This window comes from Pedococcus aerophilus, assembly GCF_039532215.1.
In the GTDB taxonomy this organism is placed as follows: Bacteria; Actinomycetota; Actinomycetes; order Actinomycetales; family Dermatophilaceae; genus Pedococcus; species Pedococcus aerophilus.
Map to the genome: position 1 here is coordinate 343011 of NZ_BAAARN010000005.1, position 115343 is coordinate 458353.

Sequence of the window (115343 nt, forward strand, 5' to 3'; positions counted from 1 at the left end):
ATGTACACCAGCGCCCTGCTCCCCGGTCCCCAGGAGGCCCCCGCACTTCGGTGGGCCCAGCTCGACACCTCAGGCGTGGACCACTGCCGCGGCACGGGTCTGTGGGAGGGGCCCGCCACGATCACGACGCTCGGCGGGGTCAGCCCGGCGCCGCTCGCGGAGTGGATCATCATGGTCGTGCTGGCCCACGCGCACCGCCTGCGGGAGACCGAGAGGTATGCAGCGCAGCGCACCTGGCCGGACCGCGCCACCCGCTGGTCGCAGCTCATGCCGCGCAACCTGCGGACCAGCACCCTCGGCATCGTCGGCTACGGGCGGATCGGTGCCGAGGTCGCCCGCCTCGCCCGCGCCCTGGGCATGGAGGTCGTCGCCCTACGTCGCTCCCCTGCCCCCGACGCCACGGCGCCGAGGTTCAACAGCGCAGCCTCGGTGCCCGACGTCGAGGTCCTTTCCCCCCACCAGCTGCCAGAGCTGTTGCGCCGCAGCGACTACGTCGCGCTCACCGTGCCACTCACCCCTGAGACCCAAGGCATGATCGGCGCCACCGAGCTCGCCGTCATGAAGCCCGGCTCGGTCCTCGTCAACGGCAGCCGTGGCGGCGTCGTCGACGAGGACGCGCTCCTGGACGCCCTCGACGACGGGCCGCTCGACATGGTGGCCAGCGACGTCTTCGCCCAGGAGCCGCTGCCGACCGACCACCCCCTGTGGAACCACCCGCAGTCGATGGTCACGCCCCACGTGGCAGGGTTCGCCCCTGACTACCTCGAGGCCGTCACGGCCTTGTTCACCGAGAACCTCCGGCGCCACCTCGACGGAGCCCCGCTCCTCAACGTCGCCGACCGCGAAAGAGGTTACTGATGCTCCCCGTCCAGCGCCGCACCGAGACCCTGGCCCTCCTCTCCCAGCAGCACGCCGTCAGCGTGGAGGCCCTCGCCGCCCACCTCGGCGTCAGCGAGTCGACGGTCCGCCGCGACCTCGACGAGCTCGAGCGTCAGGGCATCGCCCGCCGGGTCCACGGGGGCGCCGTGCTCGAGGCGCAGGCCGACGGGGCCGATGCGCCCGAGCTGCCGCCGTTCATGCGTGAGGTCGAGCGCCAGCGGGAGAAGCAGGCGATCGCCCTGGCCGCCCGCGACCTGGTCCGCCCCGGTTCCGCCCTGCTGCTCACCGGTGGCACCACGACCGCGGCCCTCGCGCCGCTGCTCGTCGACGTGCCGGACGTGACCGTCGTGACCAACTCGCTGGACGTCGCCATCCGCCTGGCCAACGCCGACATCGAACTGGTCCTCCTCGGAGGGGCCCTGCGCCGCCCGGAGCTCAGCCTCCTCGGCTCGCTCGCCCAGTCCAGCGTCCGCGATGTCCACGTCGACCACGTCGTCATGGGCGTCTACGGCATCGACGACCGTGGCGGGCTGCTCGGCGCGAGCTCGACCGAGTGCGAGACCGACCGCATCCTGGCCCAGCAGGGCTCACGCCTGACCGTCCTGGCCGACTCCAGCAAGTTCACCCGCCGCAGTCCCCACCGGATCGCCGGGCTCGACGCGGTGTCCGAGCTCGTCACCACCGGGCACGCACCCCCCGACGCCGTCGACGCCCTGCGCACCCAGGGCGTCGACGTGCTCATCGCCCCCTCTCTGTGAGGGCCCGACCCCCCGACCCCGGTCGGGCCGAACGAGACCCCTGACCGCTCGGCCCGACCGGCACCACGAACCCAGTCCCGTTGTCCCGCAAGGCGACTCCGCTCCATACGCTCCGGAAGGACCACCCACCACCATGGCCGCCCGCACCATCGTCCTCATCGGCGCCGGCAGCGCCGTCTTCACCCGGGGCCTGCTCGCCGACCTCATCTCGGCCGACGACCTGGGGTCGTGGAACATCCGGCTCGTGGACGTCGACGAGGTGGCCCTCGGGGTGGCGGTGGGGCTCGCCGAGCTCATGGTGGCGGCGCGCGACGCGGGCGACCGGATCAGCGTCTCCGGCACGACCGACCGGACCGCGGCGCTTCCGGGGGCCGACTTCGTCGTCACGTGCGTCGGGGTCGGCGGGCGCGACGGCTGGCTCCGTGACCACGAGACCTGCCAGGCCCACGGGATCTTCCAGCCCGTCGGCGACTCGGTGATGCCGGGCGGGATCAGCCGGCTGCTGCGCACCGTGCCCGTCATGGTCGAGGTCGCCCAGGACGTGGTCCGCCTCGCGCCCGACGCGCTGTTCTTCAACTACAGCAACCCGATGACGGCCAACGTCATGGCGATGACGCGGTACGCAGGCGCCGACGTCGTGGGCCTGTGCCACGGGATGCACCACGTGCAGCGCGAGCTGGCGCAGTACGTCGACGCACCGTTCGAGCGCACCTCGACCCTCTACGCCGGCATCAACCACCTGACCTTCATCTACGACTTCCGCCTCGACGGGCAGGACGCCTGGCCGCTCGTCGCCGCGCGCCGCGCCGCCGAGGCACTCGAGGAGGCGAACCCCGACGACCTGGGCAACATCTGGGTCGACCACATCCGGGCTTCGAACAACCCCTTCTCGTGGGAGCTCTACGACACCTACGGCGCCTACCCTGCCGCGAACGACCGCCATGTCACCGAGTTCTGCCCGCAGCGCTGGCCCCGAGGCGCCTACTACGGCAAGACCCTCGGTGTGGACGCGTTCTCGGTGCCGGAGATCCTCGCGTGGGGTGAGGACCGCTACCAGTCGATGAAGGCGCAGGCCGAGGGACGGGTGCCGTTGGACGAGAGCGTGTTCGGTCGATCGACGGGTGAGCAGGAGCAGCTCATCGCGATCATCCGCTCGGTCCTGCAGGACCGTCGCGAGATGTTCTCGGTCAACGTGGTGAACAACGGTGCGGTCCCCGGCCTGCCGGACGACGCGGCGCTGGAGGTACCCGGCGTGGCCACCGCGCGGGGGCTGCGCGCCATCTCCGTGCCCGACCTCGGGACGCCGCTCACCGCGGTCCTCGCCGGACGGCTGACGTCCGTGTACCTCGCGATCGAGGCGGCCATGACGGGGAGCCTCGACCTCGTCGTGGAGGCACTCATCGCCGACGGCGCCGTCGGCGACCCGGTCGCCGCACGGACGCTGGCCGAGGCCCTGGTCTCCGCCCAGGCGCAGCACCTGCCGAGGTTCGCATGAGCGACCTGCGCAGCCGGGGCTGGTTCGACGCACCCAGCAAGAACGGCATCCTGCACCGGTCGTGGCTGCGCAGCGAGGGCCTGCCCGACGACAGCTTCACCGGCCGCCCCGTCATCGGCATCGCCCAGAGCTGGTCGGAGCTGACGCCGTGCAACGCCCACCTGCGTGAGGTGGCCGAGCACGTCAAGCGCGGCGTCTGGCAGGCCGGCGGCGTGCCCTTCGAGTTCCCGACGAGCTCCATCGGCGAGACCATGGTCCGCCCCTCGGCGATGCTGCTGCGCAACCTCGTGGCCATGGACCTCGAGGAGACACTGCGGGGCAACCCCGTCGACGGCGTCGTCCTCCTCGCGGGGTGCGACAAGACCACGCCGGCGTACCTGCTCGGTGCCGCCAGCACCGACCTGCCCTCGCTCCTCGTCACCGGCGGACCGATGCTCAACGGGCGCTGGCGCGGGGGAACCGTCGGCTCCGGCACCGCCGTCTGGACCATGACCGAGGACCACCGCGCCGGGCGGATGACCGACGCCGACCTCGCCGAGGCAGAGTCCTGCATGAGCCGCAGCCGGGGGCACTGCATGACGATGGGCACGGCGTCCACGATGGCCCTGCTCACCGAGGTCCTCGGGATGCAGATGCCCGGCACCGCCGAGCTCCCGGCCGACGACGCCCGACGTCGCACGACCTCGCACCTCGCCGGACGACGGATCGTCGAGATGGTCGCCGAGGACCTGCGCCCCAGCGCGATCCTCACCCGCGAGGCCTTCGAGAACGCCGTCCGCGTCAACGCCGCCATCGGCGGGTCCACCAACGCCGTGGTGCACCTGCTGGCGCTCGCCCGGAGGATCGGCGTGCCGCTCGACCTCGACGACTTCGACTCCCTCGCGCGGGCCGTCCCGACGATCGTCGACGTCATGCCGTCCGGCCGCTTCCTCATGGAGGACTTCGCGTACGCCGGAGGGCTGGGGGCCGTGCTCGGCCAGCTCGGCGACCTCGTCCACCGCGAGACGATCGGTGTCTCGGGACGGACGCTGGACGACGCCTACGCGGGAGCACAGCGGTGGAACACCGAGGTCATCCGCGACCTCGACGAACCCTTCCAACCTGCTGGCACCGGCACCGCTGTCCTGCGCGGCAACCTCGCCCCGCGAGGTGCGGTCCTCAAGCAGTCGGCCGCCTCCCCCGACCTCATGGTCCACCGGGGTCGCGCGCTGGTCTGGGACGACTACGAGGACTACCTGCGCGACGCCGACGACCCCGAGCTCGACGTGCAGCCCGGCGACGTCCTGGTGCTGCGCGGGGCCGGCCCCAAGGGCTACCCCGGCATGCCGGAGATCGCGAACCTCCCCCTGCCGGCGAAGATGCTGGCCGCCGGGGTGACCGACATGGTGCGGATCAGCGACGCCCGCATGTCCGGCACGTCCTACGGCACGGTCGTCCTGCACGTCTGCCCCGAGTCGGCGGTCGGCGGACCGCTCGCCGCGGTCCGCTCCGGCGACACCATCGAGCTCGACGTGCCCGGCCGGCGGCTGCAGCTCGACATCACGGACGAGGAGCTTGCCGAGCGCCTCTCGTCCATCACGCCGACGCCGTGGCCCGCCACCCGCGGGTACCAGAAGCTCTACGTCGACCACGTCCTCCAGGCCGACGAGGGAGCCGACTTCGACTTCCTCGTCGGGGTGGAGCCCGCGACCATCCCGAGGAGGTCGCAGTGACCACGCGCCATACCGATCCGGCTCCCGGCACCCTGCTGGCACCGCCGCTCGACCCCCTCACCGCGCTCACCGCCTGCCGGACCCGTGTCCTCGAACGTGAGGGCATTGCGATGTTCGTGGCCGTCGACGACCTGCGACCCAGCGCCCGGACCCGGCCCGGACCGTCCGGGCGGCGGCTCTCGGCGCAGGAGGAGTCCGTGCGCGACGAGGGCCGCCTGCTGGCGTCGTTGCTCGACCTCTACCACTCGGGCCTCGAGGAGGCAGGGTTCCCCACCGACGACCCCGACCCCGACGAGACCGGCGCCCGCGAGCTCATCGACGCCCTGGCCGTCCTCGCCGACGTGCACCTGCGCGCCCAGCCGGAGGTGTCGTGAACACCCTCACCCACGACTACCAGCGCACGGCCTTCGCCGACGGCCGGTTCCTGCGGGTCGTCAACTGGCACAACACCCCCGAGGGTGGCCGGGCGACGCTGCGGGCCGAGCTGGTGTGGTACCTCGAGCGCTACCACCCGGTGCTGCCCGAGGACCTCGACCGCTTCACCGACACCGGACGCTGGCACCTCGACCGGCCCGGCTTCATCCCGGTGTTCTACGACAGCTACCTCAACAACGCCACGGTCGCGGCACCGGTCTGCGACGAGCTGGGCCTCACCGCGTGGTTCTTCCCCACGACCGCGATCCTCAGCATCCCGCCTGCCGAGCAGGCCGCGCTGGCCGAGCAGCACCACTTCTCGATCCTCGAGGAGGAGCGTGGGCAGCCGGCGTTCGCCATGACCTGGGACGACCTCGCGGTCATCGCCAGGCGCCACGTCGTCGCCGCGCACACGGCCACCCACGCGGCCGCCAAGGACATCACCACGCCCGAAGACGTCGAGCGTGAGATCAGCACACCCATCCGGCTGATCACCGAGCTGACCGGCGTCGTGCCGCCCGCGTTCGCGTTCCTGTTCGGCACGCCGCCGGTCGTCGGCACTCTCGCGGGTGACGCGGTGCTGGGCAGCGGGGTCCGCTACGCCACGACCAACACCTCCTACCTGCGGATCGCGGACTGACATGGCCGAGAGCACGTCCCGCCGACCGGTCGCCGTCGTGACCGGCGGCAGCCGTGGCATCGGCGCCGCCACCGCGGTGCGCCTGGCCGAGGAGGGGTATGACGTCGTCGTCACCTTCGCGACGCGCGCGGACGCCGCCTCAGCCGTTGTCGCCCGGTGCGAGGGAGCCGGCGCGCGCGCCTCGGCGGTGCGGCTGGACCTGCGTGACCTCGACGGGGTCGCGGAGGTCTTCGAGCACACGGACCGCGAGCACGGTCGACTCGACCTGCTGGTCAACAACGCCGGGGTGCTCCCTCCCGCCGGGCGCGTCGCCGACCTCGACGCCGCGCGGGTCACGTCGACCCTCCTCGTCGACGCGGCGGGTCCGGCGCTGTGCGCGGCCGGGGCCGTGCGCCGGATGAGCACCACCCACGGCGGCAGCGGCGGGGTGGTCGTCAACGTGTCCTCGCGCGCCGCCCAACGCGGTGGCGCGGGCGAGTTCGTCGACTACGCCATGGCCAAGGCAGCGGTCGACGCGCTCACCACCGGCTTGGCTGCCGAGGTGGCCGACGAGGGCATCCGCGTCGTCGGCGTGCGACCCGGCCTCGTCGACACCGACATGAACGCCGGGCAGCCCGGGCGGCTGGACCGCCTCGTGGCCACCGTGCCGCTGGGCCGCGCCGGCACCGCCGACGAGGTCGCCGCGGCGATCTGTTGGCTGGCCGGTCCGGACGCCGCGTACGTCACCGGCGTCACGCTCGACGTGTCCGGGGGGCGGTGAGGTGCTGGTGAACCCGCTGCACCACCGGCCCGGCCCCCACCTCCTCGTGGTCGGCGACCTGTGTCCCGACATCGTCGTGTCCGGCGTCGCCACGCGCGGACGTGAGCTGGCCTTCGGCCAGGCCGAGGAGCTCGTGGAGGCCACCACGCTGACCATGGGTGGCAGCGCCGCCATCACCGCCTCCGCCGCGGCGGCAGCGGGTGCCGCCGTCGCCCTCGTCGCCGTGGTCGGCAACGACGACCTCGGCCGGCTGTGCATCGGCTGGCTGGCCGACCGCGAGGTGGGGACGGACCAGGTCCGGGTCGCCGACGACGTCCGGACCGGCAGCTCGGTGGTCCTGGTGCGCGCCGACGACAGCAGCGACCGGCACATCCTCACCGAGCTGGGCGGCATCGCGGCCCTCACCGCGGACGAGGTGACCGATGTGCGCCTGGCGTCGGCGGGGCACGTGCACGTCGCCTCGTGGTTCCTCCTCGACGGCGCCCGCGACGGGCTGCCCGAGCGGCTCGCCGCGGCCCGCACCCGCGGGTGCACGACCAGCCTCGACACGAACGACGACCCGGCCGGTGCGTGGACGAGCGCCGTCGCGGCCCTGCCGCACTGCGACGTCCTGTTCTGCAACGACCGGGAGGCCACCGGCCTCGCGGGGACGGCGGACCCCGAGGCTGCGGCCGCGCAGCTCCTCGCGCTGATGCCCCACCGCGACGCGGACGCCCGCTTCCCCGCGGTGGTCCGCAAGCTCGGAGCCGAGGGCGCCCGGGTGGTCACCGCGCGCGGGACGGTGTCCGTCGAGGCCCCCGACGTCGAGGTCGTCGACACCGTCGGCGCCGGGGACACCCTCGCCGGGACGGTGCTCGCCGCCCTCGTCGCAGGCGCCGAGTGGCCGCGAGCGCTGCGCCTCGGTGTCGCCGCCGGGTCGTTGTCCACCACCGGCTCCGGCGGGGTGCAGGCCCAGCCGGATCTCCGGGCCACCCAGAACCTCGCGCGTGACCTCGAGGTCAGCGCCCACCCCCGCTCGGAACAGGAGAACTCACCATGAGCGTCGTACCCTCCCCCGGCTGGCACACCCGCACCGAGATCGCGAGCCAACCCGACCTGTGGACCGTCGCCCTCGAACGCGCCGCAACAGGGGTCCCGGGTCTGCCCGTGCCTGGCGAGTCCGTGCTGGTCCTCGGCTGCGGCACGTCCTTCTACGTCGGCACGGCCTACGCCCGGATCCGCGAGGACGCCGGGCACGGCACGACCGATGCGCTCATCGCGAGCGAGCTGCCCCGGCTCCTGCGCCCGTACGACCGGGTCGTGGCGATCAGTCGCTCGGGCACGTCGTCCGAGCTGCTCGACGCCGTCCGCGCGGCTCGCCGGCAGCAGCCCGGCATCCGCGTGACCGCCCTGCTGGGCGAGCAGGGGACGCCGCTGGCCGACCTGGCCGACGACGTGGTCGACCTGTCCTTCGCCGACGAGCAGAGCGTCGTCCAGACCCGCTTCCCGACGGTGCAGCTCGTCCTGCTCCGTGCCGCCCTCGGCCCGTCGGGCCACGGCGACGACACCGACCCGGCGGTGCTGGCCGGGCTGCCCGAGCGCGGCCGGTCGGCCCTCGCCGGCACCCTTCCCGCGACCGGGATCCGCCAGCTCGTCGTCCTCGGCCACGGCTGGGGCGTGGCGATCGCGGAGGAGGCCGCGCTGAAGGTCCGGGAGGCCGCTGGCCAGTGGACCGAGTCCTACGCCGTCGGCGAGTACCGCCACGGCCCCGTCGCCACCTGCGGTCCCGGCACCCTCGTGTGGGGCCTGGACGCCGTCCCGACCGACATCGTCGCGACGGTCGAGGCCGCCGGGGGTCGGATCGAGCACGGGTGCGGTGAGCCGTTGCTCGAGCTCGTCCGCCTGCACCGGTATGCCGTCGAGCTGGCCACCGAGGCCGGTCGCGACCCCGACGTCCCCAGCCTGCTGTCGCGCTCGGTGGTGCTCCCCGAGGCGGCCTCGTGACCGTCAGCGCCGCCATCGTCGGTCCCGGCCACATCGGCACCGACCTGCTCGCCAAGCTGCGGCGCAGCGAGCAGGTCGAGGTGCGCTGGGTGGTGGGTGTCGACCCCGCCTCGGACGGGCTCGCCGCTGCCGCCCGCCTCGGGGTGCAGACCTCCGCCGAGGGGGTCGAGTGGCTGCTCGCGCAGACCGAGCTCCCCGACCTGGTGTTCGAGGCGACGTCGGCCTCCGCCCATGCGCGGCACGCGCCCCTGTATGCCGCCGCCGGAATCACCGCCGTCGACCTCACGCCCGCAGCGGTGGGCCCCCTCGTGTGCCCGTCGGTCAACGGGTCCGACCTCGCGGACGCGACCAACGTCAACCTCATCACCTGCGGCGGGCAGGCCACGGTCCCGGTCGTGCACGCGGTCTCGCGGGTGGCGCCGGTCGACTACGCCGAGATCGTGGCGTCGATCGCCTCCCGGTCGGCGGGGCCCGGGACCAGGGCCAACATCGACGAGTTCACGCAGACCACGGCCCGCGCGCTGGAGTCGGTCGGCGGGGCCGCCCGCGGCAAGGCGATCATCGTCCTCAACCCCGTCGAGCCACCGATGGTCATGCGCGACACCGTCTACTGCTCCGTGCCCGTCGGCAGCTCGGACGACGACGTGTCCGCCTCGATCCACGCGATGGTGGCCGAGGTGCAGACCTACGTGCCCGGCTACCGGCTGCGGGCCGACCCGCAGTTCGACGACGTCGACACCCCGCAAGGCCCGCGCACCAGGGTGACCACGCTGCTCGAGGTCGCCGGGGCGGGCGACCACCTGCCACCGTGGGCCGGGAACCTCGACATCATGACCGCCGCTGCCGCCCGGGTCGGCGAGCTGCTGGCCGCCCGCACGGTGAGGAGCCACGCATGACCCAGCCGCCCCTTCCCGCTCCTTCGGACCACTCGGAAATCGTTGCCCCGCAAGGTATCCGGCTCACCGACTCGACCCTGCGGGACGGCAGCCACGCCATGCGCCACCAGTGGACCGAGGGCCAGGTGCGCGCCGTCGTGCACGCCCTCGACCGCAGCGGGGTCGAGGTCATCGAGGTCGCCCACGGTGACGGGCTCGGCGGCTCGTCCTTCAACTACGGCTTCTCGGGGACGTCGGAGATCGACCTCATAGCCGCCGCGGTCGAGGAGGCCGAGCAGGCGCGGATCGCCGTGCTCCTGCTGCCCGGCGTCGGCACCGTCGAGGACCTGCGGGCCGCGCACGGCGTCGGCGCCTCGGTCGCCCGCATCGCGACGCACTGCACCGAGGCCGACGTCTCGGCCCAGCACTTCGCGGCGGCCAGGGCGCTGGGCATGGAGACGGTCGGCTTCCTCATGCTGTCGCACCGCGCCTCACCGGAGGTGCTCGCCCAGCAGGCGCGGACCATGGTGGCTGCCGGCGCCGAGTGCGTCTACGTCGTCGACTCCGCCGGTGCCCTCGTCCTCGGTGACGCCCAGGCCCGGGTCGCCGCCCTCGTCGAGGAGATCGGGCCGCAGGCGCAGGTCGGCTTCCACGGCCACCAGAACCTCTCGCTCGGTGTCGCGAACTCCGTGCTCGCCCAGCAGCAGGGGGCCCTCCAGGTCGACGGCGCGCTCTGCGCCCTCGGCGCCGGGGCGGGCAACGCCCCCACCGAGGTGCTCTGCGCGACCTTCGAACGCCTCGGCATCCCCACCGGCGTCGACGTGCCCGGCGTGATGCGGGCGGCCGAGGACGTCGTCCGCCCCCTCGTGCCCCGGCTGCCCTGGATGGACCGCTCGGCGATCGTGCAGGGGACGGCCGGGGTCTACTCGAGCTTTCTGCTGCACGCCGAGCGAGCCGCCGACAGGTACGGCGTGCCGGCCCACCGCATCCTCCAACGCGTCGGCGAGGCCGGGTACGTCGGCGGGCAGGAGGACATGATCATCGACGTGGCGCTGCAGCTGCTGCGCGAGGACGAGGCGGCTGCCCGACCGTCGTGACGCCGGCTCCGGTGTGTGGCGTGTCCTAGGTCAGGTCGGTGCGGCCCTGGGCCTTCAGGGCGTCGACGATGCCCTTGACGTCCTGGGCCCGCTCGCGCGACATGACGAGCACCGCGTCGGGGGTGTCGACGACCACGACGTCGTCGATCCCGACGAGCGCGACGACCCGGTCCGTCCCGGGCACGATGACACCGGTCGAGTCGAGCACGCGCAGCTTGTCGGCGTCCCCCAGGACGCGGACCCCCGGCAGGCCGTGGGCGTCCTCGAGCAGCGTGCCGAGCGAGGCGAAGTCGCCCACGTCGTCCCAGCGGAACCCACCCGGCACCACCGCCACCCGCCCCTCGGCAGCCGCGGGCTCGGCGACGGCGTGGTCGATGGCGATCTTCTCCAGTCCCGGCCAGAGCTCGGCCAGCCTGGACGGGTCGGCTGCCACGGCCCGCAGCCCGGCTGCGAGCTCGGGGTGCCACTGGGCGAGCAGGTCGAGCAGGACCGAGGCCCTGACGACGAACATCCCTGCGTTCCACCGGAACCGGCCGGTCGCGAGGTAGCCCTCGGCGCGCTGGCGGTCCGGCTTCTCCACGAACTGCGCCACCGCACGAGCCGGGCCATCACCCAGGACGTCGCCCATCTCGATGTACCCGAACCCGGTGGCCGGGTGGGTGGGCTCGATGCCGATGGTGACGACGTGCCCGTCGGAGGCTGCCGCGACGGCAGCGGTGACGCAGGCGCGGAACTCCTCCTCGTCCCCGATCACGTGGTCCGCGGCGAACGAACCGAGCACCGCCTCGGGGTCGCGAGCCTCGAGCACCGCTGCGGCCCAACCGATCGCGGCCATCGAGTCCCGGGGCGACGGCTCGGCGAGCAGCTGGTCGGCCGGCAGGTCCGGGAGCTGCTTCGCCACGGCGTCGACGTGCGCCACCCCGGTGACGACGAGGACCTGCGCACCGGTGAGCGGCTCGAGCCGGTCCCACGTCGACTGGAGCAGCGAGCGCCCCGTGCCCGTGAGGTCGTGCAGGAACTTCGGCGACCCGGCACGCGACAGCGGCCACAGGCGCGTGCCCGCGCCACCGGCAGGGATCACGGCCCAGAAGTGCTCGTTCGACATGACGCGAACGCTAGCCCACCCCCGGCGCGGCACCGCCTGATCACCCCGCGCTCACCTGACACACCCCGGGCCGTCGCCGTCCCCTCACCAGCGGCTCCCACGCTGGTGGTGTGCGCATCGCGATCGTCACCGAGTCGTTCCTGCCCAACCTCAACGGTGTCACGACGAGCGTCTGCCGGGTGCTGGAGTGCCTGCGCGACGGCGGGCACGACGTGGTCGTCATCGCCCCTCGCCCGGCGCCGACGAGCTGGGCCGGGTTCCCGGTCCACTCCGTCGCGTCCGTCCCGGTCCGCCAGTTCCCGGTCGGCCTGCCCACAGGGGACGTGGAGACGCTGCTGGCCAGGTTCGATCCCGACGTCGTCCACGTCGCGTCGCCGTTCGTCCTCGGTGCCGGCGCGCTGGGTGCGGCTGCCCGCCTGGGCATCCCCTCCGTCGCGGTCTACCAGACCGACATGCCGAGCTACCTCGGCCAGCACTGCCCCAGGGCCCTCGGTCGGGGAGCGACGACCGCGGCCTGGCGCTGGGTGCGCCGGGTCCACGAGCTGGCCGACCTGACCCTCGCCCCCTCCTCGGCGGCGCTGGCGGAGCTCGAGGCCCACGGCATACCCCGGACGCGGGCCTGGGCACGCGGGGTGGACGCAGTGACGTTCCACCCGGGGTGGCGGACCGACGCGGGCACGCGGGCGCTGCGTCGCACGCTGGCTCCGCAGGACGAGGTCCTCGTCGGGTACGTCGGGCGGCTCGCCCCGGAGAAGGAGCTGCACCGCCTCGCCGGCCTCGCAGGACTCCCCGGGGTGCGCGTCGTCCTCGTCGGCGACGGACCGAGCCGCGCCGACGACGCCGCGCTGCTCGGCGCCGCCGGGCTCGACGTCGTCCTGCTCGGGCGGCGCGAGGGTGACGACCTCGCGAGGGCGTATGCAGCCCTGGACGTGTTCGTGCACACCGGCACCCGGGAGACGTTCGGCCAGACCCTCCAGGAGGCGGCCGCGACCGGGCTGCCGGTGGTCGCACCCGCACGCGGTGGACCGCTGGACCTCGTCGACCACAGCCGCACCGGCCTGCTCTACGAGCCCGACGACCCCGGCGCCCTGCGCGAGGCCGTCGCGCACCTCGCCGGCGACCGCGGCAAGCGCGAGGCCATGGGCGACGCCGGTCGCCGTCGCGTCGAGGGGCGGTCCTGGGCGACGCTCACCGGCGAGCTCCTCGGCCACTACACCGCGGTGCTCGGCGCCCGCACCGCCGTCGCCTGAGCTCGGGCAGCCCCTCCGGCGCAGGCGTCCGACCCGTTGCGAAGGGCTCGGAGTACCCGCCGGTAACCCGACCTGTCTGGTTTCTCACAGCAGGGCCGTGCGCGCTCCACGTGCACAGACAGATAACCTGACGGTCGACGAACGGTCAGCCCTGCCTTGGCGATGCTGCCGTGACAACTCTGCTTCGAAAGGGACGCGCAGTGGCGCAGGCAGCTACCGGGACCCTCTACCGCGGCCGTGAAGGCATGTGGACGTGGGTGGCCCACCGCATCAGCGGCGTACTGATCTTCCTCTTCCTCTTCGCGCACGTGCTCGACACGGCGCTGGTCCGGGTCTCCCCCGAGGCCTACAACGAGGTCATGGAGGCCTACAAGAACCCCATCGTGGGTCTGGCCGAGGCCGGGCTGGTGGCGGCCGTGATCTTCCACGCGCTCAACGGCCTGCGGATCATCGCGGTGGACTTCTGGGCCAAGGGCCCGAGGTACCAGAAGCAGATGTTCTACGCCGTCGCCGCAGGGTTCGTGCTGCTGTTCGCACCCTTCGCGATCCGTCACCTGACCATCGTCTTCACGCACTGAAGGGGCGGACCATGAGCACCACCACCAACTACCACGCCGGTCCTGACGCGGTCGCCGCGAAGACCTCGCGCTACCGCCGCGTCTCCAAGGGCCGTGGCAACTTCGAGCTGTGGTCCTGGGTCTTCATGCGGGCCAGCGGCGTGCTGCTGCTCGTCCTGGTCTTCGGCCACCTGTTCGTCAACCTCATGCTGGGCGAGGGCATCCACGGGATCGACTTCGCGTTCGTCGCCGGCAAGTGGGCCAGCCCGTTCTGGCAGACCTGGGACATGTTGATGCTGTGGCTCGCGGAGCTGCACGGCTTCAACGGTGTCCGCACGATCATCAACGACTACACGGAGAAGGAGCGCACCCGCTGGATCCTCAAGGGTCTGCTGGTCGCGAGCGCCGTCCTCGTCCTCGTCCTCGGCACGCTGGTGATCTTCACCTTCGACCCGTGCATCGACCCCTCGTCCACGCTCTCCGTGTGCAGCGGACGATGACCCCCCTGCAACACCGAAGGAAGTCAGCCTGATGCAGACGCACAAGTACGACGTCGTCATCGTCGGAGCCGGCGGCGCCGGCATGCGCGCGGCCCTCGAGTCCTCGACGCGCACCCGCACCGCGGTGCTCACCAAGCTCTACCCCACCCGCTCCCACACCGGCGCGGCCCAGGGCGGCATGTGCGCGGCCCTCGCCAACGTCGAGGAGGACAACTGGGAGTGGCACACCTTCGACACCGTCAAGGGCGGCGACTACCTCGTCGACCAGGACGCTGCCGAGATCATGTGCCGCGAGGCCATCGACGCGGTCATCGACCTCGAGAAGATGGGCCTGCCGTTCAACCGCACGCCCGAGGGCAAGATCGACCAGCGCCGGTTCGGTGGCCACACCCGCAACCACGGCGAGGCCGCGGTCCGCCGTTCGTGCTTCGCCGCCGACCGCACCGGCCACATGATCCTCCAGACGCTCTACCAGAACTGCGTCAAGCAGGGCGTCGAGTTCTTCAACGAGTTCTACGTCCTCGACCTGCTCATGAACACCGGCGCCGACGGCGTCGAGCGCGCAGCAGGCGTGGTGGCCTACGAGCTGTCCACCGGCGAGATCCACGTCTTCCAGGCCAAGTCCGTCGTCTTCGCGACCGGCGGCACCGGCAAGGTCTTCAAGACCACGTCCAACGCGCACACCCTCACCGGTGACGGCATGGGCGTGGCCTTCCGGCGCGGCATCCCGCTGGAGGACATGGAGTTCTTCCAGTTCCACCCGACAGGCCTGGCCGGCCTGGGCATCCTGCTCTCGGAGGCGGCCCGTGGTGAGGGCGGCATCCTGCGCAACGCCGACGGCGAGCGCTTCATGGAGCGCTACGCCCCCACCATCAAGGACCTCGCGCCCCGCGACATCGTCGCCCGCTCGATGGCCAACGAGGTGCGCGAGGGCCGTGGCGCCGGTCCCAACAAGGACTACGTCCTGCTCGACCTGACCCACCTCGAGCCGGCTCACATCGACGCCAAGCTCCCCGACATCACCGAGTTCGCCCGCACCTACCTCGGTGTCGAGCCCTACACCGAGCCGGTGCCGGTCTACCCGACCGCGCACTACGCCATGGGCGGGGTGCCGACCAACGTCGAGACCGAGGTGCTGCGCAACAACACCGACGTCGTCCCCGGCCTCTACGCCGCCGGTGAGGTCGCGTGCGTGTCCGTGCACGGCTCCAACCGCCTGGGCACGAACAGCCTCCTGGACATCAACGTCTTCGGCCGTCGTGCCGGCATCGCCGCCGCGGAGTATGCCGCGAACGCGCCGTTCGTCGACCTGCCGGACAACCCGTCCTCGCTCGTCGACGGCATGGTCGAGGGCATCCGTGGCCGGGCCACCGGCGAGCGCGTGGCCGACCTGCGCAAGGAGCTGCAGGAGACCATGGACCGCAACGTCCAGGTCTTCCGCACCGAGGCCTCCATGAAGGAGGCGCTCGGCGTCATCGACGAGCTCAAGGAGCGCTACGCGAACGTCGTGGTGCAGGACAAGGGCAAGCGCTACAACACCGACCTGCTCGAGGCCGTCGAGCTCGGCTTCCTCATCGAGCTCGCCGAGGTCATCACCATCGGTGCGCTGGCCCGCAAGGAGTCCCGCGGCGGCCACTTCCGCGAGGACTACGAGGCCCGCGACGACGTGAACTTCATGCGGCACACGATGGCGTACCGCGCACCGCTGGCCGGCGACGGCTTCGGCGCCGACTCCCCGTTGTTCTCCGACGAGGTGCGCCTCGACTACAAGCCCGTGACCGTGACCCGCTACCAGCCGATGGAGCGCAAGTACTGATGACCGCCACCGCAGAGAAGCAGACCACGGACGAGAAGAAGGTCGGGGCCGTCCCGACCTTCACGGTGACCCTTCGCGTCGCCCGGTTCGACCCCGAGTCGGACACCGAGGCCCACTTCGAGGACTACCAGGTCACCGCGCACGCGACCGACCGTGTGCTCGACGCCCTGCACCAGATCAAGTGGGAGCAGGACGGCTCGCTGAGCTTCCGCCGCTCCTGCGCGCACGGCGTCTGCGGCTCCGACGCGATGCGCATCAACGGCAAGAACCGGCTCGCCTGCAAGACGCTCATCAAGGACGTCAGCCCGGACAAGCCGATCACGGTCGAGGCCATCAAGGGGCTCCCCCTCGAGAAGGACCTCATCGTCGACATGGAGCCGTTCTTCGACGCCTACCGCGAGGTCATGCCGTTCCTCGTGACCACGGGCAACGAGCCGACCCGCGAGCGGATCCAGAGCCAGAAGGACCGTGACCGCTTCGACGACACGACGAAGTGCATCCTGTGCGCCGCGTGCACCACGAGCTGCCCCGTGTTCTGGAACGACGGCCAGTACTTCGGCCCCGCCGCCATCGTCAACGCGCACCGCTTCATCTTCGACAGCCGTGACGAGGGTGGCAGCCAGCGCCTCGAGATCCTCAACGACAAGGAAGGCGTGTGGCGCTGCCGAACCACCTTCAACTGCACCGACGCCTGCCCGCGCGGCATCCAGGTGACGCAGGCGATCCAAGAGGTCAAGAGAGCGCTCCTCACGAGCCGTTTCTGAGGCACACTCTTCGCGTGCCCCGACGACGTGCGTCCGCCGCCGCTGCCAGCCTCGTGCTGGCGGTCGGCGGCGTCGTCGTCCTCGGGTCCGGCACGCCGGCCGCGGCAACAGCCGCCGCCGCGATGCCCGACATCGTGGCGGCGTCGGTCGTGGCCAAGCCGAAGCCACCGGCAACCCCTGCTGCCCCGAAGCTGCCCGTCCCGAAGGCGACCGTGCTGCCGGAGCTGTCGATCGGTGGCCCGAAGCTGGCGAGCACCGGCATCGTCACCGACCTGCCCGCGGGGGTTCCCGCTCCCCCTCAGCTGCGCAACGTCTCGTGGCTGCTCGCCGACCTGGACACCGGTGAGGTGGTGGCGGCCAAGGCAGCCCACGCCCGGCTCTTGCCCGCCAGCACCCTGAAGACCCTCACGGCACTGACCCTGATCCCCAAGGTCGGTCCCGACCGGGTCATCACCGCGACCAGCGACGACGCCAACGCCGACGGCACCCGCGTCGGGCTGGTCCCCGGACAGACCTACACCGCCCGCCAGCTGTTCCAGGCGCTGCTGATGTCGTCCGGCAACGACGCGGCATACGCCCTCGCCGAGGCCGGCGGAGGCCGACAGGCCACGCTCGCGGCGATGAACACCCGCGCCCGCCAGCTCGGCGCCCACGACACCGTGGCCAAGGACCCGTCCGGGCTCGACGGCAAGGGGCAGACCTCGAGCGCCTACGACCTCGCCCTGATCGGCCGGGCCGCCATGAAGCTCCCCGACTTCCGCCGCTACGTCACGACCAAGCAAGCCGCCTTCCCGGGCCGGACGGACCCGAAGACGAAGAAGCGCGAGACGTACATGATCAACAACCACAACAAGCTGCTCTACAACTACGAGGGCACCGTGGGGATCAAGAACGGCTACACCGTGGCTGCGCACCGCACCTTCATCTCGGCGGTCACCCGGGGCGGCAAGACCTACCTGCTCACCGAGATGTACGGCCTCGACGGGTCCTGGCGACCGCAGGCCGCGATGTACGACTGGGCCTTCCGCTACGGCGACAAGGCCCGCCCGGTCGGCACGCTCGTCGAGCCCGGCACGGTGACGACGCCGCCCAGGCTCCCGGTCGTCAAGGACAACAGCACGGTGGCGCCGCTCGACGCACCGCAGGACGCGGCGACGCGGGCCACCGCCGCCGCAGCCGCCCTCCCCCGCGGCATCGAGGACGTCTCGTCCCCCTGGGTGGGCATCGGCACGCTCGGCGTCATCGCGGGGCTGCTGCTGTGGCTCGGCGCCCGTGCAGCGCGCGTCCGCCGCCGCCACCACGCCCGCCACTGACGGGCCCGTTGCGCGCCACCGGCAGCCTCGGCGATTAGGGTCGGGACGTGCTCCACCTGCGCCTGGCCGTCCCCCACGACCTCTCCGCCGACGTCCTCGCCGTCCTCGAGCCGGACCACGCGGTGTGCAACCTCGCAGTCACCCGTGGCGGCAGCCTCAAGCCCGCCGGTGACCTCGTCGAGGCCGACATCGCCCGCGAGGCGACCGACACCCTCCTGCGTCGGCTGAGGGCCCTGGGGCTGCACGACCGCGGTGGCATCACCATCGTCAACATCGAGGCCTCCCCCTCGCGCAACGCCGTCGAGGCCGAGCAGCGGGCGCCGGGTGCCCCCGACGACGCCGTCGTGTGGGATGCCGTCCTCGACAGCGCTGAGGGGCAGTCGCACGGCTCGTGGTCCTACTACGCCTTCCTCTGCCTGGCGACGCTGATCGCCGCGGTCGCGGTCGTCACCGACTCGGCGATCCTCGTGGTGGGGGCGATGGTCGTGGGCCCGGAGTTCAGTGCCGTCGCCGCGCTCTCGGTCGGGCTCGCCCTCGGCCGCCCGAAGCTCTCCCTGCGCGCGCTCGGCCTCCTCGTGCGCGGCTTCGCCCTGGCCATCGCGGTGACCACCGTGCTGTCGCTCGTCGCGGTCGCCGTGGGCTGGTTCGACGCCTCGACCGTCGCGGCTCCGCGCCCGCTGACCGGCTTCATCTGGCGCCCGGACCACTGGTCGGTCGTCGTGGCCGTGCTCGCCGGCGCGGCCGGGGTGCTGTCGACGACGGCAGGGCGCAGCAACGCGCTGGTCGGGGTCTTCATCTCGGTGACGACGGTGCCTGCGGCCGGAGACTTCTCGGTCGCGCTCGCGACCGGCGCGTGGAGCCAGCTCGGCGGTGCCTCGGCCCAGCTCGGCATCAACCTGCTCGGCATGAGCGTCGCCGGCGTGGTGACCTTGCTGCTCCAGCGTGCGCTGTGGGACCGCCTGCTGCGCCGCCGCCACCACGCGCACCCCGCCTGAGCCCGCCCGTCAGCGACGCCGAGGCATCACCGTGACGGCACGTCGGTGTCAGCGGCGGCGCAGGCTGCGTATGCCGCGGCCGACCGACCCGAGCGCGACCGCACCGACCGCGCCCAGCACCGCTCCTGCCGCGACCGATGTGCGGTCGGCGGCGCGCTGCCCGAACGTCGGCAGGCCGGCGTCGGTGCGCTCGCGAATGCTGTCGAGCGGCTCGGGTGCCGGGCCCTCGGTGAGCTTCTCGCGCTGCGCCGCGGTGAGCCCGTCGACGGTGTGGTCCATGTCGTTGGCGGCCCAGGCGGCGGCGACGAGCATGACGCGGGAGATGAGGTTGAGCCACAGCAGCAGCCCGACGACGACGGCGATGGAGGCGAACAACGGGTTGTCCGTCGTCCCGGCGATCAGCCGTGAGCCGGCCACCTTGAGGACGGTCAGCGCCACGCCGCCGAAGATCGCTCCGTTGCGCAGGGCCGGCCACGGCATCGCGATGCCGCTGAGGAAGCGCAGCATGAGGGCCACGAGGGCGGTGTCGAGCACGACGCCGATGAGGAACCCGACGACCCCGACGATCCACGTCTGCGACCCCAGGCCGATCGCCTCGGACACCACGCGGGTCACGCCACCCGCGACGATGGTGACGACGGCCGACAGCAGCACGCCGAAGCCGAGGATCGCCATGGTCCCGAGGTCGCGCAGCTTGTTGGTGACGATGTTGCCCGGCTGGCCGGGCATGCCGAAGACCGCCCGGATGCCGTCGCGCAGCGCCCCCAGCCACCCGAGTCCGGACAGCACCAGGCCAGCGACACCGACGATGCCGGTGATGGTCAGGGCGTTCTTCTCTGGCACGGTGATCGGGATGATGCCGGTGTCGTTCTGCTCGTTGCGGACGAACCCCGGCAGCGTCTGGTCGACATACTGGCGGACCTCCTCGAGCAGGTCGGGCCGGTCGCGCAGGACGATGCCGCCGATGGTGAAGGCCAGGGCGACGGCCGGGAAGATCGAGAAGAAGGCGAAGTAGCCGACCCCGCCGGCGAGGACGTTGCCCCGGGCGTCGCCGTAGCGCGTCCACGCCTTCCACGCGTTGGTGGCCTGGAGCCGGGTCCACCACTGCTTGAGGGTCTGCACGCGTCAGCCGCCCAGCGAGAAGGAGCGCACCGGGCGCCATACGCCGTCGGTGCCGTGCTCGTAGAGGTGGAACTCGCCCACCGCGAACTCGCACTCGAAGTCGGCGAGCTCGGTGAAGGCCCGGTCGAGGGCCTCCTCCGGCACGTGGTGGGCCACCGTGACGTGCGGGTGGTAGTAGAACTCCAGCGAGCGCTCGAGCGGACCGCTCCGGACCGCCTTCTCCAGCAGCTCGCAGTCGGCCAGCCCACCGGACACCTGCACGAAGACGACCGGCGAGATCGGCCGGAAGCTGCCGGTCCCGCGCAGCACCATCCGGAACGACGTCTTCTCGGCCGCGACCTCCTCGAGGTGCTCCACCGCGTCGGTGAGCTCGTCGTCATCGACCTCGGTCGGGGGCAGCAGCGTCACGTGCGTCGGGATTGACTCGGCGAGCGGGTCGCCGAACGAGGCCCGCTTCGCCTGGAGCATCTCGGCGTGCGGCGAGGGGATGGCGATCGAGACGCCAATGGTGGGCACCGGACGACCCTATCGAACGCTCGGGAGCAGACCCACGCGGTCGCGGACCCTCGCCATCGTCGTCGAGGCGACCTCACGGGCCCGGTCGGCGCCAGTGGCGAGGATGCGGTCGAGCTCGGCCGGGTCGGCGAGCAGCTCGGTCATCCGCTGCTGGAACGGCGTGAGCGACTCGACCACCACCTCGGCGACCTCCTTCTTGAGGTCGCCGTAGCCGCGACCCGCGAACGAGGCGGCCACCTCCTCGACAGGGGTGCCCGACAGGATCGAGTGGATGACGAGCAGGTTGGAGACACCGGCCTTGGTCTCGGGGTCGTAGCGGACCTCGGCGTCGGTGTCGGTGACGGCGGAGCGGATGTTCTTGGCGATCTTCGCCGGGTCCTCCATGAGGTCGATGAGGCCCTTGGGCGAGGAGCCCGTCTTGCTCATCTTCGACGTGGGGTCCTGCAGGTCCATGATCTTCGCCGCGCCCTTGACGATGTAGGGCTCGGGGACGACCAGGGCCTCGCCGAAGCGGGTGTTGAACCGCTCGGCCAGGTCGCGGGTGATCTCGAGGTGCTGGCGCTGGTCCTCACCGACCGGGACGTAGGCAGCGTCGTACATGAGGATGTCGGCAGCCATGAGCATCGGGTAGGTGAACAGCCCGACGTTGGCGTTCTGTCCCTTGGCGGTCTTGTCCTTGAACTGCGTCATCCGGCTGGCCTCGCCGAACGCGGTGAGGCAGTTCATCACCCAGCCGAGCTCGGCGTGCTCGGTGACGTGGCTCTGGCAGAAGACCGCCGAGCGCTCGGGGTCGACCCCACCCGCGAGGAACTGGGCCGCCGTGACGCGGGTGCGGTGCCGCAGCACGGCTGGGTCGGTCGGCACCGTCAGCGCGTGCAGGTCGGCGACGAAGTAGAAGGCGTCGAAGTCGTCCTGCAGCTTCACCCAGTTGACCAGCGCCCCGAGGTAGTTGCCGAGGTGCAGGGAGTCGCTCGTCGGCTGCATCCCGGACAGGATCCGGGGCAGCCCAGCGGGGGCGGTGGGCGCAGACATGCCCGCCATTGTGTCAGGTGAGATGGAGCAGGAATCCCTGGGCGGGGTTGACCACCGGCAGTGCCAGACCGACGTGGGTGAGCACCGCGCCGCTGACGCTGATCCCGCCCTCGAGGGCCTGGTCCCACCACGGCGGTGCGCTCACCTGGGTGACCGCGGGCAGGCCCGCCTCGCGACGCACCCGCACCGTGTAGGTGCGCTCCGGGTCCAACCCGGGCAGGGTCAGCAGCCCGGGCACGCCCGACGGTCCGGTCCAGGTCCGGACCACGCTGTATGCCGCCTGGGCGCGGTCCGACGCGACCGTCCCCGTCACGAGCAGGCCCTGCTCGTCGGGGAGGTCGGCCCGGACGAGGTCGCCGGTGTGCAGCAGTGGCCGCAGCTCGCGGTAGAGCGAGGACCAGCCGCGCAGGGTCTCGAGCTCGTCCGGCGTGCAGGACGTGATGTCCCACTCGAGGCCGGCGTGGCCCTGCAGGGCGAGCAGCATCCGGAACGACAGGTCGAGGGTGCGGTGCGTCGTGTGGGCCGTCGCCGGGCCCACGTGGGTGCCCATCAGCTCGGCCGGCACGAGCAGCGAGGTCCAGCGCTGGATCGCGGCACGTTCCAGGGCGTCGTTGCAGTCACTGGTCCAGATGCGGTCGGTGCGGGCGAGGACGCCGAGGTCGACGCGGGCGCCACCGCTGGAGCAGGACTCGATCTCGAGGTCGGGGTGGGAGGCCCGCAGCCGGTCGAGCAGTCCGTAGAACGCCTCGGTCTGGTCGTGCACAGCAGGGCGGTCGGTGCCGGAGGCGTCCGAGCGGACCGCCTCGTGCAGGTCGCGGTTGTGGTCCCACTTGATGAAGTCGATGCCGAGCTCGGAGACGAGGGCACTGATCTGGCCCTCGACGTGGGCAGCGGCGTCGGGGTTCGCGAGGTCGAGGACGTGCTGGTGCCGGGAGGGGCGTGGCAGCCCCGCCTTCGGGCCGATCACCCAGTCGGGGTGGGCGCGCACGACGTCGGAGTCGACGTTGACCATCTCCGGCTCGAACCAGAGCCCGAACTCGAGGCCGAGTCCCTTGACGTGCTCGACGATCGGCTGGAGGCCCTGCGGCCACATGTCGGTGGAGACGACCCAGTCGCCGAGGCCGCTGTGGTCGTCGCGGCGGCTGCCGAACCAGCCGTCGTCCAGCACGAAGCGCTCGACTCCGATCGAGGCGGCGGTGTCAGCGAGCGCCTTGAGGCGGTCGAGGTCGTGGTCGAAGTAGACGGCCTCCCAGGTGTTGAGGACCAGGGGCCGCGGGTCGTTGCTGTGGGTGGCGGTCGCGCGCTGGCTGCGGTGCAGGCGGCGCGAGAGTCCGTCGAGGCCGTCGGCGGAGTGCACGAAGACGACGTCGGGTGCCGTGTAGGTCTCCCCCGGCGCGAGGCGCACCTCTCCGGGCTCGAGCAGCTCGCCGCCGCCGAGCACCGAAGCGTGGATGCCGGCGCCCTCGGGGAGCCGCTCGACCAGGTGCTCGTGGTTGCCGCTCCACGCGACGTGGACCGACCACACCTCACCGGTCCGGAAGCCGAAGCCGGGTGTGCCGACGGTCAGCAGCAGCGTCGCGTCGTGGCCGGTGCGGCCGCGGCGTGAGGCTCGCAGGTGCGTGCCGTCCTGGAGCGCCGACCGCTGGGGGGCGCGCTCGCGGCACCAGCGGCCGGTGAGGTCCAGGACCTCGGTCGCGCGGGTGGGCAGCGGGAGCACGGCGCGCAGGGCACCGAGGTCCAGCGCGCTGCTGGTGTCGTCGCCGACGTTGGTGACGGCGTTGGCGACCCGCAGGACGCCGTGGTCGTCGAGCGACCAGGTGCTGACGACCTGCGTCCCGCCGTCGCGGGCCGTGACGACGAGCGAGCGCTCGCCGTCCGGCTCGGTGGTGACCGACCACCGAGGGGCTGCCGCGCCACCGGCTCGGTGCGCTGCATACGACGGGGTGCCCAGCCAGCCGTCCGCGGCGGTGGGGAGCACCGTGAGCGGCCACGGCACGTCGAGCGCGTTGTTGGGCACCGGGCCGGTGGTGGTGCCGGCGAGCTGGTCGGTGACGGCGTCGGGGAGGTCCACCCCCCAGTGCAGGACGCGGGGCAGCTCGCCCTCGGGGAGCTCGACGACCAGGCAGGTGCCTGCGGACCGGAGGGTGGTGGTCGGGACGCTCATCCCTTGGTGGCTCCCAGCGTCAGGCCTGCGACGAACTGCTTCTGGAGGACGAAGAAGATGATCAGTGTCGGCAGGGCGATCACGACCGAGCCGGCCGCGACGAGGTTGTTGTCGGTGAAGAACTGCCCGCGCAGGTTGTTGATCGAGCTCGTCACGGGGAACTTGTCGCCGGACTGGAGCAGGACCGTCGCCCAGAAGAACTCGTTGTAGATCCACGTGACCTCGAGGGTCGCCAGCGCCGCGAGCGGCGGACGGCACAGCGGCAACGTCAGGGTGAAGAACTGGCGCAGCACCCCGGCTCCGTCGATGACGGCGGACTCGTAGAGCTCGCGCGGCAGCGTCTTCATGTAGTTGGACAGGACGAACGCGCAGAAGCCGGTCTGGAAGGCGACGTTGACGAGGATCAGGCCCCAGTAGGAGTTGAGCAGAGTGCCCGACTCGCTGAACCAGAACGGGACCTCGATGGCGCGGAACATGCGGTAGACCGGGATGAGCAGGGCCTGCGGCGGCAGCAGGTTGGCCGCCGTGAACATGCCGAGCAGGGCCAGGTTGAACTTGAACGAGAAGCGCGACACGACGAACGCCACGCAGCACGACAGGAACAGCGTCAGCAGCACCGCGGGGATGGTGATGTACGCCGAGTTGAGCATCGTGTGCGAGAAGTTGGCCTGCTCCCACGCGTTCTTGTAGTTGGCGAGGGTGAAGCCGCCGAAGGACAGGTAGCCGTTCTTCGCGGTGTAGGCGTAGTCACGGAAGCTGTTGAGCAGCGCATAGCCGACGGGGAAGATCCACAGCAGCGCGACGACGGCCAGGAAGACCTGGATGCCGCGGTTGCCCTTCTTCTGCCCGACGCCCTGGGGGCGCTTGGTCGTGAGCGGGTTCCGGCTCCGTGGCGCCGCGGTCTGCGGTGCTTCGCTGGCGGCGGTCATCGCTGCTCCCTCATGACGATGCGTAGATAGATGACGATGAAGATCGAGGAGATGACGAGCATGAAGGTGGCCAGGGCGGAGCCGAAGCCGATGCGGCTGGCCTCACCGACGATGTTGCTCGTCACCAGGGTCGAGATGAGCTCGAGCCCGTTGCGACCCTTGTTGATCACCCAGACCAGGTCGAAGGCACGCAACGACTCGATGACGGTGACGACCAGGACGATGATGTTGATGGGGAACATCACCGGGAAGACGACCCTGAAGAACGTCTGCCGCTCGGTGGCGCCGTCGACCTTGGCCGCCTCGCGCAGCGTCGGGTCGACGCCCTTCAGACCGGCCAGGTACAACAGCATGATGTAGCCGACGTGGCGCCAGCTCGAGGCGATCAGGGCGGCCCAGAGGTTGTACCGCTGGTCGCCGTACCAGTCGATGCTGCCACCGGTGAGGGCGTTGATCAGGCCCTGGTCGCGGCTGTAGATGAGCTGCCAGATGAAGCCGACCAGCGCGAGGGACAGCACGACCGGGAGGTAGATGGCGGTCTGGTAGACCCGTGAACCACGTACCTCCCGGTCGAGCAGGACCGCGAGGAACATCCCGATCGGGGTCGCGATGAGGAACATCACCGCGAGCCAGATCAGGTTGTGCTGCAACGCCGGGACGAACGGCGGGTAGATCGTCAGGACGTCGGTGTAGTTCTTCAGGCCGACGTTCTTGGCCGAGGAGATCGGGCCGATCCCGTCCCAGTTGGTGAAGGACAGCAGGACCGACCCGATCGCCGGCACCCAGACCAGCCACAGCACCAGGAACGTCGGTACTGCGATCATCAGGCCGACCACCACCCGGTCGACGGGTGTGAGGTGGTCGATTCCCTTGTACGTGCGTGCCACGGGTGCTCCTCGGGTTGCGTGCGTCGGCGTCGTCGCGAGCGGTCAGCTCGCGAAGATGCTCTGCTTCTGCTTCTCGATGCCGTTGACGAGCCCGTCGATGTCCTTCGGGTTCTTCAGGAAGGACTGGATGGCGGGGATCATCACCGTGGAGGCGAAGTCCGGACGCGTGTCGCGGTCCATGAACTGCGCGATGGACTTGGCCTGGCTGACGAACTCCACGGACTTCTTCTGGAGCGAGGTGTAGGCAGCCTGGTCGGCCTTGTCGTTCGTCGCGATGACGCTCGGGTCGGCCTTGACGACGATGTCCTGCGCGGCAGCCGAGCCGACGTAGCCGAGCAGCTTCTTCGCGCCGGCCTCGTTCTTCGGACGCTTGGCCATCATGTAGCCGTCGATCGGCGCCTCGATGGCGTCCGCACCGATGTTCGAGTCGATCTCGGGGAAGTTGAAGAACGTGAGGTCCTCCTGCTCCTCCCCCTTCTCGAACTGCTGCGCCACGAAGGAACCGAGCAGGTAGGTGCCGGCCTTCTTCTGCTGGAGCGTCTGGGCGGCCTCCTGCCAGGTGCGGCCGAGCGAGTCGGGCTGGTGGTACTCGAGCAGCCCTGCCCAGGTGTCGAACACGGCCTTGACCTTGTCGCTGTTCCAGGCCTCCTTGCCCGCCATCAGGTTGACGTGGAAGTCGTACCCGTTGACGCGCAGGTTGAGCTGGTCGAAGGTGCCCATGGCGGGCCAACCGTCCTTGTCGCCGAAGGCGATCGGGACGAGGCCGTCCTTCTTCATCTGGGTGCCGAGGGTCTTGAACTCGTCGAGCGTCTTGGGCTCGGTGTAGCCGTACTTCTCGAAGACGCTCTTGCGGTAGAACATCGCCCACGGGTAGTAGGTCGACGGCACGAAGTACTGCTTGCCGTCGTCACCGGTGGAGGACTTCTTCAGCGCATCGGTCATGCCATTGGCCGAGAGGTCCTTCCAGACGTCGGAGACGTCGCCCGCGAGGCCCTTGGAGGCGAAGAACCGCATCCGGTAGCCGGCGAACCACATCCACACGTCGTCCGGGGAGCCCTGGAGGTAGTTGTTGATGTTCTCCTGGAAGGAGTTGTGGTCGATCGTGTTGATCTTGGCCGTCAGGCCGGAGTTGGCCTTCTGGAACGCGTCCATGACGGACTGGATGGCGGCCTTCGGCACGGCGTCGGACTGGTTGGAGCCGACCGTCACGGTGCCGGTCGCGGCACCGCCACCACCGGAGGAGCTGCCGCCGCCACCGCACGCCGCGAGGAGCGACGGGGCTGCGAGCAGGGTGCCGGCGCCCAGGGCGCCGCGCAGCAGGGTCCGACGGCTGACACCGCGGACAGAGGCAGGAACGAGGCTTGCGAGGTACTCGGCCTCAGAGGTCGGGCGGGTCATTCGGGTCTCCTTTGACACGGGTTGCACCGGCGCGATGGCCGAACCCGTCATCCGACAGATTCGATCAAAAACCATCAACAAGTCCCGAGGATGGGCCTAGGAACCAACACCTGTCAAGAGTCTGCCCATCACGAAATGGTCGCGTGTCCACCCATCGTTCACGCTGTCGAACCCGACCAGCTCCGGGGGCACAGGGGGACGAAAACGGCTCAACCACGCCATACAGCGGACACGCAGGCATGGAGACCGGACCTGATGGGAGGGCGCGGGAGCCGCCTCGGCGCCGCAGGTGGGGAGGACGTTCACGGCCTCCGCCAGATCGGTGTTGGTTTTTGTTGACATCTTCATCAGGGCGGCGCAACACTGTCCGCCATGCGTTCATGGCCGAACCGTCGGATCGCCCTGGGTGGCGACTACAACCCCGAGCAGTGGCCGCGCGAGGTCTGGTCCGAGGACATGGAGCTCATGCGCGAGGCCGGGGTCTCCTTCGTCACCCTGGGGGTCTTCTCCTGGTCGTGGCTCGAGCCCGCGAAGGGGGAGTACGACTTCGCCTGGCTCGACGACATCATGGAGATGCTCCACGCGAACGACATCGCGGTCGACCTCGCGACGGCGACGGCGACCCCTCCCCCGTGGCTGTCCGCCGCGCACCCGGAGATCCTCCCCGTCGACCACGAGGGCCACACCCTGTGGCCGGGCAGCCGCCAGGCGTGGTGCCCGAGCTCGCCGGTCTACCGCGACCACGCACTCGCCCTGACCACGCAGCTCGCCCAGCGGTACCACGACCACCCCGCGCTGGCGATGTGGCACGTCTCGAACGAGTACGCCTGCCACAACATCCCCTGCTACTGCGACACCTGCGCGGCCGGCTTCCGGGTCTGGCTGCGTCGCCGGCACGAGACGCTCGAGCGCCTCAACGACGCGTGGGGCACCGCCTTCTGGAGCCAGCGCTACACCGAGTGGGAGCAGGTCCTCCCGCCGCGCCTGACCACGACGTTCGCCAACCCGACGCACGTCCTGGACTACAAGCGGTTCCAGTCCGACACGCTGCTCGACTTCCACCGCAGCGAGAAGGCGATCCTCGAGGACCTCTCCCCCGGTGTCCCCGTGACGACGAACTTCATGACGCTGGCGCACTTCGACCACCTCGACTACCACCAGTGGGCCGAGCACCAGGACGTCATCAGCACCGACCACTACGTCGTGGCCTCCCTCGAGCACCCCCAGGCCGAGCTGGCTTTCAGCGGCGACATCACCCGAGGCCTCGCCGGTGGCCGTCCGTGGCTGCTCATGGAGCACTCCACCAGTGCCGTGAACTGGCAGCCGGTCAACCCCGCCAAGCTCCCCGGTGGCACCCTGCGCGACAGCCTCGCGCACGTCGCCCGCGGCGCCGACACGCTCGGGTTCTTCCAGTGGCGCCAGTCGCTGTCGGGTTCGGAGAAGTTCCACTCCGCACTCGTCCCCCACGCCGGTCGCGACAGCGCCCGCTTCCGCGAGGTCGTCGAGCTGGGCAGGGTCGCCGAGCGCCTCGGTGAGGTCCTCGGCTCGCGGGTCGAGGCCGACGTCGCGATCCTGTGGGACTACCAGGCGCAGTGGGCGGCGCACGGGCCGGCGATGCCGTCCAGCGAGCTCAAGTACCCGACCACCGCGCACGCGGTGCACCGCGTCCTGCGCGAGCGCGGCATCACCGCCGACGTCGTCCACCCCAGTGCCGACCTCACGGCGTACAAGGTCGTCGTCGTCCCGACGCTCTACCTCGTGACCGACGAGCACGCCGCGGCCGTGGCCGCAGCGGCCGAGGCCGGGGCGCAGGTCCTGGTCACCTTCTTCTCGGGGATCAGCGACAGCGACGACCACGTCCGCCTCGGCGGCTACCCGGGTGCCTTCAAGGACCTGCTCGGCGTGCGTGTCGAGGAGTTCTTCCCGCTCCTGCTCGACCAGCGCAGCGAGCTCGAGGGTGGTGGCACCGGCACCCTGTGGAGCGAGGACGTCACCGCCGTCGACGCCGAGGTCCTCGACCGGTATGCCGCCGGTCCGCTCGCGGGGCGGCCCGCTGTCACGCGGCGCAGCACCGGCACAGGCGCGGCGTGGTACCTCAGCACCCTGCTCGACGACGACGCCCTCGGGTCGCTCCTCGAGCAGGTCACCGAGGCCGGTGGCGTCCGCGCCACGGCGCAGGTGCCGCCCGGTGTCGAGGCCGTCCGGCGTCGTGGAGAGGATGGCTCCTGGCTGTTCCTCGTCAACGACACGACGACCGAGCAGCAGGTCCCCGTGACCGGACACGACCTGGTCGCGGACCGCCCGTTCACCCCCGAGACCCCGCTCGCGGCGGGCGCCGTCGCCGTCATCAGGGAGGCCTAGTTGCTCGCCAGCCAGCGTCGCGCCACCATCCTCGGCCTCGTCGAGGACAGCGGTGCGGTGCGCGTGTCCGAGCTCGTCGACCAGCTCGGCGTCTCGGACATGACGGTGCGCCGTGACATCGAGCAGCTGGCGACCGAGGGTCTCGTCGAGCGGGTCCACGGCGGCGCGCTGGCCGTGGGGAGCCGCAGCAGCGAGGAGCCCGGCTTCACCGCGAAGTCGGCGCTCATGCAGTCGCAGAAGAACGCCATCGCGCAGGCTGCTGCCCGGCTGGTCGAGCCCGGGGCTGCCATCGGGATCTCGGCCGGCACCACGACCTACGAGTTCGCCCGGGCCGTGCGCAGCGTCCCGGACCTCACCGTCGTCACGAACTCGGTGCCGGTGGCCCAGCTGCTGCACGAGTCCGGCACCCCGGGTCAGACCGTCGTCCTGACCGGCGGCGTGCGCACCCCGTCGGACGCCCTCGTGGGCCCCGTCGCGGTGGCGGCACTGCGGATGCTGCACGTCGACCGCCTGTTCTTGGGCGTGCACGGCATGGACGCACGGGCCGGCCTGACCACCCCGAACCTCGTCGAGGCCGAGACCAACCAGGCACTGGTCGAGACGGCCCGCCAGGTCTGCGTCCTCGCCGACCACACCAAGTGGGGCACCGTCGGCCTCAGCACCATCATCCCGTTGTCGTCGGTCGACCTCCTGGTCACCGACGCGGGCCTCGGCCCGCGGGCCCGCACCGCCGTGAGCGAGGCCGGGGTCGAGATCGTCCTCGCGACCCAGGGAGCCATCCGCACGGCCAGGACGAGCAGGAGCCACGCATGAGCGTGCGTCGCACGAGCCGGCGGCTGGCCGACGACCGGGAGATCATCTACTTCGACGACACCCCCGGCGCCCCGGAGCGCACCGCGGAGGACACCCGCCCCCTCGGTGAGCGGGCTGCCTCCGGCGAGATCCGCTACGACGCCCTCGTCGGCGACTGGGTGGCAGTGGCCGGGCACCGCAGCAACCGGACGTTCCTGCCGCCCAAGGACGAGTGCCCGTTGTGCCCCACCGGCACCGGCAGCGTCCCCTCGGAGGTGCCGGAGGCGGCATACGACGTCGTGGTCTTCGAGAACCGCTTCCCCAGCTATGCGCCGGTCTCGGCCCACACCCACGGCGAGGAGGAGGACGGCGACCTCATCCAGAGCCGACCGGCGCTCGGGCGCTGCGAGGTCGTCTGCTTCACCAGCGACCACGAGTCGACGTTCGCCGACCTGACGCCGGAGCGGGCCCGCACCGTGGTCGATGCCTGGGCCGACCGGACCGCCGAGCTCGGAGCCGTGCCGGAGGTCGAGCAGGTCTTCTGCTTCGAGAACCGTGGCCAGGAGATCGGTGTCACCCTCCACCACCCCCACGGCCAGATCTACGCCTACCCCTACCTGCCCGAGCGCAGCCGGACGATCCTGGAGCAGGCGACCGCGCACCACGCCCGCACCGGTCGCCTCCTCGGCGCCGACATCCTCGCGGCCGAGCTGCACGCCAAGGAACGCGTCGTCATCGACACCGAGCACTGGGTCGCGTACGTGCCGTATGCCGCCCGCTGGCCGGTGGAGGTCCACCTCGCCCCGCACCGCGACGTCCCCGACCTCGCGTCGCTCACGGACGACGAGCGCGACGACCTCGCCCGCGTCTACCTCGACCTGCTCCGTCGCCTCGACCGCTACTACGAGGCCAAGGACGGATCGCCGATCCGACTGCCCTACATCGCGGGCTGGCACCAGGCGCCGGCCAAGCAGGGCCGCGACGTCTCCCGGCTGCACCTGCAGGTGATGTCGGTCCTCCGCTCGCCCAAGAAGCTCAAGTACCTCGCGGGGTCCGAGTCCGGTGTCGGTGGCTGGGTCAACGACGTGCCGCCGGAGCGCATCGCGGCCCGGCTGCGCGAGGTCGCCCCGTGACGGCCACCGACGCCGCCGTGCGCCTGTTCCGTGAGACCTTCGGCGAGGAGCCGCAGGGGGTCTGGTCGGCGCCCGGTCGGGTCAACCTCATCGGCGAGCACACCGACTACAACGGTGGCCTCTGCCTGCCCATCGCCCTGCCGCACCGCACGTATGCAGCGCTGCGCCGCCGCGACGACCGTCGCCTGCGGATCGTCTCCGCCCAGGGCGACGGCGTCGTCGAGCTCGACCTCGACGACGTCGGCCCCGGCTCGCCGTCCGGGTGGGCGGCCTACGTCGCCGGGGTCCCGTGGGCACTGGCGCAGGCGGGGCACCCCGTCGGCGGCTTCGATGTGGCCGTTGACGGCAGGGTGCCGCTCGGCGCCGGGTTGTCGAGCTCGGCCGCCCTGGAGTGCGCGGTCGCCGCCGCCCTGAGCGACGTGTTCGAGCTCGGGCTGGTCGACACGCACGACGGGCGGGTGGCCCTGGCCGCGGTGTGCGTCGAGGCGGAGAACACCGTGGCCCAGGCCCCGACCGGGGGGATGGACCAGTCCGCGTCGCTGCTCGCCGAGCAGGGTCACGCGCTGCTGCTCGACTGCCGCGACCTCTCGACCGAGCAGGTGCCCTTCGACCTCGACGAGCACGGCCTCGCGCTGCTGGTGGTCGACACCCGCGCCGTGCACGAGCTCGTCGACGGGCAGTACGCCGAGCGTCGTGACTCCTGCGAGCAGGCCGCGCGCGAGCTCGGGGTCGAGACTCTGCGCGAGGTGTCCGCGGACGGCCTGGACGACACCCTCGAGCAGCTGTCCTCGGACCTGTTGCGCCGACGTGCCCGCCACGTCGTCACCGAGATCGCCAGGGTCGAGCAGGCTCGGGAAGCACTTCGGGCCGACGACTTCGACCGCCTCGGGACGCTCTTCCTCGCGTCGCACGACTCGATGCGCGACGACTTCGAGATCTCGGTGGACGAGCTCGACACCGCCGTCGCCTCGGCCACCGCTGCCGGAGCGCTCGGCGCCCGGATGACGGGCGGCGGGTTCGGCGGGTCGGCCATCGCCCTGGTGCGCGCCGCGGAGGCTGCTCAGGTGCAGTCGGCGGTCGAGAAGGCGTTCGCCGACCGAGGGTTCAGCCGGGCGCCGGAGTGCTTCGTCGTGTCTGCCGCCGGACCGGCCGGGCGCGACCTCTAGACAGCGGGTCGCGTCCGACTGCCCCCGGCTCGGACGCGACCCGCTCCCCACCGCCACGCCTTGGGTGCCTGGACGGTCGGGAATCCGACCCTCCAGGCACCCAAGCAGCGTCAGCTACCTCGCCGAGGCGACCCTCTCCCCGACGGCGAAGACGTCGACCACGGCGTTCGTGGATCCGATCGCGCCGTTGCTCCCCGTGCTGAAGACCGAGCCGCGGCCGTCCAGGGCGACGACCGAGGTGCCACCGACGACGGAGGCGCCACTGGGAGCCAGCGCGAGCGCGGTGCCGTCGGCGACGCCGTACGCGATGGTCGCCGGGTCCTGCTGGGCAGCGCCGTAGAGGCGGCCCCAGCGGTACTCGCCGGTGACGCGGGGCACGATGTTCGCGGCGACGAGGCCGAGCCCGGGCTGCCACCGGCCGTCGTCGGTGCGGAACGAGGCGATCCCCTCGTCCTCCAGCGTCGCCGACGTCGGGTCGGCCTTCGGGGACCACCACCGGCCCGTCGCCGCAGCGAAGTGGTCGTCGGCGAGGAAGGCCGGAGCGGTCCGGGCTGCCGCCGTGACCCGGTCGCGGAAGACGGCGTCACCCATCGCTGCGCCGAGGGTGGTGGCGTCGGCCGACGTCACCACGACACCTGCCGCGCCGCTGAGGTCGAGCGCGTCCCACGCCGGGGTCCCGTAGGCGACGGCGTCGACACGCCCGGACCAGCCAGCGGTCTTGAGGGCCGCGGCATACCTCGTGGCGGTGGCGGTGTCGCCAGCGGAGGCCGACACGACGACGAGGCGCCCACCCTTGGCGGGCGCTGCCGCGCGGGCGGTCGCGACGAAGGACGGCAGGGCGCTGCTCGCGACCGAACCGGCCAGGAGGTCGCCGCCGAGGAAGACGGTGCCCGTGCCGGTGCTCGGCGAGCTGGGGGCGGCGTACTGGACCCGCGCCGGCGCCGGGACGGCCGCACCGCCGACGGTGAGGGTGCGCGTGGCCACGTCGTAGCTCGCGTCGCCGGGCACGAGGAGGTGGGTGAGCACGTTGCGGGCCGACAGGACCGGCACCTTGCCGACCCAGCGGTGCGTCGCGTCCAGGGTCTCGAGGTCGAGCAGGGAGACCGAACCACCGCCGAACACCCCGCTCAGGGTCCGGTCGCCGTCGTTGTGGATGCCGGTGGCGTAGTCCACCCCGACCCCGAGCGGGCTGTCACCACGGAAGCGCTCGTCACTGGTGGCGAGCGTCGACAGCAGCCGCCCGAAGCGTCCGCGCTGGTGGAAGTGCTGGTCGTAGATCGCCGCCTGCGAACCGAAGGCGAGACCGCGTCGGAGGTCGGCGTCGTCGCCCCACCACACCAGGGTGCTGTCGCGGCGCAGGCCGTCGGCCGGTCCGAGGGACCCGACGTAGCCGTTGATCATCGACCGCGACTGGACGGCCGCTCCCGCGCTGGTCCCGCCGATGGTCGCTCCTGCGGCAGCGGCACGCCCCATCGCGGCCTCCGCCGGGGTAGCCGCGAGCACCTCCATCACCAGTCCCTGGTCACCGCCGAGGACGTAGATGCCGTCAGCCGTGTCGATGCCGGAGGAGTTCGCCGGGTCGAGGGCGTCCTTGCGGTTGAGCAGCACCGCGAGGCGTGCGGTGCAGCCGGTGTAGGGCGCGGTGACCACGGCGTCGCAGGCGGCGTCGACCTGATCGGTGCGCTGCTGGGCGAGCACGAGGTTCTCCGCGCGGTCCTTGGCCTTGTCGCCGTAGGCGCTCGGCACGACGACGAGGTCGACCGTCGTCCCGCTCGCCCCCTGCGCCGCCAGGCGGGCGAAGCCTTCCAGCGACGGCGTCTCGTACCCCCCGCCGATCGGTGACATCGACGTGCCGACGGGCGGCGTCACCGGGATGGCGCCGAACGCGGTCGTGGCGACCAGCGGCACGGTGACCGCGATGGTGGCCGTGGTGGCGAGCAGGGATCGGCGCAGCGAGGTCCTCATGCCCGGTCAACCTAGCCCGGCGGCGACGCCCGTGGGGGGTTCGGACTCAGCCGAGGTCGTAGTCCACGACGACCGCGGCGTGGTCGGACCAGCGCTGGTCGTAGGCCTCCGCGCGGCCCACGACGGCGCGGACCGCCCGGTCCGCGAGAGGACGGCTGGCCAGCTGGTAGTCGATGCGCCAGCCCGCGTCGTTGTCGAAGGCCTTCCCGCGCCAGGACCACCACGTGTACGGACCGGGCCCCGGACCGTGCAGGGTGCGGTGCACGTCGGCCCACTGGAGCTCGGAGAACCACCGGTCGAGGTGGGCGCGCTCCTCGGGCAGGAAGCCCGACTTCTTCAGGTTGCCCTTCCAGTTCTTGAGGTCGTCCTCGTGGTGGGCGATGTTGAGGTCCCCGGTGACGACGGCGAGGTGACCTGCCTCTGCCCAGCGCGCCATACGGGAGCCGACCTCGTCGAGGAAGCGCAGCTTCTCGGACTGTCGGTCGGTGCCGGCCTCGCCGGTGTGGACGTAGGTCGACACCACCGTCACGGTGCCCGCCGCGGTCGCGAGGTCCACCTCGACCCACCGCCCGGAGCCGTCGAACTCCTCGGCGCCCACCGAGGTCGACGCCCGCAGGTGCGGGTCACGGCTGACCACCGCGACACCGGCCCGGCCCTTGGCGGCGGCCTCGGTGTGGGCCACGTGCCAGTCGCCGAAGCCACCCTCGTCGAGGCACTGCGCGAGCTGTTCGTCGGTCGCCCGGACCTCCTGCAGGCAGAGGACGTCGGCCTCCTGCGCCGCGAGCCAGGCCATGCCACCTCGACGGGCCGCTGCGCGAATGCCGTTGACGTTGGCCGTGATCAGACGCATCGGACCATTCTGCTGGCCGACTCGTCGGCGAACTCCACCGCCCCCGACGAGGAGCGCGCATAGGGTGACGACATGGCCGACGAGTCCACGCCCACCCCCACCGCGACGACCCCCTCACCCGAGCCCGGCGCGACCGTCACGACCTCGACGGACACGACGACCGTCACCACGGCGCCCGCGCCGCCGGAGGACGACCTCGTCGAGACGCGGCACACCCTGGCCGTCGGAAGGCGACGGCTGCGGTACACCGCGACCACCGGCCGGGTGGTGCTGCGCGAGGAGGTCTTCGAGGACCACGTGTTCAAGGGCCACAAGCCCAAGGCCGAGCTGAGCATCACCTCCTACGTCGTGGACACCCCCGGCATGACGCAGCGTCCGGTCACCTTCGCCTTCAACGGCGGGCCCGGGTCGAGCTCGGTCTGGCTGCACCTGGGGCTGCTCGGCCCGCGTCGCGTCGACTCCGGTGACGCAGGCGCCATGACGCCGCCGCCCTACGCGCTGCTCGACAACCCCGAGTCGCTGCTCGCCGTCTCCGACCTCGTCTTCATCGACCCCGTGTCCACCGGCTACTCGCGCGCGGTCGAAGGCGGGAAGGCCGGCGACTACCACGGGTTCACCGCCGACATCGAGAGCGTCGGCGAGCTGATCCGGCTCTGGACGACGCGCCACAACCGTTGGCTCTCACCGAAGTTCATCGCCGGGGAGTCCTACGGCACGGTCCGCGCAGCGGCCCTCGCCGCCCACCTCCAGTCCCAGCACGGGCTGTACCTCAACGGCCTCATGCTCATCAGCTCGGTGCTCGACCTCGCCACCGTGGACTTCGAGTTCAGCAACGACCGCGCCCACGTGGACTATCTCCCGACGTATGCCGCGACCGCCCACTTCCACGGCAAGCACGGGCGCAAGTCGCTCAGGACGGTGCTCGCCGAGGCGGAGGAGTACGCCGCCCGCGACTACCCGTGGGCCCTGTCCCGGGGGTCCCGCCTCACCGCTGCCGAGCGAGCCGAGCACGTGACGAGGCTCGCCGCCCTGACAGGGCTGTCGGAAGCCTACGTCGACCGGGCCGACCTGCGCATCGAGCACCTGCGCTTCTTCACCGAGCTGCTCCGTGAGGACCGCCTCGCCGTCGGGCGCCTCGACAGCCGCTTCACCGGCCCCCTCGCCGCCGGCAACGCCGAGACCTGGGACGCCGACCCGTCGATGGACGCCATCCTCGGGCCTTACGCCTCGGCATGGAACCACTACGTGCGCGCCGAGCTCGGCTACACCAACGACCTGCCCTACACGCTGATCTCGTCGATGGCCTCCAAGGACTGGTCCTACAAGGAGTTCGAGGGCAAGCCGGTGGACGTGACGGCCCAGCTGGCCCGAGCGATGCGGGGCAACCCGCACCTCAAGGTCCACATCGCTTACGGCTACCACGACGGCGCGACCCCCTACTACGGCGCGGAGGACGTGGTCGCCCACCTCGACATCCCGGCGTCCCTGCGCGACAACCTCGAGCACGCCTACTACGAGGCGGGTCACATGATGTACGTCCACGAGCCGACCCGCGTGCAGCAGAGCGCCGACCTCGCGGACTTCGTCACGCGGTCCAGCGGCCGGGCCTGACGACCGGGTGGACGGCGCCGCGGACCGGGTGGGCGACGGAGGACCCGGACGCCGTCGCACCACGGTCCTCGCCCTCGGGGTCGGAATCGCCGTCGACGTCGAAGGGGACCGCGCCGCCGAGCTCCACGACGCCCTGGCGCACCGCTGGTCGTGCTGCCGGTCCGCGCCGACCACACCGGTCGTCGCCACGGTCCGGGCCGTCCTCGACAGCGACCCCCGCGTGACCGAGGCAGCCGACACAGCAGGGCTGGCCAGCCGGCCCCGCCTGGACGACCTGCTCCAGCTCGTCACCCGTGAGGTCACGGTCGCCGCGATCGACGCCGTCTCCGGTGAGCACCTGCTGCTGCACGCCGCCTGCCTCGCCGACCCGGTGACTGGACGGGCCACGGTCCTCGTGGCCGCGGGCGGCACGGGCAAGACCACCGCCGCACAGGTCCTCGGCCCCGGCCGCTGGTACGTCACCGACGAGACCGTCGCCGTGCGCGCCGACCGCTCCGTCGTCCCCTATCCCAAGCCGCTCTCGGTGCGGCGCAACGCCGTGGGCGACCACAAGGACGAGGTCGCGCCCCCCGACCTCGAACTGGCGCCGGCGCCCGCCACTGCGATCCTCCCGGTGGCGCAGATCCTGCTGCTCGACCGCGTCCAGGGCCTGGCCGGTCGCCCCGTCCCGACGATGCTGTCGACCCTGGACGCCATCGAGTCCCTGGTCCCGCACACGTCGCACCTCACCGACCTGCACCGTCCGCTGCACCGGCTCGCCGAGCTCGTCGAGGCGGTGGGTGGCGCCAAGCTCGTCAGGTACACCGAGGCGGCCGACCTCGCCCCGCTGCTGTCGGGGGCGACGTGACCGTGGCCCCGCGCCATACCGGGGCATCGCTCGCCCGGGCCGTGCCGCCACGGGAACGGCTCGACCGCGACGGCGAGGCGGTGGTCCTCGTCGGCACGTCCGTGGTGCGCCTCTCGGCCCTCGCGGTGCTCGTGCTCGACACGTGCTCCTCGGCGGAGACGACGGTCGACGACCTCACGACCGTGCTCGTCGGACGGTTCGGGCTGCCCGGGGACGGGGCCGGCGGTGACGCCGCGGCGGCGACCCTCGAGGTCCTCCGGGCCCTGACAGCCGAGGGCCTGGTCGAGCTGCTCGACGTGGACGCCGGGACGACGTAGCGGGCCGGTGGAGCGTCCCCCAACGCCCCATCCGGCCCGCGGTCGAGTGGCCCCCCGACCGTCCTCAGCCGCCCCCAGCGGCCGAGGACGGTCGACCAGTGCGGAGTCCTCGATGACTTGCGTTTCCGAGCCCCTGCGGCCCGCTCTGCACCCTTGAAAGGTAAAGGAACGACAGGTGTTGCACCAGTGTTTGGTCAAGTGGGGTGGTGCAGAAGTCCGCTCTCATGAGCATTGCCGCTTTCGTGCAGGCGAACGGCGGAGGAGCACCTCATCCGAACGGGTGAGGCGGCGGCCTCGATAAGGGGTTCGGGCGATGGGCCGCCTCTTGCCCTGTGCACCGGGACACCTCCACCATGGAACTACCCGGGACCGTCGACGGACCCACGCAGCGAGGAGCGGTCCATGCGAACTCCCCCACTTCCGTCCCGTCTCGGCGCCGAGGCGCTCGGCACCTTCTGGTTGGTCTTCGGTGGGTGCGGCAGCGCGGTGTTCGCCGCGAAGTTCCTCGCCCCCGACGTCCCGTCCGGGCAGAGCGTGCAGCTCGGCATCGGCTTCCTCGGTGTCGCCCTCGCCTTCGGGCTCACCGTGATGACGATGGCGTATGCCGTCGGGCACGTGTCCGGCGCGCACTTCAACCCCGCGGTGACCATAGGTGTCGCCATCGCCAAGCGCTTCCCGTGGAAGGACGTCCCGGCGTACGTCGCCGCGCAGGTGGTCGGCGGACTGCTCGCCGGGCTGGCCCTGTGGGGCGTGGCCCGCGGCACCTCCGGGTTCGAGGTGACCGGCAACCTCGCGGCCAACGGGTACGGCGACCACTCCCCCGGCGGCTACACGCTGGTCGCGGTGCTCGTCGCCGAGGCGATCCTCACCGCGTTCTTCCTCTACATCATCCTGGGCGCGACGGACGAGCGTGCGCCGGTCGGCTTCGCGCCCATCGCGATCGGCTTGGGCCTCACCCTGATCCACCTGATCTCCATCCCCATCAGCAACACCTCGGTCAACCCCGCCCGCTCCACGGCTGTGGCGTTCTTCAACGGGGACGGGGCTCCGAGCCAGCTGTGGGCGTTCTGGGTGGCGCCCATCGTCGGCGCCGCCATCGCCGGCGCGACCTACCACCTGGTGACCGGCATCGACCGTCGCGACGAGGACATCACCGGCATGGTCGACCCCGAGGACGTCCGCCCCGCCACCTGAGGGCTGTCGCCCCGGACCCGCCCTCCCCGGCGGCCCGGGCGTGGTGGCTTGTGGGATCGCCCGGTGGCGGGTACGAACACCAGATGCCTCCCGTCGAGAACGCAGACCCGATGACCGCCACCGACTACGCCGACTTCGCGGCGGCATACTCCGTGGAGAACGAGCGGAACCTGTTCAACGCCTACTACGCGCGTCCGGCGGTCCTCGACCTCGCCGGTGAGGTCTCGGGCCGTCGCATCCTCGACGCAGGTTGCGGCTCGGGCCCGTTGGCGGCCGAGCTCCGTGACAGGGGCGCGGAGGTCACCGGCTTCGACGTGAGCGCGGCGATGGTCGACCTCGCCCGCCAGCGGCTCGGGGACGACGCCGACCTGCACGTGGCCCGGCTGCCTACGCGATCGTCTATCCCGAGGCCGACTACTTCGCCGTGACCCGGTACTCCGAGGACTACACCTTCGACGGCCGGACCCTGTGGTTGACCTTCTTCCACCGACCGCTGCACGCGATGGCCGACTCCTTCGCCGCCGCCGGTTTCCGCATCACGGCGATCAGCGAACCGCCTCCCGCGGACGACACCCCCGAGGAGCTGCTCCCGCCCGGCATGGAGGGCCGGTCGGCGTTCATGTGCTTCCTCTTCTTCGTCCTCGAGGCGGTCTGAGCCGCCCCCACGGCCACCCACGGGAGCAGGCGTGGTGCGGGGCTCGCCGTGCCGGACCGGTTCGATAGCCTGAGCAGCGCTGCGCACGAACGCTGCGAGCACGACGAGCCCAGGGAGAGAGCCGCCGACATGGCCAAGATCATCTACACCCTCACCGACGAGGCGCCCATGCTGGCGACCTACTCCTTCCTGCCGGTGATCGAAGCCTTCGCGTCCACCGCGGGCGTCGACGTCGAGACCCGCGACATCTCCCTGTCGGGGCGCATCATCGCCGCCTTCGACGACGTGCTCCCCGAGGACCAGCGCATCGGTGACGCCCTCGCCGAGCTCGGCCAGCTGGCGACCACGCCCGAGGCCAACATCATCAAGCTCCCCAACGTCTCGGCGTCGCTCCCCCAGCTCAAGGCCGCCATCGCCGAGCTGCGCTCGCAGGGCTACGACCTGCCGGCCTACCCCGACGAGCCCACCACCGACGAGGAGAAGGACGCCCGCGCCCGCTACGACAGCGTCAAGGGCAGCGCCGTGAACCCCGTCCTGCGTGAGGGCAACTCCGACCGTCGCGCCCCCGCCGCCGTGAAGAACTACGCGCGCAAGCACCCGCACTCGATGGGCGCCTGGAGCAGCGACTCCCGCACCCAGGTCGCCACCATGGGCAAGGACGACTTCCGCTCCAACGAGCAGTCCGTGGTCCTGCCCTCGGCCGACACCCTGACGATCCAGCTCGTCACCGACGCAGGTACCACCGTCCTCAAGGACGGCCTCAAGGTCCTCGAGGGCGAGGTCGTCGACGCGACCGTCCTGCGCGCTGCCGCGCTCGACGCGTTCCTCACCGAGCAGATCGCCAGGGCCAAGGCCGACGGCGTGCTCTTCTCGGTGCACCTCAAGGCCACGATGATGAAGGTCTCCGACCCGATCATCTTCGGGCACGTCGTCCGGGCGTTCCTCCCGGAGGTCTTCTCCCGGTATGGCGCCGAGCTGGCCGCCGCCGGCCTGTCCGCGAACAACGGTCTCGGCTCCATCCTCGACGGGCTCGACACCCTGCCCGAGGGCACCCGTGACGAGGTCCGTGCCGCGATCGAGCAGGGCCTCGCCGACGGGCCGAAGCTCGCGATGGTCAACTCCGACAAGGGGATCACGAACCTCCACGTCCCGAGCGACGTCATCGTCGACGCCTCGATGCCGGCGATGATCCGCACGTCCGGCCACATGTGGGGCCCGGACGGCGAGGAGGCCGACACCCTGGCCGTCATCCCCGACAGCTCCTACGCCGGTGTCTACCAGGCCGTCATCGACGATTGCCGCGAGCACGGCGCCTACGACCCGACCACGATGGGCTCGGTGCCGAACGTCGGCCTCATGGCCCAGAAGGCCGAGGAGTACGGCAGCCACGACAAGACGTTCGAGATCGCCGAGGCCGGCACCGTCCAGGTCGTCAATGCCGCCGGTGACGTGCTGATGTCCCACGACGTCCAGCCCGGCGACATCTGGCGCGCCTGCCAGACCAAGGACGCCCCGATCCGCGACTGGGTCAAGCTCGCCGTCACCCGGGCCCGCGCCTCGAAGACGCCTGCCGTCTTCTGGCTCGACAGCGAGCGCGCCCACGACCGCAACCTCATCGCCAAGGTCGAGGCCTACCTGCCCGAGCACGACACCGACGGCCTCGACATCCAGGTGCTCTCCCCCGTGGAGGCCGCCAAGCTCTCGGTCGAGCGGATCCGCAAGGGCGAGGACACCATCTCGGTCACCGGCAACGTGCTGCGCGACTACAACACCGACCTCTTCCCCATCCTCGAGCTCGGCACGAGCGCCAAGATGCTCTCCGTCGTCCCCCTGATGAACGGCGGTGGCCTCTTCGAGACCGGCGCCGGCGGCTCGGCGCCCAAGCACGTGCAGCAGCTCGTGCAGGAGAACTACCTGCGCTGGGACAGCCTCGGCGAGTTCCTCGCCCTGGCCGAGAGCCTGCGCCACATGGCGACCACGACCGACAACGCGCGCGCCGCCCTGCTGGGTGAGGCGCTCGACAAGGCGACCGAGCGGCTGCTCAACGAGAACAAGGGCCCGGCCCGCAAGGTCGGCCAGATCGACAACCGCGGCAGCCACTTCTACCTCGCGCTCTTCTGGGCCAACGAGCTGGCGCAGCAGACGCAGGACGCCGCGCTCGCCGAGGCGTTCGCGCAGGTGTCGCAGACGCTCACCGAGCAGGAGGACACCATCAACGCCGAGCTGCTCGGCGTGCAGGGCCACCCGGCCGACATCGGTGGCTACTACCGTCCCGACGCCGCCAAGGCCTCGGCGGTCATGCGCCCCTCGGCGACGTTCAACGAGGCGCTGGCCGCGCTGCGCTGAGCCCACAGCGTTCCGGACAGCGTCCGGCACACCGTCACGGACAGGGCCGGGCCGTCACCCCAGGGTGGCGGCCCGGCCCTGTCCTGTCCCGCGTCCGACCCCCTCTCGCCCCCTGCTCGTCCGTGCCCGTCCCTGCTCATCAACGGGTCCGGTACCGGTCCGGTAACGAGGTCGCCGCGAGCCGGTAACGACGGCTCTCGGGGCTCGGTCGGCTCCGTACCGTTCGGTCCATGGCCCGCAAGGGAGTCGCCGTCGTCGTCGCCGCCCTGGTGACGCTGTCGGGCTGCGCCCAGCGCGCCGAGCCCGACGCGCAGCGCTTCCTCGACCACGCCCGGGACGTCGCAGCAGCCTGGTCCACGGCCGACCAGCAGGAGCGCTGGGAGTCCAGCCTCATCCCCCTCGGTCCCCTCACGGTGGAGCCCGACTGGAGCGGCCACGAGTCGCTGATGGCCGGGGTCCACGCCGGTGCCCTCGAATGGGTCTCCGAGAAGGTCGGGGACGACGCCGCCAGCGGCACGGTGCGGTACGCCGACGGCAGCACCGAGTCGGTGACGACGCTCGGTGCCCGGGCGACCTTGTCCGAGCTCTTCCACGGCGGTGAGGCCACGTGCCCGACGACCTGCACGTCCGCCGTGGTGAACGCAGCCGACCTCACGACGGTCCGGCTGCTCACCGCCCGCGGACCCGCGAGCGTTCCGGCGTGGGCGTTCCACCTCGAAGGTCTCGCCGAGCCGGTGCTGCGGGTGGCGGTCGCCGGGCTCGACGCCCGCGGTGACATCGAGCCCCGGGTGCCGGGCACCGACCGGGCCCGTGGCCTGCAGGGCCTGGTCGGTGCCACGGTGCTGCTCGGGGAGCAGGGCAGCACCCTCACCGTGCGCCTGCCCATGACCGCCTGCTCCCCCGCCCCGAGGGCCGAGGTCCTGGAGACGGCGACGGTGGTGGTCGTGGGAGCGACGCAGCCGGAGCCGCGCCGTGGCGATGCCTGTGCGGCCGTGGTGCGCGACCAGGACGTGACCGTGACGCTCGAACGCCCCCTGGGCCAGCGGGTGCTCGTCACCACCGGCGGCCGCCTCGTCCTCCCGGCGGCGCAACCCTCCTGACCGAGCGCGCCCGGCGGAACCGGCGGTCAGGGTGGGGAGGCGCCTCGCACCCTCTCCTGCTCCACGGCTGCCTCGAGGTCCTTGAGCCGGTGCCGCTGCTGGAGCGGACGCGCCATACGCGGGTTGCCCTCGAGCCGGTCCGCGGTCCGGTCGAGGTGTGCCCAGTAGCCGGCGGTGAACGGGCAGGCGTCGTCGCCGACCCGCACCGTCGGGCGGTACCGGCAGCCGCCGCAGTAGTCGGACATCCGGTTGATGTAGGCGCCGCCGGACGTGTACGGCTTGGTCGTCATGGCGCCCCCGTCGGCGTACTGGCTCATGCCGACGACGTTGGCGGGCATGACCCAGTCGTACCCGTCGACGAACCGCGTCTGGAACCACTCCGTCAGCGCGTCGGGGTCGTAGCCGCGCTGGGCAGCCCAGTTGCCGAGGACCATCAGGCGCGGGATGTGGTGAACCCACCCGCGATCACGCACTCCGGCAAGGACGTCGGAGAGGCAGGCTGCCTCCACCGCGTCGGCGTCCAGGTCGTCGAACCACTGCGGCAGCGGCTCCCGCGCACCGAGTCCGTTGCGGCTGCGGTACTGCGGGCCGAAGTGCCAGTAGAGGTGCCAGACGTACTCGCGCCAGCCGACCACCTGCCGCACGAATCCCTCGACCGAGGCCAGCGGGGCGTCGCCGTCGCGGTACGCCTGCACCGCCCGCTCGGCCACCTCGACGGGGTCGAGGAGCCCGAGGTTGAGCGGCACCGACAAGAGGCTGTGCGCCATCTCCCAGTCGCCCTTGAGCATGGCGTCCTCGTGCGGCCCGAACGCGCCGAGCCGCTGCGTGACGAACCGGTCCAGCGCCGCGAGCGCCTCGCGCCGCGTCACGGCGAACAACCGCGGCCCGTCTCGGCCCACGGTCTCCAGCCCCTCGTCCCGCTCCCACCGGTCGAGGTCCTCCCTCACCTGCGCGTCGATCTCGTCCTCGCGGGGACGGTATGGCGCGGGCACGTCCAGGTGCGTCACCCCCTTGGGTGGGGGCTCGCGGTTGTCCTCGTCGAACGACCACCGGCCGCCGACGGGGTCGCCGTCGCCCTCGACGAGCAGGTCTAGACGCTGGCGCTGGAACCGGTAGAAGTCCTCCATGCGCAGCCGTCGGCGGTCACCCGCCCAGCGCTGGAAGTCGTTGCGGGACAACGAGAACCCAGGCGTCGGGTCGACCGCCTCGATCACGCCCGACTCGAGCTGGCGGGAGACGAAGTCGGCGGCCCTGCGTGAGGTCGGCTCGTAGACCCGGACGGGTTCGCCGAGCTCGCGCAGGGCCTCGCCGTAGGTGTCCGTGCGCAGGAGGACGGCCGAGTCGCCGAGCTCGGCCGCCCGGTGCCGCAGGGCCGACAGGATGAGGTGCAGCTTCTGCCGGTGGTAGCGGCGACGGCCCAGAGCCGCCCTGCTCTCGACGAGGAGCACCCCTTCACGGCCGACGTCGAAGTGCGGACCGAGCTGGTCGGCGAACAACCACCGTCGCGTCATGACCTGCCCACCGAGTTCGTCACCGGTCCAGTCTGGTCGACCCAGGCCACTGCTGCAGATCGAGCGGGGAGCCCGTGCGCCGCCTACGGTGGGTGGGTGGACACCATCATCGGCAGCACCCAGGCCGCGCACGTCCACGCCCCACCCGCGACCGTGTGGGAGGTCGTGACCTCGGTCGGTGGCGACACCGGCTGGTTCACGCCCGAGGTCGTCTGGGCCGCCCGGTGCGGTGTCGACCGGCTGATCGGTGGACCGGGGCGTCGCCGCCAGCGCCCGGACCGCCCGCTGCGCCTCGGGGACCGGGTCGACTTCTGGAAGGTGACGGCGCTGGACGCCGGCCGCCGGATCGTCCTGTCACCCGACACCAAGCTGCCGGGCAGCGCCTTCCTCGAGCTCGAGGTGCTCCCCGAGGTGGGCCCGGACGGCGCAGGCTCACGGCTGATCCTGCGGCACGGGTTCGCGCCCGACGGCTCCGTCGGCCGGCTCTACGGGGAGGCGACCCGGTTCGGCGACGTGGCGCTCTACGCCTGGATGCACCGGCGCCTGGTCATGACGGCCGAGCACCGCGCGCGCTGAGGAACCGCGTCGCGGGTGCTGCGCAGGGTTCAGTCGCCGGTCGCGCCGGTCCCCGTCGTGAGGTCGAGCTTGAGCCCCTCGTGGGACATCACGAACCCGAGCTTCTCGACGTAGAACCGTTGCGCGTCGTCCCGGCGCTTGTCGGTCGTGAGCTGCACCACGGAGCAGCCCCGGCGACGGGACTCCTCGATCCCCCACCTCAGCATCGCCTCCCCCAGCCCGTGACCGCGCAAGGACGGGGCGATCCGCACCGCCTCGATCTGGCTGCGTCGGGCGCCTCCGCGCGACAGCCCGGGCAGGAAGGTCAGCTGCATGGTCCCCGCGACGGCACCGTCGGCCTCGAGCACCACGAGCAGGTGGGCAGGGTCGCCGTCGACGTCCTCGAAGGCGTCGAGGTACCCGCGCAGGTCACGCCCGTCCTCCCGGCCCGCGCCGATGACGTCGTCAGCAAGGAGGCTGACGATCGCCGGGACGTCGGTGCGGACGGCCCGACGCAGCAGGACCTCGCGGCCACCGGCCGACAGGGTGGCCAGCGGCGCGAGGTCGCGCTCTCCGGCCCGCTGGCCGTCGCGGGCGGCGACCGGCGCGAGGGCGCCGGGCACGGCGGCATACCCCTCCTCCGTCGGATGAGTGGCCACCTCCGCCGCTCCGGTGTCGAACCACGTGCTGCCGTCGAAGGCCAGCGCTCGCTCGAGGCGCACGCGAGCGCGGTCCATCAGTGGCGACGGCAGCCCGTCGAGGGCGAACCAGCCGACCTCCAGCGACTCGTCGTCGTTGACCCTGGCCTCGCCGGAGACGTGACGGGCGAGGAAGCAGAGGTCGAGGTACTGCGCGCGGTCACCGTTGGGGTACCCCTGCTCCGGCAGCGTCCACACCGAGCTCAGCGCCTCGATGCGGGCGACGACGCCGGTCTCCTCCTCGATCTCCCTGGCGAGTCCCACGGCGGGCTGCTCGCCGGGCTCGAGGATCCCGCTGACCAGAGCCCATTGGCCGTTGTCGGCACGACGGCCGAGCAGCACCTCACCGGCGTCGTTGCGCACCACGGCGGTCACGCCGGTGAGCCAGAGGAGGTCGGTGCCGACCTTGTCGCGCAGGGCCAGGATGAAGTCCGGGGTGGGCATGCCCTCGACCCTAGCCACCGGAAACCGGGTCGGCGCAGCCCTGCTAGCGTCGTGCACAGCTGTCCCACCCCACCGACGTGAAGGGCCCACCGTGAGCACTACCCCCGTCAAGGTCGCCGTCACCGGCGCCGCCGGCCAGATCGGCTACAGCCTCCTCTTCCGCATCGCCAGCGGCTCGCTGTTCGGCCCGGACACCCCGGTCGAGCTGCGCCTGCTCGAGATCACCCCCGCGCTCAAGGCGCTCGAGGGTGTCGTCATGGAGCTCGACGACTGTGCGTTCCCGACGCTGGCCAAGGTCGAGATCGGCGACGACGCCGAGAAGATCTTCGACGGCGTCAACCACGCCCTCCTCGTCGGCGCCCGCCCGCGCGGCCCCGGTATGGAGCGCGGTGACCTCCTCGAGGCCAACGGTGGCATCTTCGCCCCGCAGGGCAAGGCCCTCAACAAGGTCGCTGCCGACGACATCCGCGTCACCGTGACCGGCAACCCGGCCAACACCAACGCCCTCATCGCGATGAGCAACGCGCCCGACATCGGCCGCGAGCGCTTCTCCGCGCTGACCCGACTGGACCACAACCGCGCCATCTCGCAGCTGTCGGCCAAGCTCGGTGTCCCGGTGACCGAGATCAAGAAGATGACGATCTGGGGCAACCACTCCGCGACGCAGTACCCCGACCTGTTCCACGCCGAGGTCTCCGGCAAGAACGCCGCCGAGGCCGTCGGCGACCAGGACTGGCTGGCCGGCACGTTCATCCCGACCGTCGCCAAGCGCGGCGCCGCGATCATCGAGGCCCGGGGCGCGTCCTCGGCCGCCTCCGCCGCGAGCGCCACCGTCGACCACGCCCGCGACTGGACCCTCGGCACCCCCGACGGCGACTGGGTGTCGATGTCGGTCTGCTCCGATGGCTCCTACGGCGTGCCGGAGGGCCTGATCTCCTCGTTCCCCGTGACCGTCAAGGACGGCCAGTGGTCCATCGTGCAGGGCCTGGAGATCGACGAGTTCTCCCGCGGCAAGATCGACGCCTCCGTCAAGGAGCTCGAGGAGGAGCGCGAGGCCGTCAAGGGCCTGGGCCTCATCGGCTGACGCCCTCCCGCAGACGCACCACCAGTACGGCGAACGGGCGGTCCCGGGTCACCCGGGACCGGCCGTTCCGCGTCTGGCGTCAGGGCACGGGTCAGCCGCGCGGACGCAGGTCCAGGCTGGCGGTGACGACCACCAGCGCGATCCCGAACAGCCCCATCGTCACGACGTCGACCACCCGTGAGCGGACGACCAGTCCCCCGCTGAGCGCCGTCGGCAGGACGGCCCGGATGAGCGCGGCCACCAGCAACCCGCCCGCGATGACGAACCCCGCCAGCCGCACGTGCCCGAACGCGAAGGCCACCACGCCCAGCACGAGGACCGGGGTGGCGACCCACCACCAGCCCAGGCGCGGAGCGATCACGAGGTCAGGCCGAGACCGCGAGCTGGCGTTCGGCGGCGGCCACGATGTTCGACAGCAGCAGGGCTCGCGTCATGGGGCCCACGCCGCCGGGGTTGGGGCTGACCCAGCCCGCCACCTCGGCGACGTCGGGGGCGACATCTCCGGCGATCTTGCCGTCGACGCGGCTGACGCCCACGTCCAGCACGGCAGCGCCGGGCTTGACCATGTCCTTGGTGACGATGCCGGGCACGCCGGCTGCGGCGATGACGATGTCCGCGCGGCTGACCTCGGCGGCGAGGTCACGGGTGCCGGTGTGGCAGAGGGTGACCGTGGCGTTCTCGCTCTTGCGGGTCAGGATCAGCCCGAGCGGTCGACCGACGGTGAGACCGCGACCGATCACCACGACGTTGGCACCGGCGATCGGCACGTCGAACCGGCGCAGCAGCTCGATGCAGCCCATCGGCGTGCACGGCAGCGGCGCCTCCTTGCCCAGGGCGAGCCAGCCGAGGTTGGTCGGGTGGAGGCCGTCGACGTCCTTCTCGGGGGCCACCCGCGACAGCAGGGCCATCTCGTCCAGCCCGGTCGGCTGCTGCACGAGGAACCCGGTGCACCCCGCGTCGGCGTTGAGCTCGTCGATGACGGCCTCGACCTCAGCCTGGGTCGCGGTGGCCGGCAGGTCACGACGGATGCTCGTGATGCCGATCTCGGCGCAGTCCTTGTGCTTGGCGTTGACGTACCAGTGGCTGCCGGGGTCGTCGCCGACCAGCACGGTGCCCAGTCCCGGGACCACGCCCTGGTCGCGCAGGACGTCGACCCGACTGCGCAGCTCCTGCTTGATCGTCGTGAGTACTGCCTTGCCGTCCAGGATGCGCGCGGTCACGGTCCCGTATCCTGCCACGCTCGCCCGAGCCGCCTCCCGACCGCCCACACCAGGTCAGCTCGTAGCGGCGGCGGGCGCAGCCTCGGCGAGCGCGTCGAGCGCCTGCGTGAAGCACTCCGCGGGTGGCGTGACGAGCCCAGCGCCGACCTGACCGGTGCCGGCGACCCGACCCGCCATACCGGTGTTGATCTGGGGCAGCGTCCCGGTCCGCACCACCGCGGTGACGTCGATCGCCGTGGGAGTTCCGCGGAACTCCAGGATCGGGACCTGGTACGCCGTGTGCTCACCGACGGTGATGTCGTACATCGTGCGCGTGGTCCGGAGGGCGAAGGGGACGTCTCCGCCGACGAACTTGACGATCGCCGGGGCCGCCGCCATGGCGAAGCCGCCGATGCCGGCCGTCTCGGTGATCGCGGAGTCGCCGATGTCGGGGTTGGCGTCATCCGGTCCGTACGACCCGAGGAACAAGCCCTCCGGGGTGTTGGCCGGAGCCGTGAACCACCGGTCGCCGGTGCCGGCGGTCCGGATGCCGAAGTCGGTCCCGTTGCGGGCCATCGTCGTGACGACCGTCGATCCGGGGATGCCCTCTGCCGCCATGGTCGACAACTTGCAGGCGGGCATCCCGAGGTTGAGGAAGAAGTGCTCGTTGGCACCGGAGAACCGCACCGCCTCGGCGATGTCGGTCGAGCTGCCGTCGGCGGTGATGAGCGTCGGCAGCAGCTCGCGCAGCAGCATGAGCGAGCCCGCACGGTTGCGGTTGTGGCCCTCGTCGCCCATCTGGAGCATCTGCGCGATGACGGCCTTGATGTCGACGGGACCGCGAGCGCGGACGGCCTGCTGCAGCAGTGGCCCGAGGACCGAGTTCATCCAGTGCAGCCGGTCGATCACCTCCGGGCCGTACGCGCCGTACCGCAGCACCTTGCCCAGGCCCTCGTTGAGCGAACACCAGGACGTGTGGTCGTGCACCTCGTCGCGCAGCTCGTAGACCCACATCGACGGGGAGACCACGCCGGCCATCGGTCCCACCGCGTCGCGGTGGTGGCACGGCTCCAGCACGTATGCCGCCGCGGCCAGCTGGCGCTCGGCCTCCTCGGCCGTGTCGGCCAGCCCCTCGAACAGGACCGCCCCGATGAGGGCACCACGCATCGGCCCGGAAGCTCGCTCCCACTCCAGCGGCGGTCCGGCGTGGAGGAACGTGCCGCGTTCGAGACCGAGCGCCTCGTGCGCGGGACGCACGTCGACGAGGTCTGCGCCCGCGGCCGTCATCCGTTGCAGGGCAAGGGAGTTCGCCTCGGACCTGCGGCGGTCGGCCATCACCCGGAGCAGGGCGTCGACCGAGTCCTCCGGCGGGGGCTGCCACTGCGCCTCACCCACGACGACGGCCTGGTCGCGCAGCGCGTCGCTGAGCAGGCCGGCACCCGCCGTCGCGACGACGGGGTCGGTGGTCAGCAGCCCGTGCAGATCGATGGACCCGGCCACGTCAGGCCTCCTCACTGGTCGACACGAGCGAGACCGCCCGCCGGACGGCCGCGGCATTGGACAGGAACACCGAGGCCCCGGCAGAGCGCAGCGACTCGGCGCACCGCGTCAGGCCCTGCGGGTCGGCCTCGGTGCCGGTGAGCGACACGACGACCGGCAGGTCGCGACCGGCTGCTGCCGCGGTGGCGCGTGCCGAGCGGACCGCCTCCGCGAGCTCACCACCGGGGTCGGGGTGGGAGCCGTGGCCGAGGACGAGGTCGAGCAGCAGCACGCCGCACCCGGGGTCGGCGGCCTCGACGGCGATGCGTTCGAGGCGCAGGGTCGGGTCGATCATCGGGTGCGCGCGCCCACGGGTCAGCCCGTCGTCGCCGAAGTCGAGCACGACGTGGCCCTCGGCGCGCAGGTCGGACGAGACGGCCAGGTCGGGACGCAGCGGGATGTTGGAGCGGATGTCCCCCAGCCCTTCCCCCGCCACGAGCATCGCCTCGTCGGCAAGGGTCCCGCCGCAGAAGAGCCCGCGCAGCGAGCCAGCCGACACCGGCTGCTGCGGGACGTCCCACGCCGGCCACGTGGGGCGTGGCTCACCGAGCGCGTCGAGCACGGCCTCGAGCGCCGTGGTCAGGTCCGGGCGACCCGCACCGAGCGTCGCCCAGTGGACCGGCGTCCCCAGCCCCGCGGCATACGCCTCGAGGTCGGCGAGCACCTCGAGGGCCGGCGGCTTCGACACGACGATGATCGCGTCGGTGCCCTCGTCGGCGGCCAGGGCCGCAAGTGCCTGGCGGGTGGACCGGCCCGCGACCCGGCTCGAGAGGTCCCGGCCACCGACGCCCAGGCAGTGGCTGATCCCCACCCCGGCGGCGTCCAGCAGCGACATCACCTGCTGCGCGCCGGTGCCCGACGCGGCGACCAGACCGACCCGACCCGGGGCCACGACGTTGGCGAAGCCGAGGGCCACACCACCAACGACCGCCGTGCCGCAGTCCGGGCCCATGACGAGCACTCCCCGGTCTGCCGCAGCGTCCTTGAGGAGGACCTCGGTGTCGACGTCGACGTTGTCTGAGAACACCATCACGCTCACGCCGCGGTCGATCGCGTCGAACGCCTCCACGGCCGCGTGGCTTCCCGGCACGGAGACGAGCGCCAGGTCGGCGTGCACGGCGTCGATCGCTGCACCCAGGGTGCGCGGTGGCGGCGCCTCACCGAATCCCCCTGCCGAGTCGCTCGTCGTCCGCAGCGCGGCCAGCGCGTGGTCGACGGCAGCCCGACCGGCAGCCACGGCGGACTCGTCGTCCGCACGAACGGCGACCACGAGGTCGTTGGGCGAAGCCTCCGGGACGTCGAACCCCATGCCGCGCAGCACGTCGAGGTTGAGCTCGGTCGCCATCGCCACCTGCGCGGCCTCGACACCGGGGGTGGCCGCGACCCGGCGGGACACCTGCATGAGGCTGACGGAGTCGACGTAGACGCCGCTCCTGAGCTCGACGTGGTCGGTCACGAGGTCACCCCTGGGTCGGCGGTCGAGAACTGGTGCGCCACCACGGTGGACAGCCCCGCGAGAGCACGCTCGTGCTGGTGCTGCTGCGCTGCCGCGAGGCCGCCGACCAGGCCGGCGAGCAGGTCGGCTCCGGAGGTGTGGCCGATCCCGCGGACCTCCCGCGCCGCCGCCCCGACCTCGGGCCCGCGCTCCCGGCCCCCGGCGAGCGCGGAGGCGAGGCGGACGACTGATGGCACGGCATACCCGTCGGCGGCCTCGGCGAGTAGGCAGGCCGAGACCGTCGTCGTGCGGCTGGTGAGCAGGCGGACCGCGCCCCACAGGCGGGCTGCGGCACGGTCGGCGCCGCTGAGCCGCAGGGCCAGCAGGACCCCGCAGATCACGTCGTCGCCGCTGGGGGTCAGGCCCGGTCCGGAGCCCACGGTGACCTCCGCCCGGTCGGCCAGGTCCGCTCCGGCGAGCGCGCCCTCGGCGAGGGCCCGGGCAGGGCCGACCCAGGCTGTCGACGCCAGCGCGACGACGGCCGGTGGGCACGGCACGTCGACCCTGCTCTGCGCGGTGGGCACGGGGACGGGCTGCCAGACCCGGGTCCGACGGATCGTCAACCCCGGCAGGCGCACCGCTCCGTCACCGACCAGGACGCGGTCGCCGGGCTGCACGCCCCACCCCACCTGGGGGGCTGCCGAGCCGAGCACCAGGGCGTTCGGCAGGCGCAGCGCGTCCGTCGACACCACGGGCAGCAGTCCCGGGTGAGGGAAGCCATTGACCCGCAGGTAGACCGCCCCCGGGTAGACCGCCATGACGGTGGCACCCCGTCGGCCACGCGCCAGCATCGGCGCGGAGCGGGCGGACACCGCCGCGCGGTACGTCGTGGTGGCCATCGCGGAAGCCGCCTCGGGCACTGGCCGGCCTCCTCGGCGTCGGGTCGCACGGGAATCGAGCCGCGCGGGACCCCGGGGGCAGGGGGACCACGGAATCCCGCGCGGCTTCGAGCAGTGACGCTACCGAGCGGGGCTACAGTCCCCTCATGGTGAATGTTGCCAATGATCCCGGCCCCGGTGGCGCGGACTTGCCAGCCCCTCAGGCGCTGGGGGCAACCGCGCTGCCCACCCGGGATCTCGTGACCGGTGTGCCCCTGGCCCGCGTCCTCCAGCTGCCCAGCCTCGTCGGTGCGTCCGTGCACGCTGCCCCGGAGCAACTCTCCGCCGTGGTCACCCGGGCCTCCCTGTATGCCGCCGACCCCCAAGAGGGCGCCGCGCACCATGTCGTCTGCCTCGACCCGGCACGGCTGGCCCCTGGCACAGATCCGCAGCTACTCGTGCGCTCGGTCGCGGACCGTGGCGCTGCTGCCCTCGTCGTGACCCGGAACGGCGGCACCGGTGGCGGCGGTGGCCGCCACGACTGGGCAGCCGCCTCGGCCTCGGCCGGACTCCTGGTGGTGCTCGTGCGCGGCGCCAGTGCAGAGCTGGTCGTCACCGAGGTGCTGGGCGCCGTCCTCGACCAGCAGTCCGGCATCCTCGCCCGTGTCGACGAGGCGCACCAGATCCTCGTCGGGATCGTGCTCGCCGGTGGTGGGCTGCAGGACCTGTGCGAGCGGCTCGCCGGCTTCCTCGGCGGCGCGACCATGGTGACCACCACCGACGGTCGGGTGCTGGCCCGCGCCGGCGCGGAGGCCGACCTGGAGTCCGCGCTGGCCCTGGACTGCTTCGACCGCACCGGCCGCCTCGTCACCGAACGCGAATCCGTCGGCATCCGCGACCCACGGCGCGACGACGCCGGACGGGCCCTCGTGCGGATCGTCGCCGGGCAGCTCGACCACGGCCTGCTCGCGGCCTTCGTCATGGACCGCACCCTGACCGCCGACGACGTCCACCTCCTCGAGCGGGCAGCGACCGTCGCCGCGCTCGCCATCACCAAGGAACAGGCGGTGTCCGCCGTCGAGGGCAAGTACCGCGCCGAGTTCCTGCGCGACGCCCTCTCCGGCCGGGCAGGGTCCCCCACCGACGCGGTCGCCCACGCGGCCGCGCTCGGGTGGGACGTCGACCGTCGCCTCGTCGTGGTGGTCGCCGAGACCGACGAGGACGACACCCAGACCACCCGGTCGCCGGAGGAGGTGAGCTCGCTGCAGCAGCGGTTCGCCCGGGCGTGGAGCCAGGCGATGGCGGTCCGCGACCCGAAGGCGCCGGTGGTGGGGTTCAGCCAGGAGGTCGTGGCGCTGCAGGCCGTGCCCGCCGACGCCGACACCGACGCCATCATGCGCACCGTGGGCGAGGTCGTGCGGGTGGTGCGCGGCGACGGCGGCGGCGGACGCCGCACGTTCTCGACGGGGGTGTCGCGGCCGATCGACTCCCTCGCCGGTCTCCCGGCGGCATACGAGGAGGCGCTGAGCGCCGTGAGCGTCGGGCGACAGCTGCACGGGGCCTCGGCGCTGACGCACTTCGACGGGCTCGGGGTGTTCCGGCTCCTGTCGCTCATCCCGGACAGCGCCGACCTGCGACGGTTCGTCGAGGAGTCGCTCGGGCCGCTCGCGCACGACGACGTCGCGGAGCACGCCGACCTGCGCACGACGCTGAGCGTCCTCATCGACACCAACATGAACGTCGCCGAGACCGCCCGGCTGCTGTTCTTCCACTACAACACGCTGCGCTACCGCATCGCCAAGCTCGAGAAGATGCTCGGGCCGTTCACCTCCGACCCCGAGCTGCGCCTCAAGCTGGCGCTGGCCCTCAAGGTCCACCAGATGCGCGGCATCTGACTCGGCAGCGCTCCCCGGCTGGCGGAGGGGCCAGCGCATGACCTGCCGAACGCCTGCCGGCCCCTGATGGCAAGTGTTGCCCAATGCACGGCCCGCGCGTCCCGCTAGTTTTCGAGGGTCCCGGGGTCGCCGGGTCGTAGGGTCGCCGCACCGCGTGACGTTCCACCCCGGGCAGCGCTGCTCACCCCCACCCCCGGCGCGGCAGTCGACAAGGAGTCCTCATGGCATTGGGCTGGAAACTGCACGGTGACGGCCGCACGATGGGACCCGACGACGTCGTCGCCCCCGACGAGCGGCTCTCCTGGGGCAAGACGATCGGTCTGGGCGCCCAGCACGTCGTCGCGATGTTCGGGGCGACCTTCGTCTTCCCGCTGATCATGGGCCTGAACGCCCAGCTCGCGATCATGATGAGCGGTATCGCGACGATCGCGTTCCTGCTCATCGTCCAGGGCAAGGTGCCCTCCTACCTCGGCACCTCGGCCTCGTTCGTCGGCGGTGTCGCGGCCATCCGTGCCCAGGGCGGAGACTCCGCCGAGGTGACCGGCGCGATCCTCGTCGCCGGTGTCGTCCTCGCGCTCGTGGGTGTCCTGATCCACTTCGCCGGCTCGCGCGTCGTGCACAGGGTGCTGCCGCCGGTCGTGACGGGTGCCGTCGTCATGCTCATCGGGTTCAACCTCGCGCCGGTCGTCGCCGGCGTCTACTGGCCGCAGGACCAGTGGGTCGCGCTGCTCGTCATGCTCTTCACCATCGTCTGCGCCGTGGCGGTCAAGGGATTCGTCGGACGGGTGGCGATCTTCCTGGCGCTGATCTTCGGCTACGTCCTGTCGTGGATCTTCGACAAGGTCTTCGGCCAGATCACCTCGTTCGACGCCGGAGCGGGCAAGGTCACGACCCACTTCCGCACCAACTTCGAGGGCGTCGGGGCGGCCGACTGGATCGGCTTCCCCCCGCACACCGAGCTCGTCGCGGGCAAGGAGATCGTGGGCTGGCACGCACCGAGCTTCTCGATCGCCGCGATCCTCCTGGTCCTGCCCGCCGTCATCGCCCTCATCGCGGAGAACACCGGCCACGTCAAGGCTGTCGCCGAGATGACCAAGACCGACCTCGACCCGGTCATGGGTCGGGCCATCGCCGCCGACGGTATCGGCACGGTCCTCGCGACGTCCGTGGGTGGCTCCCCCACGACCACGTACGCCGAGAACATCGGGGTCATGGCCGCCACCCGGGTCTACTCGACGGCCGCCTACTACGTCGCCGCGATCGTGGCGATCCTCTTCGGACTCTCCCCGAAGTTCGGGGCCCTCGTGGCCTCCACGCCGGGCGGCGTCCTCGGCGGCATCACCGTGGTCCTCTACGGGATGATCGGCCTGCTGGGCGCGAAGATCTGGAAGGAGAACAACGTCGACTTCGGCAACCCGATCAACCTCGTCCCGGTCGCCGCCGGCATCATCATCGGCATCGGCAACGTGTCGTTGACGTTCTCGGACGAGTTCTCGCTCAGCGGCATCGCCCTCGGCACCATCGTCGCCGTGGGTGCGTACCACCTGGCCAAGGCGCTCGCCCCGGCGGAGCTGCGTGACCGCGCCGACGGATCGGTGCTCACCGTGGGTCGGGAGACGTATGGCGACGGGGAGGACGACCTGCGCCCGCGCCGCTGACCTCCTTCCCACCCGTCCCCCGAACAGGCAGGATCAGTCCGTGAAGCCCGCTCCGTTCGTGCACCACGCGCCTCGCACCGTCGAGGAAGCCGTCGGGGTGCTCGAGCGGGTGGGTCACGACGGCAAGGTCCTCGCCGGTGGGCAGAGCCTCATCCCGATCCTCAACATGCGGCTCGCCTCCCCCGCCCACCTCGTCGACATCAACGGTGTGGCCGGGCTGGACCGCGTCGAGGTCACCGACGACGCGGTGCGGGTGGGTGCGCTCGTCCGGCACGCGGGCCTGGAGTCCCACGAGGCTGCGTATGCGGCGTCGCCGCTCTTGCGCCGTACCGTTCGGCACGTGGCCCACCCAGCCATCCGCAACCGCGGGACGACGGTGGGCTCGATCGCCCACGCCGACGCTGCCGGCGAGATGCCGGCGATCCTCGCGCTCACCGACGGCTTGGTCGAGGCGGTCGGTCCCTCCGGCACGCGCGAGATCCCCTGGCACGACTTCTTCCTCGGCGCCCTGGAGACCTCACTGGCGCCGGACGAGCTGGCGGTCGCAGTGCGGTTCCCGAGACTGCCTGCTGCCACCGGGACGGCGTTCGCCGAGCGCGCCCGCCGCCACGGCGACTACGCGATGGCCGGGGTCGCCGCCGCCGTGGCTGTGTCGGACGGAGTCCTCACCTCGGCTCGGCTGTCGTTCGTCTCGGTGACCGATGTGCCGGGAGTGGTCGACGTGACTGCCGCGGTCCATGGACAGGCTCCGGAGGAAGTCGACTGGGCGGCGTGCGACGACCTCGTCCGCGCCCACCTGACACCCGAGTCGGACATCCACGCCACGGCCGAGTACCGCGCGATGCTCGCCACCCGCCTCGCCCACCTCACACTCGCCCGAGCCGCGAGCGACTCGATCTCCTCCAGCGCAGGAGGATCCGCCGCATGAGCGAACCCGTCGCCGAGGAGCTGCTCGACGTCACGGTCACCGTCAACGACGTCCCCCGCCACGCACGGGTGCCCGCCCGCCGCCTCTTGTCGGACTTCCTGCGCCACGACCTCGGGCTGACCGGCACCCACGTCGGGTGCGAGCACGGGGTCTGCGGCGCCTGCACCGTGCTCGTCGACGGAGCACCGATGCGGGCCTGCCTGATGTTCGCCGTGAGCGCGCAGGCGCACGCCGTCACGACGATCGAGGGTCTCGGGACGATCGAGGCGATGGGTCCGGTGCAGCAGGCGTTCACCGAGTGCCACGGCCTGCAGTGCGGATTCTGCACTCCCGGGTTCGTCACGACGATCACGGCGTTCCTCGAGGACAACCCCGAACCGACGCAGGACGAGGCCCGCGAGGCCATCTCGGGCAACCTGTGCCGCTGCACCGGTTACCAGAACATCGTGAAGTCCGTCCTGCGCGCGGCCGAGATCAAGGCCGAGCGCTCGTGACGACCCAGATGTTCGGTGCACCCATCCGGCGCAAGGAGGACCCGCGGCTGGTCACCGGCGGCGGGAAGTTCCTCGACGACCTGGGCCGCGGTGCCCTGGCGGCGGCCTTCGTCCGCAGCCCGCACGCCCACGCGAAGATCGTCGACATCGACGTGACCGACGCCCTCGACGTCGACGGACTCGTCGCGATCTACACGCACGAGGACCTGCCCGGCCGGGTCGGCGAACCCCTCCCCCTGCTCATCCCCCACCCCACGCTGACCCATGGCCGCACCCAGCACGCCCTGGCCAAGGACGAGGTCAACCACGTCGGCGAGCCCGTCGTCATGGTCGTCGCCCGCGACCGCTACCTCGCCGAGGACGCCTGCGCACGCATCCGGGTCGACTACGAGGCCCTCCCCCCGGTCGTCGGGATCGAGGCCGCCCGTGCCGCCGACCTGCTCGTCCACGACGACGTCCCCGGCAACATCGCCGCCCACATGCTCCAAGAGGTCGGCGACGTCGAAGCCGCCCTGGCCAACGCCCCGCACGTCCTCGAGCTGGACCTCGCCATCGAGCGCAGCGCCTGCATGCCCATGGAGGGCAAGGGCGTCTACGCCCGCTGGGACGCCGACCGCGAGGAGCTGCGCATCTACTCCTCGACGCAGACCTCCACGGGGGTGCGTGCAGCCGTGGCCGCCAAGCTCGGTATGCCGCTCGCGAAGGTCGAGTGCATCGCCCCCGACGTGGGCGGTGGGTTCGGGGTGAAGATCAACCACCCGTGGCCAGAAGAGGTCCTCGTCCCGTGGGTCGCGAAAACCCTTGGTGTCGAAGTGAAGTGGGTGGAGGACCGTCGCGAGCACTTCATCTCCTCGGCGCACGAACGCGGTCAGCTCCAGCAGGTGCGTGTCGGCTTCGACGACGACGGGCGACTGCTCGGCCTCGACGTGAAGTTCTGGCACGACAACGGGGCGTACACGCCGTACGGGATCATCGTCCCGATCATCACGTCCACGCAGCTGCTCGGCCCGTACAAGCCGGGGACGTACCGCTGCGAGTTCTGGTCGCTCTACACGAACACCGTCCTCGTCACGCCCTACCGCGGCGCCGGCCGTCCGCAGGGCTGCTTCGCCATGGAGCGCACCATGGACGCGATCGCCGACGAGCTCGGGCTCGACCGGGCCGAGGTCCGGTCGCGCAACTTCATCCAGCCGAGCGAGATGCCGTTCGACCACGGGCTGCTGTTCCAGGACGGGCGTCCGCTGAAGTACGACTCCGGCGACTTCCCCGCCTCGCTCGACAAGCTCAAGGCGCTCGTCGGGTGGGACGACTTCGCCGAGTACCGCGACCGGGCCCGGGTCGAGGGCCGCAAGGTCGGGCTCGGTATCGGCTGCTACGTCGAGGGAACGGGCGTCGGCCCCTACGAGGGCGGCCACATCCAGATCGAGACCAGTGGCCGGGTCAACGTGTCGACCGGCCTCACGTCGCAGGGCCAGGGCCACGAGACGGCGTTCGCCCAGGTCGTGGCGCAGGAGCTCGGCGTGCCGATCGAGGACGTGTTCGTCACCACCGGCGACACCCGCCGGATGCCCTACGCCGTGGGGACGTTCGCGTCGAGGGCGGCGGTGATGAGCGGGAACGCGATCGCCCTCGCCGCCCGCAACGTGCGCGCCAAGGCACTGCGCATCGCGGCCGACGCGCTCGAGGTGGCTGCCGACGACCTCGAGATCGTCGACGGGATCATCCGCGTCAAGGGCGCGCCCGACACCCAGATGTCCCTCGGCACGGTGTCGGTGATGAGCAACCCACTGCGCTACGCGTTCGACGAAGCAGCAAAGGCCGCGACGCAGTTCGCCGGCAGCAACGACCCGGACAAGCCGCCGGTCGCCGACGACGACGAACCCGGCCTCGAGGGTCGCGACTTCTACTCGCCGACCCAGGCGACGTTCGCCAACGGCATGCACGCGGCGATCGTCGAGACCGACCCGGTGACTGCCGAGATCAACATCCTGCGCTACTGCGTCATCCACGACTGCGGGACGATGATCAACCCGATGATCGTCGAGGGCCAGGTGCACGGCGGGGTGGCGCAGGGCGTCGGAGGCGCTCTCTACGAGCGGATGGTCTACGACGAGTCGGGGCAGCTCCTCAACGCCTCGTTCATGGACTTCCTCATGCCCTACGCCTCCGAGATCCCCCACATCGAGACCGACCACCTCGAGACGCCCTCGCCGCTGAACCCGTTGGGCATCAAGGGCGCCGGCGAGGCCGGCTGCATCCCCGTGAGCGCCGTCATCGCCTCGGCCATCTCCGACGCCGAGGGCTTCGCCATCACCTCGATGCCCATCTCCCCGGTCGAGCTGTGGGAGCTGCGCCAGCGCCACGCCTCCGGTGAGATCTCGTCGTTGCGCGGCCGCGCGCCATACCCTTCCGAGCCCAGTGACCCGACGACGACGAGGACCTGATGAAGATCTCCGGCACGGCCGCCCTGACCTCGACGCCCGAGCAGGTCTGGAACGCCTTCCACGACCCAGCGGTGCTCGCGCGCTGCCTGCCGGGTTGCGAGTCGCTGACCCAGGTCGGCGAGGACGAGTACGCCATGACCGTGACCGCGGGCGTCGCCGCGATCAGGGGCACCTACGACGGTCGTGTCGCGCTCAAGGACCCGCAGCCGCCGGGCCAGTTCACGATGAAGGCGACCGGCGCCGGTGGGCCCGGCACCGTCGACGCCGACGTCGTCGTGCGGCTCACGCCGGCGACCGGTGGCGGCACCGACCTCACGTACGACGCGGACGCCGCCGTGGGTGGGGTGATCGGCGGGGTCGGGCAGCGGATGCTCGCCGGCGTGACGCGCAAGATGGCCGGGCAGTTCTTCGCTGCCGTCGACGCCGACATCGCCGGGGTCCGGCCCGAGCCCATCGAGTCCCCTGTCCTCACCCGCGCACCCGGGGCGCCGGCCGGATCGCCGGTCTACGCCGGCGTCGCCGCGACCCCTGCCGCGTCCGTGGGGCGCGCCGGAGCAGGTGCCGGGAGCGACCGCGACTGGGCGTATGGCGTGCTCGCCGGTGGGGTGGCGGCCCTCGCCGGGGTTATCGTCGGGTGGAACCTAGGGAGGCGTCACTGATGCGCGCATTCACCGCCGCGGCCGTCCAGATCGCACCGGTCGCCGGTCCGCTGTCACCGGAGGTCGTCCGCAAGAACCTCGACAGGTGCGTCGACTTCACCCGTCGCTGCGTCGACGCCACCGGCGCCGAGCTCGTCGTGCTGCCCGAGACGGTGACGACCGGGTTCACGCCCGACTGCTCGACCGAGGAGCTGTGGGACCTCGTCTCCGAGATCCCCGGACCCGTCACCGAGCCCGTCCAGCAGGTCGCCCGAGACCTGGGCGTGCACGTCTGCGTGGGCACCTACGAGCGCGGTCCCGAGCGCGGCACCGTCTACAACGCCTCGGTGCTCATCGCCCCGGACGGCGAGGTGGTCGGCGTCTACCGCAAGACCCATCCGTTCTGCACCGAGCACGTCGACGGCGGCGGCTGGGTGACTCCCGGCGACACCGTGACCGTCATCGACACCGCACTCGGGAAGATCGGCATGATCGTCTGCTTCGACGGCGACTACCCCGAGCTGTCCCGCATCCAGGCCGTCCAGGGAGCCGAGGTCATCCTGCGTCCGTCGGCCCTGCTGCGGTCGGCCGACATCTGGGAGCTGACGTCGCGCGCCCGGGCGTACGACAACCACGTCTTCGTCGTCGGGGCCAACGCCACCGGTGTCGACGCCGCCGGCGTCCTCTACTTCGGCAACTCCCACATCGTCACGCCCGTCGGCCACATCGTCGCCAAGGCCGCGTCGCACGAGGGCTGGGTGTCTGCGCGCCTGGACCCCGAGTCCGCCCTGGGTTCGCTCACCCCGGGGTCGAACATCGGGCAGGGGTTCGACCACCTGCGCGACCGCAACCTCGACCTCATCCGCAACCACCGCGACGACCTCGAGCGCCCCGCCCAGTCCTCCTTCCCCCACTGACCCCTTCCCGTCTTCCGGAGCAGCTGCTGACCGGAGCAGACTGCCCCTCATGGACTGGACCCTGGAAGTCGTCATCCTGCCCGTCAGCGACCTCGACTCGGCGGTGGAGTTCTACCGCGACAAGGTGGGCTTCGACCTCGACCACCGCACCACCAACGAGCACATGGACGTCGCCCAGCTGACACCCCGCGGCTCCGGCTGCTCGATCGTCGTCGGCACCCTCCCCTCCCAGCAGGAGATGTCGCCGGGGTCGATGCGCGGCCTGCAGCTGGTCGTCGCCGACGCGAACGCCGCGCGCGAGGAGCTCGTCGGCCGGGGCGTGGAGTGCAGCGAGGTGACGGTGTTCGACGAGCGGGACGGCGGGACGTTCTTCGGGTTCGCCGACCCGGACGGGAACACCTGGGCGGTCCAGCAGCTGAGGGTCCGGGGCGAGAAACCCCTGATCCCGCTCGACCACCGCGGCCGCTTCGGCGCCGACGCCTGACGACACCCGCGCCAGCCCAACCCCAGAACTTGGGTGCCCCAGCGGGTCGGAATTCCGTCCGTTCGGGCACCCAGAGCGCGGGGGCCGTCAGCGGGTTAGCCTCGATGGGTGCCTCTCCCGACCAGCTCGCCCTCCGCCCAGCACGTCGACGCCCGCGGCGTCCTCGCCCTCCTCGACGCCCTCGAGGCCGGTGGGCACGACCCGCACAGCCTCCTGGTCGCCAGGCACGGCCACGTCATCGCCCGCGGCTGGTGGGCGCCCTACTCGGCCGACCGCAACCAGCTCGTCTACTCCCTGAGCAAGTCGTTCACCGCGGCGACCGTCGGGCTGCTCGTCGACGCGGGCCGGGTCGCGTTGGAGGACAAGGTCTTCGACCTCATCCCCGCGACCGAAGTCCCTGCCGGTGCCGAGATCCACGAGCGCTTCACCCGCCTCACCCTGGGCCACTGCCTCACCATGGCGACCGGACACGAGGTCGACGCCTGGACCGCGGCGGTCGGCAAGGCCGCCCGCACACCCTCCGACGACGGCACCGACCCGGTCCTCGGCGCCATCCTCGCGAACCCTCCGGAGCAGGAGCCCGGCACCGTCTGGGCCTACAACCAGATCGCCACCTACCTCGCGGGCGCCGTGGTCCGGGCCGTCACGGGTGACGGGCTGCTGGAGTTCGCCCGGCCGCGGCTGCTCGACCCGCTCGGCGCCCACGACGTCCGCTGGCACCGCACGGCCACCGGCCGCGAGCTCGGCTTCTCCGGCATCCATGTCGGCTCCGACGCGATCCTTGCGCTCGCCCAGACCCACCTCGACGCGGGCCGGTGGGACGGCGAGCAGCTCCTCTCCCCCGAGTGGGTCGCCCGTGCCGTCGCCCCGTCCGGGCTGCCGAACACCGAGGCCGACCCCAACCCCGACTGGGCACAGGGCTACGGATGCTCGTTCTGGAACGCGCGGCACGGCTACCGCGGCGACGGCGCGTACGGCCAGTACGCGATCGTCCTCCCCGAGGAGGACATCGCGATCGCCATCACCTCCGAAGCCGTGGACATGCAGGCCGTGCTCGAGCTGGTCTGGGCGCACCTCCTGCCCGCGGTGGACCGCGACGGTGACGCAGCGGCGGACGACGACCTGGCCGATCGGCTCGCCGCCCTCCAGGTGCCCACCCCCGCCTCGACCGGGACCGGCCCCGACGAGGCGTCGTGGACCCGGGCCGGTGACAGCACCCTGCCCGAGGCGTATGGCGCGGCGAGCCTCTCGCGGTCCGGCGCGGCATACGAGCTCGTCCTGGACCACGACGGCACCAAGGCGCCGATCACCGTGGGTGACGGCGCCTGGACCGAGTCGGTGCTGGCGGTCGACGGGGCGGAGCTCCCGGTCGTCGCCGCCGGTGGTTGGCAGGAGGACGGGACGTTCACGGCGGACCTGCGGCTCATCGAGACCCCGCACTCGGTGCAGGTGCGGACCCACACGGACGGCACGGTGACGCTCGGATGGCGCGAGGTCCCGCTGCACGGTCCCGACCCCGTGAACGTCGCCGTGCGCGGCCCGGCCCTGCCTGCACAGACCTGAGGAGAGCGGTTGGCACATTGTGCCAACGCGTCGACTCCCACGGCGCGGTTGGATCGTCCCGTGACGACACAGCCGCAGCGCCGCATCCGCATCGGCATCGACACCGGTGGGACGTTCACCGACGTGGTGGCCTTCGACGAGGGCTCCGGCGAGCTCGTCACCACCAAGACGCCGTCGACGCCGGCCAACCCGGCTGACGGGTTCATCACCGGGATCCACAAAGTGCTCGACCTCATGGGCGCCACGGGTGCGGACATCTCCGCGGTCGCCCACGGCACGACGGTCGCGACCAACCAGCTCCTCGAGGGCAAGGTCGAGTCGCTGGGGTTCATCACGACCGAGGGGTACGAGTTCATCCTCGAGATCGCGCGCCAAGCGGTACCCGACGGGTACGGGAACTCCTACTTCTGGGTCAAGCCCCCACGCATCGTCCCGGCCGACCTGGTTCGTACCGTCGGCGGGCGGATCGACTTCGAGGGCAACGAGATCCGGCCCTTCGACGAGGAGTCGGCGGTGGCTGCCGCCCGGTGGTTCCGCGACCGCGGCATCACGACGATCGGCGTCTGCCTCCTGCACTCCTACGCCGACGACAGCCACGAGCTCGCGGTGCGCGACGTCTTGCGCCGCGAGCACCCGGACGCGGTGGTGTCGATCTCGAGCGAGGTGCTGCGCGAGTACCGCGAGTACGAGCGGTCGATGACCACCCTCGTCGACGCCGCGGTGAAGCCCAAGGTCTCGCGGTACGTCGCCAACATCCACACCCGGCTCGACGAGATCGCCCCCGGAGTCGCGTTCTCCATCATGAAGTCCAACGGGGGCGTGCTCTCCGCCGACGAGGTCGTCAACCAGCCGATCACCACGGTGCTGTCCGGCCCCGCGGCAGGCGCCCTCGGCGCCGGGCTCATCGCCCAGCGGGCCGGCTTCCCCAAGGTCCTGACCTGCGACGGCGGCGGCACCTCGACCGACGTCAGCGTGGTCCTCGACGGCGAGCCCACGCTGACGACCGAGGGCACGATCGGCGCCTACCCCAGCAAGATCCCGATGATCGACGTGGTCACCGTCGGTGCCGGTGGCGGGTCGATCGCGTGGGTCACGCCGGAAGGGACGCTCAAGGTGGGCCCCCAGTCGGCCGGCGCCGACCCGGGACCGCTCTGCTACGCCAAGGGCGGTACCGAGCCGACGATCACCGACGCGCACGTCGTGCTCGGCCGCATACCTCCGCACCTCCTTGGTGGAGAGATCCCGCTCGACGTCGACGCCGCCCGGCGTGGCCTCGAGGAGCTCGCCGCCCGCCTGGACCTCGACCCCGTCCGCTGTGCCACCGGGATCCTCGAGATCTCCGCGTGGAACCAGGCGAACGCCCTTCGCCAGGTGTCGGTCAAACGGGGCCTCGACGTCCGTGACTTCATGCTGACGACCTTCGGCGGCTCCGGGTCGCTGCTCGCGTGTCGCCTCGTCGACATCCTCGACCTCGCGGGGGTCGTCGTCCCGCGCGACCCCGGCAACGTGTCGGCCTTCGGGCTGCTCACCGTCGACGTGAAGAACGACTACGTCCAGACGGCTGTCGCCCGCCACGACGCGCTCGACCGCGCCGCGGTGCAGAAGACCTTCGACTCGCTCACAGAACGGGCCGCGAAAGCCCTTGACGGTGAGGGCTTTCCGCGGTCGGTCCACCGCTACTCGCGCACGGTCGACCTGCGCTACTTCGGCCAGGCCTTCGAGGTCCGTGTCGCCGCCCCCGACGGCACCGTCGACGAGGCGTATGCCGCCGAGGTCGCCGACCGCTTCCACGCCGAGCACCGCGCGCTGTACGGCTACGACTTCCGGCACGACCCGACCCAGCAGGTCGAGTGGGTCAACCTGCGGGTGACCGGTGTCGGCCCGATCACCCGCCCCGAGCTGCGCGACCTGCCCACTCGCCAGTCCCACGGTGACTCCGACTCCCCCACCACCACCGAGTCTTTGAGGGATCCGACGTGTCCTGGCACGTCGGATCCCTCAAAGACTGCCGGTCGCAGGGCGGTCTGCTTCGACGCCGACGAGGGGCCGGTCGACACCCCGGTCTACTGGCGTCCCGACCTGCGCGCCGGCGACACCTTCGACGGCCCGGCGATCGTCGAGGAGTTCGGGTCCACCGTCCCCGTGCACCCCGGGTTCACCGTCCGCGTCGACACCATCGGCAACCTCGTCATCACCCGTGCGGGCGCCGCCCCAGCCGACACCGCCGACCCCACACCCACCGGAGGCGACCGATGAACCCCGCTGGCCTGCCCACGGCATACGAGCACGGCGGACGGCTCACTCCGCTTGGGCGCACCGTCGACCCGATCCTGGTCGAGATCGTCCAAGGCACCCTGGCGAGCGTCGAGTTGGAGGTGGAGACCGCCATCGCGCGCACCAGCCGCTCCCCCATGATCCGCGACGCCCACGACTTCCGCGCCGGCATCCACGACCGGCAGCTGCGCAAGCTCACCGGGCGCTCGTACTCCGCGCTGGTGCACCCGATCGTCCGCGACTTCCCGTTGGCCGAGATGGCCGAGGGGGACGTCTTCTTCCACAACGACGTCTACGAGTCCGAAGGTGGGATCGGGCACCTGCCCGACCTCTGCGTCACGGTGCCGGTCTTCGCCGACGGCGAGGTGGTGGCGTTCGTCCAGGCGTTCGGGCACCACGACGACATCGGCGGCGCCGTGCCGGGATCGATGCCGAGCAATGCCACGAGCGTGCACGAGGAGGGCCTTGCCGTTCCGCCGATCAAGCTGTGGGACAAGGGAATCCCCAACAAGGCAGCCCTGCGCATCATGACCCGCAACTCGCGGATGCCTGACTCGCTGGCCGCCGACCTCGACGCCGAGTGCTCTGCCTGCTTGATGGGGGCGAGGCGTCTCGGTGAGCTGTTCGCGCGCTACGGCCGGGCCGACATCGAGGCCGCATTCGACGCGATCCTCGACGCCACGACCGAGACCTACCGCCGCGAGATCCTCTCCAAGATCCCCGACGGCACGTACGTCTGGGAGGACTACGCCGAGCACGACGGTGTCGACGAGCCGATGCTCCACACGCAGCGGATCACGCTGACCAAGGTGAGCGACGCTCCGGCCGATCCCGAGAACGGTCGTCCCGCCGGCCCCCGCCTCATCATCGACTTCACCGGCACCGCGCCCCAGGCCAAGGGCCCGATCAACCACTGCGGCGACTACGTCGGCGGCAACTTCCTCAAGAAGTGGCTCGCCCCGATCCTGCGCAACCTGGCCGACACCCCGGAGCGGATGGCCGAGCTCGACGTCAACGAGGGGGTCGTGCCGCTCATCGAGATGCGCTTCCCCGACAAGGGAACGCTGCTCACCCCGATCTTCCCCGCGCCCACCAACGCCCGGACCTTCGTCATCCTGCGGCTGCTCGGCGTCCTCGCCGGCGTCGTGGCCAAGGCCGTGGACGGCAAGATGCCCGCCGACCAGGAGACGATCCGCTACACCGGCGTCTACGGCAAGGACCGCGACGGCAACGACTACCTCATGCGCGAGGTCCTCGGTGGCGGCTCGGGCGGCCGTTACTACGCCGACGGCGAGGACACGATCCACGTCGTGCCGGACTCGCGGAACCTGCCGACCGAGTTCACCGAGAGCCGCTTTCCCTTCATCGTCGAACGCCTCGGCCTCGCCGTCGACTCCGGCGGCGCAGGGCGCTACCGCGGCGGGCTGGGATACGAGAAGCAGATCCGGATGCTCAAGGACGCCCACTTCATGTCCATCGCCGACCGCTCGATCCTCGCCTGCTGGGGGGTCAAGGGCGGCAAGGCCGGTATGTCGTTCAACGTCACCATCGATCCGGGCGGACCGGACGAGCGCGAGGTCGACGCCCTTGCCGACGCCGAGCCGATCAGGGCCGGTCAGGTGGTGCGCATCCGCACCACCGGTGGTGGCGGGTGGGGCGACCCGCTGGACCGTCCCTACGACGACGTCGAGCGCGACCTGCGCTGGGGCAAGGTGTCGTTCGAGGGAGCGCGCCGCGACTACGGCGTCGTCGCCACGGGGTCCAAGGACGCGCCGGTCGTCGACGTCGCGGCCTCCGACGCCCTGCGCTCCGAGCACCGGTCGGCGCTTCCGGAGAAGGCGGCCTTCTTCGACCGCGGGCCCGGCTACGCCCGCCTGGCCGAGGGACGGACGACCGCCGAGGTCGACTGGCTCTGACGCGCCATACCGTCGGCGGTGCTGAGGATTCCGGCTCGCCCCGGTGAAGGGCATCCCGATGGTTCTGCTGCCGGGGTCGCCGCCCGCGTCCACCTCAACCTGCTGAGAGCGGACCGATCTGCTCGGTGAGGGAGACGACGATGCCCTCCGGTCCGCGCACGTAGGCCATCAACCACGTGTCCTCGTGGCGTCCCACTCCGCCGACGAGGCCGTACCCCTCACCGGCCAAGCGGTCCACGGTCGACTGCAGGTCGTGGACGACGAAGCAGACGTTGCGCAGGCCGAGTTCGTTGGCCATGGCGTTTGGTGAACCGGGGATGAGCTCCGGACGCACGAAGGTGGCCAGCTCCAGGGCCGTGCCACCACCCGGCGGCCGCAGCATGGCAATCTCCGTCCGAGAGTCGGGGATGCCGCAGACGGTGTCGAGGAACTCGCCCTCGACGAACGTACGTCCCTCGAGCTCGAGTCCGAGCCCGACGAAGAAGTCCACGGCGGCGTCGAGGTCAGCGACGGTGACGCCGACGTGGTCGAAGCTCTTGATCTGGGTCATGACGGTCATCCTCCAACAGATCAGTCCTGCAGCGGCCGGGCAGCCCTGCACCTCTTGGACGGAGCGGACACCCCGTGTTCGACATCTCTGCGGCCGCGCTCTCGCGCCCGGTGTGGCAACCTGCTGAGGTGACCACGCTGCCCCGCCCCGAGATCGACCCCGACGGCCTGCTCGAGTACTCGGTGGTCTTCACCGACCGCTCGCTCAACCACATGTCGAAGCGCTTCGTCGGCGTGATGCAGGACATCATCGACGTCCTGCGCACGACCTACTCGGCCCACACGGTCGCGGTCGTCCCGGGAGGTGGCACGTACGCGATGGAAGCCGTCGCCCGACAGCTCGCCACCGATCAGCAGTGCCTCGTCGTGCGCAACGGCCTGTTCTCCTTCCGCTGGTCCCAGATCCTCGACGCCGGATCGGTCGCCTCCGCGACGACCGTGTGCCGCGCACGTCCGGCGTCGGACGAGCCGCAGGCTCCTTGGTCGCCGGCACCGGTCGCCGAGGTGATCGAGGCCATCGAGCGGGACCGGCCCCAGGTCGTGTTCGCCGCGCACGTCGAGACGGCTGCCGGGATCCTCCTGCCCGACGACTACGTTCGCGCGATCGCCGACGCGACGCACGCGGTCGGTGGGCTCTTCGTCCTCGACTGCATCGCCTCCGGAGCCCTGTGGGCGGACATGACCGACCTGCACGTCGACGTGCTGATCAGCGCACCCCAGAAGGGCTGGAGCGGATCGCCGTGCGCGGGCTTCGTCATGTTGTCGGAGTCCGGGCGCGAGCGCGTGATGGAGACGGCGTCGACGAGCTTCGCGGTCGACCTCCAGAAGTGGCTGACGATCACGGAGGCGTACACGCATGGCCAGACGCCGTACCACGCGACGATGCCCACCGACTCTCTCGCTCGGGACGCGGCGATCATGCTCGAGACCCGTTCGCTCGGGCTCGACGTCCTCAGGCAGGCCCAGGTGGCACTGGGTGGCAAGGTGCGGTCACTGCTGGCCGAGCGCGGTTTCGCCTCGGTCGCTGCCGACGGCTTTGCCGCGTCGAGCGTCGTGGTGTCGTTCACCGACGACCCGGAGATCAAGAGCGGGGCGAAGTTCAAGCCCGGTGGCATGCAGGTCGCCGCCGGGGTCCCCCTGATGTGCGGGGAACGCGACGACTTCTCGACGTTCCGGCTCGGGCTCTTCGGGCTCGACAAGCTCACCGACGTCGACGGGACCGTGCAGCGGCTGGCCGAACACCTGAGCCGTTGACCGAGCCATGACCACCCACTCGGGCCCGGCCACGGTCACGGTCACGCCGATCCTGGTGGCCGAGCTGCTCGTCGAGGGCGGCCGCATGCCGGTCTACGTCCACGTCATCGACCACCCCGAGGGCCGCGTCCTCGTCGACACCGGTCTGACGCAGACGCACCCCGCGGTGGCTGACATGGACCCGCGCGTGTTCCCGCTGGACACGCAGCCCGCCCTGGATCTCTCCGGGATCGACGTCGTCGTCAACACGCACCTTCACTTCGACCACTGCGGCGGCAACCACCTCTTTCCCGGGCTGCCCATCTACGTCCAGCGCCAAGAGCTCGAGGACGCTCGTACCCAAGACGACTACACGATCAGCGAGTGGGTCGACGCGCCTGGCGTCACGTACGTCCCCGTGGACGGGACGCACGAGCTGTACCCCGGGGTCCGGTTGCTTCCCACGCCGGGACACACCCGCGGCTCCCAGGTCGTCGTCGTGGAGGCGGACGGACGTCGGATCGTGGTCGCCGGTGACACCGCGGTCTTCTTCGACGAGCTCGACCACCCGCGCACCGAGGGCCAACGCGCCGTGTGCGCCCTCGACCCCACCGACGTGTGGCTCTCGCACGAGCACCAGGCGTGGCACCCGTCGTCCGAGGCGAGGGGCTGACCGCACCCATCCTGTCGCCGTCGAACGGCCCGGCCAACGAGGGCAGTGGCTACATTGACCGGATGACTGAGGTGGATGAGGGGACCCTCTCCGCGACCGGCCAGTCCTTCACCTGGCTGCCTGCCAACCAGGCGAGCGCGCAGGACGTCGAGGCGGTGTTCGCCACGGGCGGCGCGCACAAGTGTCGCTGCCAGGCGATGAAGGTACCCGGCTGGATCTGGCGCGACACGACGCAGGAGCAGCGGGACGTGGCGCTGGTCGAGCAGACCGCCTGCGGAATCGACGGTCCGACGTCGGGGCTGATCGGCTACGTGGACGGCGAGGCGGCCGGTTGGGTCGCCATCGAACCGCGGGAGAACTACCCCCGTCTGTGGAGCCGCAAGCAGCCGTGGATGCGGATGGACCCCGAGCTCGAAGGTGTCTGGTCGGTCACCTGCTTCGTCGTGCGCAAGGGTTTCCGCCGTTCAGGTCTCACCTACGAGCTCGCCGCAGCCACGATCGAGTACGGCGAACAGGTCGGCGCCCACATCCTGGAGGGCTACCCGATCGAACCACCGCCGGGCAAGACCGTGATCTGGGACGAGGCCTCCGTCGGACTGCTCCAGGTCTTCCTCGAAGCCGGTTACGAGGTCGCGGCCTCCCCCACCCTGCGCCGACGCGTCGTGCGACGGCAGCTGCACACGCGTCAATGACCGTCGCCCCGGGACACCGCCCTGTCAGGATGCAGGGGTGAGCGCACCCCTTCAGGACATCACCGTCATCGACCTGTCCCGAGCCCTGGCCGGCCCGCACGCGGGAATGATGTTGGGAGACATGGGAGCCCGTGTCATCAAGGTGGAGACTCCCGGCACGGGCGATGAGTCGCGCGGCTGGGGACCACCGTTCGTCGGCCCCGAGGACGACCCGATCTCGACGTACTTCCTCTCCTGCAACCGCAACAAGGAGTCGCTCACCCTCGACCTCAAGTCCGACGACGGACGCGACGTCCTCACCCGCCTGGTGCGCCACAGCGACGTCCTCATCGAGAACTTTCGTCCCGGCGTCCTGGACCGCCTCGGCTTCACGGTCGAACGCCTCCACGAGCTCAACCCCCGCCTCGTCGTGCTGTCCATCAGCGGCTTCGGCCACGACGGACCCCAGGGCGGCCGCGCGGGATACGACCAGATCGCCCAGGGCGAGGCGGGCCTGATGTCGCTCACCGGACAGGACCCCCGCTCCCCCATGCGCGTCGGCGTCCCGATCGGTGACCTGCTCGCCGGCATGTATGGCGCGTACGGAGTCGTCGCCGCCCTCCACGAACGTGCGACGACCGGGCGCGGCCGGCTGGTGCGCACCTCCCTGCTCGCGGCGATCGTCGGCGTGCACGCGTTCCAGGGAACGCGGTACACGGTGGCGCACGAGGTCGGTCACGGGCAGGGCAACCACCACCCGTCGATCTGTCCCTACGGCTTGTTCGAGTGCGCCGACGGGATGATCCAGATCGCCTGCGGCAGCCAGGCGCTGTGGGTGAAGCTCGCGACGGCGTTCGGGATCGACCCGGTCGCCCCCGGACTCGCCACCAACCGTGAGCGGGTCGCCCGCCGCGACGAGGTGACGCAGATCCTCAACGACGCCTTCGCCGACATCGGCCTGACCGACCTGCTCGCCCGCCTCGACGAGATCGGCGTCCCGGCCGGAGAGGTCCGGAGCATCGACCGCGTGTACGACTGGGACCAGACCCGGTCGCAGGGCCTGGTCCTCGATGTCGACCACCCGGTGCTGGGGTCGATCGAGATCCCCGGGCCGCCGATCCGCTTCGACGACAACGCCTTTGCCGGCGGTCGTGAGGTGCACGACGCCCCACCTGCCCTCGGGCAGCACAACGAGTCCATCCGAAAGTGGCTCGACGAGCTGGACTGACGCGCCATGCTCCCGCCACAGGGCTGCACGCCTCGTGGCGCCACCTGTCCTGCTTCTCGCTGACGAGCGATCGGAGCCTCAGGACTCGAGGTACCGCTCGTGCCACCCGGCGGTCACGCCCTCCGCGACCTCGTCGAGGGACGGCGCCTGCCGCCAGGGCTGTCCGTGCGCCCGCAGGATCGCGAGACACTCGTCCAGTCGGGACTGGCAGCGCGCCACCGCCTCGACGCGCTCGCTCTCGGGGACGCCGACGGACCCGGTCCAGATGGCCCGCCCGGCCATGAAGCCGCACGCACCTGCCTCGGCGACGATGGCCAGCTGTCGGCGGAACACGTCATACGTCCCCGAGCCGGACAGCATCACCCACGGCGTCCCGGCGCACGCGGCGTCGATGGCCCGTGCGGCATCGACCGCGGCGGCCTCCGAGCCGTCCACCAGGTCACCGGGGAACTCGGACTTCAGGACGTCGATCCCCAGGCCCACGAACTCTCCGGCCGCCCCGACCAACGTCTCCTGGCGCTCGGCGCGCGCAGCCTCGCTCGTCGGGTCCTGGCCCTCGGCGGGGTACCAGAGCGGCTCGACCACCAAGGGGATCTGGTGGCGGTCGCAGTCTGCGACGAGGCCCTCGACGAGCCGACGGTTGTCGTCGGCGTCGGCAGCGTCGGGACGCCACCAGACGACCATCTTCACGGCGTCCGCACCGAGGGTCTTGATCTTCTCGACGGTCCACTGCTCGCGCAGCGCGGTCTGCGTCCCGAAGCCGCCGTCGGGCTGGTAGCTGAGCGCCTCGATGCCGGTGATGATCCCCGTGCTGGCCGGGATCATCCCGGTGACGATGCCCTGCGACAGGGACCAGAGCGGGTCCACGAGGAAGGCGCTCGCGTGGGGGGCGAGCTCGGCGATGAGCTCCAGCTTGCTGCGCGTGGCCTCGGCGGACGTGACCCGGCGCCAGTCCGGGTCGATCATCGCCAGGTAGTTCTCGGGGTGGTCGATGGCAAGCGTCGCGATGTACCCGTCCGCGGTGGAGATCCGCGTCATCGACCGCAGCTTGCCGAGGCTCTGGGGACCGCTCAACCAGTGAGTCATGCACCCCAACCTAGTGACATCGTCGAGAGGTCGGGCCACGATGGGGCCTTCGTGTCAGGTCGAGCTGTGGGGAGGGCGCCGTGGCCCGTGTCGCCGTCGCCGGTCACCTGTGCCTCGACCTCACGCCCGAGCTCCTCGGTGGTGAACGCATCGACCCCGGGCACCTCCTAGAGGTGGGCCCCCTGTCCGTGCGGTTGGGCGGCAGTGTCGCCAACACCGGCGGCGACCTCGCCGACCTGGGCGTCCCGGTCGACGTGTTCGCTGCGGTCGGGGACGACGACCTCGGGGCGCTGCTTCGCCGGATGGTCGGGGAACGACCCGGTATGGCGCCGCACCTGCGGGAGGTGCGGGGCAGCACCACCTCCTACAGCCTGGTGTTCGAGTCCCCCGGCACCGACCGGACCTTCTGGCACCACGTCGGCAGCAACGCCCTCTTCGATGGCAGCGAGGTCGAGCCGGGCGCCGACCTGGACCTCCTCCACCTCGGCTACCCCAACCTCCTGCCCGCCCTCCTCACCGACGACGCCGCTCCGATGCACGACCTGCTCGCGCGCCTGCGCCGTTCAGGCGTGACGACCTCGGTGGACCTGGCGGTCATCGACCCCCGGTCGCCGACCGGCGCGTTGGACTGGGAGCAGATCCTGCGTCGGACCGTGAGCGAGGTCGACGTCATCACCCCGAGCATCGACGACCTCGTGTCTGCGGTGCCCTCCCTGGCCGGCGAGGGGCCCCACGACGACGGCTACGTCGAGCGCCTCGCCGACATTCTGGTCGACTGGGGCGCCGCCGTGGTGGCAGTCTCCGCCGGTGCCCGTGGGGTCTTCCTGCGCACCGGAGACAGCGCTCGCCTCCGGTCGGCCGGCCGGGCCTTCCCCGACCCCGACACCTGGGTCGGGGTGCGTGAGTGGATCGAGCCGTATGCCGTGACCCGCCTGGCCACGACGACCGGCGCCGGCGACGCGGCGACCGCCGGCCTGCTCCACGGCATTCTCGGAGGCCTGACGCCGCGACGCTCGGGAGCCGTGGCGATGGCCTGCGCGGCGGCAGTGGTGTCGGGACGCAGGCCCACCCCCGAGGTCCTCGTCGACATCGACCCCGCGCTCGCGTCGGCGAGGCTCCCACGCGATCACTCATGACGGAGGCGGAATGAAGCTGTTGCTCACCTCGGGAGGGGTCACCAACCCCAGCATCCGTGCGGCCTTGCTCGACCTGCTCGGCAAGCCGATCGAGGAGTGCCACGCCCTCGGCATACCGACGGCCCAGTGGGGGCACCCGATGTGCGGACCGGCCTCGGCCCAGGGGTTCGTCGCCGGCGGCACCAGCTGGCGCCACCACACCGGACTGGGCTGGGCGTCGCTCGGCCTCCTCGAGCTCACGGCCCTGCCCACGATCGACCGCGCCCGGTGGGAACCGTGGGTCCGTGAGGCCGACGTGCTGCTCGTCGACGGCGGCGATGCGACGTACCTCGCGCACTGGATGCGGGAGTCCGGCCTCGCCGACCTGCTCCCGTCGCTGACCGACACCGTCTGGGTGGGCGTCAGCGCCGGGAGCATGGTGCTGACCCCACGGATCGGCGACTGGTTCGTGGAGTGGTCAGGAGCCCCTGACGACCGGGCGCTGGGCGTCGTCGACTTCTCGATCTTCCCCCACCTCAACCTCTTTCCGACGAACACGCCGGAGCATGCCGAACGGTGGGCAGCCGACCTGGCCGCGCCCGCCTACGCCATCGACGAGCAGACGGCCATCTCGGTCGTCGACGATGAGGTCACCGTGGTCTCCGAGGGCGACTGGACCAGGTTCGGCTGACGCAGGCCGCGCGGGACCGACGCGGGACCGGCGCGGGGCCCCGGCCGAGGTCGGTGGTCGGCCACGCCGCATGCCCCCTCACTGCCCGCGGACAGACCGACGGCCCACGTCCTGGCGAGAGGAGGTGGGCCGTCGGCGTTCTGGAGCGTACCGCCGAGGTGGACTCAGGCGGTGCGGCGGGGGGTCGCGTGGCGCAGCTTGCGGCGCAGGCGCTTGCCCACGGCCTCGGCGGCGATGCCGACGCGGGTGCGGCCTTCCTGCTTGTTCGGCAGGGACAGGACGACGACCTGCTTCCACGCGGACGCGACCTGCTTGGGCAGCGGACCCGTGGTGTAGGTGAGGCCGTAGCGCTCGCAGATCTCCTGGATGCGCGGGGCGATCTCGATGTAGCGGTTGCTCGGCAGGTCCGGGAACAGGTGGTGCTCGATCTGGTGCGACAGGTTGCCGGTCATGAGGTGCATGGCCTTGCTGCCGCTGATGTTCGCGGAGCCGAGCATCTGGCGCAGGTACCACTCGCCACGGGTCTCACCGTCGATCGAGGACTTGGCGAAGGTCTCGACGCCCTCGGGGAAGTGGCCGCACATGATGACCGAGTGGGTCCAGACGTTGCGGACCGTGTTGGCGACGAAGTTCGCACCGATGGTGTGGAAGAACGACGGGCCGGACAGCAGCGGGTGGATCAGGTAGTCGCGACGGGCCTGGCGCCCGATCTTCTTGAGCACCTTGGCGCCGTCGTTGCGGAAGTCCTCCTTGGACTTGCCGCGACCCTTGACGTACGCGCCGACCTCGAGGTCGTACGCGGCGATGCCGTACTCGAAGAACAGCATGTTCGTGAAGTTGTAGATCGGCTGGCCGAGGTAGGCGGGGACCCACTTCTGGTCCTCGTCGACGCGCATGATGCCGTAGCCGAGGTCGTTGTCACGGCCGATCACGTTGGTGAAGGTGTGGTGGAGCTGGTTGTGCGAGTGCTTCCAGAACTCCGACGGGGAGGCGTTGTCCCACTCCCACTCCTGGCTGTGGATCCGCGGGTCGCGCATCCAGTCCCACTGCCCGTGCATGATGTTGTGGCCGAGCTCCATGTTCTCGAGGATCTTCGCGACCGACAGGCCGGCGGTGCCGACGAACCAGGCCGGCGGGAAGATCGAGAACAGCAGGACGGCGCGGCTGCTCATCTCCAGCCCGCGCTGCCACTTGAGGACCTTGCGGATGTATGCCGCGTCGCGGGTGCCGCGCGAGTCGAGGATCTCCTGGCGCAGGGCGTCGAGCTCGTTGCCGAGGGCCTCGATGTCCTCCGGCGTCAGGTGCGCGGCCGGGTCCGGCTTGCCGGACGGCTTCGGCGCGTGGGTGCGCTCGGTCGTGACGACGGACAGGCGGCTGTTGACGGGCTTGGTGTTCTTCGGGGCGCTGGGCGTCCCGGCGAGCGACCCGTCGATGGACAGGTCGAAGTTGTCGGTCTCGCGGTTCTGGGCAATGGCAGCCATGGAATTCGCTCCTAGAGGTCGATCTCGCAGGCGCCGGCAGCTGCCGACACGCAGGTCTGGATGCGGACGTCGTCGTCCGGGGTGGCCACGGTGAGCTCGCCGTTGCGCAGGTCGCGCACGGCTCCCTCACGCAGCGGGAGCACGCAGCCGAAGCAGATGCCCATGCGGCACCCGGACGGCATGAGGACGCCGGCTTCCTCGCCGGCGTCGAGGATCGGGGTGGCGCCGTCGGACTCGATGACGGTGCCGTTCTTGCGGAAGGTGACCGTGCCACCCTCGCCCTCGGAGACGATCACGGGGCGGAAGCGCTCGGTGTGGATGCGGTCGGCGAGGCCGGCCTCGGCCCAGTGGGCCTCCATCGCGTCGAGCATGCCGGTCGGGCCGCAGCACCAGGTCTCGCGCTCGCGCCAGTCCGGCACGATGCGGTCGAGGTCGTCGGGGCTCAGCAGGCCGTCGGTGTCGGTGTGCAGCTCGACGAGGGTCAGCGACTCGGCGGACGCCCACGCGCGCAGCTCGTCACCGAAGATGACGTCGTCGCGGGTGGGGGCCGAGTGGACCATGACCGCGTCCGGAAGCTCGGTGAGGTGGTTGCGCAGCATGCCCATCACGGGGGTGATGCCGCTGCCGGCGGTGAGGAACAGCGCGTTGCGGGGAGCCGGGGCGGGGAGGGTGAACTCACCGGTCGCCTGGTCGAGGTGGATCAGCGTCCCCGGCGTCAGCTCGCGCACGACGTGGTTGCTGACCTTGCCGCCGTCGATCGCCTTGACCGTGATCGCCACGGCGCCGTCGGGGTCACCGATGAGCGAGGTGAGCGAGTAGGCGCGCCAGTTGCGGACACCGTTCACGTCGACGCCGATGCGGATGTACTGGCCGGGCACGTGGCCCTTCCAGCCGCGACCGGGCTTGATCCGCACGGTGGCGGCGTCACGCGTCTCGGCCGTGACGGACAGGACGCGCCCGCGCAGGTCGGCGCCGCTGCGCATCGGGGCGATGAGGTCGAGGTACTCGGCGGGCACGACAGGCGTCGTCACTGCCTGGGCCACCCGGGACAGGGTGTCGCGCAGCGAGCGCCGGGGTGGGGCGCCCTGAGCTGTGCGAGGAGGGAGGACTGCGGTCATGGTTCCATCATGGGCGCTCAGGGGTCTAAAATCCTGACCCAGAAGCGTGAGTTCTCCGACGAGAGTTGTTCGCAGATGACAAAGATCGACGAAAATCCCCACGAATCGCCCACGGTCACCGCAGATCGGGCGGCTGCGCTCACCTTGTCCCTCGATGTGCAGACCGCGCTCAGGTCGCACCTGCCGTCCGTGGCCGAGCACGCGGTGGCCGCCATCATCGTCGAGGTCCCTGTGTATGCAGCCGCGCGCAGCTTCATGGTGGACAACATCGAGGCTGCGGTCCAGATGGCCCTGGGCAGCTTCCTCACGCTCGCCGCCCGCTCCGGCGACGCCTCGACCCCGCTGCGCCCGGCGCAGCGCGGGTCGTACGAGCTGGGTCGCGGCGAGGCCCGCAGCGGGCGCAGCGTGGACGCCCTCCTGGCCGCCTACCGCGTCGGGGCACGGGTCTCGTGGCGACAGCTGTCAGCCGTCGCGGTCGAGGCCGGCATGGACGCCAGCCAGCTGGCACAGTTCGCCGAGCTCGTCTTCGCCTACATCGACGAGCTGTCTGCCGCGAGCGTCGCCGGTCACGCCGACGAGCTCGAAACCTCCGAACGGCTCCAGCGCCAGCACCGCGACCGCCTCGCGCTCGAGCTGCTACGCGGCGCGTCCGAGGAGGTGCTCCTGCGCCGACTCGACCGCGCCCGCTGGGAGAAGCCGAGCACGATCACCGCCCTGCTGACGCGCGAGACCGAGCTGCACGGCATACGAGGGCTCGTGGATCCCCGCTCCCTCGTCCTGGCGGAGGACCTGCCCGACGTCACCGCAGAGGAGAACACCGCTGCGCTGCTCGTCCCCGACCTCTCTCCTGGCGCCCGGACCAAGCTGCTGCGCGCCATCGGCACCCGCCCCGTCGTCGTCGGGCCCACGCGGCCCTGGCTGCTCACCGCCGGTTCCTACCGTCGCGCCCTGCGCGCGCACCGGCTGCTCAGGGACGCAGGCAGTGGTGCGCAGGCGGCCTACGACACCGAACGGCACCTCGCCGACCTCGTCCGGGCGGCCGACCCCGAAGCCCTCGCAGACCTGCGCCGCATGGCGCTGGCACCGCTCGACGACCTCACCGAGGTGGCGCGTGAGAAGCTCGAGGAGACGCTGCGGCTGTGGCTGCTGCACCGGGGTCGGCGTGAGGCCGTCGCAGAGGCGTTGTTCGTGCACCAGCAGACCGTGCGCTACCGAGTCGGCCAGCTGCGCGACCTGTTCGGTGACGACCTCGACGACCCCGACGTCGTGCGCGACCTCGTCATCGCCCTGGGCTGAGTGGGCGGAGGCAGATCTGCCAACCGCGGGACCGTGGTTGGGCAGGTCCTGCCAACGTCAGCGCCCGCTCCGTCTCCCTAGGCTCGCCGCACGACGACTGTGGGAGGTGGCATGCGCGTCCTGATCGCGCTCGGCGGCAACGCCATGACCGGCCCCGACGGCAGCGCCACGCCCCAGGCGCAGCGCGACGCGATCGCCACGGCGATGGACCACGTCGCCTCCGTGGTGGCCGCCGGGCACGAGGTCGTCGTCACCCACGGCAACGGCCCCCAGGTCGGCAACCTGCTCGTCAAGAACGAGCTCGCCGCGCACGTCGTCCCACCGGTCCCGTTGGACTGGTGCGGTGCCCAGACGCAGGGAACCATCGGCTTCACCGCCCTCGACACGCTCGAGGCCGCCTTCGCCGTCCGCGGACTCGACCGTCGCGCCGCCGCCGTCGTCACCCGCACGCTCGTGGACCCGCTCGACCCGGGGTTCACCACCCCCACCAAGCCCGTCGGCCGGTTCCTCCCCCACGAGCAGGCTCTGCCGCTCATCGAGCACGGCGAGACGTGGCAGGACCGTGGCGACAAGGGGTGGCGCCGCATGGTCGCCTCCCCCGAGCCGCTCGAGGTCCTCGACACCCACACGGTCCTGACCCTCCTCGCCGCGGGCTACGTCGTCGTCGCAGCCGGTGGCGGCGGCATACCGGTGGTGCGGCAGGCCGATGGGTCGGTCCAGGGCGTCGAGGCCGTCGTCGACAAGGACCTCACCGCGGCCGTCCTCGCCCAGGCTGTCGGTGCCGACGCCCTCGTCATCGCCACCGACGTCGCGCACGCCGTCGTGGGTTTTGGCCGCGAGTCCGCACGCCCGCTGGGCCGGGTGCCGCTCGAGGAGATGGAGGCGTATGCCGCGGACGGCGAGTTCGCCTCCGGCTCCATGGGCCCCAAGGTCGAGGCGGCGCTCCGCTTCGTGCGGTGCGGCGGGCGTCGCAGCGTCATCACTGCTCTCGACCGCATCGCCGACGCCGTCGAGGGCGAGGTCGGCACCGTCATCGAGTCGGCCACTGCCACAACGACATCGACCACAACTCCCACAACCACCGCAACGCCAACCGGAAGGTGAGTCACGTGCCCGAAGCCATCGAGGTCCGCAAGGTGCCGCTCCACAGCGTCTCCGACGCCAGCGAGCTCGCGAAGCTCATCGACGACGGCGTCATCGAGGCCTCTCGTGTCGTCGCCGTCATCGGCAAGACCGAGGGCAACGGCGGCGTCAACGACTACACCCGCATCATCGCCGACCGGGCGTTCCGCGAGGTGCTGGTCGAGAAGGGCGCCGACCCCGCCAAGGTCAAGGAGATCCCGATCGTCTGGTCCGGTGGGACCGACGGCGTCATCAGCCCGCACGCGACGATCTTCGCGACCGTGCCCGCCGACCAGGCCGAGCAGTCCGACGAGCCGCGGCTGACGGTGGGGTTCGCGATGAGCGAGGTGCTGCTCCCCGAGGACATCGGCCGCACCGCCATGGTCACCAAGGTCGCCGATGCCGTGAAGGTGGCGATGGAGCGCGCCGGCATCACCGACACGGCCGATGTCCACTACGTGCAGACCAAGACGCCGCTGCTCACGATCGACACCATCCGGGACGCCAAGAGCCGCGGCCACGACGTCTTCACCGAGGACACCCTCACGTCGATGGACGTCTCCAACGGCGGCACCGCCCTCGGCATCGCCGTCGCCCTCGGCGAGATCGAGATGCCGCGCGACGAGGACGTCCTGCGCGACCGCACGCTCTTCTCCTCGGTCGCCTCCTGCTCGTCCGGCGTCGAGCTCGACCGCGCCCAGGTGGTCGTCGTCGGCAACACCCGCGGCATCGGCGGCCGCTACCGGATCGGCCACTCGGTCATGCGCGACGCCCTCGACGCCGACGGCATCTGGGAGTCGATCCGGGACGCCGGTCTCGAGCTTCCCGACCGCCCGCACTCCACGGACCTGCAGGGACGCCTGGTCAACGTGTTCCTCAAGTGCGAGACCAGCCAGGACGGAGCCGTCCGCGGTCGCCGCAACGCCATGCTCGACGACTCCGACGTGCACTGGCACCGCCAGATCAAGGCGGCCGTCGGTGGCGTCACGGCCTCGGTCACCGGCGACCCGGCGGTGTTCGTCTCGGTGTCAGCCGCCCACCAGGGCCCTGACGGAGGCGGCCCCGTGGCCGCGATCGTCGACCTCGGCTCCGGTGACCCCACCGGATACCGGGGCCCCGACCCCGCCTGACCCGCTCACCCCTTCGGACCTCCCGCGGTTCGATGTAAACGCGCCCGGAAATCCCGGCGCGTTTACATCGAACGAGCCGAGCGTGTGGGGCCGTCAGGCGCCTGACGTGGGGCTGCCGCCTTGGTATCCGGTCCACGCCGCGTCGGAGTCGGCTTGGGCTCGCGCCTGGGTGTGCTGCGGCGTCGGGTCACCGCCCCACTTCCGGTCGTACAGCCACGCCAGCGCACAGACGACCGCGAGCACACTTCCCACGACGATCCAGAACATGTCGACACCCCCTCCGGTGCCGGACCCCGTGTCCGGTGACGCAACGGTCCCACGCAGCCGCCCGCCGCGCCAGAGAACCGCTCAGCCGTCGAGGGGCGTGCGGTGTGCGCCCGTCAGTGAGCGAAGTGGCGGGTGCCGGTGAAGTACATCGTGACGCCGGCCGCCTGGGCCGCCTCGACGACCTCGGGATCGCGCATCGACCCACCGGGCGCGACCACGGCGCGGACCCCGGCGTCGAGCAGCACCTGCAGCCCGTCGGCGAAAGGGAAGAACGCATCCGACGACGCGACGGCCCCCTGCGCCCGGTCCGCACCGGCCCGCGACACCGCGAGGTGGCAGGAGTCGACGCGGTTGACCTGGCCCATGCCGATGCCGACAGCCGCACCGTCCTTGGCCAGCAGGATCGCGTTGGACTTCACCGCGCGCACCGAGCGCCACGCGAACGCGAGGTCGGCCAGGGTTGCCTCGTCGGCTGCCTCGCCCGAGACGAGCGTCCAGCGCGACGGGTCGTCGCCGCCCGGCTTCTCGCCCTCGATGACCGCATCGACCTTGTCGACAGTCTGCAGCAGCAGCCCACCGCTGATCGGACGCATCTCGATGGCATCGGCGTTGGTGGAGGCCGACGCCGGCAGGCGCAGGATGCGGATGTTCTTCTTGCCCTGCAGCACCTCAAGCGCGTCGGCGTCGAAGTCGGGGGCGATGATCACCTCGGTGAAGACGTCCTTGACCTGGTCGGCCATCGCGAGGTTCACCGTGCGGTTGGCAGCGATGATGCCCCCGAAGGCGGACACGGGGTCGGTGGCGTGCGCGGCGGCATACGCCTCGTCGATGGAGGACCCGACCGCGATCCCGCAAGGGTTGGCGTGCTTGACGATCGCGACGGTTGGCTGGTCGCCGTGGTCGTGCGCAGCGCGCACCGCGGCGTCGGTGTCGACGTAGTTGTTGTAGGACATCTCCTTGCCGTGCAGCTGCTCGGCGGAGGCGACGCCGCCGCGCCAGTGGCGGTAGATGGCGGCCTTCTGGTGCGGGTTCTCGCCGTACCGCAGGACAGCCGCCCGGGTGAACGTGGCGCCGGTCCACGCGGGGAAGCCGGTGCCGTCAGAGGTGTCGGTGTAGACGTTGCCCATCCAGTTGGCGACAGCGTTGTCGTAGTCGGCGGTGTGCACGAAAGCCTGTGCTGCCAACAGTTTCCGCTCATCCAGCGAGAAGCCGCCGGCCTCGACGGCAGCCAGCACGGCACCATACGCAGCGGGGTCGGTGACCACGGCGACGCTGGGGTGGTTCTTGGCAGCGGCGCGCACCATCGACGGACCGCCGATGTCGATCTGCTCGATGACCTCGTCGGGTGAGGCGCCCGAGGCGACCGTCTCGCGGAACGGGTAGAGGTTCACGACGACGAGCTCGAACGGCTCGACCCCGAGCTCCTCGAGCTGGCGGACGTGGTCGTCCTTGCGGGTGTCGGCGAGGATGCCGGCGTGCACCCGTGGGTGCAGCGTCTTGACACGGCCCTCGAGGCACTCGGGGAACCCGGTCAGGTCGGCGACCTCGGTGACCGGGATGCCCAGGCCCTCGATGAGCTTGGCCGAGCCACCGGTCGACACGAGCGCGACCCCGGCGGCGTGCAGCCCGCGGGCCAGCTCCTCCAGCCCGGTCTTGTCGTAGACGGAGACGAGCGCCCGGCGGACCGGTCGGCGTCCTGCGTCGTCAGCGGGCTTCGGGCTGGACTGCTGGGTCACGGAATGCTGACCTTCCCATCGGTGACGGTGATTCCCTCGCGGGCCGCGCGGCCCACGATGGTGACGAGCAACGGGTGCTCGACGGCTTTGATGCGTTCGTGGAGGGTGTCCTCCGTGTCGCCGGGGCGGACCTCGACGGTGGACTGGGCGATCACCGGACCGGTGTCGACCCCCGCGTCGACGACGTGGACGGTGCACCCCGTGACGGTCGCCCCGGCGGCGAGCGCGTCGCGGACGGCGTGCGCGCCGGGGAACGCCGGGAGCAGGGCCGGGTGCGTGTTGAGGACGACGTGCTCGGCCAAGACCCTGGGCCCGAGGATCTTCATGAACCCCGCCGACACGACGAACGCTGGCTCGTGGTCGGCGATCCGCTCGGCGAGGGCGACGTCCCAGTCGGCGCGGGTCTCGTGGTCCTCGACGCGGACGACGAACGTCGGGATGCCCGCGGCGGCGGCTTTGTGCAGGCCCGAGATCCCGGCCCGGTCGGCCCCGACCGCGAGTATGCGGACCCCGTATGCAGCGTCGGCCGTGGCGTCGATGAGCGCCTGGAGGTTCGTGCCCGACCCGGAGATGAGGACGACGATGCCCGTGGGCTGCGTCGTCACGTCCGCGGTCACGGCCTCGACGATACCGACCGGGAAGCGGGCGACGGCACCCGCGTCCACGGACGGGTCAGGGGGCGGCGGCGCGGAGCTTGTCCAGCAGTGGGCCGGCGGCCTCGTCGAGGAACTGCTGCTGCCCCTCGTCGCCCACCTGGACCAGCGCGACGTCGGTGAAGCCCGCCTTCCAGTAGGCGGAGACCGCCTCCACGATGGCGTCGAGGTCCGGTCCGCAGGGGATGTTCTCGGCGACCTGGTCCGGGGTGATGAACTGCGAAGCCCCGGCGAACCCCGCCGGGGTCGGCAGGTCGGCGTTGACCGCCCAGCCACCGGCGAACCAGCGGAACTGCTCGTGGGCGCGCTCCTTGGCGCGGTCTGCGTCGGTGTCCCAGCAGATCGGGATCTGCCCGATGGCCCTGGCCGCCCGCGAGCCGATGCCCAGGGCGTCGCCGCCGCTCTCGGCCGACTTGCGGTGGTTGAGGAACCCGGTGACGAGGTCGGCGTCCGGCTCGACGGCGATGACGTGGTCGGCCAGCGGACCGAACCGCGCGAACGACTTCTCCCCCGACACCGCCACCCCGATCGGCACCCCGCCCTCAGGGCAGTCCCAGATGCGGGCCGAGTCGACGCGGAAGTACTCGCCCTGCCAGGTCACGAGCTCGCCGGTGTGCAGCTCGCGGATGATGTGGATGGCCTCCTCGAGCATGTCCTGACGGACTCCCACCATGGGCCAGCCCTCGCCGACGACGTGCTCGTTGAGGTTCTCCCCGCTGCCGAGCCCGAGGGTGAAGCGCCCCTCACTGAGCAGCTGCAGGGTCGCCGCCTTCTGCGCGACGACGGCCGGCTCGTAGCGGATGGTCGGGCAGGTCACGTAGGTCATGAGCTCGAGCTGTGACGTGGCCTGAGCGACGGCGCCGAGCACCGTCCAGGCGTAGGGCGCGTGGCCCTGCTCGGTGAGCCACGGCGAGTAGTGGTCGCTGCTCACAGCGAAGTCGAAGCCCTGCTTCTCGGCATCGACGGCGTAGCCGACGAGCTCGCGGGGTCCGGACTGCTCGGTCATGAGGGTGTAGCCGAATCGCGTCATGCTCCAACGCTCACACGCGGCGCGAGCCTCCACCACTCGGGCACCGACACCCGCTCTGCCGGGGTGGCGCGCTGTGCAGCGCGCCGGTATGGCGCGGGGTGCGTCAGCGGCGCAGCTTCCAGCGGTCCCAGCCGAGGACCAGCCCGGCGCCGGCCAGCAGCTCGACGAGCAGGGCCAGCGTCATGGCCCCGGCCGGGGCACCGATCGAGGACAGGCGGTCCTGGCCGAGCGAGGCACCCCCGACGACGTCGAGCAGGCCCACCAGACCGGCCGCGACGACGACGGCCACGCCAGCGACGGTGAGCTTGGTGCGCTCGGTGGACAACCGGGCCACGGAGCGCAGGGCCCGCCAGCCGACGAACGCACCCACCGCCACGGGCAGGAGGACGACGACCGGCAGCCACCCGGGGAAGGCCCCGGGCTCGGGCAGGGCACCGAACACCGGGACCATCGGCAGCAGCGAGGTGCGCGAACCGGTCCAGGTCGCGGAGGCTCCCTCGACCGCGGAGAACCCGGTGCCGGCGACGAACGAGACGGCCCACAACGCGAGGTTGGGCAGGACGAGCAGCTGGGCCAGGGAGAGCACGACTCCCCCGATGACACCCGGAGCCAGCGCGGCCTGGAGGTTGGTGACGTTGCCCAGGTGCAGGACGACGAACCCGACGCAGATCAGCACCCCGGCACCGAGCAGCGCGGCAGCGCCCTCCACCCCCGGACGCAGGCCACGACGGACCGCCTCGGGCAGCCAGGCGGGCCGCCGCAACCGCTCACCCGCCAGCTCGGGGCGTCGGCGCAGCAGGTGGACGAGGGCCAGCAGGGCCGCCCCGACGGGCACGACCAGCACGGGGAAGACGAGGGTCCACAGGACCGGGCGCGGCTCGGCGAGTGAGGCGACCACCGCCCAGAGGGCAGCGACGACGGCATACCCGAAGGTCCACGCACCCAGCGCGAGCGCCAGGGGCCGGTGCAGCAGGCCGGCGAGCAGGACCACGGTGCGGTCCTCGGCGCTCTCGCGCACCGCCCGGACCGCGGCCCAGGCCGCACCGAGGACGGCGAGCGCGAGGAAGAGGAGGGGGACGACCGTGACGACTGCGCCACCCAGAGCGAGGTGGGCCCCGGTGCCGAGCAGCCAGAGGCTGGCCCCGACGCCGAGCGACGTCGTCCACGGGACGGTGCTCTCGGACGCAGCCACCCACACGAGCAGCGCGGGGAGCACGAAGACGAGGGCGGAGGCCGCCGCGGCACCCGCTCCCTCGAGCAGGGTGCGCTGGTACGCCCTCGGGTCGGGCCCGCCCGAAGTCGGCGTGGCCCGGCGCAGCAACTCCATCACAGTCATGTCTGCCCCATCGTCGCCGACCACCGCACCGCCAGGGCGCAGGCAACGCCGGAGCGCCCCGAGAAATGTGCGAACGCGCCGCAACCGGGCACCGCGCGACCGCGTCTGCTGCGGTGTGATGGCACTGAGGAACGGAAGCGTCGACGCGACGCCGGGCGAGCGGGAGGCGGGGATGGGGCCGAGGTCCGCAGAAGCGGAGTTCGACGCGTTCTACCGCGACACCGCCCGTCGGGTGATCCACCTCGTCTACGGCTTCACCGGTGACCTCACCGTCGCCCAGGACGCGACGCAGGAGGCGTACGCCCGGGCCTGGCAGCAGTGGTCCACCGTCCGCACGCACGACGACCCGCTGGCCTGGGTCCGGACCGTGGCCCGGCGGGTGGCCATCTCCGGGTGGCGCAAGAAGACCACCCAGGACCGCGCCTACGAACGGCACGGTGCCCACGACACCACCGGCCCACCCACCGAGGACCGGGTGGCCGTGGTCGCAGCCCTGCGGACGCTGTCCGAACCGCTGCGCGAGGCCGTGACGCTGCACTACATCGGCGACCTGTCCATCGAGCAGATCGCCCACGAGACCAACACCCCCGCAGGCACCGTCAAGGCGCGCCTGCACCGGGGCCGAGCGCAGCTCGCGCTGGCCCTGCGGCACGAGGAGAGCTCCGGTGATCGACATGGCTGAGCACGAGGACTGGTCGGCGCACGACGACGCCCAGCTGCGTGGCACCCTCGCCACGCTCTGGGCGGACGTCGACGCCCTGCCCCTGCCCGACGTGCGGTTCGTCCGGGCGCGAGGCGTACGGCGCCGCCGCCAGCGGGCGCTGGCCCTCACCGCTGCTGCCGCGGCCGCCGCGGTCGTGGTCGGCTCCGTGGGCTTCAGCCAGCTGGGGCGGGACGCGAGCCTGCCCGTGACACCCTCGACACGGACGACGGGTGCCCCCGTGCCGACAGCGGCACCCACCGCCGCCCCGACGGCCAGCGCGACGGCCGACCCACTGGCCGAGCCGGGTCTGCTCCCGCTTCCAGGGGAGTGGGAAGACACGCTCGACCTGCCGAAGAGCTCCGTCACCATCACCCCCGTGACCAAGGGCGGAGGCGTCGAGTGCGGCGACACCCTCGGCGCGCCCTCCCGGCAGGAGGCCATCACCCAGGACAACTCACCGGTCAGCGGTGGGGCCACCTACTGGCGCACGGACCGGGCCGAGGCTGCGGCCAACACCCTCATCCAGGGCGTCAGCACCTGCCAGGTCGGGCCGTCGTTCAAGGTCAGGTCCGAGTACGTCGGGGCGTACGCCGTCTTCTCCTACTCCACCCCCGAGGCCGGCTCGGGCTGGTTCGCCGTCGTCCCCGGTGGTGAGGGCGTCGTCCTGCTGCAGGTCGTCGACCCCGCCTTCAGCGACGTCTCCCTGGGTGGTTTCACCCGGACCGAGGTGAGCGCACTGGCCGAGGTGGCACGCCAGCGACTCGAGCGGTACGGCTCGGGACCGGGGTCGTCGGCCACCGCGTCGTCGACCGCCGCTCCAGCCATCATCGGCCCGACCGGCAGCACCCGCGCCCTCTCCGAGGACATGCCCGTGTCGGGCGCCCAGCCGGTGCCGACGTCCCCGCTGTTCGTGGCGGCCTCCCAGTGGCGGTCGCAGGCCCTCAGCGGCGGCACCGCCACCTCGGCAGGACGTGGCGCCCTCGAGGGGTCCAGCGCCGTCGCCTCGTGTGAGACCGACGCCCAGCAGGACGGTATCGGCGGTCGCGTCGGGGTGGTCTCGGTGATGGCCGGGACGGGCACCAGCAGCTACGTCGGGCGCCAACGGGTCCAGCTCGACGAGTCCTCGACGCCTTCGGCCCAGCAGTCGTACGTCGCCGCACGCCTGGCCGAGGCGAACGCCCTGTACGCCAAGGGCTGCACCTTCCCCAACGGCACGGTCAAGGCCACGGCGGGTCCGTCGCAGGGCACCTACCGGCTCGACACCGTCTTCACCGACGGCAGTGCCACCCTGTCGGAGTGGGTCGGGGTGACCGCCCAGAAGACCGCTGGAGCCGTCTCGACCGTCGTCATCACGAAGATGAGCGACCCGAAGCAGGGCTTCGCCGAGCTGGACCGGCTCCTCATGCTGGCCCGCCAGAAGTAGGACTCCCCCGACGGCGAGGCACGCGCCATACGCCGCCCACGGGAGGTGGCCACGGACGAACCCGGCACACGAACAGCGGGCGACACCGGCCCCGTGCCGGTATCGCCCGCTGTGGTCCGTGCGTCCCGCAGCTACTTGATGATGACCTCTTTCAGGGTCGAACCCTGCGGGACGAAGAGCTGGTTGCCCTGGACGACGAGCTGGGCCGGGGTGATCCCCGAGGACACCGGGACGCTCACCCGCAGCGTGGCCGGGTCGACGGCGTACGCCCGACCGGCGGCCACGAGGTAGAGCATCCCGTTGACGTTGGCCAGCGCGGTGTTCCGGAAGACCGGGGTGGTCTGCTTGCCCTGGGTCTGGACCATGATCGAGCGCAGCGTGGCGCCGGTCTTGGGGTCCAGCTCGTAGAGCGTGGTGCTCCCGGCGGCCCAGAGGGTGCCGGTCGGGCCCATGACGACCGCACCGAACGCCTCCATGCCGGCCGCGGGGGTGACCTGCCAGGCGACCTTGCCCGTCGCGGCGTTGTAGGCGAACACCTTCGCGGAGGACTGCGTGGGCGTCGCGCCCAGGCCGCCCCAGCGCGACGTCCCGCCGTAGACCATGTACCCGGATGCGGTCAGCGACACGATGCTCTGGTCGGCCACCGGCTCGCTGACGATCTTGGGCGTGCCGGTGTCGCCGTCGAAGACGCCGAGGACGCCACCGAGGACGCCGTACTTCGGGATGGTGCCGAAGAAGGTGCGGCTCCCCGCGGTCGCCCAGGCCAGCGGACGGTCCTGGCGGTAGGTCGGGCCGAGCGTCGTGACGAGGGCCGGGTTGGTCCCGTCCACCCACGGCGCCAGGGTGTCGTAGCGGAAGATCCGTCCGTCGGTGTAGGTGCCGATGTACTGGTACCGACCGTGCTCGACCGAGCCCTCGACCTCGCCGATGACACCGGGGCCGTACGGCACGAGCGGGTACTGCGAGCGCTGGCTGAGGTCGGCGTCCACCATGGCCAGGCTGGAGCCGCCGAACCCGCCGACGAGGAGCTTGCCGCCGCCGAAGCCGACCGACTTGATCTGCATCTTGGTCGGGGCGAACTCGGCGCGGAAGGACTTCTGCTGCAGGGACCGCGTCTCCAGGGCCGAGATGGTGCCGGACGGGTCGTAGGCCAGCAGCCAGTTGCCCGCGTCACCGCCCAGGGTGCCCTTGAGGACCATGCGGTCCCGTCCAGCGGCGGTCGCCGTGTCGCCGCGGATCTCGTAGGACCCCGTGGCGGCGTCGACGGCGCGCAGCTGCTTGTACTGGAGGAAGTAGAACGCGCCGGCGCCGTCCATCGGCGAGGGTCGCTGCACCGGGTAGTTGGCCGCCACGGACCACGAGCCGGAGACCGTGTCGTAGAGGCGACGCTCCCCGGTGATGATCGTGCCGCCGGACGTGGTGCCGCTGGGCGTCTTCACCGACAGGTAGCGGCCCAGCAGGTCGAGCTCGGCCACCTGCCCGCTCGTCACGGGCTGCGGCACGTTGAGCGTGGTCTTGCTGGCCGGGTTCGACAGCGAGACGCGGACGATCTTCGGGTTGGTCGAGCCGAGGCCGACCCACGCGTAGCTGCCGTTGACGGCCAGGCTCCGGGCGTAGTCGTGGGAGGTGCTCACCGTGCCGAGGGACGCGAACCGGCTGGTGCTCGGGCTGAAGTTCCACAGCTCCGACTTGGGGTAGGACGCGCCCCAGATCCGGCCGTCCGGTCCCTCCTCGAGGTCGAAGATGGTGGTGCCCGTCGCCGTGGCCCGTCCGAGGTCGGTGATCGTCGAGGACCCGGTGGCCCAGCGCCACAGGTGTCCGTCGTTGCCGGCGGTGTAGACCCCGGTGTCGGCGACCACGAGGGACCAGGCCGCCTCCATGTCACCGAGGGGGAAGCGGCGCTCCACGCGGTTGGTCTCGATGTCCACGACCTGGAGCTCGGCCGGGCTGCCCGACACGACACCAAGCAGCTTGGCCTTGCCACCGATGATGGCGGTGCGGACGACGTTGGTGTTGGCGAAGGCATCCACCGGCTGGGTGTCCCGGCCGTCGCTGAAGCTCTGGGTGGATGACCCGGCCGACGGGCGGAGGTCGACGACGTCGAAGTCGCCGGTCGCCTTGGATGAGGTGCCCGTGGACAGCTCGACGGTGGCCCAGTGCCCGTTGTTGGGCACCACCAGCTGCTTGGTGACCAGGCTCCAGGTGTTGGCGGGCTTGCTGACCGGGACGGCGACGGACCTGATGACACCCAGCTTGGTGTCGAGGAAGCGCACCGTGGCCGTGAAGCTGCCGCTCGCGGGTCGCACCCAGGCCCGCAGGTCGTAGGAGACGCCCGCGAACACGGCGGTCCTCGTGCTGGTCACCTTGACGAGGCCCGTGGTGCTGGCGTCACTGAGGTAGAGGCTCCTCGACCCGAGCTTGGGGTAACCGGTGCGGATCTTGGCAGAGGTGCCGGAGGCCGCGGACGTCGTCCACGAGGCCACCGGGAGGGTGGACGAGGTCGACTCGAAGCCGCTGTTCGCGACCCCCGGCTGGAGCACCTCGACGGCGTCCCACCAGACCTTGGACTGGGTCGCGGTGGTGGACGAGAGCTCGACCACGACGCGGGTGGCGGTGGCGGGTGCAACTGCCTTGACCGAGATGCGCGACCAGAGCATGGTGGCGCCGGTCGAGGGCGCTGCGACGCGCGAGACGACGGCGCCCGCAGCGTCGTAGAAGCGGAGCGCGAGGGTCTGGGTGCCGTTCAGCGTGTAGGCGTAGCCCTGTCCCTGGTACTCGACGCCGGGGGTGACGGTACGGACGGAGCGCAGCGCGGTGGTCGCGGCGCCGGACGAGGTGTCCTCGAGGCAGAGCGACTTGGCCCCCGACAGGGCGACGGTCGTCGACGTGTAGATGCGGTTGGGCGACGCGGCCGACAGCGACCATCCGGGCGGAGCCAGCGTCGTGCTCTCGAAGTCGCCGTACGAGTAGTTGGTCGAGACAGACGTGAGTGCGGACGCCGTGGGTGCCTGCATGGACAGACCGGTGACGGCCACGGCCGTCGCGGCGATGGCAGCTGCTGCCCGAGCGCGCACAGGGCGTCGAGGAGCGTGCGGGGTCGTTGACATGGCGAGTTCTCTCGTGTGAGGGCCGGGGGTCCCTGCTCCTGCATCGACGAGCTCACCGCCAGGGGTGCGGTTCACTGCTCTGGTCCTGCAGGAGGCTCACAGAAAACCATCCGGATCAGGCTGCGTGAACAGACTTGACCAAGTGCATACCCAAACGTGGACAGACCTCCTCCGGACGGCTGAGTTGCCGACGTCGAAAGGCCAGCCGCCCCCTACGCCGAGCGGGCGACCACCGTTCCCGGTGATCGCCCGCTCGTCATGCTCAGCGCGTGTTGCCTACTGCTGCAAGCGCTCAGCCCGCCAGGCCGCGCATGATCTCGCGCATCAGGTCGGCCGTGGCGGACGGCGTCTTGCCGACCTTCACGCCGGCGGCCTCGAGGGCCTCCTGCTTCGCGGCAGCAGTGCCGGCCGAGCCGGACACGATGGCGCCGGCGTGGCCCATCGTCTTTCCCTCGGGCGCGGTGAAGCCCGCGACGTAGCCGACGACCGGCTTGGTCACGTGCTCCTTGATGTAGGCCGCCGCGCGCTCCTCGGCGTCGCCGCCGATCTCGCCGATCATGACGATCGCGTCGGTCTCGGGGTCGTTCTCGAACGCCTCGAGGCAGTCGATGTGCGTGGTCCCGATGATCGGGTCGCCACCGATGCCGACGGCGGAGGAGAAACCGAACTCCCGCAGCTCGTACATCATCTGGTAGGTCAGGGTTCCCGACTTGGAGACCAGGCCGATGCGACCCGGGCCCGCGATGTTGGCGGGGATGATGCCGGCGTTGGACTTGCCGGGGCTGATGAGGCCGGGGCAGTTCGGGCCGACGATGCGGGTCGTGCCCTTCTCCTTGGAGTACGCGTAGAACTCGGCGGAGTCCTTGACCGCGATGCCCTCGGTGATGACGACCGCGAGCGGGATGGCCGCGTCGATCGCCTCGACCACGGCGGACTTCGCGAACGCCGGCGGGACGAAGATGACGGACACGTTCGCACCGGTGGCCTCGATGGCCTCGGCCACCGTGCCGAACACCGGCACCGAGACGCCGCCGTCGAACTCGACCGTGGTGCCGGCCTTGCGCGGGTTCACGCCGCCGACGATCGAGGTGCCCGAGGCGAGCATGCGCTGCGTGTGCTTCATGCCCTCGGAGCCGGTCATGCCCTGGACGATGACCTTGGAGTTCTCGTCGAGAAAGATTGCCATTGTTGTTGTCTCCCGGCCCTTGTCAGTTCGTCGCGGCCGAAGCCAGCTCGGCGGCCTTGCGGGCCGCGCCGTCCATGGTCTCTTCGATGGTCACCAGCGGGTGGTTGGCGTCGGCGAGGATGCGTCGGCCCTCCTCCACGTTGTTGCCGTCGAGGCGCACGACGAGCGGCTTGGTCGCCTGGTCGCCGAGGGCCTCGAGGGCGCCGACGATGCCGTTGGCCACCGCGTCGCAGGAGGTGATGCCGCCGAACACGTTGACGAACACCGACTTCACCTGCTCGTCGCCGAGGATGATGTGCAGGCCGTTGGCCATGACCTCGGCCGAGGCGCCGCCACCGATGTCGAGGAAGTTGGCGGGCTTGGGCGACCCGGCGAACTCCTCACCGGCGTAGGCGACGACGTCGAGGGTCGACATGACCAGGCCCGCGCCGTTGCCGATGATGCCGACGGAGCCGTCGAGCTTGACGTAGTTGAGGCCCTTCTCCTTGGCCGCGGCCTCGAGCGGGTCGGCTGCGTCCTTGTCCTCGAGCGCCTCGTGGTCCGGGTGCCGGAAGTCCGCGTTGGCGTCGAGGGTGACCTTGCCGTCGAGGGCGACGATGTCGCCGTCCTCGGTCTTCACGAGCGGGTTGACCTCGACCAGCGTGGCGTCCTCGTCGCGGTAGACGGCCCACAGCTTCTCGAGGACGGGCGCGATCTTCGCGCCGGTCTCGGCGTCAAACCCGGCGGCCTCGACGATCTCGGCGGCCTTGGCCGCGTCGATGCCGGTGTTGGGGTCGACCGCGATGCGCGCGAGGGCCTCGGGACGTTCGACCGCGAGCTGCTCGATCTCCATACCGCCCTCCTTGCTGCACATCGCGAGGTAGGTGCGGTTGGCCCGGTCGAGCAGCACGGAGAAGTAGTACTCCTCGGCGATGCGCGCGCCCTGAGCGATCATCACGGTGCCGACGGTGTGGCCCTTGATGTCCATGCCGAGGATCGCCTTCGCGTGCTCCTCGGCCTCGTCGGCGCTCTTGGCGACCTTGACGCCTCCGGCCTTGCCGCGGCCACCGGTCTTCACCTGGGCCTTGACGACGGTGACCCCGCCGCTCTTGGGTCCGATGGCCTCCGCGGCCTCGCGCGCCTGCGCGGGGGTGGTGGCGGTGGCACCGGCGAGCACGGGCACACCGTGCTTCTCGAACATGTCTCGAGCCTGGTATTCGAACAGATCCACGTCTGACGTCCTCGTCTGCTGATGGGTGAGGTTCGGCCCCGAGACTAGTCCTGTCCGAGCACGGCCGGGCCCACGGGTGCGGTGGGTGGGAGCAATCTCACGACGAGCGGCGTCTGTGCTCAGTCCCGTGCGCGTCCGCGCCGCGCACCCTCCCCCGCCCGGCGGGGACCGTGGGAGGGTGTCCGGTATGTCGCGTCCCACCACCGTGCCCGCGTTCAGTCTCGTCGCCCTCACCGCAGTACTCCTCACCGGAGGCTGCGGGTCCTCCAGCGACACCGCGACCACTCGGACGGTGACGAGCTCGTCCAGCAGCGCCTCCTCCTACCCGATCACCATCGAACGCAGCGGGGGCATCGCCGGGTTCGCCGACAAGGTCGTCGTGGAGCAGGACGGCTCGGCCACCGTGACGACGAAGTCCGGCACCAGCACGTGCACCGTGGGCCCCGAGACGCTCACGGCGCTCGCCCGGACGGCCACGGCCGGGGCGACCGGATCGACCACGACGGCCCCGCCCGGCGCGGACGCGATGGTCGTCACCCTCACGACCTCGAGGGGCACCATGGCCCTCGACGAGGGAGATCTCCCCGGCACCGCGCCCGAGGTGGGTGCCCTGCTCGAGGACCTCGCCAGGTCTGCCGCTGAACGGACCACCTGCCGCTGAACGCGATGGTGCGCCGCCGACCTCGTGGTCGGCGGCGCACCATCATCGATGGGCGTTGGTCAGCAGGTCTGCGAACCCGCCGGGACGGCGATGGCGTCGAACGCGGACTTCACGGCGACACAGGTCGGAGAGCCGGCGCCGTACAGCTCCTTGGCCGAGGCGATGGCGCCTTCACGGGCGGCCTTGTAGTCGCTGCGCGAGGTGAGCTTCGTGGACAGCGTGCGGTACCAGACCTTCTCGATGTTGGTCCGCCCTGCGCCGGTGACGGCAGGGGCGCTGCCGCACACGGGGCTGTTGTATGCGACGCCGTTGACGGTCTTCGCGCCAGAGCCCTCGGAGGCCAGGAAGAACCAGTGATTCAGCGGGCCGGAGGAGTAGTGCGGGTCGAGGTTCCGGGTGCCGGTGGTCCAGCAGTCCTGGGACCGGCCGTCCTTGCTCGGCCTGTCCATGTAGCGCAGCGGCGTGCCGTTGCCGTTGATGTCGATCTTCTCGCCGATGAGGTAGTCACCCGGGTCGGCGGCAGAGGCGGCGTAGAACTCCACGGCGGTGCCGAAGATGTCGGACGTCGACTCGTTCAGGCCCCCCGCGTCACCGCGGTAGACGAGGCCGGCCGTGTTCTCGGTGACGCCGTGGCTCATCTCGTGCCCGGCCACGTCGATCGAGGTGAGGGGCTTGGCGTTGCCGGCCCCGTCGCCGTACGTCATCTGGGTGCCGTCCCAGAACGCGTTGACGTAGGCGTTGCCGTAGTGGACCCGGCTGCGCGCGCCGACGCCGGTGTCCCAGATGCCGCTTCGGCCCTGGACGTTCTTGTAGTAGTCGAACGTCTTCTCGGCGCCGTAGTGGGCGTCGACCGCGGCGGTCTGGCGCGAGCTCACCGAGCCGTTGCCCCAGATGTCGTCGGCATCGGTGAACTGCGTGCCGGTCCCCGTCGTCGCGCCGTTGAGGTCGGTTGTGTAGTTCCCGACCGAGTCCTTGAGCTGGTAGCTGCCCCCGGACAGGGTCGTGCCGAGCGTGACGGTGCCGGAGTACTGCGAGTTGCCGGTGCCCTCCACGATGTCGTCGTAGCTGTCCAGCGTGGCCCCGCTCCTCGCGTCGACGATGGTGTGCAGACGACTCGGGGTCTGGTCGGCCCTGACCCCCTCGGTGACGACGTCGTAGGCGAGGCGCGGTCCGGAGGCCGCGGCATACACGACGAGGTCCGAGCCGGCGGCGGTCCCGGCCTTGGCCGCCTTGCGGGCCTGCCCGGCCGACAGGCTGGGCGACGTCGCGACCTCGACCGACTTCGTGGCGTTCCAGCGCACCGACTTCGTGGCACCGCCTGCGGCCCGTTCGACGACGAGGTCGCCGCCGATCACCCTGAGGCCGTTGAAGGTCCGCTCGTACCGCACGTGCTTCGTGCCGTCGGTGTCGGTGACGACGCTCTTGGCCACGAGCTTCTGTCCGGAGCCGAGGCCGAGGGCCTTGGCCGCGTCGGCCACCTTGGACTGCTCGGCGACGACGGCCGGGGCCGCCGCGGCGGACCGGGCGGTCGAACCGCCGGTGGCCGGGGCGGCCTGGGCGGCGGCGAGCGGCGTCGCGACAGCTGCTGCGACGACCACGCCGAACGCGAGGCCTGCTGACATCTTCTTCACGAGATCTCCTTCGGGGGGAAGTGCGCCGGTGTGGCGCTGTGGTGGTGGCGGGAACGAGCTGGAGGTCTCGCTCCCACCACCACCGGCTCTGGGGTGGCCGCTGCGGTCAGCTCACGGTCACGGCGGTGTCGTCGACGACGAACGAGGTCTGGAGCGAGGAGTCCTCTGACATCAGGAGCTTCACCGAGACGGTCCTGCCCTTGTAGGCGGTGAGGTTGAAGGACTTCTGGGCGTACGTGGCGTTGGCACCGACGTTGGAGTAGGTCGCCAGCGTCGTGGTGGTGGCGCCGTCGACCACCTGCGCACGCAGGGTGTCGTAGGCGGTGCTCCCGGTCTCGGCCGTGTCGACCCGGAGCCAGAACGTCAGCGTCGCCGAGGTGGCCGTCGAGGGGATGGTCACGGACTGTGCGATGTTCTCCGACGACGTCGCGCCGTTGCCGCCGAGCCACGCCTTCCACGACCCGGTGCGCGCCGGGCGCCCGGTGTTGTTGGTGATCGGGCCGGACGTCCCGGTCCAGCTCACCGCGCCGGACTCGAAGCCGGGGTTCGCCAGCAGGTTCGAGCCGGCGGGGGGCGTCGTCGTCCCGTAGTCCTTGGCCGCATAGAGCCAGAGCATGTGACCCAGGGCGTCGATGTTGCGGTCGAGGGCGGTGAGGTCGAGGTTCGAGACCGAGTCGCACGAGGAGTGGTAGCAGGGGTCGAAGGCCCGCCCGGAGGTCCCGCCCCACTTCTGCGCCTGGGCCGACGTCTTGAGGGTCTCCGCGCCGCTGAAGATGCCCGCGGTGGGGATGCCATAGGAGCGGAACGCGGCGTGGTCGCTGCGACCCTGCACGTCGATGTACTCCCAAGGGATGCCCTTGGACGTGTAGTAGCTGGTGAACTCGTCGCGTGCGCTGTTGCCGGCGGGGTTGTCGTCGTAGACGAAGTAGCCCGGGTTGGGCGAAGCGATCATGTCGACGTTGAGGTAGACCCGGATCTTGTCCTTCTCCGCGGTGGAGAGGCTGTTCATGTAGTACTTCGAGCCGAGCAGACCGAGCTCCTCGGCGCCCCAGAACCCCACGCGCAGCTTGTTCTTCGCGCTCTGGCCGCTCGCGGCATACGCGAGGGCCGCCTCGAGCACCCCCGCGCTCCCGGAGCCGTTGTCGTTGATGCCGGGGCCGTTCGACACGCTGTCGAGGTGGCCACCGAGCATGACCACGTTGTTGGCGTCGCCGCCGGGGAGCTCGGCGATGAGGTTCTGCGTGGTGCCGGCACTGGTACTGAAGCTCTGCACCGTGGTCGTGAAGCCCGCTGCGTCGAGCTTGCCCTTCACGTAGTTGATGGAGGCCGTGTACCCCGAGCGGCCGGTGTAGCGGTTGCCGCCGTTGGCGGTCGCGATCGCCTGGAGCTGGTCGAGGTGCGCCTTGGTGTTGGTGACCGAGATGTCGGGGCTGGCGGCGGCCTGCGTGGCGGGCGCGAGGGCGACCAGGCCGGCTGCGGCGACGGCCGTGGCGGTCAGCGGCGCGAGGAGGCGGGCGAGTGGGGACCGGTGCTGCGTGGGAGGCATGGGTGGCTTCCTGGTGGGCGTTCCCGGCAGCGGTGGCCGGCGCGGGACACGGACGGGGTGCACGTGCGGAGGGACGCGGTGGGCGCCCTGGGGTGACACGGGGACGCGGGGGTGTGGCACGGACGTGGGCCGGCGCTCGCACGGGCGCCGGCCCACGTCCCCTCGTCAGCTGGTGGCGAGGGCGGTGTCGTCCACGACGAACGACGTCTGCAGCGAGGAGTCCTCGTTCATGAGGAACTTCACCGAGATCGTCTTGCCCTTGTAGGCCGTCACGTTGAACGACTTCTGGGTGTACGTCGCGTTGGTGCCGACGTTGGAGTACGTCGCCAGCGTCGTGGTCGTGGCGCCGTCGACGACCTGGACCTTCATGGTGTCGTAGGCCGTGCTGCCGGACTCAGCGGTGTCGCTGGACAGGTAGAACGACAGCGTGGCCGCGGTCACCGTCGACGGGATGGTGACGCTCTGCTGGATCGTCTCCGTCGTGGTGGCGCCGTTGCCGCCGAGCCAGGCCTTCCACGAGCCCGTGCGGGCTGCGCGGCCGGTGTTGTTCGTGATCGGGCCGGACGTGCCGGTCCAGCTCACGGCACCGGACTCGAAGCCCGGGTTCTGCAGGAGGTTGCCACCGGTGGGCGGCGGCGTGGTGCCACCGCAGGTCTCGGTGCCGGCCGGGACGGCGATTGCCGTGAAGGCCTTCTCCACCGCGGTGCAGGTCGCGCTCGTCGCGCCGAACAGCTCCTTGGCCGAGGCGATCGCACCGTTGCGGGCCGCGGCGTAGTTGCTGCTCGAGGTGAGCTTCGTCGACAGCGTGCGGTACCAGACCTTCTCGACGTTGCTGCGGCCGGCGCCGGTCACGGTCGAGCCGTCACAGGTGGGGCTGTTGTAGGCGACACCGTTGACGGTGCGGGCACCGGAGCCCTCGGAGGCCAGGAAGAACCAGTGGTTGAGCGGACCCGAGGAGTAGTGCGGGTCGAGGTTCTTCGTGTTGGTGGTCCAGCAGTCCTGCGAGGCGCCGTCCTTGCTGGGCTTGTCCATGTAGCGCAGCGGGGTGCCGTTGCCGTTGATGTTGATCTTCTCGCCGATGAGGTAGTCACCCGGGTCGGCGGAGGAGTTCGCGTAGAACTCGACGGCGGTGCCGAAGATGTCGGAGGTCGCCTCGTTCAGGCCACCCGCGTCACCCGAGTAGGCCAGGCCCGCGGTGTTCTCGGTGACGCCGTGGCTCATCTCGTGGGCGGCGACGTCGATGGAGGTGAGCGGCTTGGCGTTGCCGGCGCCGTCGCCATAGGTCATCTGGGTGCCGTCCCAGAACGCGTTGTTGTACGCGTTGCCGTAGTGCACGCGGCTGCGTGCGCCGACACCGGTGTTCCAGATCCCGTTGCGGCCCAACACGTTCTTGTAGTAGGCGAAGGTCTTCTCAGCGCCGTACTGGGCGTCGACGCCAGCGGTCTGGCGCGACGTGGTGGAGCCGTTGCCCCAGACGTCGTCGGCGTCCGTGAACTGGGTGCCCGTGCCGGAGGTCGCACCGTTGAGGTCGGTCGTGTAGTTCCCGACCGAGTCCTTCAGCTGGTAGGTGCTGCCCGACAGGGTCGAGTTGAGGGTCACGGTGCCGGAGTACATCGAGTTGCCGGTGCCGTTGACGACCTCGTCCCACGAGGTCAGGACGGCGCCGCTCCTGGCGTCGACGAGGGTGTGCAGGCGGCTCGGGGTCTGGTCGGCCTTGACCCCCTCGGTGACGACGTCCCAGGCCAGGCGCGGCGATCCGCTGCCGGCCCAGACGACGAGCTCGCCGTCGTTCTTCTTCGGCGCGTAGCCGGCGCGCTTGGCGCCCGAGCTCTCGGCCGAGGTCTCGCTGACGGAGGGGCTGGTCGAGGCGACGGCCACCTTGCCGTTGCCGTTCCAGCGCACGTCGCGCACCGACCCGGACTTCGCCTTCTCGACGACGAGGTCGCCGCCGACGACGCGCAGGCCCTTGTAGGTGCGGTCGTAGCGGACGTGCTTGGTGCCGTCGGGGTCGGTGACGGCGTTGCGGACGACGAGCTTCTCGTCGCTCGAGAGCCCCAGGGCGGTGCGGTCCTGGTCGGCCCCTGCCTGGGCGGTGGCGGCAGGCGCCTGGTTCGGTGCCGCGGTGGGGGCGGCGGAGGCGGCAGACAGTGGGGTGGCCACTGCTGCTGCGACTGCGACGCCGAGTGCGGCGCCGGTGGACAGTCGGATCACGAGTGTTCCTCTTCTCGGACAGGGCGCGGGTGGGACCCCGCACCATGAGGCGACGTCGATCCCCTCCGAACCGGCACGAGATGACCGTGGGCGTCGGCGCCGTGCCGACCTAACCTGTCGGGCGAACACAGGGTCAATGAAACTTGCGAAGACTTTGCCAAATGCGTGGGAACCTGCGGTTCAAGGGGATTCGTGGCGCACCTTCTTCTGCTCTTGGCCAAGTCCGTGCCAGCGACGACCCGTCGACCCCGCTGCACCGTCCACCACTCGACACGACTCATCCACCATGCGGACCTACGTGTCGTTCGGGTGTGAAGGCGAGGGTTCGGTGAACGTAACCCCCGGATCCAGGCCCTCGTTGTCCCGTCACGAGGCGCGGTCACCCGGCCCGCCGACCCACCCGCGGAGGCCCGATGTCGCGCCGATCACCGTTCCGAGCCCGTCGCCTCACAGCACTCGCGCTCTCGCCCCTCGCCGCTGTCGGGGCCCTGGGCGCCCTCGGCACCGGGACCGCCGGGAGCGCGTCGGCCGCCGTCGCTCCGGCCGCCGTCGCTCCGGCCGCTGTCGCTCCGGCCGCCTCCACCGAGTTGGGCGCCGTCGACACCTACACGGGCCTGGAGTTCACCGTGCCGGCCGGTCGTGACGACCTCGGCCGACCCCAGACGTGCACCATCGACGCGGACCTCTACAAGCCGCGGACGGCCAGTTCATCGGCCCGGGTCGCCACGATCCTCACGACCAACGGCTTCGGCGGCAGCAAGGACGACCAGGCCGGGCTCGGCCGCGCGTTCGCGGCACGCGGCTACACCGTGCTGTCCTACACCGGACTCGGCTTCCCTGACAGCGGGTGCAAGATCTCGCTCGACGACCCGGGGGTCGACGGGGTCGCGGCCTCCTCGCTGGTGACGTTCCTCGGTGGCGGCGGCAGCGCGCCATACGCCTCGGCGCAGGTCGGCGGCACGACGCAGGGCGCCGGTTCGCTGCACGTGGACTGGACCGTGCTCGACGACGCTGCCACCCACGACCCCCGCCTCGGCATGCTCGGCGGCTCGTACGGTGGCCAGATCCAGTTCGCCACTGCTGCAACAGATCGCCGCGTCGACACGCTCGTGCCGCTGATCACCTGGAACGACCTGCGCTACTCGCTGGCACCCAACAACACGAGCCTGACGCGAGGCGTGACCTACGCGAACTCCAACCCCGGCACGCAGAAGATCGGCTGGACCGGACTGTTCTTCGGCGTCGGCATCCTCGACGGGATCCAGGGCGCGGCGATCGACCCGAAGCGCAACGTGGGCTGCCCCAACTTCGTGCTCGAGGCGTGCAGGGCCAAGGCGACCCTCGACACCCTCGGCCACCCGACGTCCGACACCTACGAGCTCACCGACCGCGTCTCGGTCGCTCACTACGTCGACGACGTGAAGGTGCCGACGTTCCTCATCCAGGGCGAGAACGACACCTTGTTCAACCTCCAGGAGTCGGTCGCGACCTACAAGTCCCTCAAGTCGCGCGGCGTCCCCGTGACGATGGCCTGGCAGTCGTGGGGACACTCCGGTGGCTCGAACGGCCGCACCGGCGCGGCCCCCGGTGAGCTCGACCTGACCGGGCAGCACATCGAGGACACCTACCTCGGGCTGCGGATCAAGAACTGGTTCGACCACCACCTCAAGGGATCCAGCGTCACCACCGGCCCGGGGTTCGCCTACTTCCGTGACTGGGTCGGCTACACCGGATCGGCGTCCCCGGCCTACGCGAGCGCATCGAGCTACCCCGTCGGCACCCGTCGCTCCTGGTACCTCTCGGCCGCCGACGAGCTCGTGGGCGCGAAGAGCCAGATCCAGCCCGGTTCGAGGTCGTGGTCCAACCCCGGCCTCGGCGCGCCCGCCTCGTACTCCGAGGTGTCGGGGCTCGAGGGACAGATCCCGCTGCCCGACGGGCTCAAGACCCCCTACGACACCCCCGGCACGTTCGGGGCGTGGTCGACCGCTCCCCTGGCCTCGGCCGTCGACGTCGTCGGCTCCCCCACGTTGGACGTCAGGTTCGAGTCGCCCGCCGTGGCAGCGACCCAGGCCATCGGCCCCAGCGGTCAGCTCCAGGTCTTCGCGAAGCTCTACGACATCGCCCCCGACGGCTCGAAGACGTTGGTGCACAAGCTGATCAGCCCGGTGCGGGTCGCCGACGTGACCCAGCCCGTGCACATCGAGCTCCCGGCCATCGTCCACCGCGTCGAGGCCGGGCACCGCCTCCAGCTGGCCCTCGCCAGCACCGACGCGGCATACAAGAACGCGTATGCCTTGCAGCCCGTGACCGTGCGCGCGTCACCGACGGCGCCCGCGACCCTGAGCATCCCGGTGGTCCCGTAGGAGCGACGGTTCTGCTCACAGCAGCGAAGCCTCGGCGCGAGCGGCCCCACCGGTCGACGGTGGTGCCATGCGCGACACCACCACCTCCGCCCAGCCCCATGACGCCCTCCTCGCCAGCCGTCTGCTCGAGCAGCGGATCATCGTCCTCGACGGTGAGCTAGACGACCGTGGCGGCACCCGACTCTGCTCCCAGCTGTTCCTGCTGTCGGCCGAGGACGCGCGAGCCGACATCAGCCTGTGGATCAACTCCCCCGGCGGCTCCGTCCCCGCGATGCTCGCCATCCACGACGCCATGCGCCTCGTGCCCAACGACGTCTCGACCCTCGCGCTGGGCCTGGCCTGCAGCGCCGGTCAGTTCCTGCTGACGGCCGGGACGCACGGCAAGCGGTACGCCCTTCGCCACTCGCGGATCCTCATGCACCAGGGCTCCGCAGGCATCGGCGGCACCGCCGTCGACATCGAGCTCCAGGCCGAGGACCTGCGCTCCACCGTCGAGACCGTCCTGGGGCTGATCGCCGCCCACACGGGCCAACCCCTGGAGAAGGTCAGGGAGGACTCCGCCCGCGACCGCTGGTACTCGGCCGAGCAGGCCCTGGAGTACGGGTTCGTCGACCACGTGCTGGAGTCGCTCGACAGCGTGCGACCACGGCGAGCCACCCGCACCGGGCTGGGAGGTGCGCGATGAGCAGCTACACGATCCCCAACGTCATCCGCACGCACCCGCGCGGCGACCGGGTCATGGACGTCTACAGCCACCTGCTCAGCGAGCGGATCGTCTACCTCGGGACCGAGATCGACGACGGCGTCTCCAACGCCCTGATCGCCCAGATCCTGCACCTCGACGCCGAGGACCCGGAGCGCCCCATCGACCTCTACATCAACTCGCCGGGCGGCTCGCTCACCGCGACGTTCGCCGTCTACGACGCGATGCAGTTCGTCCATGCCCCGGTCGCCACGACGTGCATCGGCCAGGCCTGCTCGACCGCCGCCATCCTGCTGGCAGCCGGGGCTCAGGGGCAGCGCAGCATCCTCCCGCATGCACGCGTCCTGCTGCACCAGCCCTCGGCCCGCAGCCAGGGCGCCATACCGGACCTCATCCTCGAGGCGGACGAGGTGATCCGGCTGCGCTCGGCGGCCGAGGTCGTCCTGTCCCGCCACACGGGTCAACCGCTCGACGCGCTGCGGCGCGACACCGACCGGGACCGCATCTTCACCCCCGAGGCCGCTGTGGCCTACGGACTGGTGGACCACCTCGTCGCCGCACGGACGACGCAGGAGTGACCGAGGGGTATGGCGCCGGGAGGGCTCAGGCGGCCAGCCTGATCTCCCCCGGCGGCGGCGCCGCCAGCGATCCGTGCCGGCGGCGCAGGTCCAGCGAGGCGAGGTGGGTGACCTCGACGAGCTCGCTGCCGAGGGCCCCGGTGATGGCCGCCAGCACCTCGGACGACGGGTCCTTGCGGCCGCGCTCCACCTCGGAGAGGTACTGCGGCGAGATGCCGGCGCGCCGGGCGGCCTCGACCAGCGTCAGCCCTCGTCGGCGTCGCAGGTGGCGCAGCCGGGCGCCCACGACCTCGCGCCACAGGGGTTCTGCCAGGGTCAGGCTGCTCATCACCTCACGGTAGGTGCGGCGACGGGGCGTCGGAAGGCGAGTTCGCCGTCGGCAGAACCGGTGCGACTACTGCTGGGTGACGTTGCCCCGGACCCACTCCACGATCTCGGTCGTGGTCGCGCCGGGGGTGAAGACCTTGGCCACACCGATCTTCGTGAGCTCGGGGATGTCGCCCTCGGGGATGATCCCGCCACCGAAGACGACGATGTCGGCGGCGTCGCGCGCCTTGAGCAGGTCCATGACCTTGGCGAACAGCGTCATGTGGGCGCCGGAGAGGACCGACAGGCCCACCGCGTCGGCGTCCTCCTGGATGGCGGCTTCGACGATCTGCTCCGGGGTCTGGTGCAGGCCGGTGTAGACGACCTCCATGCCGGCGTCGCGCAGGGCGCGGGCGACGACCTTGGCGCCGCGGTCGTGCCCGTCGAGTCCGGGCTTGGCCACGACCACGCGCAACGGTGAGCTAGTCATAGGCGCACACTATCCACTCCGTGGACACTTCCGGGCATCGCCTCCGGGCGACGTCGACCACACCCGCCGCCTCCTCCCCCACCCCTCCACCCCGACTTGGTACCCGCCGTTCCGCTCAACCTCTGCATCACGGGGACCATGAGCGGAACACCGGGCACGAAGTCGGAGGGTATGGGGCGCGCCAGCGGGGGCGTGGTGCACGGGCGGTCGGCGGTCTGCTGGGCTAGGTTCGGCAGGTCATGTCGCAGAGCCTCCCTCGCCCGCGCCGACGCCCCGCAGCGCTGCGGTCGGCCTCGGGCGACGTCCCGCGCCAGGCGAAGGCCCTCGGCCGACTGGCCGGTGGAGCCGTCGGGCGCGTGACCGGCACCGTCGTCACGGCGACGACGACGGCCACCGCTGCTGCCACCGATGTCGTGGGTGGTGCGGCGAAGGCCCTGGCCACCCCGACGGGGCTGCTCGGCGCCGCGGTCGAGGCGGCGTGGCTCACCACGCACCTGGCGCTGTACCCGTGGGGGCTGGTCGGGCGCCACGGACGCGACAGCCAGCTGGAGTACCGCGTCGAGCACCTGCCGCCGACCCAGCGCGGGCTGGTCATCTCCGACGTCGAGGCCGCAGGGACGCCGATCCTGCTGGTCCACGGCATGGTCGACAACCGCTCGATCTTCACCCTGCTGCGGCTGGGGCTGCGCCGTCGTGGCTTCGGCCGTGTCGTGAGCATGAACTACTCGCCGTTCACCGCCGACGTCCGCGTCGCGGCGGCCCAGCTGGCCGAGGAGGTCGAGGCGCTCGTCGCCGAGACAGGGTACGAGCGCATCCACGTCGTCGGGCACTCGATGGGCGGCCTGATCGCCCGGTACTACGTCACCCGCCTCGGGGGCGATGCCCGGGTCCACACGCTCGTCACCCTCGGCACACCCCACCAGGGGACGTACACGGCCTACGGCTGGCACAACCAGCTGACCCGGCAGCTGCGGCCGCACAGCGGGCTGATGCGCGAGCTGGACCAGCCGGTGCCGCAGTGCCGCACGCGGTTCGTCGTCTACTGGTCCGACCTCGACCAGATGGTCTTCCCGCAGCGGAACGCCGCCCTCGAGCACCCTGACCTCAGCGTCCGCAACATCGACCTGCACGGGGTCGGCCACATGTCGCTGCCCATCATCGGCAGCGTCGTCCACGGCATCTCCTCGACGCTCGCGCACCTGGACTCCGAGGGCCACACCGTGACCCCGGGTGTGACGGTCCTCCCACGACGGGCCCGCGCGACCTCCTGACCTGCGACGACGCAGACCCGGAGCAGAACGCCTGGCGGAACCGGCGGATGGTAGCGCCGGATCTGGGGACACGCATTTTGGATAACGAACTGGTCACGCTACGGTGGTGGCTTCCGTGTCCCCGCACGCAAGGCAACTTTTCTACGTGAGCTCTTCCCCCTCCTACCAGGGCCGTCACCGCGCCCCGGGCCGCCACCGTGCGCCCCGGCGTGGACCGCGCATCCCCGCAGGACTGCGCGGCGGCTTCATCCTCCCCACCTGTGCGGCAGCCGCGCTGGTCGTCACCACGACCGGCGCCACCGTCGCCGAGTCCTCCCCGGTGCACCTCGACCTGGCGGGGACGACTGCCAAGACGCGCGCCCAGAGCGCCGCGCTGGCCGAGTTCGACCGCGTCGAGACCACGCAGCAGCGCGAGCTCCAGGTCACCGCGGCCGAGACCCGGGTCATCGAGGCCCAGCGGATCGCCCGCAGCGCGGAGCGCAAGGCCGTCGCGAAGAAGAAGGCCGCCAAGGCCGCCGCTGCCGCTGCGGTCGCCAAGGCCGAGGCCGAGCGCAAGAACCGCGAGAAGTGGCAGCTGCCGATCAAGGGCGCGACCTTCACCTCCGGGTACGGCTGGCGCTGGGGCCGCATGCACCAGGGCAACGACTTCGGCACCCCGGTCGGCACGCCGCTGCACTCGATGTCGACCGGCACGATCGTCTTCGCCGGCGTCGAGGGCGGCTACGGCAACAAGGTCGAGATCGAGTACTGGGACGGCACCGTGTCGGTGTACGGCCACATGGACTCCATCGGCGTCCAGGTCGGCGACAAGGTCGCCCCAGGTGACATCGTCGGCACGTCCGGCAACACCGGCCACTCCACCGGCCCGCACCTGCACCTCGAGATCCACCCGAACGGCGGCGCGGCGATCGACCCCGCTCCGTGGCTCGAGGACCGCAACCTGCAGTAGGACCCAGCACACTCGACAGAGGCGCCCGCGGACATCCGCCGGGCGCCTCTTCGTGTCTCCCGCGCCATACCCCGCCGGTATGGCGCCGCAGCCTTAACGCGCGGACCGCGCCAGCGGAGTGGGCTAGAGCTTCTCGAGCGGGGCGTACCGCAGCAGGAAGCGCTTGACGCCGGTGTCGCCACCGAAGTCGACGTGCGCCTGCGTCTTGTCGCCGTCGCCCTCGGTCTTGACGACGGTGCCCATGCCATAGCTGTCGTGGGTGACCTTGTCGCCCGCGTGCAGCGAGATGAGCGGCCGGTTGCCGGGTGAACGCACACCGGGACGCTGGGCCAGGCGCGCGACCGCGGGGGTGGACGAGCGGCGGTAGCTGGTCGCGGCCTCGGCGCGCTGCCACTCCACGAGGTGGTCGGGGATCTCGTCGAGGAAGCGGCTGGCCGGGTTGTACTGCGGCGCACCCCAGGCCGAACGCACGGCGGCGCGCGACAGGTGCAGCCGCTCACGGGCGCGGGTGATGCCGACGTAGGCGAGACGGCGCTCCTCCTCGAGCTCCTTGGGGTCACCGAGCGACCGCAGGTGCGGGAAGGTGCCGTCCTCGAGACCGGTGACGAACACGACGGGGAACTCCAGGCCCTTCGCCGTGTGCAGCGTCATCAGCGTCACGACGCCGAGGTCCTCGGCCTCCTCGCCGTCCGGGATCTCGTCGGCGTCGGCCACGAGCGACACCTGCTCGAGGAAGTCCTCGAGCGAGGCGACCTCGCCGGTCTCGGCGCGGGTCTCGTCGAACTCCTGCGCCACGGCGACGAGCTCGGCGAGGTTCTCGATGCGGGTCTCGTCCTGCGGGTCGTGGGAGGCGCGCAGCTCGGCGAGGTAGCCGGACTTCTCGATGACGGCCTCGAGCAGAGCTCCGACGCCCTGCTCGTCGTCCTCGTGGACGCGACCGAGCTCCTCGAGCAGACCGGTGAAGCCCTTGATCGCCGCGACCGAGCGGGTCGCGATGCCGGGGGCGTCGTCGGGACGCCCCAGCGCCGCGACGAACGGGATGCGCTCGCGCTCGGCCAGTGCCGAGATGCACGCCTCGGCACGGTCGCCGATGCCGCGCTTGGGGACGTTGAGGATGCGCCGCAGGTTGACCGTGTCGGTGGGGTTGGAGATGACGCGCAGGTAGGCCAGCGCGTCCTTGACCTCGCGGCGCTCGTAGAACCGCGTGCCGCCGACCACCTTGTAGGGCAGGCCGACCCGCACGAAGACCTCTTCCAGCGCACGGGACTGGGCGTTGGTGCGGTAGAACACCGCGACGTCCTTGGGCTTGACCCCGGCCGAGTCGCCGAGCTCGTCGATCTGCTTGGCGACGAAGGCCGCCTCGTCGTGCTCGTTGTCGCCCACGTAGCCGACGATGAGGGCGCCGTCACCGCTGTCGGTCCAGAGGTTCTTCTTGCGGCGCTCGGGGTTCTTGGCGATGACCGAGTTGGCGGCCTGCAGGATCGTCTGGGTCGAGCGGTAGTTCTGCTCGAGCAGGATGGTCCGCGCGTTCGGGTAGTCCTCCTCGAACTCGACGATGTTGCGGATCGTCGCACCACGGAACGCGTAGATGGACTGGTCGGCGTCGCCGACCACCACGAGCTCGGCGGGCGGCACCTCGGGGCCGTCACCGAGCGGCATACCGGCGGTGCCCGCGGCACCACCGACCAGCTCACGGACCAGCTGGTACTGCGCGTGGTTGGTGTCCTGGTACTCGTCGACGAGGACGTGGCGGAACCGGCGGCGGTAGTGCTCGGCGACGTCGGGGAACGCCTGGAGGATGTTGACCGTGGTCATGATGAGGTCGTCGAAGTCGAGGGCGTTGGCCTGGCGCAGGCGGCGCTGGTAGCCGGTGTAGGCCTCGGCGAGCATCCGCTCCTGGTGGGTGCCCTCGGCGACCTGGGAGGAGAACGTCTCCTCGTCGACGAGCTCGTTCTTGAGGTTGGACACCTGGTGGCTGAACGACCGCGGCGGGTAGCGCTTGGGGTCGAGGTCGAGGTCGCGCATGACCATCGCCATGAGGCGCTGGCTGTCGGCGGCGTCGTAGATGGAGAAGGTCGACTTGAGCCCGACCTTGCCGGCCTCGCGACGCAGGATGCGCACGCAGGCCGAGTGGAAGGTCATGACCCACATGGCCTTCGCCCGCGGGCCGACGAGGGCGGCGACGCGCTCGCGCATCTCGGCCGCAGCCTTGTTGGTGAAGGTGATGGCAAGGACCTGGCCGGGCTGCACGCCGCGGGCGCCGAGCAGGTAGGCGATGCGGTTGGTGAGGACGCGGGTCTTGCCCGACCCCGCGCCGGCGACGATGAGCAGCGGGGACCCCTCGTGCAGGACGGCCTCGCGCTGCTGGGTGTTGAGGCCCTCGAGCAGGCTCTCGGGGTCGGCGTGCCGGGCGGTGGCACCGGGACCACCGGGGGCTCCGTCGGGGCCGTGGCCCTCGGCGGCGGCCTGGGCCCACGTGGGGACACCGCGTTCGTCCACAGCGGTCGCCCGGGCAGCGGCTGCCGAGGGTCGGGAGTCGGGAGACGGGTGACCGTCGAAGGGCAGGTCGTCGAACAGCGTGCTCATGTTGGCTCCAGCCTACGTGCCGCGGCGGACACCGCGGGTCACGCGCCCACAGGCGCGGCGCCGGCCGTGGCCTGCGACCACGGCCCTCACCCGGCCCTCACCCGGCCCTCACCCGGCCCTCACCCGGGACCCCCGGCTCCCGCCCGGCAGCGCCGCGCGGCGGCGGGCGGCCGGGGCTACCGTCGGTGCATGACCCGTCTCGTCACGCCGCACGTGCGCCACCAGGACTCCTACCTGGCGGCGAGCGACGAGTTCCTCGCCTCCCGGGAGCAGCGCGACGGCGACGGGGACTGGGTGCAGGAGCCCGAGCCCGGGTACGACGGGTTCACCTTCACGCGGGTGGGACTGCAGGACCCCGACGAGTTCGCCCGGTTCGTCGACCAGCGGCGCCGTGCGGCCGACCCGGACGAGCCCCGCCGACGCGCCTGGCCTCCCGTGACCTTCACGTGGATGGTCGTGGGCGGCGAGTACGTCGGGTCGCTCGCCATCCGTCACCGGCTGACCGATCGGCTGCTCGAGGAGGGAGGCCACATCGGCTACTCCGTGCGACCCACCGCCCGCCGGCGCGGCCACGCGACCCGGGCGCTGGACCGGGCCCTCGTCCTGGCCCACGGCGTCATCGACAGCCCGAGCGTGCTCGTCACCTGCCTCGAGGAGAACACCGGTTCGCGCGCCGTCATCGAGGCCAACGGCGGCGAGTACGAGGACAGCCGCGGCGGAGTGCGCCGTTACTGGATCCCCACCCGTCCGTCCTAGGGCGAGTGGCGCGCGCGGCGCGCGTCCGCGCCATACCGTCCTGCACGCAAAACCCGGTTGCCCCGCTGCGTAGCGTGGAGAGGTGGTTGACCAGACCCCCGATCAGACCCCCGACCAGACCCCCGACCAGACCCCGGTGAGGGACCTCCTGCGCGAGCGCCAGTTCGCGCTGCTCATCAGTGCCCGGACGCTGTCGATGCTCGCGGTGGCGTTCGCGCCGGTGGCGCTGGCGTTCGGCATCCTCGACCTCCCGGGCGCGACCCCGACCACGCTGTCGATCGTGCTCGCGTCCGAGGCGATCGCGGTCGTCCTGTTCATGCTGGTGGGCGGCGTGGTCGCCGACCGCTACCCGCGGCACCGCGTGCTCCAGGTCGCCGAGTGGGTCAACGCCCTCGCCCACGCGGCCCTGGCCCTCATGGTCGGTATGGAGCGTGCGCCCCTCTGGGGCCTCGTCGCCGCCGCGGTGGTGTCAGGCACGGCCACGGCAACGGTCTGGCCGGCGCTGACGGGGATCATCCCCGAGGTCGTGCCGCAGGAGCACCTCCAGCAGGGCAACGCGCTGCTCGCCCTCGGCACGAACATCGCCCGAGTGACGGGGCTGGTCGCCGGTGGCCTGGTGGTCGCGGCCGTCGGCGGTGGCTGGGCGCTCGCCATCGCGAGCGCATCCTTTGCCGCGTCCGGCGTCATGGTCGCGCTGATGCGGTTGCCCCTGCGCGTCCCTGCCGCCGATGCAGGCAGTGAGGGCGAGGTCGGCTCGAGCTCCGTGCTGGCGGACCTGCGCGACGGGTGGGACGAGTTCCGGTCGCGCCAGTGGCTGTGGGTCGTCGTCGTGCAGTTCTCACTGCTGGTCATGGTGTTCCAGGCCGCCCACCTCGTGCTGGGACCGGTCGTCGCCCGGGACGAGCTCGGCGGTCCGAAGGCGTGGACCGCGGTCCTGACCGGGGAGGCCGTCGGGCTCATCGTCGGCGTGCTCGTGGCCCTGCGGCTGCGTCCCCGCCGACCGATCCTGCTCGGTGTCATCCTCACGATCGGCGCGGCGCCTCCGTACCTCCTGCTCGGGTTCAGCGCCCCCTTGTACGTCGTCGTCGCGTCAGCGTTCGTCATGGGCGTGTGCTTCGACCTCTTCGGCATCCTGTGGCAGACCACGATGCAACGAGTCGTCCCGGCGGCGTCGCTGTCGCGGGTGAGCTCCTACGACGCGCTGGGTTCGCTCATGCTCGGGCCGATCGGCCTGGTGCTGGCGGGGCCGGCTGCGGAACGGTTCGGCGCCCACAAGGCGCTGGTGGTCTGCGGCATCGTCATGGTCGTCTCGACCGGCGGGGCGCTGCTGTCTCCCGGCGTCCGCAACCTCGTGGCCCCCGGCCCGGTGTCTGCGGCCGCGCTCGAGCCCGAGCCCGACCCGGTGCGGCCACCGGCCTGACGGCGGTCTGTGCCGGTCCGGCGCGGGTCAGCGGGGGTGGTGCGTGCTGCGGGTCGGGGTGACGGCGTCGGGGGCGTGCTGCCAGCTGGCGGCAGAGCGCGCACGGGCTCTCGGAAGTGCGTCGCGCACCAGGGGTGCCACCGCCGCGATCGGTGCAGGGCGCTGCCACGCGGCACGGAGCCTGGCCCGGCGCTCGAGGTCGAGCTGCACGAGGACCTGCTCGACCGCGGCAAGGACCGACCCGCGCAGCAGCCACAGCTCCACCCGGCCCTCTGTGCGACTGGTCAGCAGCTCGGTCAGGATGGCTCGGGTCTCCCGGAGGATCTCCAGGCTCTCGGCCAGCGCCTCCTCGGCCCGCTCCTGCGCTCCCCCGGCCTCGGCGTGGACCAGGCGTCCGTACGCCCGCAGGCAGTCGCCGACATCGGCCAGCACCACCGAGAACGCCTGCCGCGCGTCCTCGTCGAAGACCTCGTCGCGCTCGTCGTCACCCTCTCGAGGGAGCTCGGCGAGGATCACCGTGAAGAGGGCGCGGATGGCGAGCACGGTCGCCTCGAGGCGGTCGAGGCCCTCGCGCAGCCCTGGTTCGACGTCTGCCGTCGTGAGCGCGCGCGGGTTGAAGCGCCGGCCCTCCTTGACCTGGGTGACGACGGCCGACGCCGCAGCGACCTGCGTGGCGACACCGCGGGTCTCGTCGGCCCAGCGCTCGACCTCGGACCGCTGCAGGCGTTCGGTCGCCATCGACCGGGAGGCGCGGTCCAGGCAGTCGGCCGTGGCATAGGCGACGCGCAGCACCGCGGAACCCGCGCGCCCGCTCGGCACCGCGGACGGCAGCAGGAGGTTGAACACGATCCCCACCAAAGCGCCCACGAGGGTCAGCGCGACGCGCGCCTCGGCGGCCACGTCCGGCGAGACGACGGCCAGGATGAGCATGGCGCTGATCGGCACCTCGAGCGCCTGCTCCCCCAGGCGGAACACCTTGGACAGCGCCAGCGAGGCGGCGATCACGGCGCCGAGGCTCCACCACGACAATCCCGCGAGGGTCGAGAACCCCACTGCGACAAGCACTCCCGTCAGGACGGCCCCCACCCTCAGGACGCTCATCCGCAGCGTCGAGAACGCCGACGCCTGCACGACGAGCAGCGCCGTGAGTGGCGCCGTCAGGTCGGTCGTGATGCCGGTGACCCGCCCGGCGATCAGCCAGGCGATGACCGCCGCCGAGGTCAGGCGCAGCACCCACGCGATCGTGGGGCGCAGGCGCAGGGGCAGGTCCGCCCACCGCGTCGGACGGCCGGGCCACGCCCAGTCGGCGACTGCTGCCAGCCGCCGGCGTCCACCTCCTGTCCCGGCCACGTCCCGAGGGTCGCACGCTCGGCGCGATGACGACAGCGGACCGAGCCGTCCACCACGCGCGCTGCACCCGGCGCGCGTCTACGGTGACCGGGTGGGCGATGCGCACCCGGTGACGGGTCAGGTGTTCGAGTCCCCCGTGCCGCCGGGAGCCGGGTGGCCCGGGGACCCGGCCACGCGGCATACGCCGGTCGCGGGCTCGGGCGAGGAGGTGTTGACGCTCGCGGCGAGCGCCACCGACGTGCCCGAGCTCGACGCGCGTGTGAGCGTCTGCCGCGCCTGCCCGCGCCTGGTGCGCTGGCGCGAGGACGTGGCCACGACGGGGCGACGGGCGTCGTTCGCCGACCAGCCCTACTGGGGACGTCCGGGACCGGGCTTCGGCGACCCGGACGCGGAGGTCCTCGTCGTCGGGCTCGCTCCCGCTGCCAACGGCACCAACCGCACGGGCCGCATGTTCACCGGGGACCGGTCCGGCGACTGGTTGTATGCCGCGCTGCACCGCGGCGGGTACGCCAACCAGCCGCAGTCGTGGGCCGCCGGCGACGGGCTCGTCCTCACCAACCTGCGCATCGTCGCCGCCGTCCGGTGCGCTCCCCCGGACAACAAGCCGACCACGGCCGAGAAGGCGACCTGCGCGCCGTGGCTGGACCGCGACCTCGCCCTCGCGGCACCCCGGTTGCGGTCGGTGCTCGCGCTGGGTGCGATCGGGTGGGATGCGTTCCTCGGCAGCGCCCGACGGTCCGGGTGGGTCGTCCCTAAGCCGAAACCGAAGTTCGGTCATGGCTCCGAAACGGTCCTCACGACTCCCGCCGGACGCGAGGTGCGGCTGGTCGGCAGCTACCACGTGAGCCAGCAGAACACCTTCACGGGCAAGCTCACCGAGCCGATGCTCGATGCGGTTGTCAACCGGTTGGGAGAGTAGGCAGATGGTGCTCCTGTCGACCCCGCACACGCGGTTCCACCGGTCGTTCCTCGCGGCAGCGGACGAGTTCCGGGCGGCCGGCGAGGCGCAGCACGACGGCGTCGTGAACTGGCCCGCGGAGGGCGAATTCCCCGGGGTGGTGTTCACCCGCGAGGCGCTGGACGACCCCGCGGAGTTCGAGCGTTTGGTGGCCAACCGTGTCGGGGACGCCGACGAGGCCAGCCCGCGCCCGCCGGGCTGGTCGAGCGCGACGTACTGGTGGATGGAGGATCCCGAACGGCCGCACGAGTACGTCGGGTCCATCTCCCTGCGGCACCGGATCGACCACCCCCTGCTGGCGAGCATCGGGGGCCACGTCGGCTACGGAGTGCGCCCCGGTGCCCGGCGACGCGGGTACGCCAGCGACGCGCTGCGACAGGTCGTCCCGCTCGCCGCGGCCCGTGGCATCGAGCGGCTGCTCGTCACCTGCGACCTCGACAACATCGCCTCGGCGCGGACCATCGAGGCCAACGGCGGACGCTTCGAGCGGGAGCAGAGCGGCAAGCGGCGCTACTGGATCGAGACCGGCGCCTGAGCGACGGCTCGCTCGTCCCGACGGGCTGTCCTAGGGTCGAAGCATGACCTCCGAAGCAGCGCAGACCCGCACCCGCGCCCTCGTCGTCACCCAGAACGGCGACTCCTCGGTGCTCGAGGTGCAGGACCGTGACGTCCAGGCCCCCGGGCAGGGCGAGGTGCAGGTGGAGGTGGCCGCGGTCGGCGTCAACTTCATCGACGTCTACCAGCGCGAGGGCATCTACCCCCTTTCCACCCCGTTCGTCTCCTGCTCCGAGGGCGCCGGCACCATCAGCGCCGTCGGCCCCGGCACGAGCGAGTTCGCCGTCGGCGACCGCGTGGCATGGGGCCAGGGGCTCGGCGCCGCGACCGGCCTCGTCAACCGCGACGTCGAGTCGCTCGTCCCCGTCCCCGACGGTGTGGACCTCGACGTCGCCGCCGCCGCGATGCTCCAGGGCATGACGGCGCACTACCTCGTCAACTCCACGTATGCCGTGCAGCCGGGGACCGTGGCCCTCGTCCACGCCGCCGCGGGTGGGGTCGGACAGCTGCTCGTGCAGATGGTCAAGGCCAAGGGTGGCCGCGTCATCGCGACGGCAGGCTCGGCCGACAAGCTGGAGATCGCCCGAGGTCGTGGCGCCGATGCGCTGATCGACTACAGCGACGTCGACGACCTCGCTGTGGAGGTGCGAAAGGCCAATGACGGCAAGGGAGTCGACGTCGTCTATGACGGCGTCGGCAAGTCCACGTTCGACGCGTCCCTCGCGTCGTTGCGGCCCCGCGGGATGATGGTCCTGTTCGGTGGAGCCAGCGGCCAGGTGCCGCCGTTCGACCTGCAGCGGCTCAACACCGGCGGTTCGCTGTTCGTGACGCGACCCACCCTCGGCAGCTACCTCGCCGACCGCGAGGAGCTCCTCGAACGTGGCACCTCGGTGCTCGAGGACATCGCCGCCGGGCGGCTCGCCATCGACATCGGTGGTCGATACCCGTTGGCCGAGGCGGCCCGCGCCTACGACGACCTCGAGGGCCGCCGCACCCGCGGCAAGCTGCTGCTCATCCCCTGACACCGTCACACCCGGACGGCAGGATGGGCTCCATGGCACCCGAGCCCTCCGAGCCGCCCGAGGTCGCGCCGGCCGTCCGGCCGTGGGTCCT

The 115343-nt window shown here is 71.5% G+C and carries 101 protein-coding genes (2 of these 101 cut by a window edge); 66 read left to right on the forward strand and 35 right to left on the reverse strand.

What is annotated here, in order from left to right; translation table 11 throughout:
- The 11 genes from ABD286_RS18175 to dmpG all read left to right on the forward strand — a co-directional run.
- A protein-coding gene (locus ABD286_RS18175; RefSeq protein ID WP_344196108.1) for a D-2-hydroxyacid dehydrogenase crosses the window boundary here: on the forward strand, nucleotides 1-858 show its 3' portion. Its footprint begins 174 nt before the window's first position; 858 of the gene's 1032 nt are visible here — the last part of the coding sequence; its start codon lies beyond the left edge, outside the window; it ends in the stop codon at nucleotides 856-858.
- Entirely contained in the window at nucleotides 858-1637 is a 780-nt protein-coding gene (locus tag ABD286_RS18180) for a DeoR/GlpR family DNA-binding transcription regulator (RefSeq protein ID WP_344196110.1), read from the forward strand. Before ABD286_RS18175 ends, ABD286_RS18180 begins: the two co-directional genes overlap by 1 nt.
- A 133-nt stretch (nucleotides 1638-1770) precedes the next feature.
- Complete coding sequence (locus ABD286_RS18185; RefSeq protein WP_344196112.1) at nucleotides 1771-3132, forward strand: family 4 glycosyl hydrolase; 1362 nt, start codon at nucleotides 1771-1773, stop codon at nucleotides 3130-3132.
- Complete coding sequence (locus ABD286_RS18190; protein WP_344196114.1) at nucleotides 3129-4844, forward strand: IlvD/Edd family dehydratase; 1716 nt, start codon at nucleotides 3129-3131, stop codon at nucleotides 4842-4844. The genes ABD286_RS18185 and ABD286_RS18190 overlap by 4 nt, the downstream gene beginning before the upstream one ends.
- A complete protein-coding gene (locus ABD286_RS18195) occupies nucleotides 4841-5218 on the forward strand; it encodes a hypothetical protein (RefSeq protein ID WP_344196116.1) in 378 nt (125 codons plus the stop codon). The genes ABD286_RS18190 and ABD286_RS18195 overlap by 4 nt, the downstream gene beginning before the upstream one ends.
- Nucleotides 5215-5898: a polysaccharide deacetylase family protein gene (locus ABD286_RS18200; RefSeq protein WP_344196118.1), complete on the forward strand. Its 684-nt coding sequence runs from the start codon at nucleotides 5215-5217 to the stop codon at nucleotides 5896-5898. Before ABD286_RS18195 ends, ABD286_RS18200 begins: the two co-directional genes overlap by 4 nt.
- A gap of 1 nt (nucleotide 5899) precedes the next feature.
- Nucleotides 5900-6658: an SDR family oxidoreductase gene (locus tag ABD286_RS18205; protein WP_344196120.1), complete on the forward strand. Its 759-nt coding sequence runs from the start codon at nucleotides 5900-5902 to the stop codon at nucleotides 6656-6658.
- Nucleotides 6659-6665: 7 nt separating this feature from the next.
- Nucleotides 6666-7697 (forward strand): carbohydrate kinase family protein, encoded by a 1032-nt coding sequence (locus ABD286_RS18210; protein ID WP_344196122.1) that lies wholly within the window; start codon nucleotides 6666-6668, stop codon nucleotides 7695-7697.
- Nucleotides 7694-8641: an SIS domain-containing protein gene (locus tag ABD286_RS18215; protein WP_344196124.1), complete on the forward strand. Its 948-nt coding sequence runs from the start codon at nucleotides 7694-7696 to the stop codon at nucleotides 8639-8641. The genes ABD286_RS18210 and ABD286_RS18215 overlap by 4 nt, the downstream gene beginning before the upstream one ends.
- Entirely contained in the window at nucleotides 8638-9537 is a 900-nt protein-coding gene (locus ABD286_RS18220; protein ID WP_344196126.1) for an acetaldehyde dehydrogenase (acetylating), read from the forward strand. The genes ABD286_RS18215 and ABD286_RS18220 overlap by 4 nt, the downstream gene beginning before the upstream one ends.
- Nucleotides 9534-10613, forward strand: a complete 1080-nt coding sequence (gene dmpG, locus ABD286_RS18225; RefSeq protein ID WP_344196128.1) for a 4-hydroxy-2-oxovalerate aldolase — start codon at nucleotides 9534-9536, stop codon at nucleotides 10611-10613. Before ABD286_RS18220 ends, dmpG begins: the two co-directional genes overlap by 4 nt.
- Nucleotides 10614-10638: 25 nt before the next feature.
- Here the strand turns inward: dmpG and ABD286_RS18230 are convergent, their stop codons facing one another.
- Nucleotides 10639-11718, reverse strand: a complete 1080-nt coding sequence (locus ABD286_RS18230) for a mannose-1-phosphate guanylyltransferase (protein ID WP_344196130.1) — start codon at nucleotides 11716-11718, stop codon at nucleotides 10639-10641.
- A gap of 110 nt (nucleotides 11719-11828) precedes the next feature.
- Here ABD286_RS18230 and ABD286_RS18235 point away from each other — a divergent pair, with 110 nt between their 5' ends.
- The 7 genes from ABD286_RS18235 (at nucleotide 11829) to ABD286_RS18265 (ending at nucleotide 18913) form a co-directional block, all read left to right on the forward strand.
- Nucleotides 11829-12968 (forward strand): glycosyltransferase family 4 protein, encoded by a 1140-nt coding sequence (locus ABD286_RS18235; RefSeq protein WP_344196132.1) that lies wholly within the window; start codon nucleotides 11829-11831, stop codon nucleotides 12966-12968.
- 200 nt (nucleotides 12969-13168) lie between these two features.
- Nucleotides 13169-13546 carry a succinate dehydrogenase, cytochrome b556 subunit gene (gene sdhC, locus ABD286_RS18240; protein ID WP_344196134.1) on the forward strand — a complete coding sequence of 126 codons (378 nt, stop codon included), beginning with the start codon at nucleotides 13169-13171 and terminating at the stop codon, nucleotides 13544-13546.
- Nucleotides 13547-13557: 11 nt separating this feature from the next.
- Entirely contained in the window at nucleotides 13558-14025 is a 468-nt protein-coding gene (locus tag ABD286_RS18245) for a succinate dehydrogenase hydrophobic membrane anchor subunit (protein ID WP_344196136.1), read from the forward strand.
- 31 nt (nucleotides 14026-14056) lie between these two features.
- Nucleotides 14057-15841 (forward strand): succinate dehydrogenase flavoprotein subunit, encoded by a 1785-nt coding sequence (sdhA, locus tag ABD286_RS18250; protein ID WP_344196138.1) that lies wholly within the window; start codon nucleotides 14057-14059, stop codon nucleotides 15839-15841.
- Nucleotides 15841-16605 (forward strand): succinate dehydrogenase iron-sulfur subunit, encoded by a 765-nt coding sequence (locus tag ABD286_RS18255; protein ID WP_344196140.1) that lies wholly within the window; start codon nucleotides 15841-15843, stop codon nucleotides 16603-16605. The genes sdhA and ABD286_RS18255 overlap by 1 nt, the downstream gene beginning before the upstream one ends.
- Nucleotides 16606-16619: 14 nt before the next feature.
- The gene (locus tag ABD286_RS18260; protein WP_344196143.1) at nucleotides 16620-17918 is read left to right on the forward strand and encodes a D-alanyl-D-alanine carboxypeptidase family protein; all 1299 of its coding nucleotides are present in this window, start codon (nucleotides 16620-16622) and stop codon (nucleotides 17916-17918) included.
- A gap of 47 nt (nucleotides 17919-17965) precedes the next feature.
- Nucleotides 17966-18913: a DUF389 domain-containing protein gene (locus ABD286_RS18265; protein ID WP_344196145.1), complete on the forward strand. Its 948-nt coding sequence runs from the start codon at nucleotides 17966-17968 to the stop codon at nucleotides 18911-18913.
- Nucleotides 18914-18961: 48 nt separating this feature from the next.
- Here the strand turns inward: ABD286_RS18265 and ABD286_RS18270 are convergent, their stop codons facing one another.
- Genes ABD286_RS18270 through ABD286_RS18300 form a run of 7 tightly spaced genes read right to left on the reverse strand, consistent with a single transcriptional unit; the run spans nucleotide 18962 to nucleotide 26961 of the window.
- Nucleotides 18962-20035: a YihY/virulence factor BrkB family protein gene (locus tag ABD286_RS18270; protein WP_344196147.1), complete on the reverse strand. Its 1074-nt coding sequence runs from the start codon at nucleotides 20033-20035 to the stop codon at nucleotides 18962-18964.
- A 3-nt stretch (nucleotides 20036-20038) separates the two neighbouring features.
- Complete coding sequence (locus tag ABD286_RS18275; RefSeq protein WP_344196149.1) at nucleotides 20039-20551, reverse strand: 2'-5' RNA ligase family protein; 513 nt, start codon at nucleotides 20549-20551, stop codon at nucleotides 20039-20041.
- A 9-nt stretch (nucleotides 20552-20560) separates the two neighbouring features.
- Complete coding sequence (gene trpS, locus ABD286_RS18280; protein ID WP_344196151.1) at nucleotides 20561-21592, reverse strand: tryptophan--tRNA ligase; 1032 nt, start codon at nucleotides 21590-21592, stop codon at nucleotides 20561-20563.
- A gap of 4 nt (nucleotides 21593-21596) precedes the next feature.
- Nucleotides 21597-23747 (reverse strand): alpha-galactosidase, encoded by a 2151-nt coding sequence (locus tag ABD286_RS18285; protein WP_344196153.1) that lies wholly within the window; start codon nucleotides 23745-23747, stop codon nucleotides 21597-21599.
- Nucleotides 23744-24676, reverse strand: coding sequence for a carbohydrate ABC transporter permease (locus ABD286_RS18290; protein ID WP_344196155.1), 933 nt, complete (start codon nucleotides 24674-24676; stop codon nucleotides 23744-23746). Before ABD286_RS18290 ends, ABD286_RS18285 begins: the two co-directional genes overlap by 4 nt.
- Nucleotides 24673-25563 (reverse strand): carbohydrate ABC transporter permease, encoded by an 891-nt coding sequence (locus ABD286_RS18295; protein WP_344196157.1) that lies wholly within the window; start codon nucleotides 25561-25563, stop codon nucleotides 24673-24675. Before ABD286_RS18295 ends, ABD286_RS18290 begins: the two co-directional genes overlap by 4 nt.
- Nucleotides 25564-25605: 42 nt before the next feature.
- The gene (locus ABD286_RS18300; RefSeq protein WP_344196159.1) at nucleotides 25606-26961 is read right to left on the reverse strand and encodes an ABC transporter substrate-binding protein; all 1356 of its coding nucleotides are present in this window, start codon (nucleotides 26959-26961) and stop codon (nucleotides 25606-25608) included.
- A gap of 372 nt (nucleotides 26962-27333) precedes the next feature.
- Here ABD286_RS18300 and ABD286_RS18305 point away from each other — a divergent pair, with 372 nt between their 5' ends.
- The 4 genes from ABD286_RS18305 to galK are packed head-to-tail and all read left to right on the forward strand — an operon-like array spanning nucleotide 27334 to nucleotide 32413.
- Entirely contained in the window at nucleotides 27334-29322 is a 1989-nt protein-coding gene (locus tag ABD286_RS18305) for a beta-galactosidase (RefSeq protein WP_344196161.1), read from the forward strand.
- Complete coding sequence (locus ABD286_RS18310; RefSeq protein WP_344196163.1) at nucleotides 29323-30135, forward strand: DeoR/GlpR family DNA-binding transcription regulator; 813 nt, start codon at nucleotides 29323-29325, stop codon at nucleotides 30133-30135.
- Nucleotides 30132-31247 carry a galactose-1-phosphate uridylyltransferase gene (gene galT / locus ABD286_RS18315; protein ID WP_344196165.1) on the forward strand — a complete coding sequence of 372 codons (1116 nt, stop codon included), beginning with the start codon at nucleotides 30132-30134 and terminating at the stop codon, nucleotides 31245-31247. Before ABD286_RS18310 ends, galT begins: the two co-directional genes overlap by 4 nt.
- The gene (gene galK / locus ABD286_RS18320; protein WP_344196167.1) at nucleotides 31244-32413 is read left to right on the forward strand and encodes a galactokinase; all 1170 of its coding nucleotides are present in this window, start codon (nucleotides 31244-31246) and stop codon (nucleotides 32411-32413) included. Before galT ends, galK begins: the two co-directional genes overlap by 4 nt.
- Before the next feature lie 114 nt (nucleotides 32414-32527).
- Here the strand turns inward: galK and ABD286_RS18325 are convergent, their stop codons facing one another.
- Together ABD286_RS18325 and ABD286_RS18330 are read right to left on the reverse strand one after the other, a co-directional pair.
- Complete coding sequence (locus ABD286_RS18325) at nucleotides 32528-34378, reverse strand: Type 1 glutamine amidotransferase-like domain-containing protein (RefSeq protein ID WP_344196169.1); 1851 nt, start codon at nucleotides 34376-34378, stop codon at nucleotides 32528-32530.
- A 46-nt stretch (nucleotides 34379-34424) separates the two neighbouring features.
- A complete protein-coding gene (locus tag ABD286_RS18330; protein ID WP_344196171.1) occupies nucleotides 34425-35228 on the reverse strand; it encodes an exodeoxyribonuclease III in 804 nt (267 codons plus the stop codon).
- 72 nt (nucleotides 35229-35300) lie between these two features.
- On the opposite strand from ABD286_RS18330, the gene ABD286_RS18335 reads away from it, so the two are divergent.
- From ABD286_RS18335 to ABD286_RS18370, 8 genes are all read left to right on the forward strand, one after another.
- Complete coding sequence (locus ABD286_RS18335; protein WP_344196173.1) at nucleotides 35301-36839, forward strand: S10 family peptidase; 1539 nt, start codon at nucleotides 35301-35303, stop codon at nucleotides 36837-36839.
- A gap of 28 nt (nucleotides 36840-36867) precedes the next feature.
- A complete protein-coding gene (locus tag ABD286_RS18340) occupies nucleotides 36868-37686 on the forward strand; it encodes a hypothetical protein (RefSeq protein ID WP_344196175.1) in 819 nt (272 codons plus the stop codon).
- Nucleotides 37683-38003: a hypothetical protein gene (locus ABD286_RS18345; protein WP_344196177.1), complete on the forward strand. Its 321-nt coding sequence runs from the start codon at nucleotides 37683-37685 to the stop codon at nucleotides 38001-38003. Before ABD286_RS18340 ends, ABD286_RS18345 begins: the two co-directional genes overlap by 4 nt.
- Before the next feature lie 402 nt (nucleotides 38004-38405).
- Entirely contained in the window at nucleotides 38406-39197 is a 792-nt protein-coding gene (gene aqpZ, locus ABD286_RS18350) for an aquaporin Z (protein ID WP_344196179.1), read from the forward strand.
- A gap of 83 nt (nucleotides 39198-39280) precedes the next feature.
- Nucleotides 39281-39625, forward strand: a complete 345-nt coding sequence (locus ABD286_RS18355) for a class I SAM-dependent DNA methyltransferase (RefSeq protein ID WP_344196181.1) — start codon at nucleotides 39281-39283, stop codon at nucleotides 39623-39625.
- Nucleotides 39622-39852 (forward strand): hypothetical protein, encoded by a 231-nt coding sequence (locus ABD286_RS18360; protein WP_344196183.1) that lies wholly within the window; start codon nucleotides 39622-39624, stop codon nucleotides 39850-39852. Before ABD286_RS18355 ends, ABD286_RS18360 begins: the two co-directional genes overlap by 4 nt.
- 129 nt (nucleotides 39853-39981) lie before the next feature.
- Nucleotides 39982-42198: an NADP-dependent isocitrate dehydrogenase gene (locus ABD286_RS18365; protein ID WP_344196185.1), complete on the forward strand. Its 2217-nt coding sequence runs from the start codon at nucleotides 39982-39984 to the stop codon at nucleotides 42196-42198.
- Between the two features lie 230 nt (nucleotides 42199-42428).
- The gene (locus ABD286_RS18370; RefSeq protein WP_344196187.1) at nucleotides 42429-43298 is read left to right on the forward strand and encodes a hypothetical protein; all 870 of its coding nucleotides are present in this window, start codon (nucleotides 42429-42431) and stop codon (nucleotides 43296-43298) included.
- A gap of 26 nt (nucleotides 43299-43324) precedes the next feature.
- Here the strand turns inward: ABD286_RS18370 and ABD286_RS18375 are convergent, their stop codons facing one another.
- Entirely contained in the window at nucleotides 43325-44809 is a 1485-nt protein-coding gene (locus ABD286_RS18375) for a cryptochrome/photolyase family protein (RefSeq protein WP_344196189.1), read from the reverse strand.
- Nucleotides 44810-44905: 96 nt separating this feature from the next.
- On the opposite strand from ABD286_RS18375, the gene ABD286_RS18380 reads away from it, so the two are divergent.
- A complete protein-coding gene (locus ABD286_RS18380) occupies nucleotides 44906-45385 on the forward strand; it encodes a DUF2867 domain-containing protein (RefSeq protein ID WP_344196191.1) in 480 nt (159 codons plus the stop codon).
- Between the two features lie 29 nt (nucleotides 45386-45414).
- Here the strand turns inward: ABD286_RS18380 and ABD286_RS18385 are convergent, their stop codons facing one another.
- Nucleotides 45415-46506 (reverse strand): GNAT family N-acetyltransferase, encoded by a 1092-nt coding sequence (locus tag ABD286_RS18385; protein ID WP_344196193.1) that lies wholly within the window; start codon nucleotides 46504-46506, stop codon nucleotides 45415-45417.
- A gap of 91 nt (nucleotides 46507-46597) precedes the next feature.
- Between ABD286_RS18385 and ABD286_RS18390 the strand changes: the two genes are divergently transcribed.
- The gene (locus ABD286_RS18390; RefSeq protein WP_344196195.1) at nucleotides 46598-47590 is read left to right on the forward strand and encodes a malate dehydrogenase; all 993 of its coding nucleotides are present in this window, start codon (nucleotides 46598-46600) and stop codon (nucleotides 47588-47590) included.
- A gap of 91 nt (nucleotides 47591-47681) precedes the next feature.
- Here the strand turns inward: ABD286_RS18390 and ABD286_RS18395 are convergent, their stop codons facing one another.
- The 5 genes from ABD286_RS18395 to ABD286_RS18415 are packed head-to-tail and all read right to left on the reverse strand — an operon-like array spanning nucleotide 47682 to nucleotide 52662.
- The gene (locus tag ABD286_RS18395; RefSeq protein WP_344196197.1) at nucleotides 47682-47951 is read right to left on the reverse strand and encodes a DUF3017 domain-containing protein; all 270 of its coding nucleotides are present in this window, start codon (nucleotides 47949-47951) and stop codon (nucleotides 47682-47684) included.
- 4 nt (nucleotides 47952-47955) lie between these two features.
- Complete coding sequence (locus ABD286_RS18400) at nucleotides 47956-48810, reverse strand: bifunctional methylenetetrahydrofolate dehydrogenase/methenyltetrahydrofolate cyclohydrolase (protein WP_344196199.1); 855 nt, start codon at nucleotides 48808-48810, stop codon at nucleotides 47956-47958.
- Nucleotides 48811-48864: 54 nt separating this feature from the next.
- Nucleotides 48865-50289, reverse strand: a complete 1425-nt coding sequence (locus ABD286_RS18405; RefSeq protein ID WP_344196201.1) for a YlbE family protein — start codon at nucleotides 50287-50289, stop codon at nucleotides 48865-48867.
- 1 nt (nucleotide 50290) lies between these two features.
- A complete protein-coding gene (locus ABD286_RS18410; protein WP_344196203.1) occupies nucleotides 50291-51784 on the reverse strand; it encodes an AllF/FdrA family protein in 1494 nt (497 codons plus the stop codon).
- The gene (locus ABD286_RS18415) at nucleotides 51781-52662 is read right to left on the reverse strand and encodes an oxamate carbamoyltransferase subunit AllH family protein (RefSeq protein ID WP_344196205.1); all 882 of its coding nucleotides are present in this window, start codon (nucleotides 52660-52662) and stop codon (nucleotides 51781-51783) included. The genes ABD286_RS18410 and ABD286_RS18415 overlap by 4 nt, the downstream gene beginning before the upstream one ends.
- A 239-nt stretch (nucleotides 52663-52901) precedes the next feature.
- Here ABD286_RS18415 and ABD286_RS18420 point away from each other — a divergent pair, with 239 nt between their 5' ends.
- The 11 genes from ABD286_RS18420 (at nucleotide 52902) to ABD286_RS18470 (ending at nucleotide 67852) form a co-directional block, all read left to right on the forward strand.
- Nucleotides 52902-54536 carry a PucR family transcriptional regulator gene (locus ABD286_RS18420; RefSeq protein ID WP_344196207.1) on the forward strand — a complete coding sequence of 545 codons (1635 nt, stop codon included), beginning with the start codon at nucleotides 52902-52904 and terminating at the stop codon, nucleotides 54534-54536.
- A gap of 221 nt (nucleotides 54537-54757) precedes the next feature.
- Nucleotides 54758-56194, forward strand: coding sequence for a uracil-xanthine permease family protein (locus tag ABD286_RS18425; RefSeq protein WP_344196209.1), 1437 nt, complete (start codon nucleotides 54758-54760; stop codon nucleotides 56192-56194).
- Between the two features lie 40 nt (nucleotides 56195-56234).
- Nucleotides 56235-57122, forward strand: coding sequence for an FAD binding domain-containing protein (locus ABD286_RS18430; protein ID WP_344196211.1), 888 nt, complete (start codon nucleotides 56235-56237; stop codon nucleotides 57120-57122).
- The gene (locus ABD286_RS18435; protein ID WP_344196213.1) at nucleotides 57119-57616 is read left to right on the forward strand and encodes a (2Fe-2S)-binding protein; all 498 of its coding nucleotides are present in this window, start codon (nucleotides 57119-57121) and stop codon (nucleotides 57614-57616) included. Before ABD286_RS18430 ends, ABD286_RS18435 begins: the two co-directional genes overlap by 4 nt.
- Nucleotides 57613-60060: an aerobic carbon-monoxide dehydrogenase large subunit gene (gene cutA / locus ABD286_RS18440; protein ID WP_344196215.1), complete on the forward strand. Its 2448-nt coding sequence runs from the start codon at nucleotides 57613-57615 to the stop codon at nucleotides 60058-60060. Before ABD286_RS18435 ends, cutA begins: the two co-directional genes overlap by 4 nt.
- Entirely contained in the window at nucleotides 60060-60719 is a 660-nt protein-coding gene (locus tag ABD286_RS18445; RefSeq protein ID WP_344196217.1) for an SRPBCC family protein, read from the forward strand. Before cutA ends, ABD286_RS18445 begins: the two co-directional genes overlap by 1 nt.
- Nucleotides 60719-61615, forward strand: a complete 897-nt coding sequence (locus ABD286_RS18450) for a carbon-nitrogen hydrolase family protein (protein WP_344196219.1) — start codon at nucleotides 60719-60721, stop codon at nucleotides 61613-61615. The genes ABD286_RS18445 and ABD286_RS18450 overlap by 1 nt, the downstream gene beginning before the upstream one ends.
- 49 nt (nucleotides 61616-61664) lie before the next feature.
- Nucleotides 61665-62099, forward strand: a complete 435-nt coding sequence (locus ABD286_RS18455) for a VOC family protein (RefSeq protein WP_344196221.1) — start codon at nucleotides 61665-61667, stop codon at nucleotides 62097-62099.
- Between the two features lie 108 nt (nucleotides 62100-62207).
- On the forward strand, nucleotides 62208-63662 hold the full coding sequence (locus ABD286_RS18460) for a serine hydrolase domain-containing protein (RefSeq protein WP_344196223.1): 1455 nt from the start codon (nucleotides 62208-62210) through the stop codon (nucleotides 63660-63662).
- Between the two features lie 60 nt (nucleotides 63663-63722).
- A complete protein-coding gene (locus ABD286_RS18465; protein ID WP_344196225.1) occupies nucleotides 63723-65918 on the forward strand; it encodes a hydantoinase/oxoprolinase family protein in 2196 nt (731 codons plus the stop codon).
- Nucleotides 65915-67852, forward strand: coding sequence for a hydantoinase B/oxoprolinase family protein (locus tag ABD286_RS18470; protein ID WP_344196227.1), 1938 nt, complete (start codon nucleotides 65915-65917; stop codon nucleotides 67850-67852). The genes ABD286_RS18465 and ABD286_RS18470 overlap by 4 nt, the downstream gene beginning before the upstream one ends.
- 94 nt (nucleotides 67853-67946) lie before the next feature.
- Here ABD286_RS18470 and ABD286_RS18475 read toward each other — a convergent pair whose 3' ends face one another.
- Nucleotides 67947-68402 (reverse strand): VOC family protein, encoded by a 456-nt coding sequence (locus tag ABD286_RS18475; RefSeq protein WP_344196229.1) that lies wholly within the window; start codon nucleotides 68400-68402, stop codon nucleotides 67947-67949.
- 128 nt (nucleotides 68403-68530) lie between these two features.
- On the opposite strand from ABD286_RS18475, the gene ABD286_RS18480 reads away from it, so the two are divergent.
- The 4 genes from ABD286_RS18480 (at nucleotide 68531) to ABD286_RS18495 (ending at nucleotide 72206) form a co-directional block, all read left to right on the forward strand.
- Nucleotides 68531-69655, forward strand: a complete 1125-nt coding sequence (locus tag ABD286_RS18480; protein WP_344196231.1) for a pyridoxal-phosphate-dependent aminotransferase family protein — start codon at nucleotides 68531-68533, stop codon at nucleotides 69653-69655.
- Between the two features lie 7 nt (nucleotides 69656-69662).
- Nucleotides 69663-70307: an MBL fold metallo-hydrolase gene (locus tag ABD286_RS18485; RefSeq protein WP_344196233.1), complete on the forward strand. Its 645-nt coding sequence runs from the start codon at nucleotides 69663-69665 to the stop codon at nucleotides 70305-70307.
- A 62-nt stretch (nucleotides 70308-70369) separates the two neighbouring features.
- Entirely contained in the window at nucleotides 70370-70999 is a 630-nt protein-coding gene (locus tag ABD286_RS18490; protein WP_344196235.1) for a GNAT family N-acetyltransferase, read from the forward strand.
- Nucleotides 71000-71036: 37 nt separating this feature from the next.
- Entirely contained in the window at nucleotides 71037-72206 is a 1170-nt protein-coding gene (locus ABD286_RS18495) for a CaiB/BaiF CoA transferase family protein (protein ID WP_344196237.1), read from the forward strand.
- Nucleotides 72207-72284: 78 nt separating this feature from the next.
- Here the strand turns inward: ABD286_RS18495 and ABD286_RS18500 are convergent, their stop codons facing one another.
- Nucleotides 72285-73292 (reverse strand): tagatose 1,6-diphosphate aldolase, encoded by a 1008-nt coding sequence (locus ABD286_RS18500; RefSeq protein ID WP_344196239.1) that lies wholly within the window; start codon nucleotides 73290-73292, stop codon nucleotides 72285-72287.
- Between the two features lie 80 nt (nucleotides 73293-73372).
- Here ABD286_RS18500 and ABD286_RS18505 point away from each other — a divergent pair, with 80 nt between their 5' ends.
- Nucleotides 73373-74428, forward strand: coding sequence for a carbohydrate kinase family protein (locus ABD286_RS18505; protein WP_344196241.1), 1056 nt, complete (start codon nucleotides 73373-73375; stop codon nucleotides 74426-74428).
- A gap of 10 nt (nucleotides 74429-74438) precedes the next feature.
- Nucleotides 74439-75098 carry a Type 1 glutamine amidotransferase-like domain-containing protein gene (locus tag ABD286_RS18510; protein ID WP_344196243.1) on the forward strand — a complete coding sequence of 220 codons (660 nt, stop codon included), beginning with the start codon at nucleotides 74439-74441 and terminating at the stop codon, nucleotides 75096-75098.
- A 164-nt stretch (nucleotides 75099-75262) separates the two neighbouring features.
- On the opposite strand, the gene ABD286_RS18515 is transcribed toward ABD286_RS18510, so the two are convergent.
- Together ABD286_RS18515 and ABD286_RS18520 are read right to left on the reverse strand one after the other, a co-directional pair.
- Complete coding sequence (locus tag ABD286_RS18515; protein ID WP_344196245.1) at nucleotides 75263-76579, reverse strand: fatty acid desaturase family protein; 1317 nt, start codon at nucleotides 76577-76579, stop codon at nucleotides 75263-75265.
- 11 nt (nucleotides 76580-76590) lie between these two features.
- A complete protein-coding gene (locus ABD286_RS18520) occupies nucleotides 76591-77697 on the reverse strand; it encodes a ferredoxin reductase (RefSeq protein ID WP_344196247.1) in 1107 nt (368 codons plus the stop codon).
- Nucleotides 77698-77772: 75 nt separating this feature from the next.
- On the opposite strand from ABD286_RS18520, the gene ABD286_RS18525 reads away from it, so the two are divergent.
- The 3 genes from ABD286_RS18525 to bar all read left to right on the forward strand — a co-directional run bounded on the left by ABD286_RS18525 (nucleotide 77773) and on the right by bar (nucleotide 81245).
- Nucleotides 77773-78993, forward strand: coding sequence for a PucR family transcriptional regulator (locus ABD286_RS18525; protein ID WP_344196249.1), 1221 nt, complete (start codon nucleotides 77773-77775; stop codon nucleotides 78991-78993).
- 111 nt (nucleotides 78994-79104) lie between these two features.
- Complete coding sequence (locus ABD286_RS18530) at nucleotides 79105-80097, forward strand: carbamate kinase (protein WP_344196251.1); 993 nt, start codon at nucleotides 79105-79107, stop codon at nucleotides 80095-80097.
- Between the two features lie 5 nt (nucleotides 80098-80102).
- Nucleotides 80103-81245, forward strand: a complete 1143-nt coding sequence (gene bar, locus ABD286_RS18535) for a barbiturase (RefSeq protein WP_344196253.1) — start codon at nucleotides 80103-80105, stop codon at nucleotides 81243-81245.
- Nucleotides 81246-81625: 380 nt separating this feature from the next.
- On the opposite strand, the gene purH is transcribed toward bar, so the two are convergent.
- The 4 genes from purH to ABD286_RS18555 form a co-directional block, all read right to left on the reverse strand.
- Nucleotides 81626-83248 (reverse strand): bifunctional phosphoribosylaminoimidazolecarboxamide formyltransferase/IMP cyclohydrolase, encoded by a 1623-nt coding sequence (gene purH, locus ABD286_RS18540; protein WP_344196255.1) that lies wholly within the window; start codon nucleotides 83246-83248, stop codon nucleotides 81626-81628.
- A complete protein-coding gene (purN, locus tag ABD286_RS18545) occupies nucleotides 83245-83865 on the reverse strand; it encodes a phosphoribosylglycinamide formyltransferase (protein ID WP_344196257.1) in 621 nt (206 codons plus the stop codon). The genes purH and purN overlap by 4 nt, the downstream gene beginning before the upstream one ends.
- 55 nt (nucleotides 83866-83920) lie before the next feature.
- On the reverse strand, nucleotides 83921-84931 hold the full coding sequence (locus ABD286_RS18550) for a TIGR03557 family F420-dependent LLM class oxidoreductase (RefSeq protein WP_344196259.1): 1011 nt from the start codon (nucleotides 84929-84931) through the stop codon (nucleotides 83921-83923).
- A 103-nt stretch (nucleotides 84932-85034) separates the two neighbouring features.
- Complete coding sequence (locus ABD286_RS18555; RefSeq protein WP_344196261.1) at nucleotides 85035-86267, reverse strand: cell division protein PerM; 1233 nt, start codon at nucleotides 86265-86267, stop codon at nucleotides 85035-85037.
- Nucleotides 86268-86385: 118 nt separating this feature from the next.
- Between ABD286_RS18555 and ABD286_RS18560 the strand changes: the two genes are divergently transcribed.
- Both ABD286_RS18560 and ABD286_RS18565 read left to right on the forward strand, forming a co-directional pair.
- On the forward strand, nucleotides 86386-86949 hold the full coding sequence (locus tag ABD286_RS18560; protein WP_344196263.1) for an RNA polymerase sigma factor: 564 nt from the start codon (nucleotides 86386-86388) through the stop codon (nucleotides 86947-86949).
- Complete coding sequence (locus ABD286_RS18565) at nucleotides 86933-88393, forward strand: hypothetical protein (RefSeq protein WP_344196265.1); 1461 nt, start codon at nucleotides 86933-86935, stop codon at nucleotides 88391-88393. Before ABD286_RS18560 ends, ABD286_RS18565 begins: the two co-directional genes overlap by 17 nt.
- A 131-nt stretch (nucleotides 88394-88524) precedes the next feature.
- Here the strand turns inward: ABD286_RS18565 and ABD286_RS18570 are convergent, their stop codons facing one another.
- The 3 genes from ABD286_RS18570 to sucC form a co-directional block, all read right to left on the reverse strand.
- Nucleotides 88525-91500, reverse strand: a complete 2976-nt coding sequence (locus ABD286_RS18570) for a PQQ-binding-like beta-propeller repeat protein (protein ID WP_344196267.1) — start codon at nucleotides 91498-91500, stop codon at nucleotides 88525-88527.
- Between the two features lie 292 nt (nucleotides 91501-91792).
- Nucleotides 91793-92686 carry a succinate--CoA ligase subunit alpha gene (gene sucD / locus ABD286_RS18575; protein WP_344196269.1) on the reverse strand — a complete coding sequence of 298 codons (894 nt, stop codon included), beginning with the start codon at nucleotides 92684-92686 and terminating at the stop codon, nucleotides 91793-91795.
- A gap of 22 nt (nucleotides 92687-92708) precedes the next feature.
- On the reverse strand, nucleotides 92709-93896 hold the full coding sequence (gene sucC, locus ABD286_RS18580; protein WP_344196271.1) for an ADP-forming succinate--CoA ligase subunit beta: 1188 nt from the start codon (nucleotides 93894-93896) through the stop codon (nucleotides 92709-92711).
- Nucleotides 93897-94083: 187 nt separating this feature from the next.
- On the opposite strand from sucC, the gene ABD286_RS18585 reads away from it, so the two are divergent.
- A complete protein-coding gene (locus tag ABD286_RS18585) occupies nucleotides 94084-94557 on the forward strand; it encodes a hypothetical protein (RefSeq protein WP_344196273.1) in 474 nt (157 codons plus the stop codon).
- 59 nt (nucleotides 94558-94616) lie between these two features.
- Here the strand turns inward: ABD286_RS18585 and ABD286_RS18590 are convergent, their stop codons facing one another.
- From ABD286_RS18590 to ABD286_RS18600, 3 genes are all read right to left on the reverse strand, one after another.
- Nucleotides 94617-96179, reverse strand: coding sequence for a M4 family metallopeptidase (locus ABD286_RS18590; RefSeq protein WP_344196390.1), 1563 nt, complete (start codon nucleotides 96177-96179; stop codon nucleotides 94617-94619).
- Between the two features lie 115 nt (nucleotides 96180-96294).
- Nucleotides 96295-97734 (reverse strand): M28 family metallopeptidase, encoded by a 1440-nt coding sequence (locus tag ABD286_RS18595; RefSeq protein WP_344196275.1) that lies wholly within the window; start codon nucleotides 97732-97734, stop codon nucleotides 96295-96297.
- 165 nt (nucleotides 97735-97899) lie between these two features.
- Nucleotides 97900-99945 (reverse strand): M4 family metallopeptidase, encoded by a 2046-nt coding sequence (locus tag ABD286_RS18600; protein WP_344196277.1) that lies wholly within the window; start codon nucleotides 99943-99945, stop codon nucleotides 97900-97902.
- 413 nt (nucleotides 99946-100358) lie between these two features.
- Between ABD286_RS18600 and ABD286_RS18605 the strand changes: the two genes are divergently transcribed.
- The 3 genes from ABD286_RS18605 to ABD286_RS18615 all read left to right on the forward strand — a co-directional run bounded on the left by ABD286_RS18605 (nucleotide 100359) and on the right by ABD286_RS18615 (nucleotide 103589).
- Entirely contained in the window at nucleotides 100359-102308 is a 1950-nt protein-coding gene (locus ABD286_RS18605; protein ID WP_344196279.1) for a CocE/NonD family hydrolase, read from the forward strand.
- 67 nt (nucleotides 102309-102375) lie between these two features.
- Nucleotides 102376-102993, forward strand: a complete 618-nt coding sequence (locus ABD286_RS18610; RefSeq protein ID WP_344196281.1) for a ClpP family protease — start codon at nucleotides 102376-102378, stop codon at nucleotides 102991-102993.
- Complete coding sequence (locus ABD286_RS18615) at nucleotides 102990-103589, forward strand: ClpP family protease (protein WP_344196283.1); 600 nt, start codon at nucleotides 102990-102992, stop codon at nucleotides 103587-103589. Before ABD286_RS18610 ends, ABD286_RS18615 begins: the two co-directional genes overlap by 4 nt.
- Nucleotides 103590-103614: 25 nt before the next feature.
- Here ABD286_RS18615 and ABD286_RS18620 read toward each other — a convergent pair whose 3' ends face one another.
- Both ABD286_RS18620 and icmB read right to left on the reverse strand, forming a co-directional pair.
- On the reverse strand, nucleotides 103615-103917 hold the full coding sequence (locus tag ABD286_RS18620; protein ID WP_344196285.1) for a helix-turn-helix domain-containing protein: 303 nt from the start codon (nucleotides 103915-103917) through the stop codon (nucleotides 103615-103617).
- Between the two features lie 66 nt (nucleotides 103918-103983).
- Complete coding sequence (gene icmB, locus ABD286_RS18625) at nucleotides 103984-104385, reverse strand: coenzyme B12-dependent isobutyryl CoA mutase small subunit (protein ID WP_344196287.1); 402 nt, start codon at nucleotides 104383-104385, stop codon at nucleotides 103984-103986.
- Between the two features lie 239 nt (nucleotides 104386-104624).
- Here icmB and ABD286_RS18630 point away from each other — a divergent pair, with 239 nt between their 5' ends.
- Both ABD286_RS18630 and ABD286_RS18635 read left to right on the forward strand, forming a co-directional pair.
- Nucleotides 104625-105656 carry a lipase family alpha/beta hydrolase gene (locus ABD286_RS18630; RefSeq protein WP_344196289.1) on the forward strand — a complete coding sequence of 344 codons (1032 nt, stop codon included), beginning with the start codon at nucleotides 104625-104627 and terminating at the stop codon, nucleotides 105654-105656.
- Nucleotides 105657-105801: 145 nt separating this feature from the next.
- Nucleotides 105802-106605 carry a M23 family metallopeptidase gene (locus ABD286_RS18635; protein WP_344196291.1) on the forward strand — a complete coding sequence of 268 codons (804 nt, stop codon included), beginning with the start codon at nucleotides 105802-105804 and terminating at the stop codon, nucleotides 106603-106605.
- A 123-nt stretch (nucleotides 106606-106728) separates the two neighbouring features.
- On the opposite strand, the gene pcrA is transcribed toward ABD286_RS18635, so the two are convergent.
- On the reverse strand, nucleotides 106729-109191 hold the full coding sequence (gene pcrA, locus ABD286_RS18640) for a DNA helicase PcrA (RefSeq protein WP_344196293.1): 2463 nt from the start codon (nucleotides 109189-109191) through the stop codon (nucleotides 106729-106731).
- Between the two features lie 189 nt (nucleotides 109192-109380).
- Between pcrA and ABD286_RS18645 the strand changes: the two genes are divergently transcribed.
- Together ABD286_RS18645 and ABD286_RS18650 are read left to right on the forward strand one after the other, a co-directional pair.
- Nucleotides 109381-109947, forward strand: coding sequence for a GNAT family N-acetyltransferase (locus ABD286_RS18645; protein ID WP_344196295.1), 567 nt, complete (start codon nucleotides 109381-109383; stop codon nucleotides 109945-109947).
- 82 nt (nucleotides 109948-110029) lie between these two features.
- Nucleotides 110030-111367, forward strand: coding sequence for an MFS transporter (locus ABD286_RS18650; protein ID WP_344196297.1), 1338 nt, complete (start codon nucleotides 110030-110032; stop codon nucleotides 111365-111367).
- A gap of 27 nt (nucleotides 111368-111394) precedes the next feature.
- On the opposite strand, the gene ABD286_RS18655 is transcribed toward ABD286_RS18650, so the two are convergent.
- Nucleotides 111395-112717, reverse strand: a complete 1323-nt coding sequence (locus tag ABD286_RS18655) for an aromatic acid exporter family protein (RefSeq protein WP_344196299.1) — start codon at nucleotides 112715-112717, stop codon at nucleotides 111395-111397.
- Nucleotides 112718-112808: 91 nt separating this feature from the next.
- On the opposite strand from ABD286_RS18655, the gene ABD286_RS18660 reads away from it, so the two are divergent.
- The 4 genes in view from ABD286_RS18660 to ABD286_RS18675 are tightly spaced (at most 43 nt apart) and all read left to right on the forward strand, a layout consistent with a single transcriptional unit that may run on beyond the window.
- Nucleotides 112809-113636: a uracil-DNA glycosylase gene (locus ABD286_RS18660; protein ID WP_344196301.1), complete on the forward strand. Its 828-nt coding sequence runs from the start codon at nucleotides 112809-112811 to the stop codon at nucleotides 113634-113636.
- Nucleotides 113637-113640: 4 nt separating this feature from the next.
- The gene (locus ABD286_RS18665) at nucleotides 113641-114210 is read left to right on the forward strand and encodes a GNAT family N-acetyltransferase (RefSeq protein ID WP_344196304.1); all 570 of its coding nucleotides are present in this window, start codon (nucleotides 113641-113643) and stop codon (nucleotides 114208-114210) included.
- Between the two features lie 43 nt (nucleotides 114211-114253).
- Nucleotides 114254-115252, forward strand: a complete 999-nt coding sequence (locus ABD286_RS18670) for a quinone oxidoreductase family protein (protein ID WP_344196306.1) — start codon at nucleotides 114254-114256, stop codon at nucleotides 115250-115252.
- A gap of 32 nt (nucleotides 115253-115284) precedes the next feature.
- On the forward strand, nucleotides 115285-115343 hold the start of the coding sequence (locus tag ABD286_RS18675) for a DNA polymerase IV (RefSeq protein ID WP_344196309.1). It continues 1066 nt past the right edge of the window; 59 of the gene's 1125 nt are visible here — the first part of the coding sequence; the start codon lies at nucleotides 115285-115287; the stop codon falls past the right edge of the window.

What these genes read in the sequence shown, in the direction of transcription:
- ABD286_RS18245 (WP_344196136.1), top strand. Translation starts at nt 13,558, where the DNA reads ATGAGCACCACCACCAACTACCACGCCGGTCCTGACGCGGTCGCCGCG.
- ABD286_RS18325 (WP_344196169.1), bottom strand. Translation starts at nt 34,378, where the DNA reads ATGAGGACCTCGCTGCGCCGATCCCTGCTCGCCACCACGGCCACCATC.
- galT (WP_344196165.1), top strand. Translation starts at nt 30,132, where the DNA reads ATGAGCGTGCGTCGCACGAGCCGGCGGCTGGCCGACGACCGGGAGATC.
- ABD286_RS18630 (WP_344196289.1), top strand. Translation starts at nt 104,625, where the DNA reads ATGTCGCAGAGCCTCCCTCGCCCGCGCCGACGCCCCGCAGCGCTGCGG.
- ABD286_RS18490 (WP_344196235.1), top strand. Translation starts at nt 70,370, where the DNA reads ATGACTGAGGTGGATGAGGGGACCCTCTCCGCGACCGGCCAGTCCTTC.
- ABD286_RS18475 (WP_344196229.1), bottom strand. Translation starts at nt 68,402, where the DNA reads ATGACCCAGATCAAGAGCTTCGACCACGTCGGCGTCACCGTCGCTGAC.
- ABD286_RS18615 (WP_344196283.1), top strand. Translation starts at nt 102,990, where the DNA reads ATGAGCAGCTACACGATCCCCAACGTCATCCGCACGCACCCGCGCGGC.
- ABD286_RS18645 (WP_344196295.1), top strand. Translation starts at nt 109,381, where the DNA reads ATGACCCGTCTCGTCACGCCGCACGTGCGCCACCAGGACTCCTACCTG.
- ABD286_RS18285 (WP_344196153.1), bottom strand. Translation starts at nt 23,747, where the DNA reads ATGAGCGTCCCGACCACCACCCTCCGGTCCGCAGGCACCTGCCTGGTC.
- ABD286_RS18500 (WP_344196239.1), bottom strand. Translation starts at nt 73,292, where the DNA reads ATGACTCACTGGTTGAGCGGTCCCCAGAGCCTCGGCAAGCTGCGGTCG.
- ABD286_RS18330 (WP_344196171.1), bottom strand. Translation starts at nt 35,228, where the DNA reads ATGCGTCTGATCACGGCCAACGTCAACGGCATTCGCGCAGCGGCCCGT.
- ABD286_RS18425 (WP_344196209.1), top strand. Translation starts at nt 54,758, where the DNA reads ATGGCATTGGGCTGGAAACTGCACGGTGACGGCCGCACGATGGGACCC.
- ABD286_RS18620 (WP_344196285.1), bottom strand. Translation starts at nt 103,917, where the DNA reads ATGAGCAGCCTGACCCTGGCAGAACCCCTGTGGCGCGAGGTCGTGGGC.
- ABD286_RS18205 (WP_344196120.1), top strand. Translation starts at nt 5,900, where the DNA reads ATGGCCGAGAGCACGTCCCGCCGACCGGTCGCCGTCGTGACCGGCGGC.
- ABD286_RS18550 (WP_344196259.1), bottom strand. Translation starts at nt 84,931, where the DNA reads ATGACGCGATTCGGCTACACCCTCATGACCGAGCAGTCCGGACCCCGC.
- ABD286_RS18570 (WP_344196267.1), bottom strand. Translation starts at nt 91,500, where the DNA reads ATGTCAACGACCCCGCACGCTCCTCGACGCCCTGTGCGCGCTCGGGCA.
- ABD286_RS18435 (WP_344196213.1), top strand. Translation starts at nt 57,119, where the DNA reads ATGAGCGAACCCGTCGCCGAGGAGCTGCTCGACGTCACGGTCACCGTC.
- ABD286_RS18525 (WP_344196249.1), top strand. Translation starts at nt 77,773, where the DNA reads ATGACAAAGATCGACGAAAATCCCCACGAATCGCCCACGGTCACCGCA.
- ABD286_RS18515 (WP_344196245.1), bottom strand. Translation starts at nt 76,579, where the DNA reads ATGGCTGCCATTGCCCAGAACCGCGAGACCGACAACTTCGACCTGTCC.
- dmpG (WP_344196128.1), top strand. Translation starts at nt 9,534, where the DNA reads ATGACCCAGCCGCCCCTTCCCGCTCCTTCGGACCACTCGGAAATCGTT.
- ABD286_RS18585 (WP_344196273.1), top strand. Translation starts at nt 94,084, where the DNA reads ATGTCGCGTCCCACCACCGTGCCCGCGTTCAGTCTCGTCGCCCTCACC.
- ABD286_RS18665 (WP_344196304.1), top strand. Translation starts at nt 113,641, where the DNA reads ATGGTGCTCCTGTCGACCCCGCACACGCGGTTCCACCGGTCGTTCCTC.
- aqpZ (WP_344196179.1), top strand. Translation starts at nt 38,406, where the DNA reads ATGCGAACTCCCCCACTTCCGTCCCGTCTCGGCGCCGAGGCGCTCGGC.
- ABD286_RS18445 (WP_344196217.1), top strand. Translation starts at nt 60,060, where the DNA reads ATGAAGATCTCCGGCACGGCCGCCCTGACCTCGACGCCCGAGCAGGTC.
- ABD286_RS18375 (WP_344196189.1), bottom strand. Translation starts at nt 44,809, where the DNA reads ATGACGCGACGGTGGTTGTTCGCCGACCAGCTCGGTCCGCACTTCGAC.
- sucD (WP_344196269.1), bottom strand. Translation starts at nt 92,686, where the DNA reads ATGGCAATCTTTCTCGACGAGAACTCCAAGGTCATCGTCCAGGGCATG.
- ABD286_RS18595 (WP_344196275.1), bottom strand. Translation starts at nt 97,734, where the DNA reads ATGCCTCCCACGCAGCACCGGTCCCCACTCGCCCGCCTCCTCGCGCCG.
- ABD286_RS18230 (WP_344196130.1), bottom strand. Translation starts at nt 11,718, where the DNA reads ATGTCGAACGAGCACTTCTGGGCCGTGATCCCTGCCGGTGGCGCGGGC.
- ABD286_RS18255 (WP_344196140.1), top strand. Translation starts at nt 15,841, where the DNA reads ATGACCGCCACCGCAGAGAAGCAGACCACGGACGAGAAGAAGGTCGGG.
- sdhA (WP_344196138.1), top strand. Translation starts at nt 14,057, where the DNA reads ATGCAGACGCACAAGTACGACGTCGTCATCGTCGGAGCCGGCGGCGCC.
- ABD286_RS18215 (WP_344196124.1), top strand. Translation starts at nt 7,694, where the DNA reads ATGAGCGTCGTACCCTCCCCCGGCTGGCACACCCGCACCGAGATCGCG.
- ABD286_RS18415 (WP_344196205.1), bottom strand. Translation starts at nt 52,662, where the DNA reads ATGGCCACCACGACGTACCGCGCGGCGGTGTCCGCCCGCTCCGCGCCG.
- ABD286_RS18520 (WP_344196247.1), bottom strand. Translation starts at nt 77,697, where the DNA reads ATGACCGCAGTCCTCCCTCCTCGCACAGCTCAGGGCGCCCCACCCCGG.
- ABD286_RS18385 (WP_344196193.1), bottom strand. Translation starts at nt 46,506, where the DNA reads ATGCCCACCCCGGACTTCATCCTGGCCCTGCGCGACAAGGTCGGCACC.
- trpS (WP_344196151.1), bottom strand. Translation starts at nt 21,592, where the DNA reads ATGGCGGGCATGTCTGCGCCCACCGCCCCCGCTGGGCTGCCCCGGATC.
- pcrA (WP_344196293.1), bottom strand. Translation starts at nt 109,191, where the DNA reads ATGAGCACGCTGTTCGACGACCTGCCCTTCGACGGTCACCCGTCTCCC.
- ABD286_RS18190 (WP_344196114.1), top strand. Translation starts at nt 3,129, where the DNA reads ATGAGCGACCTGCGCAGCCGGGGCTGGTTCGACGCACCCAGCAAGAAC.
- icmB (WP_344196287.1), bottom strand. Translation starts at nt 104,385, where the DNA reads ATGACTAGCTCACCGTTGCGCGTGGTCGTGGCCAAGCCCGGACTCGAC.
- ABD286_RS18470 (WP_344196227.1), top strand. Translation starts at nt 65,915, where the DNA reads ATGAACCCCGCTGGCCTGCCCACGGCATACGAGCACGGCGGACGGCTC.
- ABD286_RS18365 (WP_344196185.1), top strand. Translation starts at nt 39,982, where the DNA reads ATGGCCAAGATCATCTACACCCTCACCGACGAGGCGCCCATGCTGGCG.
- ABD286_RS18555 (WP_344196261.1), bottom strand. Translation starts at nt 86,267, where the DNA reads ATGACTGTGATGGAGTTGCTGCGCCGGGCCACGCCGACTTCGGGCGGG.
- ABD286_RS18590 (WP_344196390.1), bottom strand. Translation starts at nt 96,179, where the DNA reads ATGTCAGCAGGCCTCGCGTTCGGCGTGGTCGTCGCAGCAGCTGTCGCG.
- ABD286_RS18455 (WP_344196221.1), top strand. Translation starts at nt 61,665, where the DNA reads ATGGACTGGACCCTGGAAGTCGTCATCCTGCCCGTCAGCGACCTCGAC.
- ABD286_RS18335 (WP_344196173.1), top strand. Translation starts at nt 35,301, where the DNA reads ATGGCCGACGAGTCCACGCCCACCCCCACCGCGACGACCCCCTCACCC.
- ABD286_RS18560 (WP_344196263.1), top strand. Translation starts at nt 86,386, where the DNA reads ATGGCACTGAGGAACGGAAGCGTCGACGCGACGCCGGGCGAGCGGGAG.
- ABD286_RS18180 (WP_344196110.1), top strand. Translation starts at nt 858, where the DNA reads ATGCTCCCCGTCCAGCGCCGCACCGAGACCCTGGCCCTCCTCTCCCAG.
- ABD286_RS18355 (WP_344196181.1), top strand. Translation starts at nt 39,281, where the DNA reads ATGCCTCCCGTCGAGAACGCAGACCCGATGACCGCCACCGACTACGCC.
- ABD286_RS18530 (WP_344196251.1), top strand. Translation starts at nt 79,105, where the DNA reads ATGCGCGTCCTGATCGCGCTCGGCGGCAACGCCATGACCGGCCCCGAC.
- ABD286_RS18485 (WP_344196233.1), top strand. Translation starts at nt 69,663, where the DNA reads ATGACCACCCACTCGGGCCCGGCCACGGTCACGGTCACGCCGATCCTG.
- ABD286_RS18370 (WP_344196187.1), top strand. Translation starts at nt 42,429, where the DNA reads ATGGCCCGCAAGGGAGTCGCCGTCGTCGTCGCCGCCCTGGTGACGCTG.
- ABD286_RS18670 (WP_344196306.1), top strand. Translation starts at nt 114,254, where the DNA reads ATGACCTCCGAAGCAGCGCAGACCCGCACCCGCGCCCTCGTCGTCACC.
- ABD286_RS18185 (WP_344196112.1), top strand. Translation starts at nt 1,771, where the DNA reads ATGGCCGCCCGCACCATCGTCCTCATCGGCGCCGGCAGCGCCGTCTTC.
- ABD286_RS18605 (WP_344196279.1), top strand. Translation starts at nt 100,359, where the DNA reads ATGTCGCGCCGATCACCGTTCCGAGCCCGTCGCCTCACAGCACTCGCG.
- ABD286_RS18510 (WP_344196243.1), top strand. Translation starts at nt 74,439, where the DNA reads ATGAAGCTGTTGCTCACCTCGGGAGGGGTCACCAACCCCAGCATCCGT.
- ABD286_RS18290 (WP_344196155.1), bottom strand. Translation starts at nt 24,676, where the DNA reads ATGACCGCCGCCAGCGAAGCACCGCAGACCGCGGCGCCACGGAGCCGG.
- ABD286_RS18450 (WP_344196219.1), top strand. Translation starts at nt 60,719, where the DNA reads ATGCGCGCATTCACCGCCGCGGCCGTCCAGATCGCACCGGTCGCCGGT.
- ABD286_RS18300 (WP_344196159.1), bottom strand. Translation starts at nt 26,961, where the DNA reads ATGACCCGCCCGACCTCTGAGGCCGAGTACCTCGCAAGCCTCGTTCCT.
- ABD286_RS18610 (WP_344196281.1), top strand. Translation starts at nt 102,376, where the DNA reads ATGCGCGACACCACCACCTCCGCCCAGCCCCATGACGCCCTCCTCGCC.
- ABD286_RS18305 (WP_344196161.1), top strand. Translation starts at nt 27,334, where the DNA reads ATGCGTTCATGGCCGAACCGTCGGATCGCCCTGGGTGGCGACTACAAC.